Annotated in this window: 103 protein-coding genes, 3 tRNA genes, 1 pseudogene and 1 riboswitch (1 of these 108 only partly in view); of the genes and pseudogenes, 47 read left to right on the forward strand and 60 right to left on the reverse strand. The window is 63.3% G+C overall.

The window, feature by feature from the left end:
* Positions 1-167: 167 nt before the first annotated feature.
* Together GTZ97_RS17060 and GTZ97_RS03775 are read right to left on the reverse strand one after the other, a co-directional pair.
* Entirely contained in the window at positions 168-593 is a 426-nt protein-coding gene (locus GTZ97_RS17060; RefSeq protein WP_161649198.1) for a nuclear transport factor 2 family protein, read from the reverse strand.
* 616 nt (positions 594-1,209) lie between these two features.
* Positions 1,210-1,605 (reverse strand): DUF4019 domain-containing protein, encoded by a 396-nt coding sequence (locus GTZ97_RS03775; RefSeq protein ID WP_161649199.1) that lies wholly within the window; start codon positions 1,603-1,605, stop codon positions 1,210-1,212.
* Between the two features lie 164 nt (positions 1,606-1,769).
* On the opposite strand from GTZ97_RS03775, the gene GTZ97_RS03780 reads away from it, so the two are divergent.
* The gene (locus tag GTZ97_RS03780) at positions 1,770-2,693 is read left to right on the forward strand and encodes an IS110 family RNA-guided transposase (RefSeq protein WP_161649200.1); all 924 of its coding nucleotides are present in this window, start codon (positions 1,770-1,772) and stop codon (positions 2,691-2,693) included.
* A gap of 455 nt (positions 2,694-3,148) precedes the next feature.
* On the opposite strand, the gene GTZ97_RS03785 is transcribed toward GTZ97_RS03780, so the two are convergent.
* The 5 genes from GTZ97_RS03785 to GTZ97_RS03805 all read right to left on the reverse strand — a co-directional run bounded on the left by GTZ97_RS03785 (position 3,149) and on the right by GTZ97_RS03805 (position 7,909).
* Positions 3,149-4,231, reverse strand: a complete 1,083-nt coding sequence (locus GTZ97_RS03785) for a Shedu immune nuclease family protein (protein ID WP_161649201.1) — start codon at positions 4,229-4,231, stop codon at positions 3,149-3,151.
* 192 nt (positions 4,232-4,423) lie between these two features.
* Positions 4,424-4,816, reverse strand: a complete 393-nt coding sequence (locus GTZ97_RS03790) for a hypothetical protein (protein ID WP_161649202.1) — start codon at positions 4,814-4,816, stop codon at positions 4,424-4,426.
* Positions 4,817-5,062: 246 nt separating this feature from the next.
* On the reverse strand, positions 5,063-5,569 hold the full coding sequence (locus GTZ97_RS03795; RefSeq protein WP_161649203.1) for a hypothetical protein: 507 nt from the start codon (positions 5,567-5,569) through the stop codon (positions 5,063-5,065).
* 290 nt (positions 5,570-5,859) lie between these two features.
* Positions 5,860-6,531 carry an HNH endonuclease gene (locus tag GTZ97_RS17065; RefSeq protein ID WP_161649204.1) on the reverse strand — a complete coding sequence of 224 codons (672 nt, stop codon included), beginning with the start codon at positions 6,529-6,531 and terminating at the stop codon, positions 5,860-5,862.
* 121 nt (positions 6,532-6,652) lie between these two features.
* Positions 6,653-7,909: a tyrosine-type recombinase/integrase gene (locus tag GTZ97_RS03805; protein WP_161649205.1), complete on the reverse strand. Its 1,257-nt coding sequence runs from the start codon at positions 7,907-7,909 to the stop codon at positions 6,653-6,655.
* Positions 7,910-8,241: 332 nt separating this feature from the next.
* Between GTZ97_RS03805 and GTZ97_RS03810 the strand changes: the two genes are divergently transcribed.
* Positions 8,242-8,556, forward strand: a complete 315-nt coding sequence (locus GTZ97_RS03810) for a hypothetical protein (RefSeq protein ID WP_161649206.1) — start codon at positions 8,242-8,244, stop codon at positions 8,554-8,556.
* Between the two features lie 803 nt (positions 8,557-9,359).
* Here GTZ97_RS03810 and GTZ97_RS03815 read toward each other — a convergent pair.
* From GTZ97_RS03815 to GTZ97_RS03850, 9 genes are all read right to left on the reverse strand, one after another.
* On the reverse strand, positions 9,360-10,199 hold the full coding sequence (locus GTZ97_RS03815) for a hypothetical protein (RefSeq protein ID WP_161649207.1): 840 nt from the start codon (positions 10,197-10,199) through the stop codon (positions 9,360-9,362).
* A 129-nt stretch (positions 10,200-10,328) separates the two neighbouring features.
* Complete coding sequence (locus tag GTZ97_RS03820) at positions 10,329-10,847, reverse strand: hypothetical protein (protein ID WP_161649208.1); 519 nt, start codon at positions 10,845-10,847, stop codon at positions 10,329-10,331.
* A gap of 332 nt (positions 10,848-11,179) precedes the next feature.
* Positions 11,180-11,704 carry a DUF8453 domain-containing protein gene (locus tag GTZ97_RS03825; RefSeq protein ID WP_161649209.1) on the reverse strand — a complete coding sequence of 175 codons (525 nt, stop codon included), beginning with the start codon at positions 11,702-11,704 and terminating at the stop codon, positions 11,180-11,182.
* A 231-nt stretch (positions 11,705-11,935) separates the two neighbouring features.
* Complete coding sequence (locus tag GTZ97_RS16640) at positions 11,936-12,292, reverse strand: hypothetical protein (RefSeq protein ID WP_236651011.1); 357 nt, start codon at positions 12,290-12,292, stop codon at positions 11,936-11,938.
* Between the two features lie 195 nt (positions 12,293-12,487).
* On the reverse strand, positions 12,488-13,009 hold the full coding sequence (locus GTZ97_RS03830; RefSeq protein WP_161649210.1) for a hypothetical protein: 522 nt from the start codon (positions 13,007-13,009) through the stop codon (positions 12,488-12,490).
* Between the two features lie 167 nt (positions 13,010-13,176).
* On the reverse strand, positions 13,177-14,025 hold the full coding sequence (locus tag GTZ97_RS03835; protein ID WP_161649211.1) for an AbiJ-NTD4 domain-containing protein: 849 nt from the start codon (positions 14,023-14,025) through the stop codon (positions 13,177-13,179).
* A gap of 970 nt (positions 14,026-14,995) precedes the next feature.
* Positions 14,996-15,535 (reverse strand): metal-dependent hydrolase, encoded by a 540-nt coding sequence (locus GTZ97_RS17070; protein ID WP_161649212.1) that lies wholly within the window; start codon positions 15,533-15,535, stop codon positions 14,996-14,998.
* Between the two features lie 162 nt (positions 15,536-15,697).
* Complete coding sequence (locus tag GTZ97_RS03845) at positions 15,698-16,174, reverse strand: hypothetical protein (RefSeq protein ID WP_161649213.1); 477 nt, start codon at positions 16,172-16,174, stop codon at positions 15,698-15,700.
* A 280-nt stretch (positions 16,175-16,454) separates the two neighbouring features.
* Entirely contained in the window at positions 16,455-16,751 is a 297-nt protein-coding gene (locus GTZ97_RS03850) for a hypothetical protein (RefSeq protein ID WP_161649214.1), read from the reverse strand.
* A gap of 296 nt (positions 16,752-17,047) precedes the next feature.
* Here GTZ97_RS03850 and GTZ97_RS03855 point away from each other — a divergent pair, with 296 nt between their 5' ends.
* The gene (locus GTZ97_RS03855) at positions 17,048-17,413 is read left to right on the forward strand and encodes a hypothetical protein (protein ID WP_161649215.1); all 366 of its coding nucleotides are present in this window, start codon (positions 17,048-17,050) and stop codon (positions 17,411-17,413) included.
* 1,829 nt (positions 17,414-19,242) lie between these two features.
* Here the strand turns inward: GTZ97_RS03855 and GTZ97_RS03860 are convergent.
* From GTZ97_RS03860 to GTZ97_RS03880, 5 genes are all read right to left on the reverse strand, one after another.
* Positions 19,243-20,271: a DUF4365 domain-containing protein gene (locus GTZ97_RS03860; protein ID WP_161649216.1), complete on the reverse strand. Its 1,029-nt coding sequence runs from the start codon at positions 20,269-20,271 to the stop codon at positions 19,243-19,245.
* 144 nt (positions 20,272-20,415) lie between these two features.
* Positions 20,416-20,754, reverse strand: coding sequence for an elongation factor Tu (locus GTZ97_RS03865; RefSeq protein WP_161649217.1), 339 nt, complete (start codon positions 20,752-20,754; stop codon positions 20,416-20,418).
* Positions 20,755-20,998: 244 nt separating this feature from the next.
* Complete coding sequence (locus GTZ97_RS03870; protein WP_161649218.1) at positions 20,999-21,439, reverse strand: hypothetical protein; 441 nt, start codon at positions 21,437-21,439, stop codon at positions 20,999-21,001.
* 216 nt (positions 21,440-21,655) lie between these two features.
* Positions 21,656-22,312, reverse strand: a complete 657-nt coding sequence (locus GTZ97_RS03875) for a hypothetical protein (protein ID WP_161649219.1) — start codon at positions 22,310-22,312, stop codon at positions 21,656-21,658.
* Between the two features lie 161 nt (positions 22,313-22,473).
* Positions 22,474-22,812, reverse strand: coding sequence for an antibiotic biosynthesis monooxygenase family protein (locus GTZ97_RS03880; RefSeq protein ID WP_161649220.1), 339 nt, complete (start codon positions 22,810-22,812; stop codon positions 22,474-22,476).
* Between the two features lie 342 nt (positions 22,813-23,154).
* Here GTZ97_RS03880 and GTZ97_RS03885 point away from each other — a divergent pair, with 342 nt between their 5' ends.
* Positions 23,155-24,102, forward strand: coding sequence for an integron integrase (locus GTZ97_RS03885; RefSeq protein ID WP_161649221.1), 948 nt, complete (start codon positions 23,155-23,157; stop codon positions 24,100-24,102).
* A gap of 24 nt (positions 24,103-24,126) precedes the next feature.
* Positions 24,127-26,451 (forward strand): DNA topoisomerase IV subunit A, encoded by a 2,325-nt coding sequence (gene parC, locus GTZ97_RS03890; RefSeq protein WP_161649222.1) that lies wholly within the window; start codon positions 24,127-24,129, stop codon positions 26,449-26,451.
* 2 nt (positions 26,452-26,453) lie between these two features.
* Here the strand turns inward: parC and GTZ97_RS03895 are convergent, their stop codons facing one another.
* Both GTZ97_RS03895 and GTZ97_RS03900 read right to left on the reverse strand, forming a co-directional pair.
* Positions 26,454-27,431: a sodium-dependent bicarbonate transport family permease gene (locus GTZ97_RS03895; RefSeq protein WP_161649223.1), complete on the reverse strand. Its 978-nt coding sequence runs from the start codon at positions 27,429-27,431 to the stop codon at positions 26,454-26,456.
* Between the two features lie 30 nt (positions 27,432-27,461).
* On the reverse strand, positions 27,462-29,111 hold the full coding sequence (locus GTZ97_RS03900) for a methyl-accepting chemotaxis protein (RefSeq protein WP_161649224.1): 1,650 nt from the start codon (positions 29,109-29,111) through the stop codon (positions 27,462-27,464).
* Positions 29,112-29,431: 320 nt separating this feature from the next.
* Here GTZ97_RS03900 and GTZ97_RS03905 point away from each other — a divergent pair, with 320 nt between their 5' ends.
* Positions 29,432-29,749, forward strand: a complete 318-nt coding sequence (locus tag GTZ97_RS03905; RefSeq protein ID WP_236651025.1) for an H-NS histone family protein — start codon at positions 29,432-29,434, stop codon at positions 29,747-29,749.
* Here GTZ97_RS03905 and GTZ97_RS03910 read toward each other — a convergent pair.
* The 8 genes from GTZ97_RS03910 to GTZ97_RS03945 all read right to left on the reverse strand — a co-directional run bounded on the left by GTZ97_RS03910 (position 29,709) and on the right by GTZ97_RS03945 (position 34,603).
* Positions 29,709-29,783 (reverse strand) — tRNA-Arg (locus GTZ97_RS03910). The two genes, GTZ97_RS03905 and GTZ97_RS03910, sit on opposite strands and share 41 nt — an antisense overlap.
* Before the next feature lie 34 nt (positions 29,784-29,817).
* A complete protein-coding gene (ureG, locus tag GTZ97_RS03915; RefSeq protein ID WP_161649225.1) occupies positions 29,818-30,462 on the reverse strand; it encodes an urease accessory protein UreG in 645 nt (214 codons plus the stop codon).
* The gene (locus GTZ97_RS03920; RefSeq protein WP_161649226.1) at positions 30,459-31,235 is read right to left on the reverse strand and encodes an urease accessory protein UreF; all 777 of its coding nucleotides are present in this window, start codon (positions 31,233-31,235) and stop codon (positions 30,459-30,461) included. Before GTZ97_RS03920 ends, ureG begins: the two co-directional genes overlap by 4 nt.
* Before the next feature lie 21 nt (positions 31,236-31,256).
* On the reverse strand, positions 31,257-31,943 hold the full coding sequence (gene ureE / locus GTZ97_RS03925) for an urease accessory protein UreE (RefSeq protein ID WP_161649227.1): 687 nt from the start codon (positions 31,941-31,943) through the stop codon (positions 31,257-31,259).
* Between the two features lie 15 nt (positions 31,944-31,958).
* Complete coding sequence (ureC, locus tag GTZ97_RS03930; protein WP_161649228.1) at positions 31,959-33,686, reverse strand: urease subunit alpha; 1,728 nt, start codon at positions 33,684-33,686, stop codon at positions 31,959-31,961.
* A gap of 14 nt (positions 33,687-33,700) precedes the next feature.
* Positions 33,701-34,006, reverse strand: coding sequence for an urease subunit beta (locus GTZ97_RS03935; protein WP_161649229.1), 306 nt, complete (start codon positions 34,004-34,006; stop codon positions 33,701-33,703).
* Complete coding sequence (locus GTZ97_RS03940; RefSeq protein WP_161649230.1) at positions 34,006-34,185, reverse strand: hypothetical protein; 180 nt, start codon at positions 34,183-34,185, stop codon at positions 34,006-34,008. Before GTZ97_RS03940 ends, GTZ97_RS03935 begins: the two co-directional genes overlap by 1 nt.
* Before the next feature lie 115 nt (positions 34,186-34,300).
* Positions 34,301-34,603 carry an urease subunit gamma gene (locus GTZ97_RS03945; RefSeq protein WP_161649231.1) on the reverse strand — a complete coding sequence of 101 codons (303 nt, stop codon included), beginning with the start codon at positions 34,601-34,603 and terminating at the stop codon, positions 34,301-34,303.
* A gap of 98 nt (positions 34,604-34,701) precedes the next feature.
* On the opposite strand from GTZ97_RS03945, the gene GTZ97_RS03950 reads away from it, so the two are divergent.
* Both GTZ97_RS03950 and GTZ97_RS03955 read left to right on the forward strand, forming a co-directional pair.
* Positions 34,702-38,253 carry a hybrid sensor histidine kinase/response regulator gene (locus GTZ97_RS03950; RefSeq protein ID WP_161649232.1) on the forward strand — a complete coding sequence of 1,184 codons (3,552 nt, stop codon included), beginning with the start codon at positions 34,702-34,704 and terminating at the stop codon, positions 38,251-38,253.
* 20 nt (positions 38,254-38,273) lie between these two features.
* Complete coding sequence (locus GTZ97_RS03955) at positions 38,274-39,233, forward strand: response regulator (protein WP_161649233.1); 960 nt, start codon at positions 38,274-38,276, stop codon at positions 39,231-39,233.
* 15 nt (positions 39,234-39,248) lie between these two features.
* Here GTZ97_RS03955 and GTZ97_RS03960 read toward each other — a convergent pair whose 3' ends face one another.
* Positions 39,249-39,788 (reverse strand): NUDIX domain-containing protein, encoded by a 540-nt coding sequence (locus GTZ97_RS03960; protein ID WP_161649234.1) that lies wholly within the window; start codon positions 39,786-39,788, stop codon positions 39,249-39,251.
* Positions 39,789-39,812: 24 nt separating this feature from the next.
* A complete protein-coding gene (locus tag GTZ97_RS03965; protein ID WP_161649235.1) occupies positions 39,813-40,559 on the reverse strand; it encodes a fused MFS/spermidine synthase in 747 nt (248 codons plus the stop codon).
* Positions 40,560-40,653: 94 nt separating this feature from the next.
* Between GTZ97_RS03965 and GTZ97_RS03970 the strand changes: the two genes are divergently transcribed.
* The 10 genes from GTZ97_RS03970 (at position 40,654) to GTZ97_RS16955 (ending at position 53,673) form a co-directional block, all read left to right on the forward strand.
* Positions 40,654-41,379, forward strand: coding sequence for a FadR/GntR family transcriptional regulator (locus GTZ97_RS03970; protein ID WP_161649236.1), 726 nt, complete (start codon positions 40,654-40,656; stop codon positions 41,377-41,379).
* Positions 41,376-42,092: a sterol desaturase family protein gene (locus GTZ97_RS03975; protein WP_161649237.1), complete on the forward strand. Its 717-nt coding sequence runs from the start codon at positions 41,376-41,378 to the stop codon at positions 42,090-42,092. The genes GTZ97_RS03970 and GTZ97_RS03975 overlap by 4 nt, the downstream gene beginning before the upstream one ends.
* A gap of 148 nt (positions 42,093-42,240) precedes the next feature.
* On the forward strand, positions 42,241-43,518 hold the full coding sequence (urtA, locus tag GTZ97_RS03980) for an urea ABC transporter substrate-binding protein (protein ID WP_161649238.1): 1,278 nt from the start codon (positions 42,241-42,243) through the stop codon (positions 43,516-43,518).
* Between the two features lie 183 nt (positions 43,519-43,701).
* Complete coding sequence (gene urtB, locus GTZ97_RS03985) at positions 43,702-45,327, forward strand: urea ABC transporter permease subunit UrtB (RefSeq protein ID WP_161649239.1); 1,626 nt, start codon at positions 43,702-43,704, stop codon at positions 45,325-45,327.
* Positions 45,328-45,358: 31 nt separating this feature from the next.
* Entirely contained in the window at positions 45,359-46,489 is a 1,131-nt protein-coding gene (gene urtC / locus GTZ97_RS03990; protein WP_161649240.1) for an urea ABC transporter permease subunit UrtC, read from the forward strand.
* Positions 46,486-47,382: an urea ABC transporter ATP-binding protein UrtD gene (gene urtD, locus GTZ97_RS03995; protein WP_161649241.1), complete on the forward strand. Its 897-nt coding sequence runs from the start codon at positions 46,486-46,488 to the stop codon at positions 47,380-47,382. The genes urtC and urtD overlap by 4 nt, the downstream gene beginning before the upstream one ends.
* Positions 47,383-47,438: 56 nt before the next feature.
* Positions 47,439-48,143, forward strand: a complete 705-nt coding sequence (gene urtE, locus GTZ97_RS04000; protein WP_161649242.1) for an urea ABC transporter ATP-binding subunit UrtE — start codon at positions 47,439-47,441, stop codon at positions 48,141-48,143.
* Between the two features lie 74 nt (positions 48,144-48,217).
* Positions 48,218-48,571: an FKBP-type peptidyl-prolyl cis-trans isomerase gene (locus tag GTZ97_RS04005; RefSeq protein WP_161649243.1), complete on the forward strand. Its 354-nt coding sequence runs from the start codon at positions 48,218-48,220 to the stop codon at positions 48,569-48,571.
* Between the two features lie 13 nt (positions 48,572-48,584).
* Entirely contained in the window at positions 48,585-49,019 is a 435-nt protein-coding gene (locus GTZ97_RS04010) for a DUF1841 family protein (RefSeq protein ID WP_161649244.1), read from the forward strand.
* Between the two features lie 160 nt (positions 49,020-49,179).
* Complete coding sequence (locus tag GTZ97_RS16955; RefSeq protein ID WP_161649245.1) at positions 49,180-53,673, forward strand: type I secretion C-terminal target domain-containing protein; 4,494 nt, start codon at positions 49,180-49,182, stop codon at positions 53,671-53,673.
* 74 nt (positions 53,674-53,747) lie between these two features.
* Here GTZ97_RS16955 and GTZ97_RS04020 read toward each other — a convergent pair whose 3' ends face one another.
* Positions 53,748-54,416: a c-type cytochrome gene (locus GTZ97_RS04020; RefSeq protein ID WP_161649545.1), complete on the reverse strand. Its 669-nt coding sequence runs from the start codon at positions 54,414-54,416 to the stop codon at positions 53,748-53,750.
* A gap of 114 nt (positions 54,417-54,530) precedes the next feature.
* Here GTZ97_RS04020 and GTZ97_RS04025 point away from each other — a divergent pair, with 114 nt between their 5' ends.
* Entirely contained in the window at positions 54,531-55,373 is an 843-nt protein-coding gene (locus GTZ97_RS04025; protein WP_201748159.1) for an AAA family ATPase, read from the forward strand.
* A gap of 27 nt (positions 55,374-55,400) precedes the next feature.
* On the opposite strand, the gene GTZ97_RS04030 is transcribed toward GTZ97_RS04025, so the two are convergent.
* Positions 55,401-56,579 (reverse strand): GGDEF domain-containing protein, encoded by a 1,179-nt coding sequence (locus GTZ97_RS04030; protein WP_161649247.1) that lies wholly within the window; start codon positions 56,577-56,579, stop codon positions 55,401-55,403.
* Between the two features lie 125 nt (positions 56,580-56,704).
* Here GTZ97_RS04030 and GTZ97_RS04035 point away from each other — a divergent pair, with 125 nt between their 5' ends.
* From GTZ97_RS04035 to GTZ97_RS16960, 3 genes are read left to right on the forward strand one after another with little or no spacing between them, the layout of a single operon-like run.
* Positions 56,705-57,877: a vWA domain-containing protein gene (locus GTZ97_RS04035; RefSeq protein WP_161649248.1), complete on the forward strand. Its 1,173-nt coding sequence runs from the start codon at positions 56,705-56,707 to the stop codon at positions 57,875-57,877.
* The gene (locus tag GTZ97_RS04040; RefSeq protein WP_161649249.1) at positions 57,874-59,799 is read left to right on the forward strand and encodes an autotransporter assembly complex protein TamA; all 1,926 of its coding nucleotides are present in this window, start codon (positions 57,874-57,876) and stop codon (positions 59,797-59,799) included. Before GTZ97_RS04035 ends, GTZ97_RS04040 begins: the two co-directional genes overlap by 4 nt.
* A complete protein-coding gene (locus GTZ97_RS16960) occupies positions 59,796-63,974 on the forward strand; it encodes a translocation/assembly module TamB domain-containing protein (protein WP_161649250.1) in 4,179 nt (1,392 codons plus the stop codon). Before GTZ97_RS04040 ends, GTZ97_RS16960 begins: the two co-directional genes overlap by 4 nt.
* A 43-nt stretch (positions 63,975-64,017) precedes the next feature.
* Here the strand turns inward: GTZ97_RS16960 and GTZ97_RS04050 are convergent, their stop codons facing one another.
* The gene (locus GTZ97_RS04050; protein WP_161649251.1) at positions 64,018-65,370 is read right to left on the reverse strand and encodes a DUF3422 family protein; all 1,353 of its coding nucleotides are present in this window, start codon (positions 65,368-65,370) and stop codon (positions 64,018-64,020) included.
* Between the two features lie 75 nt (positions 65,371-65,445).
* A complete protein-coding gene (locus tag GTZ97_RS04055; RefSeq protein ID WP_161649252.1) occupies positions 65,446-66,315 on the reverse strand; it encodes an MBL fold metallo-hydrolase in 870 nt (289 codons plus the stop codon).
* A gap of 84 nt (positions 66,316-66,399) precedes the next feature.
* On the opposite strand from GTZ97_RS04055, the gene GTZ97_RS04060 reads away from it, so the two are divergent.
* The 3 genes from GTZ97_RS04060 to GTZ97_RS04070 are packed head-to-tail and all read left to right on the forward strand — an operon-like array spanning position 66,400 to position 68,801.
* Positions 66,400-66,789, forward strand: coding sequence for an ArsR/SmtB family transcription factor (locus GTZ97_RS04060; RefSeq protein WP_161649253.1), 390 nt, complete (start codon positions 66,400-66,402; stop codon positions 66,787-66,789).
* A 14-nt stretch (positions 66,790-66,803) separates the two neighbouring features.
* Positions 66,804-68,597, forward strand: coding sequence for a SulP family inorganic anion transporter (locus GTZ97_RS04065; protein ID WP_161649254.1), 1,794 nt, complete (start codon positions 66,804-66,806; stop codon positions 68,595-68,597).
* A gap of 15 nt (positions 68,598-68,612) precedes the next feature.
* A complete protein-coding gene (locus tag GTZ97_RS04070; protein ID WP_161649255.1) occupies positions 68,613-68,801 on the forward strand; it encodes a YgaP family membrane protein in 189 nt (62 codons plus the stop codon).
* Positions 68,802-68,840: 39 nt separating this feature from the next.
* On the opposite strand, the gene GTZ97_RS04075 is transcribed toward GTZ97_RS04070, so the two are convergent.
* Both GTZ97_RS04075 and GTZ97_RS04080 read right to left on the reverse strand, forming a co-directional pair.
* Positions 68,841-69,134 carry a metal-sensing transcriptional repressor gene (locus GTZ97_RS04075; protein WP_161649256.1) on the reverse strand — a complete coding sequence of 98 codons (294 nt, stop codon included), beginning with the start codon at positions 69,132-69,134 and terminating at the stop codon, positions 68,841-68,843.
* Between the two features lie 37 nt (positions 69,135-69,171).
* The gene (locus GTZ97_RS04080; RefSeq protein WP_161649257.1) at positions 69,172-70,206 is read right to left on the reverse strand and encodes an SLAC1 family transporter; all 1,035 of its coding nucleotides are present in this window, start codon (positions 70,204-70,206) and stop codon (positions 69,172-69,174) included.
* A 122-nt stretch (positions 70,207-70,328) separates the two neighbouring features.
* Between GTZ97_RS04080 and yfbR the strand changes: the two genes are divergently transcribed.
* The 3 genes from yfbR to GTZ97_RS04095 are packed head-to-tail and all read left to right on the forward strand — an operon-like array spanning position 70,329 to position 73,593.
* Positions 70,329-70,940 carry a 5'-deoxynucleotidase gene (gene yfbR, locus GTZ97_RS04085; RefSeq protein ID WP_161649258.1) on the forward strand — a complete coding sequence of 204 codons (612 nt, stop codon included), beginning with the start codon at positions 70,329-70,331 and terminating at the stop codon, positions 70,938-70,940.
* Positions 70,941-70,945: 5 nt separating this feature from the next.
* Positions 70,946-72,670, forward strand: coding sequence for a cation:proton antiporter domain-containing protein (locus GTZ97_RS04090; RefSeq protein WP_161649259.1), 1,725 nt, complete (start codon positions 70,946-70,948; stop codon positions 72,668-72,670).
* Between the two features lie 26 nt (positions 72,671-72,696).
* Positions 72,697-73,593, forward strand: coding sequence for a universal stress protein (locus GTZ97_RS04095; RefSeq protein WP_161649260.1), 897 nt, complete (start codon positions 72,697-72,699; stop codon positions 73,591-73,593).
* Positions 73,594-73,634: 41 nt separating this feature from the next.
* On the opposite strand, the gene GTZ97_RS04100 is transcribed toward GTZ97_RS04095, so the two are convergent.
* From GTZ97_RS04100 to GTZ97_RS04155, 12 genes are all read right to left on the reverse strand, one after another.
* A tRNA-Asn gene (locus GTZ97_RS04100) sits at positions 73,635-73,710 on the reverse strand.
* 54 nt (positions 73,711-73,764) lie between these two features.
* Positions 73,765-73,840: transfer RNA gene (locus tag GTZ97_RS04105), tRNA-Asn, on the reverse strand.
* Positions 73,841-73,974: 134 nt separating this feature from the next.
* A complete protein-coding gene (locus GTZ97_RS04110; RefSeq protein WP_161649261.1) occupies positions 73,975-76,140 on the reverse strand; it encodes a TonB-dependent siderophore receptor in 2,166 nt (721 codons plus the stop codon).
* 63 nt (positions 76,141-76,203) lie between these two features.
* Positions 76,204-76,312: riboswitch (TPP riboswitch) on the reverse strand.
* 23 nt (positions 76,313-76,335) lie between these two features.
* A complete protein-coding gene (locus GTZ97_RS04115; RefSeq protein WP_161649262.1) occupies positions 76,336-77,397 on the reverse strand; it encodes an NAD(P)/FAD-dependent oxidoreductase in 1,062 nt (353 codons plus the stop codon).
* A 16-nt stretch (positions 77,398-77,413) separates the two neighbouring features.
* Positions 77,414-77,737: a ferredoxin FdxA gene (fdxA, locus tag GTZ97_RS04120; protein WP_161649263.1), complete on the reverse strand. Its 324-nt coding sequence runs from the start codon at positions 77,735-77,737 to the stop codon at positions 77,414-77,416.
* Between the two features lie 52 nt (positions 77,738-77,789).
* Positions 77,790-78,617 (reverse strand): uroporphyrinogen-III C-methyltransferase, encoded by an 828-nt coding sequence (cobA, locus tag GTZ97_RS04125; RefSeq protein WP_330863541.1) that lies wholly within the window; start codon positions 78,615-78,617, stop codon positions 77,790-77,792.
* Between the two features lie 25 nt (positions 78,618-78,642).
* The gene (locus GTZ97_RS04130) at positions 78,643-79,968 is read right to left on the reverse strand and encodes a sulfate adenylyltransferase subunit 1 (RefSeq protein ID WP_161649264.1); all 1,326 of its coding nucleotides are present in this window, start codon (positions 79,966-79,968) and stop codon (positions 78,643-78,645) included.
* Positions 79,968-80,921 (reverse strand): sulfate adenylyltransferase subunit CysD, encoded by a 954-nt coding sequence (cysD, locus tag GTZ97_RS04135; RefSeq protein WP_161649265.1) that lies wholly within the window; start codon positions 80,919-80,921, stop codon positions 79,968-79,970. Before cysD ends, GTZ97_RS04130 begins: the two co-directional genes overlap by 1 nt.
* Positions 80,922-80,954: 33 nt before the next feature.
* A complete protein-coding gene (locus GTZ97_RS04140; protein ID WP_161649266.1) occupies positions 80,955-81,755 on the reverse strand; it encodes a phosphoadenylyl-sulfate reductase in 801 nt (266 codons plus the stop codon).
* A 25-nt stretch (positions 81,756-81,780) separates the two neighbouring features.
* Positions 81,781-82,290, reverse strand: a complete 510-nt coding sequence (locus tag GTZ97_RS04145; protein WP_161649267.1) for a DUF934 domain-containing protein — start codon at positions 82,288-82,290, stop codon at positions 81,781-81,783.
* Between the two features lie 42 nt (positions 82,291-82,332).
* Positions 82,333-84,042 (reverse strand): nitrite/sulfite reductase, encoded by a 1,710-nt coding sequence (locus GTZ97_RS04150; RefSeq protein ID WP_161649268.1) that lies wholly within the window; start codon positions 84,040-84,042, stop codon positions 82,333-82,335.
* Positions 84,043-84,090: 48 nt separating this feature from the next.
* Positions 84,091-85,065: a sulfite exporter TauE/SafE family protein gene (locus GTZ97_RS04155; RefSeq protein WP_161649269.1), complete on the reverse strand. Its 975-nt coding sequence runs from the start codon at positions 85,063-85,065 to the stop codon at positions 84,091-84,093.
* 143 nt (positions 85,066-85,208) lie between these two features.
* Between GTZ97_RS04155 and GTZ97_RS04160 the strand changes: the two genes are divergently transcribed.
* Positions 85,209-86,126 carry a patatin-like phospholipase family protein gene (locus GTZ97_RS04160; protein WP_330863543.1) on the forward strand — a complete coding sequence of 306 codons (918 nt, stop codon included), beginning with the start codon at positions 85,209-85,211 and terminating at the stop codon, positions 86,124-86,126.
* Positions 86,127-86,133: 7 nt separating this feature from the next.
* Here the strand turns inward: GTZ97_RS04160 and GTZ97_RS04165 are convergent, their stop codons facing one another.
* Complete coding sequence (locus GTZ97_RS04165) at positions 86,134-86,562, reverse strand: DUF192 domain-containing protein (RefSeq protein WP_407926730.1); 429 nt, start codon at positions 86,560-86,562, stop codon at positions 86,134-86,136.
* A 221-nt stretch (positions 86,563-86,783) separates the two neighbouring features.
* On the opposite strand from GTZ97_RS04165, the gene GTZ97_RS04170 reads away from it, so the two are divergent.
* From GTZ97_RS04170 to GTZ97_RS04210, 9 genes are all read left to right on the forward strand, one after another.
* Entirely contained in the window at positions 86,784-89,159 is a 2,376-nt protein-coding gene (locus tag GTZ97_RS04170; protein ID WP_161649272.1) for a heavy metal translocating P-type ATPase, read from the forward strand.
* A 17-nt stretch (positions 89,160-89,176) separates the two neighbouring features.
* Positions 89,177-89,353 carry a cbb3-type cytochrome oxidase assembly protein CcoS gene (gene ccoS / locus GTZ97_RS04175; RefSeq protein ID WP_161649273.1) on the forward strand — a complete coding sequence of 59 codons (177 nt, stop codon included), beginning with the start codon at positions 89,177-89,179 and terminating at the stop codon, positions 89,351-89,353.
* 48 nt (positions 89,354-89,401) lie between these two features.
* Positions 89,402-90,835 (forward strand): cytochrome-c oxidase, cbb3-type subunit I, encoded by a 1,434-nt coding sequence (gene ccoN, locus GTZ97_RS04180; protein ID WP_161649274.1) that lies wholly within the window; start codon positions 89,402-89,404, stop codon positions 90,833-90,835.
* 12 nt (positions 90,836-90,847) lie between these two features.
* On the forward strand, positions 90,848-91,477 hold the full coding sequence (ccoO, locus tag GTZ97_RS04185) for a cytochrome-c oxidase, cbb3-type subunit II (RefSeq protein ID WP_161649275.1): 630 nt from the start codon (positions 90,848-90,850) through the stop codon (positions 91,475-91,477).
* 23 nt (positions 91,478-91,500) lie between these two features.
* Positions 91,501-91,629 (forward strand): cbb3-type cytochrome oxidase subunit 3, encoded by a 129-nt coding sequence (locus tag GTZ97_RS04190; RefSeq protein ID WP_330863545.1) that lies wholly within the window; start codon positions 91,501-91,503, stop codon positions 91,627-91,629.
* Positions 91,630-91,642: 13 nt separating this feature from the next.
* A complete protein-coding gene (gene ccoP, locus GTZ97_RS04195) occupies positions 91,643-92,578 on the forward strand; it encodes a cytochrome-c oxidase, cbb3-type subunit III (RefSeq protein WP_161649277.1) in 936 nt (311 codons plus the stop codon).
* A 131-nt stretch (positions 92,579-92,709) separates the two neighbouring features.
* Positions 92,710-94,164 carry a cytochrome c oxidase accessory protein CcoG gene (ccoG, locus tag GTZ97_RS04200; protein WP_161649278.1) on the forward strand — a complete coding sequence of 485 codons (1,455 nt, stop codon included), beginning with the start codon at positions 92,710-92,712 and terminating at the stop codon, positions 94,162-94,164.
* A gap of 14 nt (positions 94,165-94,178) precedes the next feature.
* Positions 94,179-94,436, forward strand: coding sequence for a nitrogen fixation protein FixH (locus GTZ97_RS04205; protein WP_161649279.1), 258 nt, complete (start codon positions 94,179-94,181; stop codon positions 94,434-94,436).
* 109 nt (positions 94,437-94,545) lie between these two features.
* A complete protein-coding gene (locus GTZ97_RS04210) occupies positions 94,546-94,827 on the forward strand; it encodes a hypothetical protein (RefSeq protein ID WP_201748160.1) in 282 nt (93 codons plus the stop codon).
* Positions 94,828-94,870: 43 nt separating this feature from the next.
* Here the strand turns inward: GTZ97_RS04210 and fnr are convergent, their stop codons facing one another.
* On the reverse strand, positions 94,871-95,587 hold the full coding sequence (fnr, locus tag GTZ97_RS04215) for a fumarate/nitrate reduction transcriptional regulator Fnr (protein WP_161649280.1): 717 nt from the start codon (positions 95,585-95,587) through the stop codon (positions 94,871-94,873).
* A gap of 211 nt (positions 95,588-95,798) precedes the next feature.
* Here fnr and hemN point away from each other — a divergent pair, with 211 nt between their 5' ends.
* The 3 genes from hemN (at position 95,799) to icd (ending at position 99,528) form a co-directional block, all read left to right on the forward strand.
* Positions 95,799-97,229, forward strand: coding sequence for an oxygen-independent coproporphyrinogen III oxidase (gene hemN / locus GTZ97_RS04220; protein WP_161649281.1), 1,431 nt, complete (start codon positions 95,799-95,801; stop codon positions 97,227-97,229).
* Positions 97,230-97,271: 42 nt separating this feature from the next.
* Positions 97,272-98,117 (forward strand): sulfite exporter TauE/SafE family protein, encoded by an 846-nt coding sequence (locus GTZ97_RS04225; RefSeq protein WP_161649282.1) that lies wholly within the window; start codon positions 97,272-97,274, stop codon positions 98,115-98,117.
* Positions 98,118-98,274: 157 nt separating this feature from the next.
* A complete protein-coding gene (gene icd, locus GTZ97_RS04230; RefSeq protein ID WP_161649283.1) occupies positions 98,275-99,528 on the forward strand; it encodes an NADP-dependent isocitrate dehydrogenase in 1,254 nt (417 codons plus the stop codon).
* A 191-nt stretch (positions 99,529-99,719) separates the two neighbouring features.
* Here icd and GTZ97_RS04235 read toward each other — a convergent pair.
* Positions 99,720-99,914: pseudogene (locus GTZ97_RS04235) on the reverse strand (cold-shock protein); the annotation flags it as partial.
* Positions 99,915-100,200: 286 nt separating this feature from the next.
* Here GTZ97_RS04235 and clpS point away from each other — a divergent pair.
* Together clpS and clpA are read left to right on the forward strand one after the other, a co-directional pair.
* Entirely contained in the window at positions 100,201-100,554 is a 354-nt protein-coding gene (gene clpS, locus GTZ97_RS04240) for an ATP-dependent Clp protease adapter ClpS (protein WP_161649285.1), read from the forward strand.
* The gene (gene clpA, locus GTZ97_RS04245; RefSeq protein ID WP_161649286.1) at positions 100,551-102,869 is read left to right on the forward strand and encodes an ATP-dependent Clp protease ATP-binding subunit ClpA; all 2,319 of its coding nucleotides are present in this window, start codon (positions 100,551-100,553) and stop codon (positions 102,867-102,869) included. The genes clpS and clpA overlap by 4 nt, the downstream gene beginning before the upstream one ends.
* Positions 102,870-102,910: 41 nt before the next feature.
* On the opposite strand, the gene GTZ97_RS04250 is transcribed toward clpA, so the two are convergent.
* From GTZ97_RS04250 to GTZ97_RS04275, 6 genes are read right to left on the reverse strand one after another with little or no spacing between them, the layout of a single operon-like run.
* Positions 102,911-103,732, reverse strand: coding sequence for a M90 family metallopeptidase (locus GTZ97_RS04250; RefSeq protein WP_161649287.1), 822 nt, complete (start codon positions 103,730-103,732; stop codon positions 102,911-102,913).
* 1 nt (position 103,733) lies between these two features.
* Complete coding sequence (locus GTZ97_RS04255; protein ID WP_161649288.1) at positions 103,734-104,615, reverse strand: UDP-2,3-diacylglucosamine diphosphatase; 882 nt, start codon at positions 104,613-104,615, stop codon at positions 103,734-103,736.
* A gap of 2 nt (positions 104,616-104,617) precedes the next feature.
* Positions 104,618-105,118 carry a peptidylprolyl isomerase gene (locus GTZ97_RS04260; protein ID WP_161649289.1) on the reverse strand — a complete coding sequence of 167 codons (501 nt, stop codon included), beginning with the start codon at positions 105,116-105,118 and terminating at the stop codon, positions 104,618-104,620.
* A 2-nt stretch (positions 105,119-105,120) separates the two neighbouring features.
* Positions 105,121-105,672, reverse strand: a complete 552-nt coding sequence (locus GTZ97_RS04265) for a peptidylprolyl isomerase (protein WP_161649290.1) — start codon at positions 105,670-105,672, stop codon at positions 105,121-105,123.
* Complete coding sequence (locus GTZ97_RS04270; protein ID WP_161649291.1) at positions 105,669-106,934, reverse strand: L,D-transpeptidase family protein; 1,266 nt, start codon at positions 106,932-106,934, stop codon at positions 105,669-105,671. The genes GTZ97_RS04265 and GTZ97_RS04270 overlap by 4 nt, the downstream gene beginning before the upstream one ends.
* A complete protein-coding gene (locus GTZ97_RS04275) occupies positions 106,934-108,019 on the reverse strand; it encodes a nuclear transport factor 2 family protein (RefSeq protein ID WP_161649292.1) in 1,086 nt (361 codons plus the stop codon). Before GTZ97_RS04275 ends, GTZ97_RS04270 begins: the two co-directional genes overlap by 1 nt.
* Positions 108,020-108,303: 284 nt before the next feature.
* Here GTZ97_RS04275 and cysS point away from each other — a divergent pair, with 284 nt between their 5' ends.
* The 4 genes in view from cysS to tilS are tightly spaced (at most 33 nt apart) and all read left to right on the forward strand, a layout consistent with a single transcriptional unit that may run on beyond the window.
* A complete protein-coding gene (gene cysS, locus GTZ97_RS04280; protein WP_161649293.1) occupies positions 108,304-109,689 on the forward strand; it encodes a cysteine--tRNA ligase in 1,386 nt (461 codons plus the stop codon).
* Complete coding sequence (locus tag GTZ97_RS04285) at positions 109,689-110,384, forward strand: DNA-3-methyladenine glycosylase family protein (protein ID WP_161649294.1); 696 nt, start codon at positions 109,689-109,691, stop codon at positions 110,382-110,384. Before cysS ends, GTZ97_RS04285 begins: the two co-directional genes overlap by 1 nt.
* 33 nt (positions 110,385-110,417) lie before the next feature.
* The gene (locus GTZ97_RS04290) at positions 110,418-111,389 is read left to right on the forward strand and encodes an acetyl-CoA carboxylase carboxyltransferase subunit alpha (RefSeq protein ID WP_161649295.1); all 972 of its coding nucleotides are present in this window, start codon (positions 110,418-110,420) and stop codon (positions 111,387-111,389) included.
* A gap of 6 nt (positions 111,390-111,395) precedes the next feature.
* On the forward strand, positions 111,396-112,563 hold the 5' portion of the coding sequence (gene tilS, locus GTZ97_RS04295) for a tRNA lysidine(34) synthetase TilS (RefSeq protein ID WP_330863546.1). The gene runs 242 nt beyond the window's last position; the window shows 1,168 of its 1,410 coding nt (coding positions 1-1,168); the start codon lies at positions 111,396-111,398; the stop codon falls past the right edge of the window.

Genomic DNA, 112,563 nt, shown 5'->3' on the forward strand with positions numbered 1-112,563 from the left:
CGAGACATCACCTTGATCTCCACTACTTGCTCCTGGGTCAACATCGGCGGCCAAAGCCGCCATCCTTACCCCAGGTGGGTCACTTTTACGCCGACGAAGTGGGTCAGTATTACTGCGGCGGTGACAATTAAGCCGCGCCGCGAAGCGGCGTCGGCTTGAATGAACTGTTAGGCTGCAGCCTCCGCACGTGGGTCCGGCCTTCCACTGACGGCAATCATTATCCACTCACGGCCCTGCCTGAGATACACCTCGGTCCACTTGCCGGTGACGTCAAAAGACGCTGCACCGTGCGGTTGAACGGCGGCCCGGTATGAGTAGTGGACTATCCCTACCAGATGATCGTAGACCTGAATGCTGCGCGGAGAGAGGACGTAGCCTTTAAGCTCGGGGGCGTCATCAGTTACTGAAGCGACGGCACCGTCCTTGTTATGTGGCAGTTCGGCGGACATGTCCCAACCGACATACTGAGGATGTATAGCCTGTGCGATGAGCGTGCGATCTCGGCCGCGAGACTGTTCCCAGAGTTCGCAGACTCGATCCCAAAGCTCGCGCTGCTCCGGGGACAGTGTTTCGAGAGAGAGACTGGTTGGCATGGTGGTGCTCCTACGGTGCGCCTAGCTACCAAGGTAACCGGCGCCAGAGCCCCGCAGGGGCGTAGGGCACCAACACAGGCCATGAAAACGGCGAAGCCATGGCCTGTGTTGGCGTCCGCTTGACCTGACAATTAGGCTGAGGCGCGAAGGAGAGGGCGTGGAGCCCACGGCGACCGTTCCGCGGTTCGATGAACAACCCAGTTGCACAGACGCTCCCTTTGACGTTTTCAGAGAGTCTGCCAGATGGCTCGGCCCGGTGGAAGTGCGCCAATGGCGTTTGGCTGAACGACCGATGGCGATTGGCACTTTGGCGCCCCTGGATGTTGCGCTGACTGCCGAAGGACAGGCAGCCCTCAAGGCCGATGGCATGTGGCACGTTGGGGCCGCGCGGTGGTGAGCAGGCTACCGGCGGACAGACGGCCAAAGTGAGCCGAAGAAGTAAGGCTGGCAGCGTGGCGCTTCGTCGGTTCGGTGCGCGTTTTTAAGGCTTCTGAAGCGCGGTGATATGGATATCCAAAGGACTTCCAGAGCCTTTGTTTTCGGGGAGCCTAACGTTGGAATTAAGCGGCAAGAAACCGCGCAGCGGTTTTTTGCCCGCTTGAATGACTGGTTAGGGCTACCTTGTTATTAATGCGTTTGAGTTCACATGGTAGCCAGCTAGCTTGGCAGAACCATCTTTGAGTCTATAAACGAAGGTTTCGGTGGCCTCTCCATGCTGGTAATTTGATTTATAGGCGAGAGTAACTAAAGTGCCGGAGGTGTGATAATTAACATGCCACGTTTCTCTGGTTGTACTTTCCATGGTGCCAAGCTTGCGGTGAACTGCCTCCAGAAGTGCAACGAAATCTGCCTCTGAAGTAGCCTGCTTTAGATCATCTGCTGCAAAGGTATATACCCCCTTGAAATCGCCTGAGTTAAAGGAGGAGTGGAAATTTGGAACTTGGGATTCCGCTAGCTGGGTATCTGCTGACATGGAGCAGCCGGCAAGGACAAAGATGCCGAAAGCGAACATTACCAATCTTAGAAACTGCATTACCTTCCCCTGGAATTTGACAAAAAAGCCCTAACGAATGAAAGGGACTTCCCGTCCCGAGCTAGCCGCGATTTGCGGCGAACGGCATCGAAGTGCCACGATGGGGTTGCGAATCTCATCCACTCACTCGGAAGGGGAAGTCCATGGCCATTATTGCGATTGGGATCGATCTCGCCAAGAACGTGTTTGCGGTGCACGGGGTGGATGCAGCGGGCAAGGCGGTGCTGGTGCGGCCAGCGGTGCGGCGAGATGCGCTGCTGGAGCTGATCGCCAAACTGCCGCAGTGCCTGATCGGCTTGGAGGCGTGCTCTGGAGCGCACCACTGGGCGCGGCAGTTTCAGCAGTTTGGGCACCAGGTGCGCATCATGGCGGCCAAGTTCGTGGCGCCATACCGGCTCAGCGGCAAGCGGGGCAAGAATGACGCGGCCGACGCGCAGGCGATCTGCGAAGCGGTGCAGCGCCCGCAGATGCGGTTCGTGCCGATCAAGGGCGAAGACGCGCAAGGCCGCTTGAGCATCCACCGCGTGCGCCAAGGGTTCATCGAACAGCGCACTGCCACGATCAACCGCATCCGGGGTTTGCTCAGCGAGTACGGCCATGTGCTGCCGCAGCGCGCCGAGGTGGTTCGGTGCGAAGCCGGCCAATGCCTCGAAGACCTGCCGGGCTGGGCCAACACCGCAATTGGCGATTTGCTCAGCGAGCTGCACCGGCTCGATGAACGCATTGCCGAGTACGACCGCCACGTCGAGACGATGGCCAAGGCGGACGACCGCTGCCGCAAGCTGATGGCGATACCCGGTGTGGGCGACAAGACGGCCACGGCCCTGATGGCCAGCATTGGCAGCGCGCACGACTTCAAGTGCGGCAAGCAGCTTGCGGCGTGGCTGGGCCTGGTGCCCAGCCAGTACAGCTCTGGAGGCAAACAAAGGCTGGGGCGAATCACCAAAGCCGGAGACGGCTACTTGCGCATGCTGCTGATCCTGGGCGCGCGAGCGGTGGTGGCCAAGAATGCGGGCATGGCCTGGGCGATGCTCAGCAAAGGCGAAGCGTTCAGGCCGTTGACCTGACGACTGCCTGAGAGTGCCCGTGTGACGATTCATGGCGTGATGCCGCGTTGATGAGAACCAAGGTTGGACCTGCGCGGGGAAGGCTCGGATAACCTGTGAAGGCGCCATATGGCGACCTTGACTAACGAATGGAGCCCCCGCGTGCGTCTTTCATCAGGGTCCGCAGCACCTTGATGCTGCATTGAAGACCGGTTGTAGTGTTGCCGTCCTTATCCCTTGGTTGCTGTCCGCGCGTCTGATCCCTGGGTTGGTGTTTGATGGTTTGAAGGTCCCAGGTGAATCGCCTTCGGCGAATCACCCGGGGATGGTTTTGCTTGACAGATGGGGAAGCCCTTGTAGCCCAAGGTAAGCGGCGCCGGAGCACCGGAGGTGCGGAGGGCACCAACACAGGCCATGAGAATGCCGAAGGCATGGCCTGTGTTGGCGTCCGCTTGACCGACCAGTTAGGCTATGCGTCATTGCCGCCTCAGCTTTCTAAGCCATGTGTCCCATGACTCGATCTTTATTGGCGGAGAGACGCCATGCTCGAAGTCGTGGCGCTTTCTGCTCTCTACAAGGTCGTTGCGAGTTCGCCCCCCCACAACCACCGTTCTTATGGTGATGTCTTTGTTGGGATCTACTCCGAGAGGGCATTGAGGGCCAAGGAAAGCACCATGAATCTTTTCGCCGGCCTCCGCGCGCGCCCGAATCTTGTGGGCTTGTTTTCGAAAGGAGTTCAAATCTCTATAGATGTCTCCAACTCTGCGTCTAATCTGGCCGGCGGCGCGATTCACCGATTGTGCGAACTCGCCGTAGGCATCATCGTTGACGAGGAAAAAGTCGGCGCCTTTGATTTCTATGAGAACGATCTCCATCCGAGATGTACTCGTGAAAAGAGTGAAATCTACAAACCCTTCTGCCAAAGGGAATTCAGAGAAGGCAATGTAATGCTCGTGAGGGCTGCTATATAACTCGCCAAAGAGTGATAGGTCCCTCTTAAGTAGCGACTGAAGCTCTCGTTCTGTTGCGCCGCGATCAACTAGTGCCTGAATATCCTTTTTTGAAACCATGCTTGCTTGAATGTCGGAGCGGCGGTTCACGACCTCAGGTGACTCGAGCCAAGGTGATTTAGCGAATGGGTCAATTGCGGAACTCATCCTGTCTATTTCTTCCGCGAGCCGAGGCACAGAGAGTGTCTGAGCTTTTAGTTCAGCTAAGGTGCATTGAAGGATTTCCATTGCCTGTTCAAGAGACAGAGATCGCCAGCTAGGCGACCCGCTCTCTGTGAAGCTCACAAGATCGAATGTTGGCTCGCCGTAGTTGACTTCTTCATAGTGTTCGATCAGCGCTGTGCCTGGTAGAACAATGCCGCGATTGATTAAGGTGGAGTGGACCTGCTCGATTGCGTTGGTAATGGATTGGCCGGGGTGTATGTTACTCAAGTCCGTGACAAGTGCTACGACCGCGTTTGACGCCCCAAGAAACGTTCGCACTCGGCAAAGATTCTGCTGATGGCTACTCCATCCGGGAAACTGGACGATCTGATCAGAGAGCTTCATCTATGGTGCCAAACTACCAAGGTAAGCGGCTCCGGAGCCCGTGAGGGCGGAGGGTAAAACCAAGGGCCATGAAAATGCCGAAGGCATGGCCCTTGGTTGCGTCCGCGTTGACCTGACAGTTAGGCTGGGGCGCGGAGTGGAAAGTTTTTGCCACAATTTAAGTATTGGCTGGCGCACAGTAAAATTGGCTCCTCAGTAAGGATTTGAGGAATACTGAGAGCCAATTGATATTGCTGTGCCAACAAGGAAATAAAGAATGCAGCCAATACCTGTCATGAAAACATTGGCGGCAATCTCCTCTGCAGGTTGTGCTCGATCTGTTCCTGCGCGTTGGAGTTTTTTCTGTGCACTTTTGGAAAGGGCAATTGCTGGTGCAAATGCTGCAAGGCTGATGCCGGCGGCGCCGAGCAACCCCGCCCTCTCAGGCAAGAGGATGAGTGCCGCCATGCCTATGGGGTAAAGCAAAACAGCAATTGCAAGGCTGCGGGATGCTCCGAATTCCGAAAGAACTGAACGTTGTTGCCACAGCGTTAGGGCAGATTTAAGTGACACAGTCACGACTAAGAGGAGAAAAATGAAACCCATTTTTTTTCGCTGGTTGATTTTTATGCTTGCTGCGACAGGGAGCCTAACTACCAAGGTAACCGGCGCCGGAGCCCTTCAGGGCGGAGGGCACAACCAAGGGCCATGAGAATGCCGAAGGCATGGCCCTTGGTTGCGTCCGCGTTGACCTGACAGTTAGGCTGGGGCGCGGAGTGGAATGTTTTGATGGTACGTGAGCCTGCTTTTTTGAGTGTTGCATTTCACGTGGCAATCTGCGTAGTAAATAATTCAGTTGAGCGTGTTCGGCTGCCCACCTTCCCATCCAGGTTCACAGGCTGGACTGAGCGTCTTTTCTCCCTGAATGATGTTCTTGGACAGAATTTTGATTGCTCGATGTATCGAATTTTCAAGTTCTTCTTGTGCGCCCCACATGAATATATTTGAGTCGTTGCCAAGGTAGTCATTTCCGTCAACGTTTACGCAGATAACGGCTGAAGCAGTCTTGTTTCGTGAGAACTGGTTCATAAGCTCGATCATCGGTAATGCGATTAGACCATGCATTGAGACTAGCGTTGATGTCATAACTGGATCTGCCTTGGTTGTATCTGGCAATGACAATCTAACATCAAACGTCTTAATGACGATAGTTCTCGCATTTCTAGCGTGAAGAGCTGGAGCAAGTGTCTGGGGAAGGAATTTTACGATTCCTCCGTCAAAGGCTTCATCTCCAAGGTGTTGAATTACGCCTTGTGATGTTGAAAAAACTTTTGTGGTTTTCCAGTGGTTCGCGCGCATGTCATTTACATATCCGGTATATGGAATAAATGCTGCCTGAGATTTGCTGGCGGACGGAGTGGAGCAACCCAAAAATAGAGTTGATGCGGCAAGGTAGCAGATAAGACAGAGGGATCTTAAAATCATTCTCTAGCTCCGAAGGCCTAACTACATAGTTAACAGGCCCCGACCTGCGCAGCAGGTTGGGGTCCTGTTGAACGCAAAGTTAGGCGGGCGCGCGAAGGCACTGTGTTGCACGCGTTCTGAACCGGCGCTGTGGCGCGCAGTGGACGGAGGCTGGAAAAGATGATTTACCAGAGATCGCATCTCGTGTGCATAAGATTGGCCGAAAGATAAGCTGCGCGATGCATAGCTGCTTTTCGATCTGGAGCATCCTTGATCAAGGATGGTTCGTACCCATGATGTAGTCCAGCCATCCGATAAAGCTCTGGACTGATTTCGTCCGCGTATTCTTGATTGCACTTCTCGCAGAGAGTAACCATGTTCCGGCTGCTTGTCTCACCGCCTGCGGAGAAGGGCCAAACATGTTGAAGAGTAAGTGCATCATTCGCATTGCACACAAGACATGCCCCCCCGTCCCGGTCATGTATTTCTCTCTTTGCCTTGCCTCTGTAACTTCGTTTAAGGACGCCTTTAGACGCAATTTCGATATCCGTGTATGAACGCAAGCTAGAAGTGATGCACTTATGCTGCTTGAGCCACTGAGGCATATGTGCTCTAGCAAAACGCGGCTCCACGATTGACCAGCCGTGAAGGTATAGCCACCTCCTGTAATCGCCCTCGGATTCAATAAAAACGGCCTTCTGTCCCAACTCTTCAAGCGCACGGAGAAAGCGATCTGCGTCCACTTGAGATGGTTCTCTGATCTCAAACCGATCATCTTCTGAAATGTTGCCTAGTGTGAAGGTGCTGAAGTAGGCATAGCCCCCACACACTTGCTTTAGGTCGAAAACATATGCCATAGATAAAGAGGCCTAACGCCCAGGTTAACCGGCGCCGGAGCGCGAAGCGCGTAGGGCACCAACACTGGCCATGAAAATGGCGAAGCCATGGCCAGTGTTGGCGTCCGCGTTGAACCGACAGTTAGACATTTTTTGCGCTGATACGAATAATTTCCCCGAGCAGTTGATCCAGTTGATTCCTGAAGTCAACTTGAACCTTTGTTGGGGTGTCTTCCTTGGCGCGTATTTGCGTGTGTATTAAGCCGTCAGAAATATTTCGCAGAGAATTTTGAAGTTGCTCCATGCTCTTCTTGAATGACTTTGTTCCGGCGTAATTTGATGCCACCTGCGAAAACGCTTCGCAACCAAAGAGCGGTGGAATGTGATCAATGATCGCTCGGAGTAGATAGGCCACCGAGTAGGTGCAGCTATTTAAGTTGGCGAAGTTTAACTCCATGAGTATTTGAGCCAGCTTCGAATAGTCAAATCTGCTAGATTTGAGGGCGGATATTGCGGCTATCCGTTGCTCGGAAACATACGGTAGGGTACCGCCTTCTGTGTGTGGTTGCTCGTCAAGTCGCTTGTCTAGAGGGCTGTACATCTCTGGCGCGGGGTCCGATGTTCGGCAATAGTATTCGAGCGCACTAGCGCGGTTATAGCCTAGATGAAAGAGAACATCGCCCAACTGAAAGCCCAGGGCGGTTAAATGCATGACATATGCATGGCGAAGTGATCTCATGGTGAGCGACTTTGGCGCCCCCACTTTGTCTCTTGCTTCAGCCCAAACCCGCTGCAGCTTTTGCTCGTATAGAGGTGCGCCATCGACTTTCGCAAAAAGATAGGCTTCTTTGGCCTTGCCCTCAGACAGAAATCTTATATTTTCCCGCAGGCACACGGGAATAGCGGACAATCTGGCTTTTTGTGTTCGCTTGGGTTGTATCTTGATTTTCCAATTAGCGAGGTCGAGGTGCTTAATTTTTATGTTTATGACCTCAAGCAACTCCAGCCCCATGCCGTATAGGCATCCGAAGGCAGTGTGTAGTGTTTTGTCTTCTACCAATGAAAGGATGGCAAGCACGTCACGCTGAGTCGGAATGAATGGATCAGCTTTGCTCCTCTTTGATTTTGGCAATGAAGATATTATCTCCGGCCTGGGGAGCACATCCTTGAAAATGAATTTGGTTGCGGCCTTGGCACTTTTTACTGATTGCTCGCTAAATCGTCTTTCCTGCAGAAACTGGAGAAATCCATTAATGTCTGCTGGCTGTAGCTTTGGCAAGCTTTTGCCCGGGAAGTGGGTGGTGAGCTTGTCGAGCCACATCACATAAGACTCTACAGTCCGGTTGCTGTAGCCCCGCCCATTCAGCGTTGCCGCAAGTTTTTCTCGATAAGTGCTCATGTGGTTATGTCTAACTACCAAGGTAACCGGCGCCGGAGCCCTTCAGGGCGGAGGGTACAACCAAGGGCCATGATAATGCCGAAGGCATGGCCCTTGGTTGCGTCCGCGTTGACCTGACAGTTAGGCTGGGGCGCGCAGTGGAAGGTATTGACAGTGTGGAAGTCAGCATTTTTTGGCGTTACTCTCCGCGTGTCAAGTGGCGGCTGCGGCGCGTATTGGAAGATAAGGGCGCCTGCAATAGGCATTATTGGCTTTGCGATTTATGCCTCTTTGGGTGGTTTGCGTGTAGAATATTGATAGTGCCGTTGGTTTTAAGGTTGGTGGTTTTAGGGATGAGTACAGAATTTACAAAAATTGAGAAGATTTCTCTGGTGGGCGGCGTTTTGTGTGCTGTAGCTCTTCTGGCTGTCATGTGGCGTTTTGAGCCGGGGGCAGCTTTTTGGGCTACTCGGAAAGCTGTCTGGCTGGTGTGCGTTAACTTGGGCCTATTTTTGGTTTTGAAGAGGCTTGTTGCTAAAGAGTACGTGGGCAAGGAGGGTTGGGGCGCTAAATTAATAGGCAAAATTATTGCCTTCAATAGGGCTTTCGCCTTGTTTTCTGTCGCTTTTGTTGTCGTTGTCTGCTCGGTTGAATATCTGAGAAAATGATTCGCATTTTGCGATGTGTCTGTGCTTGAGCGGAGATGAGCGGGCGTATGTAAGCCTAACTACCAAGGTAACCGGCGCCGGAGCCCTTCAGGGCGGAGGGCACAACCAAGGGCCATGAGAATGCCGAAGGCATGGCCCTTGGTTGCGTCCGCGTTGACCTGACAGTTAGGCTGGGGCGCGAAGGAGAGGGCCTGGAGCACACGGCAAACTGGCCATGGTTGGATGAACAGTGATGCTGCACAGACGCTCCCTTTGATGATTTGCTGTGATTCTGGCTGATGCTAGTGCGCGGTGGCATCACTGATTCGTGCGCTGACCGCAGGCGGACGGGCTGCCCACTTGGCATAGGCGTGTGGCACTTCATTGCGGCAGTTTGACGACCACGCATCCGTGCGATCGAACTTCTGAGCCGCGAACGGATGTCCAACAAAGACTCTCGTCCACGACGAGATAGTCCAAAACATGCCGCTGACCGTCCGGGGACGCCGCTTCCCAGTGAAACGACTGCGTTCCCCAGGTGGCGCTCCCGGAAGCAGTTGGCGGCGACAACTTGTTCAGATCGAACCCGAGCGACGCTGCGGCGGGTCCAGCCGCGTGCACAGCGTTTGCGGCGCTCATAGGCTCTGGCCGCATCACTAGCCCAGCAATGACCACACCGATCACAGCGGTCACTATGAGCATCACTCGCATTTGGTGCAGCCTAACGCCACGTTAACAGGCGACTGCCAGCGTAGCTGGTAGACGTCCTGTTGAACAACCAGTTAGGCCAAAACATGAGGCAGAGAGATTTTTTAGCATTGATTTCATAGAACGGTAATGGTTCTCTGCTCATGGCTAATGGCGCATCGAGCGTGGCAGTCCGCCCCGGCAAACAGTTGCCCCATGAAGTGCTCTACGACATTGCCCTTTGACCACTTAAGTACTGTTTTGATGGCGTGGGTCCCTAAGCTGGACTGGATGCGTTCCTTGCTAAGGATTAGTTCCTCGGGGATAACGACGCGATACTCGTTTATAGGATAAGGAAAGCGCGAGTTCCGAACCATGCCTGCCTCATTGACCTCATAGTAGGCGATGGCGCCATCTTGGAGTGTTTGTTCGATGTGCAGCCATCCATCTCGCATCATGTATTTGAACTTGGTCGTTTGACCCGTTTTTGTCTCATAGAAGCGCCCGACCTCAGGAGACCAGCACTCTTGTAGCTCTGGGCCAATGATTTGATACGTGCCATTTGGTTCGGCCTGAGGGACGCTCAGGAGAATTTTTTTGATCGAGGCTTGCTCTGCTGCTACTTCTTCGATGCGGCGAAGTAGCAGATCAGCGTTAAAAACGACTTCGGGAAGCTTCTCGTGAGAGCGTTTGATTTCTTGAAGTCTCGCCACGGTGTAGCGTAGTTCGTCATCGGTTTCTTTGTGATGCTCATGGCACATGAACATGAGATTGCTTGGCGCCCGACGCTCTTCATCTGTCAACAATGGGTTGTATCGTTGGCCGCCCGGCTCTGCCGCCTCAATATGGCAAAGCTCCGCCACGTAGTCATCATGCTCGTTAAGCAGCGGACGCCCGCAACCGGGAAACGCACATTGGTTCTTTGACTTAATGGCGAGATCCCGAAGTACCTCTTTTCGTATAGCAAGGCGTGACATGTGTTTGAGGGATTTTGGCCTAACGCCCAAGGTAAGCGGCGCCAGAGCACCGAAGGTGCGGAGGGCACCAACAAGGGCCATGAAAATGCCGAAGGCATGGCCCTTGTTGGCGTTCGCTTGACCGACCAGTTAGGCGCGCCGCTCGACCACGCCGCCGAAGTGATTTTTGTAGATGCATAAGAAGCTCTCCACTTCGTGCGCCTTAAGCGGCATAAGTGCTTCGGGCAACTCTGTCATTGGAACGTAGTCCCGATTCGTGGGTATACCCAGTCGCTTCGCTCCCACTCTAGTGCCCGCATGCAAGTAGACAAGCGTTGGTTCGTGCCCCTTATTGGCGGATATTCGGAGAGCGGTGTCGTAGGCGTAGAGTTCGCCAAGACCATGAACTTTGGACGTAACGTCCCGAACGCCCTTCAGTACTTCATCGAAGGATGTGGCCTTTTGAAACGCTCCGAGCATGCTCATGATGGCTTGCTTGCCTTGCTGTAGGCTCTCACGAGTAAGCCTGCGCTGGTGCGAGAAGCGCTTTCCTCGAGAGTCCTTCGCCAACGCTGCAAATTCAAGCGCTTGTTCTGGCGAGAGTTCTTTGAAGAACGCAAGCTCATCTCGCTCACCCAGCCTGTACGTGTCGATGAACTCCCTCACCATCGCCTCTAAGGTGATGAGGCGACGCGTTGGGGGCGAACATGTTTTCTTTGGGCTTCTTCGGCAACCAGACATAGTTTCCTTTTGCGGGCCTAACTACCAAGGTAACCGGCGCCGGAGCCCTTCAGGGCGGAGGGTACAACCAAGGGCCATGAAAATGCCGAAGGCATGGCCCTTGGTTGCGTCCGAGTTGACCTGACAGTTAGGCTGGGGCGCGGAGTGGAAGGTTTTGATAGCACTACGGCCTGCATTTTGGGTGTTGCACTTCACGTGTCAATCCGAGCTTTGGGCCGTATAGGTGTTGGCGCCGGTGTGACTGGTTAGATGGCTTTGCATCATTTGTCAGTGGTCTCCATCGTGAATGACCGGCCGTACAAGCATTCGTATTTAACTTTCATGTTTGCACGATTGAGAAGCTCCATAAAAGCTTGTTCGTTCTGCTTTTTCATGCCGGGCAAGAAGATGCGCGCAACCTCAATCGTTGCTTGGCTCGGCACCGATGATCCGATTCCCGGAAGTGACTGAGCTTGAACCTGATAGTCTCTAGTCCCCTTGAGCAGATGGTCTGCCACTTGCTCCACCGGATCGATTGGGCGCAGGCCAAAGCGCCGCTTATCAATAAAAAACTGAATGTCTTTGATGATGGCGGGGCCTATGCCATTGTTCTTGATGTGCAGATGGAGAGTAAGGCCTGCATCGGTCCATTTTCGGTGTGTATCCCAGACCAGATGAGGCTTGACCGACAACCGGTTGTGTTGGCGACTAAGCCATGCCTGATACATGGTCAGGCTAAGCGCAGACAGCGCCAGAACTGATTCGAGGGTTACCTCGACACTTCCGATGGAGGCCAGTGTTGTCATGAAAGCCTAACTACCAAGGTAACCGGCGCCGGAGCCCTTCAGGGCGGAGGGCACAACCAAAGGCCATGAGAATGCCGAAGGCATGGCCCTTGGTTGCGTCCGCGTTGACCTGACAGTTAGGCTGGGGCGCAGAGTGGAGGGTTTGTGCATTACGACTACCTAAAATTCTGGGTGTTGCACTTGACGTGTCAATCCGTGCTGGTGACAGATGCGCAATCCCTAGCGCTATCCCTAAACATGTTTGTTGGATTTGATCCGAGCCGTGATGCAGAAGCACAGTTGATCTGTTGTGCCAGCATTTTCGCTTTCCCAGCTTGCTGCATCCTCTGCAATTCCTTGGCGAGTGATGCGCGCAGCTTCTTTGGGTGTTTGGTCGTGAAGTGAGATTGACGAATACTTCCCTGCGCTTCCATGTCCAACGCGCCCGTCCGCGCACTTGACCCACCCCTCCCAACCGAGAATGTGAAAGCCGGCACCTTCGAGAAGGTCGATCGCTCGTAGTGCCTCTGCCAGTGGCAACACGACCTCGCGACTAGAGATCGACTTGTGCGATAGGTCGGTAGGTAAGGCGGACAGTGCTTCGTTCATGAGAGCCTAACTACAAGTTAACCGGCGCCGGAGCCCGAAGGGCGTAGGGCACCAACATGGGCCATCAAAATCGCGAAGCGATGGCCCATGTTGGCGTCCGCGTTGAACGTAACGTTAGGCTGGGGCGCGTAGGCAGAAAATTTCAAGTACGCAAAATTACTTACGGATTGGGCATTCATGCGAATATGAACAATTTTAGCCGGTAGGCTGAATTTCTCGCGTAACCGCAGCGATTTTCAACTGCTCAACAGCGATTGCCAGAAATTTTGTTGCTAACTCTACACTTCCGAGGCGGGGATCAATTGATGCTTTGCTCAGTGCAGTAGTCATGTTCTCCCATATCTGAATTTTATTTATCAGATAAGGCGCAGAGGCGGCAGCGGCTGCAGTGGCTAGCTCAAGGCGGTGCTTGAGCTCTCCGTATTGGTACTGTCGTGTTTCCTCGCTGTCCGTCGAGCAGGAAATTTGAATGCGTGCATCGTTTAGAAACTGAAGCGTTTCTTCAAATGTGGCGAGTGCGCGAGAAGCGACAATGTTCTGTGTCATTTCGTTTCGCGCTCTTTGTGCTTTGATTGCGTATTTCCATGACAGTGTTGCGCCACCAATGGACGCAAGCGCTGCGAAGCCTTGGACAAGAGGTAACCAATGCGAGAACCAATTTAGTAGATCTTCCATCTGCGTGCGAATTTTGTTGAGTATCGTTTGGCGTAATTTCAAGAGGCCTAACTACCAAGGTAACCGGCGCCGGAGCCCGTCAGGGCGGAGGGCACAACCAAGGGCCATGAAAATGCCGAAGGCATGGCCCTTGGTTGCGTCCGCGTTGACCTGACAGTTAGGCTGGGGAGCGAAGGCACGGGTTTGCATTTTTACATTGGACTTAGAAGTTAATTGCCAATACTCTCGATTGCAAAGTTTACGAACGCAGAGCAACAGACTAACATGAACTTGGCGTCAGCTTTTGTCAGGTTGCCCTCATCAAGAAGTGCGTGCCGTATGCCCTCAGCATCATTCGTATAACCGTACAAAGACGAAAATGCGCTCTTCAGGGCTGGGTGAAGCTTCTTAGATCGCTCCAGCTCTTTGAGGATTGCTCCGAGAGTGCCAGAGTCATCGCCTGTCAGCTTCCGGGCTAACGATTCGACTGCGCTAATGCTTTCTTTTATCGAGTTGCGGAAGTCGGGGTTTTTTCTATCGGAAAGTAAATCAAGTGCTGCACGGAGGTGCGTCTTGGCTCCGCGGTAGTCTTCGGCAATAGATAAAGCTTCTTCGACGGTACTTATTTCTTCCGCCGACGTAATTTCACAGATGCGATCATTGACAAAGCGATAAGCGGAGTTTTCTCTTTCAAGGTAGCTGTTGGCGAGTTCAATAAACCTTGCCTTTTGCTGCTCAGGTCCGTAGTTGGCAACAAACTCAACGAAGTCGTAGACTTCGTACCATTCGGCCTGGAAAAAGTGCTTCCGGAGACGCTCGTAGCAATTTCCCCAGTACTGATCAATCGTGTCCGTTGGTTGCTTGAAGTAATGAAGCCAAAAGCAGATAACTAGGCTGTGCAGGTTTGAGTTTTTTACATAGTCAGACCGGCCGTAAGAGCCGCCCCCAGGAGATCGGTATGTGTCCCAATAGCACAGGGATAAAAGGCTCCATAATGAATTACGAAGCTCATCATCAATGGCTTCTCGCTGAGCCAACTTTGTCGCAGGAGTTAATCCTGCTCGCTGTGAAAAGCGCATGTTCTTTAGAGCCTATCGAATTTTGGTGGAGCTGAAAACCAAAGCCTAACTACCAAGGTAACCGGCGCCGGAGCCCGCCAGGGCGGAGGGCACAAGCAAGGGCCATGAAAATGCCGAAGGCATGGCCCTTGGTTGCGTCCGCGTTGACCTGACAGTTAGGCTGGGGCGCGAAGGAGAGAGCATGGAGTAAGGCGAAAACATGCTGGGCTTGATTAATTTCAGCCTTGAAGTGCAATTCACTTTGCATTCAAGTTCGGGTTCGCGGGGTAAAAAGTTTAAGGGCCGGACGAGTAAGCGAGAATAAGAGCTGCTAAGCTGGGGGTTGTGACTAATGCTATGCTTGTGATTGTTTGCTTCGATTGCCGATAATATAACCGGCAAAGGGTCGCTGCCGGAAGAAAAGCAAACCACCACCAGCTAGCCATGATGGTTTGAGCCCAATTCGGTGTTTGACCATAATCCGGGCCCCCGTAGGGGCGGAGTGCCTCGTATAAACGCTTCCACTGTTCTGCTGTTATGGGGGTTCCCGGGTTCTCTTTGATAATTTTTTGCGCCTCTTCCGGCCACGCATCCGTATTCACTCTGTGACCGTTCGATGGGAAGGTAATAAATTGAGCTAGCAGCATTGAGATAAATAATAAAATTACACCGAGGCCTGCCGCTTTAATCGTGGATACATGCAAATTCTTGGGTAATGATTGTGTCATAACGTTTTGTGGCTAAATGATATGAGCTCGCATTATCTACTGTCCGAAGAAGGCCTAACTACCAAGGTAACCGGCGCCGGAGCCCGCCAGGGCGTAGGGTACAAGCAAGGGCCATGAGAATGCCGAAGGCATGGCCCTTGGTTGCGTCCGCGTTGACCTGACAGTTAGGCTGGGGCGCGGAGTGGAAGGTTTGCGCAGCATGACAGCCTGCAGTTTTGAGTGTTGCACTACACGTGTCAATCTGCGCCATTTCTCCGAAGTGCTCATGTTCTCGCCTTCCTAAGCTTTAGCGAGACTCTTGCGCCTATGGCCAAACCTAGAAACGGCAGCCAGACCCAAAGCAACTCTGAGAGTATGACTCGCAAGCCTGGCTCACCAAAAAAGCGACGCAGACTCAGAGGCGAGGCCTCGATGGGCCTTAGCGGTGCGAAGACCCTCTGTTCGCTGAACGGCCACAAGATTGCAGCGCCATGCCCTGCATTCGTGCATGTATCTAAGAGAGGGTGCGATGCAGCGCAGATGAAAAGGTAGAGCCATGGCCAAAAGAAAGTGCGACTGTAAGCCCGAGCATATGAGAACGCGCAGATCGTTGCTGCAATGAATGCGAATACTAGCGAGTGACTCGCTCCCCTATGCCCGAACTCGCTCTCGTAAGGTACGCCAAGGCGCAAAAGAAGCACATCTGCATCGGGGAGGATCGATAGCAAAAGGCCCAGAAACAGTAGCTTTGCAGGAAGAAGGTCTTTTCCGATTCCAATGCGAGTAGCTATTGGAACTGCGATGTGGCTGAATACACTTGGCATTTTTTGGTTGGCCTAACTACCAAGGTAACCGGCGCCGGAGCCCTTCAGGGCGGAGGGTACAACCAAGGGCCATGAGAATGCCGAAGGCATGGCCCTTGGTTGCGTCCGTGTTGACCTGACAGTTAGGCTGGGGCGCGGAGTGGAAGGTTTTCATAGTACGACTCACCGCATTTTCGGTGTTGTATTTCGCGTGTCAATCTGCGGTTTATCGCTAATGGGGAACAGACCAGGCCAGCCTTCATCTGGCCTTGAGTCATGAGAGAAGCGTGCCTGAGCCTTAGCGAAGCACTGCTTTGACAAGTTGCTGAAGTCGCCTTGGTTGCGAGGGTGCTCAACATAGAAAATCACCTCCCGCGAGTTTGCAAATACAAGTAGCGAAACAGCGTCACTAGAAAAAACAGAAGTCTTGCCCTCTAAGTCCCAGCTAAAGCCGAGTGCTTGAGCCGCGGCCTCATTGTTGGAGTACGGGCCAAGAATACAGACCCTGCTCCATGCGTTAGGCGAGATTTTTGCCAGATTGACTAGCTTTCCGCCGGTGTCAGTGAACTGCTTTGCAATTGCGGCGGAAGTCGGATTCTTTTCAGTGCAACCAGCGATAAAGAAAATACCTGCAAGTAGCGCTATCGATGTGGCACGCATGAAAAGCCTAACTACCAAGGTAACCGGCGCCGGAGCCCGCCAGAGCGGAGGGCACAACAAAGGGCCATGAGAATGCCGAAGGCATGGCCCTTGGTTGCGTCCGCGTTGACCTGACAGTTAGGCTGGGGCGCGGAGTGGAAGGTTTGTGATAAGTACATTGCCTGAAAATCGGGTGTTGCACTCTTCATGGAAATTCGCGCTGGGGCGCGTAGTGAAGATGTGTTCTACCTGGTGCGGCTGCGACTAATTTTTAGTTGCTGTCATCTTGCTCATACGCAGTTCAATGCTCCTGGAATGTTCCATCTGAATGCCTTGCCCAACCTTTCGCGAAGATGCCGGACTCAAGGTCAAAGATGCTCTCAAACTCTTGATCCAGTATTCCATCAGTTCCAAAAAGATAGCCGTGAACGCGATGCAACCTCAACGCTAGCACCTGCTCAGATGAGTCCCAGGGGTGCTCGCCGTCATAGTACTTATCAAGCGACATGGCTGCGTTGTAAACACATTCACCTTCTTGGGTATAGCCGATGAGGATCGCCTTATCAACGATGGTGCGTGGACGTTTCATCTTGCTCATGTTGTTAGGCCTAACTACCAAGGTAACCGGCGCCGGAGCCCGTCAGGGCGGAGGGCACAACCAAGGGCCATGAAAATGCCGAAGGCATGGCCCTTGGTTGCGTCCGCGTTGACCTGACAGTTAGGCTGTGGCGCGAAGGAGAGGGCGTGGAGCACACAGCGATGCCCGTGTATTACTGCGTACCGCCAAGCTGGATGGAACACATGTAAGCAACTTGAGATGAGGTTGTTGAGGGGACCATCGGCATTGAGGCCGAGCCTTTATAAACGATGGCCTCACCCCTGCCGGACTTGCCCATGAACAACACGCCAGGGGGCAAGGAAGGCGCCTCATTAGGGTACTTACCCTTGAGTGCCTCAATGAGCGGACTTGCAGTGGTGCCACATGACTCACCGAGTACGGACAAGGTGCCAAATGATCCGAGGATCGTTGCGTTCTTCACGCACGCTTTATCTGTTGAGACCGGCTTCGCCAACACCATCGCTTCACCTGCGCTCCGAATCGCGCCTGATTTGACTTGTGCTTGCAGGGTCGATGAGTTTGATTTGGGACTGCAAGTTAGCAAGTCAATTAGCTGTTCATTGGGGGTGCCCGTAGCAGGGACACACACAACGCATAACAGCAGTGCATTAATCTTTGGATTGATCATCTTCTCAGCCTGAAAATTTGTGTCTTTAGTGAGGGCCTAACTACAAAGGTAACCGGCGCCGGAGCCCGCTAGGGCGGAGGGCACAACCAAGGGCCATGAGAATGCCGAAGGCATGGCCCTTGGTTGCGTCCGCGTTGACCTGACAGTTAGGCTGGGGCGCGGAGTGGAATGTTTTGATAGTACGGCTGCCTGCATTTTCAGTGTTGCACTTCACGCGTCAATCCGCGCCGCGGTTGATATGGGCAGAGGTCATAGATGCTCGCACTCCAATGCTTGTGGGTTCCACTTGCCGCCACGATCGAGACACTTGTCTATGGCCAAGGCTCGTTGTGCCGGCGGCACCAGAAGCATTGAGATGGCCAATAACGCGATTGCCCAGGTGCTTCGCGCAATGCTCGGGACTTGCTTGATAGCGCGAAAGACAGCGACGCCAAGCAGCAAGGCGCCGATGGCCCGAAAGAGACTTGCTTGCGAGCGCAACTCCCAACCGAGCTTATGAGCACTTGGCGGGCCACCGGCTATCCAAGCGCTGTAGGCAGCGTCATTGAGGTAGTACAGGCAAGCGACGACTCCAATTGCTAATAAGGCCCAACGAAATGTTTGTGCTCCGAGTCCGTTCACGCGCATTGCTCCGTTTAGTGGCCTAACTACCAAGGTAAGCGGCGCCGGAGCCCCGCAGGGGCGTAGGGCACCAACACAGGCCATGAAAATGGCGAAGCCATGGCCTGTGTTGGCGTCCGCTTGACCTGACAGTTAGGCTGAGGCGCGAAGGAGAGGGCGTGGAGCCCACGGCAACCGTTCTGCGGTTCGTTGGACAACCCAGTTGCACAGACGCTCCCTTTGATGTTTTCAGAGAGTCTGCCAGATGGCTCTGCCCGGTGGAAGTGCGCCAATGGCATTTGGCTGAACGACCGATGGCGAGTGGCACTTTGGCGCCCCTGGATGTTGCGCTGACTGCCGTCGGACAGGCAGCCAGACAGGCCGACGGCATGTGGCACTTTGGTGCCTCGCGGTGATGAGCAGGCTGCCGGCGGACAGACGGCCAAAGCGAGCCGAAGCAGTAAGGCTGGCAGCGTGGCGCTTCGTCGGGTTGATGCGCGTTTTTAAGGCATCCGAAGCGCGGGGATATGGATATCCAAAGGACTTCCAGAGCCATTGTTTTCGGGGAGCCTAACTACCAAGGTAAGCGGCGCCGGAGCCCCGCAGGGGCGTAGGGCACCGACACGGGCCATGAAAATGGCGAAGCCATGGCCTGTGTTGGCGTCCGCTTGACCTGACAGTTAGGCTGAGGCGCGAAGGAGAGGGGGTGGAGCCCACGGCAACCCGGCCGTGGTTCGATGGACAACCCAGTTGCACAGACGCTCCCTTTGATGTTTCCAGAGAGTCTGCCAGATGGCTCGGCCCGGTGGAAGCGCGCCAATGGCGTTTGGCTGAACGACCGATGGCGAGTGGCACTTTGGCGCCCCTGGATGTTGCGCTGACTGCCGAAGGACAGGCAGCCCTCAAGGCCGATGGCGTGTGGCACGTTGGTGCCGCGCGGTGGTGAGCAGGCTGCCGGCGGACAGACGGCCAAAGCGAGCCGAAGCAGTAAGGCTGGCAGCGTGGCGCCTCGTCGGTTTGGTGCGCGTTTTTAGGGCTTCCGACGCGCGGTGATACCGATATCCAAAGGACTTCCAGAGCCTTGGTTTTTGGGGAGCCTAACGCCCAAGGTAAGCGGCGCCGGAGCCCGATAGGGCGGAGGGCACCAACACTGGCCATGAAAATGGCGAAGCCATGGCCAGTGTTGGCGTCCGCTTGACCGCCGAGTTAGGCTGGTGGCAAATGATTGACATTTCGCGCTGCTTATTCGTCAAGGTTGCCCTCCTCTCCGGAGTCAAAACCGAGGTTTGCGAAAATTTCCTCGGAGATGCGCCTATTTTCTTCTATGGGCATTGATAACCATTCAGTCATCTCGTTTAGGCCTTGCCAATGCCGCATCATGAATTCCGCCACTGGCTTTGTTTCGTACTCCAGCCTTTTTCTCTCGGTAAGAGTAGAGCGGCCGTTGGGCCACCAAACTTTCGTTTGGCACAATGCAAATGTTTTGAGGGTGTGTGAGGATGGATCGGTTCGCGCGAAGAAAAATAGTTCCGGCAAGGCGCGCGCTAATATTGGTATATATCGCCTTACTTCTTCTATCTCGAATAGCTCCCGGACATCTTTGTCGTAGCCATGGAAAGAGATTTCCACCTTGCCTTGACTACTATAGGCAAGCTCTTTGGTCGTCCGTAGGCGATCAAAGAACGACCGAGCTGATTGCGTGTCCTGGATTACTATCTGTGGTCTATCAATGACAAATACGATAAATGCTGATTCTTGCAATACATTGTTGGTTGCCCAGTATTCCTCAAGCTCCGACAAGCTATCTTTAACTGGTGGAAGGATTGCATTGATAAGGGGCTTCGACGCCTCGAGCTTGTTTTCGAATGGGATTGTTGCCTTCCAGCCTGATTCTGTTTTTTGGCATTGATTTGGCTCAAATCTAGCCCAATAGCACTCACCAGAGCTTGGGTGGCATATAACTATTAATACAGGTACAGGGTAATTCGAGAGGTAGTTGAAGTGCTTCAATTCGCCTCTATAAATATAGCCCCAAGGATTTTTCTCTTGAAAGAATGACTTGCCGAATTTTATCTGCACAGCCAGCATTTGCCCTGTGACTGTTCCATCATCAAGGACAACATCGACCAGCCCGTCAATGCCAAAATCGTGCTCTTGGTGGTTTCTTTTGAAAATCCATCCAAAAACTTCGTTGAATACCCTGGAGACAACATTGACACCGTTCTCTCCTTTTTTTGCGCTATTTGAGTAGCTGGGGAATCCTGTGCTCATAAAGCCTAACTACCAAGGTAAGCGGCGCCGGAGCACCGAAGGTGCGTAGGGCACCAACACTGGCCATGAAGATGGCGAAGCCATGGCCAGTGTTGGCGTCCGCTTGACCGCACAGTTAGGCGGCACATCGTAGCGCGAAGAGGTCTAGGTGGCATTGCGAAGCAGTTCCTTGGAAAAAACTTCAGTAATGACGCCATTGCCGACTACCTTCGAGCCTTCCTGCACTGTGAATCGAAAGCCGACGTGTAAACGCCCTTGTTGATACTGTGGGGCTAGCAGCCAAATGTTGGCCAGACTCGTTTGGCCTGGGTAAAGGGTGTCTGTGCCAATGTACTCATGAGCTGCATCGTTCAATGTGCCTGCCAACCCGAAATCGTGGTTTGGGCGGTAGCCGGATACCGCGGGCCCTTGCCGACCGCCTTGCTCAGTGGAGAGGAGCGAGATCTTGGCTTGCAGATCAGGTGGACGAATGGTGATAGCCATGACGCCTAACTACCAAGGTAACCGGCGCCGGAGCCCGCCAGGGCGCAGGGCACAACCAAGGGCCATGAGAATGCCGAAGGCATGGCCCTTGGTTGCGTCCGAGTTGACCTGACAGTTAGGCTGGGGCGCGGAGCGGAAATTTTGCATGTCGCCAATCATTATGATTTTAAAGTCGTTATCTACAAATAAGGCGCCATACTTTTGAAACCAAAATTCTTGCACTGAAATTGTGGGTTGCATGATTTTAAAAGATCCTGCGTTTCGGGCGCGCTGCAATGATTCCTGATTGTGCGGTAGTTGGGTAAAAGAATATCAGCGCTGTATCGATCATGTCAGTGATGCGTGAGTTAAGTTCAATTGATTTGGAATCCATCCGCAGGCGCAGTTCTTTTGGGGCGTACCAGGTCAAGCGCCGCCCTTGCCCCTCTATTCTTCTGAGACGCATCACTTGAATTGATTCAGTTTTAACTATCGAACCTTCCCGCCAGAACATTCTGCAGGCCGAATTTATGACATCCGAGATGCTGGTTCCATGCTCAAGCGCAATAATTTCCAGCGCGTGGTGAGTGGGCTCAGGGCACAGCCAATTGGTGGGGGTTAGGTTGTTGCGGGATAGGTGTTCGTAAAGGCGTTCAGTTGATGGTTTTAGGTTTCTGAAATTTGCATATACAACATTGGTTGTCATTTGTGGCTCCGTTGGTGTGAATATATATATTTAATCACCAATCGGGGTCGTTTGCAAGTCTGTGTTAATCTGGGTTAACGGGGGGTATTGAATTTGTATTCGTGATGCAAATCACATGAGGCCTAACGCCATAGTTAACGGGCGGCGATGCGAAGCAGCGACGTCCCTGTTGAACAACCAGTTAGGCTGGGGATATGTGCGAATACGTTCATTTATTCAGCCGCCATTAACTGCTGTAAGAAGCTGATCGAATCCATTGAGATTGCCTGGTGATAGCGACGCGGATCTTGGATTTCTTAAGTTAAGGAGATGGTCGTACGTTGCGAGCTCTGGAATGGCGCCGAACCAAAGACTTTGACCTCGCATGCAAACAATGAGCGCCTCACGTTGCATAGCCTGCTTGACTAGCTGAAAGGAATACTCTTGCGATGGAAGTCGAAGATGGCCATGGCCAAAAGACTTCGAGTGATAAGGTGAAAACTCAACACTCAGTAGTCGACTGGGAAGCGATTCAACCTGCTCCAAGGCCCTGCAGGCCTTTTTCCACCAGACGTACCCCGGGCCTTTGGATTCATCAACCAGGTGGAAGTGCTCAACGCTGGCGCCTTGTGTGATTGAGCTTCGAAGCGCCTGAGCGAAAGCTGCATTTTTGTGCAGCTTGTCCTCCTGTGTGCCAACGCCAGGATTCAGCAAGAGAACAACGACAGGCGCGCCCGGGTTGCCGTGAAATGGCTCTGGCAAGAGGCTCGTATGAATGCGAAAGCTTTTTGCCTTTGTACTTTTGTTGTACTGATCGACGAATGGGCGGTCACACGGAAGTACGAAGGGTGCCTCCGTTGGGAGCGCAATCCATGGATTTTGATGCGAACTCATGAATAGCCTAACTACCAAGGTAACCGGCGCCGGAGCCCGCCAGGGCGGAGGGTACAACCAAGGGCCATGAAAATGCCGAAGGCATGGCCCTTGGTTGCGTCCGAGTTGACCTGACAGTTAGGCTGGGGCGCGGAGTGGAAGGTTTGAGCATTGCGTTGCCCTTATTGGCGTTGCGCGTCGCTACGACCTGAAAGCGGGTGGCTGATGAGTTTGTCACCATAAGTGCCTACGACTTGCGCAATGACTACTTGATAGCCCTTCAGCCAGCGAGCCTGTTGCTGTTTGGCTTTGATGTGATCGGGGTGCTTCATGAGCGCTTGTAATGCGTCTATGGATTCCCAGTAGTACACATTGGAGATGAGGCCCGTCTGGGGGTTCTCCCATGATTCTTCACCGATGTAGCCGGGAATGGACTGGGCGGTGCGAGCAATGGCTTGATCGAGTTCGTGGAACTCTGCGTCGTACTCGCCTTTGGCGAAAGTGAAGGTGGATGTGTACATGCCTGATTTATGGCCGAGCCAGAACCGCAGCGATTGTTTTGTGAGAGCCTAACTGGATATAGACGTCACAAATGACGGTTTCGACCGCCAAACGTGACGCATAACCTGTGAGGTAGGGGCCGGAGTGACGGATAACCTCGGCGTGTTTCTGGCGCCCAAGTGCCTGTCACGCCTCATGAAAGCGTCGGTTCTTTGCATGGTCCTCCCAGGTTATCCGGCGTGGTGTTCTGATGGATGAACCATAGCCTACAAGTCGGCCTCCCGGAGTGCAATCCTGGTGCGGTTGCGGCCCCCTCTTGAGGGGGATGCATGGGCTGTTTATTTGTACAGTATTGTTGCGCCATGGTTGCGACGAATCTTCACCACACCGCGTCCACGGCGTCGCCCTCCGGCCGATTGCTCGATCAGGTCCGTGAGCGGATCCGTTACCTGCACTACAGCCGGCGCACCGAAGAGGCCTACCTCTACTGGATCAAGGCGTTCATCCGGTTTCACGGCCTGCGCCATCCGCTTGAGATGGGTGCCAACGAGGTCGAGGCCTTCTTGCGCCATCTGGTTAATCAGCGCAGCATCGCAGGCAACACCCACAAGCAAGCGTTGGCCGCGCTGCCGCCGCAACACCGCCTGCTTGGGCAGTTGCTCTATGGTACGGGCATGCGCCTCATGGAAGGTTTGCGCCTGCGCGTGAAGGACATCGACTTTGAACATCGCGCCATCGTTGTGCGCGAGGGCAAGGGCGCGAAGGACCGCACCGTGATGTTGCCGGATTCGCTGGTGCTCCCCTTACGAGCGCATCTGCAGCAGATCCAGTTGTGGTGGCAAGCTGATCGTGACGCCGGCAGGGGGCCCGTCTACCTGCCGCATGCGCTCGATCGCAAGAACCCGCGCGCCGGCCACAGCTGGGCATGGTTCTGGGTATTCGCGCAGCCCGAGCTGTCTGTCGACCCCCGAACCGGTGATGAGCGGCGACATCACGCGCAGGATCAGGCATTTCAGCGGGCTTTCAAGAAAGCGTTGGGCGTGGCGCAGATAGCGAAAGCGGCCACACCGCACTCGCTTCGCCATTCTTTCGCGACGCACCTGCTGCAGGCCCGGTACGACATCCGTACCGTGCAAGAGCTGCTGGGTCACAGCGATGTCAGCACCACGATGATCTACACGCATGTGCTCAAAGTCGGCGGCGGTGGGGTGGCCAGCCCGCTGGACGCCATGGTGCAACGCGACAGCCATTGGGGCGTGTCACTTCACGGGGCGGGCGGCCGGCCCGGCACGCCACAGCAGGCACAATAGGCGCGGCTTGTCATTCAGATCCCCATGTCTCAGCAAACGCTTGAATTTGCCCGGCCGCCCAGCGATGGCGGCGAATCCCTGACACTCGCCCACTACGCCGAGCGGGCCTACCTGGAATACGCCCTGAGCGTTGTGAAGGGCCGTGCGCTGCCCGACGTGTGCGATGGCCAGAAACCCGTGCAGCGTCGCATCCTGTACGCCATGGAGCGGATGGGGCTGGCCTTCGCTGGTGCCGGTGGTGCCAAGCCCGTCAAGAGCGCCCGGGTGGTTGGCGACGTGCTGGGCCGTTTCCATCCCCATGGTGATTCGGCGGCGTACGAGGCGCTGGTGCGCATGGCGCAGGATTTCTCGCTGCGCTACCCGCTGATCGATGGGCAGGGCAACTTTGGTTCGCGCGACGGTGATGGCGCGGCGGCCATGCGCTACACCGAGGCGCGCCTGTCGCCGATTGCTCGCCTGCTGCTCGACGAGATCGACATGGGCACGGTCGACTTCGTGCCCAACTACGATGGCTCGACTGACGAACCGCGTCAGCTGCCCGCACGCCTGCCGTTCGTGCTGCTCAACGGCGCGAGTGGCATCGCCGTCGGCCTCGCGACGGAAATCCCGAGCCACAACCTGCGCGAGGTAGCCGCCGCAGCGGTGGCGCTGATCAAGAACGATCAACTGCCCGACAGCGAGCTGGCCGAACTCATCCCTGGGCCCGACTTTCCAGGTGGCGGGCAGATCATCTCTGCGCCGCAGGACATCCAGGAAGCTTACCGAACCGGACGCGGCAGCCTCAAGGTGCGCGCGCGCTGGAAGATCGAAGACCTGGCGCGCGGGCAGTGGCAGTTGGTGGTCACCGAGCTGCCCCACGGCACCAGCGCGCAGAAGGTGCTCGAAGAGATCGAGGAGTTGACCAACCCCAAGGTCAAGGCCGGCAAGAAGGCCCTGACGGCCGAGCAGACCCAGCTCAAGGCCACTGTCCTGTCGGTGCTGGATTCGGTGCGGGATGAGTCCAGCAAGGATGCGGCGGTGCGCCTGGTGTTCGAGCCCAAGAGCCGTACGGTGGATCAGCAGGAGCTGATCACCACCTTGCTGGCCCATACCAGCCTGGAATCATCTGCACCCATCAACCTGACCATGGTGGGCGCCGACGGGCGACCCATGCAGAAGAGCCTGCGTCAGATCCTGAGCGAGTGGATCGGCTTCCGCATGGAAACCGTCACGCGGCGCACGCAGCATCGCCTGAGCAAGGTGCTGGACCGCATCCATGTGCTGGAAGGCCGGCAGCTGGTGTTGCTCAACATCGACGAGGTGATCCACATCATCCGCAACAGCGACGAGCCAAAGGCCGCGCTGATCGAGCGGTTCCAGCTCAGTGACCGGCAGGCGGAAGACATCCTCGAGATTCGGCTGCGGCAGTTGGCGCGGCTGGAAGCCATCAAGATCGAGCAGGAGCTCTCCGATTTGCGGACCGAGCAATCGCGCCTGGAAGACATTCTCGGCAGTCCGGCCGCGCTCAAGCGCACCGTTGTCAAAGAGATCGAGGCCGACGCAAAGCAGTACGGCGATGAGCGTCGCACACTGATCCAGGCCGAGAAGCGCGCCGTGGCCGAGGTCAAGGTGCTCGATGAGCCGGTCACGGTGGTGATCAGTCAGAAGGGGTGGGTGCGCGCTCGCACCGGTCATGGCCACGACGCCGCGAGCTTTGCCTTCAAGGCGGGCGATGGTTTGTACGGCACGTTTGAATGCCGCACGATCGATCCGCTCATCGTGCTGGGCAGCAACGGCCGCGTCTACAGCGTGGCGGTGAGCGCGCTGCCAGGTGCGCGGGGCGACGGTCAGCCCATCACGACCATGATCGACCTGGAGTCCGGTACGCAACCCATGCACTACCTGGCCGGTAACCCGGAGCAGACTGTGCTGTTGGCGAACTCGGGCGGCTTCGGCTTGCTGGCCAAGCTGGGTGACCTGATGACGCGGCAGAAGGGGGGCAAATCCTTCCTGTCGCTCGACGAGGGCGACACCCTGCTGCCGCCCGTGCGGGTGGCGCCCACGCACACGCAGGTGGCCTGTGTGAGTCAGGATGGCCGCATGCTGGTGTTCGGCCTGGACGAGCTCAAGCTGCAACCCAATGGGGGGCGGGGTCTGACCTTGATGGATGTCGACCCGAAGAAGACGCCGCTGATCGCTGCAGCCACGGTGCACCAGGGGGTGCGTGTCATCGGCACCACCCGCGGCGCCAAGCCCAAGGAAGAGGATGTGCGCAACTCGGCCTTCCAGGCCCACGTGGGTAAGCGGGCGCGCAAGGGCAAGGCAGTGGATGCATTCCAGAAGGTGTCACGCATCCAGGCACTGGGCTGAAGTCACCACCACTGTTGGATGACCCACGTGTACAGTGGAATGCCGACAAGGATGTTGAACACGAAGGTGACGCCCAGCGACATCCCCAGGTACAGCGCCGGCTGGGCCTCTGGGATGGCTTGACGCAGCACGGCCGGCACGACGATGTAGGACGAGCTGGCTGCCAGGACGGCCAGCAGCGTGGTGTCGCCCTGGGGCAGGCCAAACGACCAGCCCAGGCCCACGGCCAGTGCAGCGTGGGCCAGCGGGCCCAGGACTGCATACAGCAGCAGGTAAGGCGGAACCTGGCGCAGGGTGGGCAACTGGCGTGCGACCAGCAAGCCCATGTCGAGCAGGAAGATGGCCAGCATGCCCTTGAAGAGCGCCCCCGAGAACGGTTCCATCATGGCCTTGCCTTGGTCGCCGGTCAGTGCACCAATGGCCAGGCTACCCAGCAGCAGCAGGTGCGAGCCATCGGTGAAGGCTTCGTGCACCACATGCCCGAAGGTCGGGGCGTTCTCTGGCACGGCTGCTCGGGTGTGCTGGCGCCTGCGTGCCCAGGCTGCCAGGCCCATGGCCATCAGGATGGCGGGGGATTCCATCAGCACCAGCGCAACCGACATGTGACCACCGAACTCGATGTCTTGCAGGCTCAGGTACTGTGTGGCGGCAATGAAGGTGGTGGCGCTGACCGAGCCGTAGGTGGCCGCGATGGCGGCCGCATTGAACGGGCTCAGGCTGCGACGCAGCAGCGCATAGCCGATGATGGGCACGACCAGCGAGAGGATGGCAGCGGCCAGCAGGGCCAGCAGCACGCTGGCACCCAGGCCGCTTTTGGCGAGTGCAAATCCGCCCTTCAGGCCGATGGACATCAGCAGGTACAACGACAGGAAGCGCGCAATCGCCTGCGGGATCTCCATGTTCGACCGCACCACGCCGGCAAAGATGCCGAACAGGAAGAACAGGATGGCGGGGTCGAGCAGGTTCTGTAAGCCGGGCATGGGACAAGCGGATCGGACAAAGCCGCTATGTTATGCCCCTCCGGCCTGTCCGAGCTTGGCCCGCATCGCCTTGCGCAGCGCGACCGCGTCGGCTTGCCGCTGGATGTCGGTGGTGTCGAGGCGGAACACCTGGACGGTTTCAGCCACCTGTCTGGCATGGCCGGCAAGGTTCATGGACGCTGCAGCGATCTGCTCCACCACGGCGGCATTCTGTTGGGTGATGCCGTCCATGTGGGCGACGGCGTCATTGACCTGTGAGATGCCCGACAGCTGCTCGTGAGCGCCGGTGCTGATGCTGCCCACGAGGGTGCCCACCTGTTCAACGGCCTGCAAGGCCTGGTGCATGGTGCTGCGGGCGGCCTGACTCAGCGCGCTGCCTTCTCGTACTTTCTCGGATGAGTCGGTGATGAGCTGCTTGACTTCCTTGGCTGCTGTGGCCGTGCGTTGCGCGAGCGCACGGACTTCTGACGCCACAACGGCAAAACCACGCCCTTGCTCGCCTGCACGCGCGGCCTCGACCGCCGCATTGAGGGCGAGGATGTTGGTCTGGAAAGCAATGCTGTCGATGACCTGGATGATGTCGCCTATACGGCGTGAGGCTTCTTCAATGCCTTGCATGGTTTGGGTGACGTCCTCGACAGCGGCGCTGCTGCGTCGGGTGACGTCCAGCGTGTCGTCGGCCAGGTTTGCGGCTTGCTGGGCCGTGTCCGCGCTGTGACGCACGGTGCCGGTGATCTGCTCCATGGATGCGGCCGTTTGCTGCAGGCTGCCCGCCTGCGACTCGGTGCGGGCAGACAGATCCTGGTTTCCGGCGGAGATCTCCTGCGTGGCGTGCAACAGCTCGTCCACGCCGGTGCGCGCGTCACGCACGATGGAGCGCAGGTTGACGCTCAGCTGGTTGAGGCTGCGCATGAGCTGGCCCACCAAATCGTCGCGGTCGATGTCGATGCGCTGGGTCAGATCGCCCGCCGCCATGCGGTTGGCAATGCCCACCAGGCGGTGCATCGGTCCCATGGTGAGTTGTCTGACCAGTCCAGCGGCACCGATGACGGTCAGCATCAGCAGGGGCAAGGTCATGTACGGAGGGAGGCCGTCCCAGTCAGGGTGGGCACTGGCCCAGCCCAGCATGAAGGCCAGCAGGGCTACCAGACTGCAGATCAGCATCAGCCGGCCGGCCAACCCGAGTCTGGCGCGTTCGCGCAGGCGGCCCACCAGCGTCTGCTCCACCACCCGTCCACCGCGCAGCACATGTCGCAGCGCGCCGGCGGCTTTCTCTGCCCGCATGACGGCGTACAGCGCCTCGGCCTCGGCCACCGCCTCGCGAGAGGGCTCGGTCCGCACGGACATGTACCCCTGGGGCTGGTCACCCTGCAACAAGGGTGTCACATTGGCCTGCACCCAGTAAAAACTGCCATCCTTGCGCCGGTTCTTGACCATCGCCGACCAGGGTTTGCCGCGTGCAATGGTGACCCACATGTCGCGGAATGCCTCTTCCGGCATGTCGGGGTGGCGGATGAGGTTGTGGGGTTGTCCGAGCAACTCCTCGCGCGTAAAGCCGCTGACGCGAATGAATGCGGGGTTGCAGTAGGTGATGCGGCCTTGCAAGTCCGTGGTGGACACCAGTGTTTCACCGGGGGGAAACGGGTATTCGTGCGGGGTGACGGGCAGGTTGTGTCTCATGACGGTCAAGCACTGAGGCTTCAATGACAGGCGGCAAGGGCGCTGATGCTGAAGGGGGTGGCACCGGTTGGCCAGATTGTGATATCGGCTGTTTTCCGTTGACGTTGATGTCCATCAAGTTGCACATGGCGCTCCAGCATGATCTGCGTCAAGAAAGGAAAAACTGCACAGCGCAGGCAGGCACGCGGCGTGCTGGCTCGCCGTGAAGCCTGACGCGCTGTCGTCAAGGCGACTTCAGCGCGGACGCCGTCATGCGTCCGGATTTGATAGCATGGCCGCATGCTGTTGCAGATCGGTGCCCTTGCCGCATGATGACCTTCATGAGAACCGCAGAACAAGAAGCCGTGCTGCGCTCGGTGCGCAAGCTGGTGGATTTCTGGCAGATCGAAGCCGACGAACTGGTGCTTGACCAGGCCGACCGATTTTGTGCGCCGCCGGCGGCGGTGGAGGCTGTGCCCAAGTACCGGCACCCACGTACGGGCGACACCTGGGACGGAGAAGGGTCGCAGCCCCAGTGGCTGCGCCACGCCCTGACCAAGGAGGGCTACACGGTCGAAGAACTGCGCGCTGGTGCCATGGCACCGGGGGCGCAGCAACTGGCCTCCCCGACAGGAATCGAACCTGTATCTGCCCCTTAGGAGGGGGCCGTTCTATCCATTGAACTACAGAGAGCGGGCCAGCGCACCGGAGGGTGCAGCGACGCGCATTATGCCTTGAGCATGCCCTTGGTTTCGATGAAGGCGATGACGTCGGCGAGGCCCGCCTGGGTCTTGAGGTTGGTCATCACGAACGGACGCGTGGGCCGCATGCGCTTGGTGTCGGACTCCATGATCTCGAGGTTGGCGCCCACATGGGGCGCCAGATCGGTCTTGTTGATCACGAACAGGTCGCTCTTGGTGATGCCTGGGCCGCCCTTGCGCGGGATCTTCTCGCCTGCGGCCACGTCGATCACGTAGATCGTCAGGTCAGACAGTTCGGGGCTGAAGGTGGCGGCCAGGTTGTCGCCGCCCGACTCGATGAAGACGATGTCAGCGTTGGGGTATTTGGCCAGCATCCGGTCGACGGCCTCGAGGTTGATCGAGGCGTCTTCGCGGATCGCAGTGTGCGGGCAGCCGCCGGTTTCCACGCCCATGATGCGGTCCGGATCCAGCGCGCCGGCCACGGTCAGCAGGCGTTGGTCTTCCTTGGTGTAGATGTCATTGGTGATCACCACGAGGTCGTATTGCTCGCGCATGGTCTTGCACAGCATCTCGAGCAGGGTGGTCTTGCCGGAGCCGACCGGCCCCCCCACGCCCACGCGCAGCGGGGGCAGCTTCTTGGTTCGGCCAGGAATGTGATGCAGGTCGCTCATGATCGGAAGAGGCGGGAATACTGGGTTTCGTGCTGGGCGCTGAGGATGGCCAGCATCGGGGCGAAAGCCTGTCGTTCGCCATCGGCCAAGGACAGGGCATGGTCGATGGCGGGCGGAATGGCGTCGACGAGCGCCTGCAGGATGCGCTGGCCGGCGCTTTGGCCCAGGGGTACGGCCTTGATCGCCGTCTGGGTCATGTTCTCGGCCCAGCCGAAAGCAAAGCTCAGCAGCGCTTCGCGCAGGGCCGCTTGTGACAGGGCCTGATCGCCACCGGTGGCGGCGGCAGCCATGGCCGGCAGGCATTGGGCGACGGCCAGCGCGAAGGCCACAGGCCAACTGGGTGCGGGCGCCAGCCCAGCGCAGGCGGCGAGCCGGGTATCGGTATCCGGCACGTGCGCGCCCCCCACGCGGTTGCGCAGCCATTCCACCAGGGACCGGCCCATTTGCTCGGTTTGCAGGCGCAGCTCACTGGTTTCACGCGTCTGCAGCACCCAGTCGTTGAGCGCCTGCACGCGGGCCAGGTCGCCAGCCTGCCACGCGGGCGCAGCCTGGGCCACCACGGCCAGGTCGCTGCGGGCCAGCGTCAGTTGCAGCTGATCGAGCAGCCACTGGCGCGCCTGTGCTTCGTTGCCCACGCGGCCGGAGTCGACCGCCGACTCAAAGCCTTCGGAGTAGCTGAAGCCGCCCACCGGCAGGGCGGGCGAGGCCAGCCACATCAGCTGGAGCCGTGCGGCGGCGCCCAGGCTCGGCGGATGGGACGCGGATGAGGTCATGCTTGTGGGGGCGGCACGGCGTCAATGATCGTGGCCGCAGCCTGGGCCGTGGACATGGGGCGCGGCCTTCACGGCGATGCCGATGGGTTTGCCACGAGCAGGCGCGGATGCGGGCTCCGCCTCGTGGTGCCCATGGCTGCACCCCGGGCCATGGACGTGTCCCGGCGCACCGTGCGGCGGGTTGGCGTGCGCGTGGCCGTGGTGGTCATGTCCATGGTCGTGCCCATGACCATGGCTGCCGTGCGCATGTCCGCCACTGGCATAGGCCCCGCCTTCCGGCTCGAAGCCCAGCGCGGCCTCACGCACCGTCAGGTGCATGGACCGCAGCATGTCGGCCAGCACGTGGTCCGGTTCGATCTTGAGGTGGTCGGGCTGCAACTCGATTTGCACGTGGCGGTTGCCAAGGTGGTAGGCCGCGCGCACCAGATCAAAGGGCGAGCCGTGCTCGGCGCAGGGCGTGATCACCAGCACCGGCTGCGGGGCCGCCACCACGCGGATCATCGAGCCGTCTTCGGCGACCAGCACGTCACCACCACGCACCACGGTGCCGCGCGGCAGAAAGACGCCGAGCACGCGGCCCTGGCTGTCGGTGGCGTCAAAACGGCTTTTCTGGCGCACGTCCCAGTCGAGCTCGACGGTGGCGGCGCGCTTGAGCAGCACGGGGGCCAGACCCTGGCCTTGCGGAAGAAGTTTGTTGACGGTCAGCATGCCCGACAGTGTGCGTCAGAACAGGAAGTAACGCTGCGCCATGGGCAGTTCGGTGGCCGGCTCGCACACCAGCAATTGCCCGTCGGCACGCACCTGGTAGGTCTGCGCGTCGATCTCCATCTTCGGCAGATAGCTGTTGTGCACCATGTCGGCCTTCTTCACCGTGCGGCAGCCCTTGACGCCCACAATGGTCTTTCTCAGGCCGTATTGCTCGGGCAGGCCGGCCGCAATGGCGGCCTGGCTCATGAAGGTCAGCGAGGTGCGTGACATGGCGCCGGCAAAGGCGCCGAACATGGGCCGGTAATGAACCGGCTGCGGGGTGGGGATGGAGGCGTTGGGGTCGCCCATGGCGGCGGCTGCGATGAAGCCGCCCTTCATGATGATGCTGGGCTTGATGCCGAAGAAGGCCGGCTTCCAGATCACCAGATCGGCCCATTTGCCCTCTTCGATGCTGCCCACCTCGTGCGCGATGCCATGGGCCAGCGCCGGGTTGATGGTGTACTTGGCCACATAGCGCTTGACGCGCGCGTTGTCGTGGCGTGCGGTGTCACCGGGCAGTGCGCCACGCTGGGCCTTCATCTTGTGGGCCGTCTGCCAGGTGCGCAGAATGACCTCGCCGACGCGGCCCATGGCCTGCGAATCAGACGAGAACATGCTGATGGCGCCCAGGTCGTGCAGGATGTCTTCGGCGGCGATGGTCTCGCGGCGGATGCGGCTTTCGGCGAAGGCCAGGTCTTCGGCGATCGAGGCATCGAGGTGGTGACACACCATGAGCATGTCGAGGTGCTCGTCGATGGTGTTGACCGTGAAGGGGCGCGTCGGGTTGGTCGATGACGGCAGCACATTGGGCTCGCCCACCACCTTCATGATGTCGGGCGCGTGGCCACCGCCCGCGCCTTCGGTGTGGAAGCTGTGGATGGTGCGGCCCTTGAACGCGGCCACGGTGTCCTCCACAAAACCCGATTCATTGAGCGTATCCGTGTGGATGGCCACCTGGATGTCGGTTTCCTCGGCCACGCTCAGGCAGGTGTCGATGGCTGCAGGCGTGGTGCCCCAATCTTCGTGCAGCTTCATGCCGATCACGCCGGCGTCGACCTGCTGGCGCAAGGCCTCGGGGCGCGAGGCGTTGCCTTTGCCCAGAAAGCCCAGGTTCATTGGGAAGGCCTCGGCCGCCTTGAGCATCAGCGCGATGTTGTCGGGCCCCGGCGTGCAGGTGGTGGCGAAGGTGCCGGTTGCGGGGCCGGTGCCGCCGCCGATCATGGTGGTCACGCCGCTCATCAGCGCCTCTTCGATCTGCTGCGGGCAGATGAAGTGGATGTGCGTGTCGATGCCGCCGGCCGTGACGATCATGCCCTCAGCCGCCACGATCTCGGTGCCTGGGCCGATCACGATGTCGACGCCCGGTTGCACGTCGGGGTTGCCCGCTTTGCCAATCTTGACGATGCGGCCGGCCTTGATGCCGATGTCGGCCTTGATGATGCCCCAGTGGTCCACGATCAGGGCGTTGGTTAGCACGCAGTCGCACGCATCGCCCGCGGCCGGACCGTTGGGCCGCTGGCCCTGGCCCATGCCATCGCGGATGGTCTTGCCGCCGCCGAACTTGACCTCTTCACCATAGCCACCGGCTTGCAGTGTGAGGTCGCGCTCGACTTCGATGATGAGGTTGGTGTCGGCCAGGCGCACGCGGTCGCCGGTGGTGGGGCCGAACATCTCGGCATACGCGCGTCGGGGGATGCTTGCCATCTTGCGTGTGTCTTTCAGAGCTTGCCTTGCACCAGGCCGCGAAAGCCGTAGATGGTGCGGTCGCCAGCGAAGTCGACCAGTTCGACCGTGCGCTGCTGTCCGGGCTCAAAGCGCACGGCCGTGCCCGAGGCGATGTTGAGCCGCATGCCGCGTGCCGCCTCACGGTCGAAGCGCAGTGCGCCATTGGTTTCGGCGAAGTGGTAGTGGGAGCCGACCTGGATGGGCCGGTCGCCTGCGTTCTCGACCACCAGGGTCAGCGTGCGGCGTCCGGGGTTGAGGTCGATGTCGCCCGGGTCGGTCAGCAGTTCGCCGGGCTGCATCACTTGCGCCCCTTGAACCAGATCAGCGCCACCGCGACGGCGCCCACGGCGATGAAGCCCAGCACGTCAGTGGCGTGCCAGTGGGCCGCACCGGGCAGCCCGTGGCCCTCGTGGGCCAAGGACAGGGGGGTGATCAAGGCCAGCGAAGCGGCGGTCAGAACGGTGCGAAGGTGCGTCATGTTGGGGCTCGCGGTACGACGTGGGCCACTGGAGGGCGGCGTGGCGCACGTCAATTGAAAACGAATTGAACCAATGTGGTGCATAGCCTGTCAGCAGGGGTGACCATCTGCCGCGTCATGCAATGGGTTGGTGCACGGTCACCAATTTGGTGCCATCCGGAAATGTGGCCTCGACCTGAATCTCCGGGATCATGTCGGCCACGCCGTCCATCACGTCTTCACGCGTGAGCACGGTCTTGCCGTCGCTCATGAGCTGGGCCACGGTCTTGCCATCGCGTGCGCCTTCCATGATCGCGGCTGTGATCAGTGCGACGGCCTCGGGGTAATTGAGCTTGAGGCCGCGGGCTTTGCGACGTTCGGCAAGCAGCGCCGCTGTGAAGATCAGCAGCTTGTCTTTTTCGCGGGGAGTGAGTTCCATGAGCGTTATGCGTACTTGCGGCCTGCCATGGCCCGGCCGGCGGAATGGATGGGCGGCATTGAACTTGCGTTGCATGCTGCCCCAGTCAGACAGCCATCATGCAAGAGCCAGACCAGTTTCCTCCACCTTCGGGCGCCCCCGCCCAGGAAGCGCCCCAGCGGGTGGTCAAGGTGCGTCGGGATTACAACAGCTGGGTGGCTGACGAGACGCTGGAAGACTACGCGCTGCGCTTCACCCCCCGCTCTGCGCGCAAGTGGCGTGGCGCCTGGGTGGCCAACACAGCCTTTGGTGTGGCCTCGTTCCTGGTGCTGGAGGCCATCGGCGCCACGTTGCTGGTGGAGTACGGTTTCGTCAACGCCTTCTGGGCCATCGTGGCCACCGGTCTCATCATCCTGCTGGCCGGCTGGCCCATCAGCGTGTATGCCGCGCGCCATGGCGTCGACATGGACCTGCTCACCCGCGGGGCAGGTTTCGGCTACATCGGCTCGACCATCACCTCGCTGATCTACGCCTCGTTCACGTTCATCTTTTTTGCGCTGGAGGCCGCGGTGATGGCCTACGCGCTGGAGTTGGCGTTCGACATCCCGCCGGCCTGGGGCTACCTGATCTGTGCGCTGGTGGTGATCCCGCTGGTCACACACGGGGTGACCATCATCAGCTGGCTACAGGTGCTCACCCAGCCAATCTGGCTGATCATGCTCGTCGTGCCCTTTGTGTACGTGTTCCAGGCACATCCCGGCATCCTCGATGAGCTGGCGGGCTATGCGGGCAAGACCGGCACGCACAGTGGGTTCGACCTGCTGGCCTTTGGCTCGGCGCTGACCGTGGGCATCGCGCTGATCACGCAGATGGGCGAGCAGGCCGATTACCTGCGCTTCATGCCCGAGCCGCGCGCGGGCCGGCAGGCCTGGCGCTGGTGGGCCAATGTGTTCATCGGTGGGCCGGGCTGGGTCATCATGGGCGTGGCCAAGATGCTGGGCGGGGCCCTGCTGGCCTACCTGGCCATCCAGTATGCGATTCCCGTCGAGCAGGCGCTCGACCCCAACCAGATGTATCTGGTGGCCTGGGAAATGGTGGTCAGCCACCAGACCTGGGCCATTGCGGCGGTCGCCCTGTTCGTCGTGATCTCCCAGATCAAGATCAACGTGACCAACGCTTACGCCGGCTCGCTGGCCTGGTCGAACTTTTTCGCGCGCGTCACGCACAGCCACCCCGGCCGGGTGGTGTGGGTGGTGTTCAACGCGCTGATTGCCCTGCTGCTGATGGAGCTCAACGTGTTTCAGGCTCTGGGCAAGGTGCTGGGCCTGTACGCCAACATCGCCATCGCCTGGATGATGGCGGTGGTGGCCGATCTGGTTGTGAACAAGCCCATGGGGTGGTCGCCCCGTGGTATCGAGTTCAAGCGGGCGTATCTCTACGACATCAACCCGGTGGGTGTCGGGGCCATGATCCTGGCCTCGCTCGTGTCGATGTTGGCGCATGTGGGCTGGATGGGCGAGGTGGCCCAGGCGTTTTCGGCCGTCATTGCCATGGTGGTCGCGTTTGTGACCTCGCCCTTGATCGCCTGGGCGACCGGCGGCCGCTACTACCTGGCGCGCGCACCGCTGAATGTGGGCTGCGTCACGACACCTGCGCCCCCGTTGGACGAGGGCGCACCCTTGTCACGTGTGATCCGCCTCAAGGCGCTGCACCGCTGCACGGTGTGCGAGCGCGAGTACGAGGCCGACGACATTGCGCAGTGCCCGGCTTATCAGGGTTTCATCTGCTCGCTGTGCTGCTCGCTCGATGCGCGGTGTCAGGACCTATGCAAGCCCCACGCGCGGTGGGCCGTGCAGTGGCGGGCGCTGGCCACGCGACTGATGCCCGGTCCGGTCTGGCAGAGGGTGGACACCGAGTTGGGCCACTTTCTGCTCATCATGCTGGTGCTGGCCCCCCTGTTGGCGGCCCTGTTCGGGCTCGTCTACCAGCAGCAGCTCAAGGACATGGGCCTGATGGAGGCGGGGGCGCACGCGGTGGCGGCCGGCATGTTGCGCGACACCCTGATCAAGCTGTTCGCGGCACTGCTGCTGATCGTGGGCGTGGTGAGCTGGTGGGTGGTGCTCACGCACAAGAGCCGTACCGTGGCACAAGAGGAGTCCAACCGCCAGACGCACCTGCTCGTGCGCGAGATCGAGCTGCACCGCATCACCGACGAGAAGCTGCAGCAGGCCAAGCAGACGGCCGAGCAGGCCAACCAGGCCAAGAGCCGCTATATCTCCACCATCAGCCACGAGTTGCGCACGCCGCTCAACGGCATCCTGGGCTACGCCCAGTTGCTCGATGAAGACCTCAAGCTGCCTGAGCACGTGCGCCATGCTGTTGGCGTCATCAAGCGCGGGGGCGACCACCTGCTGTCGCTCATCGAAGGCACGCTGGACATTGCCCGCATCGAAAGCGGCAAGCTGACGTTGGACGTCAAGCCGGTGCTGTTGGGTGAGTTGCTGCGCCAGATCACCGACCTCATCGAACACGAGGCCCGGGCCAAGCAGTTGCGCTTCGTGGCCGACATCGATCCGGCCTTGCCTGAGGCCGTGCGGGCCGATGAGCGGCGGGTGCGCCAGATCCTCATCAATGTGCTCGGCAACGCCGTCAAGTTCACGCAGAGCGGCGAAGTCACGCTGCGTGTGCGCTACGCGCGCGAGATTGCGCACATCGAAGTCAGCGACACCGGGCCGGGCATTGCACAGGCCGAACTCGACAAGGTCTTTGAGCCGTTTGCGCGAGGCTCCTCCGCCGCTGGGGCGCCTGCCGGCGGCACCGGCCTGGGACTCACCATCAGCAAGATGCTCACCGACCTGATGGGTGGCGACATGACGGTACACAGCGTGCTGGGGCAGGGCACCACCTTCCGCATCAGGCTGTTCCTGCCCCAGGTGCGCCGGGCCGAGGTGGCGCAGGCCATGCCCCGCGGGCAGCGCATCGGCTATGTGGGCGATCGCCGTCGCGTCTGGACGGTCGACAACGAAGAAGCCGACCGCGGGCTCATCGTGCGCATCCTGGAGCCGCTGGGCTTTGAGGTGACCCCCTTGCCCTCGGGCCTGGAGTGTCTCCATCAGCTTCGTCAGTTGCCGACCTCGCAGCACCCGGACGCCATCTTCATGGATCTGGCCATGCCGGGGCTGGACGGCTGGGACACGCTGCGCGCCATCCGCGAGGAGCGGCTGACCGACGCGCCCGTGGCCATCGTCTCGGCCAATGCGTTCGACAAGGCGCTGGACAACGACGTGGGCATCGGCGCGGACGACTTCATCGTCAAGCCGGTGCGGGTGCCGGAGTTGCTCGACTGGCTGGGCCTGCGACTGGCGCTGCAATGGGTCGAGGCGGCGCGCCCGGCGGGCCTGCCGGGTGCCGCATCCACGGCGATGCCAGCCAGTGGCGAACGCAGCCCGACCGCGGCGGAACCGCTTCCCTCGGTCGAGGCGCTGCGGACGCTGGAAGACCAGATTCATGCCGGCTATGTGCGCGGGGTGCACAAGGTGCTTGACCAGATCGCGGCCTCGGAGCCGCAATGCGAGGCCTTTGTGCGCCGCCATCGGGACTGGGCGCGCCAGTTTCAGCTCGACGCCCTGGCCGCGTCGGTCAAAGCCAGCCTGACGCAGGCACAATCCTGACCGCACCCACCCGCAGGACCATGCTCGAACGCCTTGATCGCAGCCGTACCGATGTCGTGCTCATCGTTGACGATGTGCCTGACAACCTGTCGCTGTTGCACGATGCGCTCGACGAGGCCGGCTACACCGTGCTGGTGGCCACGCATGGCGAAGCGGCCCTGCAGCGGGCCACCCAGGCCGTGCCCGACATCGTCTTGCTCGACGCCATCATGCCGGGCATGGACGGCTTCGAGGTGGCGCGGCGGCTCAAGGCCCAGCCGGAGACCACTCACATTCCCATCGTGTTCATGACCGGCCTCAGTGAGACCGAGCACGTGGTGGCCGCCTTTCAGGCCGGCGGGGTGGACTACGTGGTCAAGCCCATCCGGCCGCGCGAGGTGCTGGCCCGCATCGAGGCCCACATGCACAGCGCCCGCCAGGCGCGCCAGGCGCGCAATGCGCTCGATGCCTTCGGCCATGCCTCGATGACGGTACGCATCAGCGATGGCCGCATCCTGTGGCAGACGCCGCTGGCCCGCAAGCTCATGCAGACCTTCTTCGATGTGCCGGAGACGGCTGCGCCCGCCGAGTTGGCCGACTGGCTGATGGTCCACGCGCCGCGCATGGCGCAGGCCATTGCTCAGGGGCAGGCGCCCGCCGTGCCGCCAGCATGGGTGGTCAACCTGGGCAACCGTCGGTTGAGCTTTGCGCTGCATCAGCCCACCGGCGACGACGAGTGGCTGCTGGTGATGCAGGAAAGCTCGGATCAGGCCGCCATGGAGGCACTCAGCCTCGAGTTCAAGCTGACCACGCGCGAAGCCGAGGTGCTGTACTGGGTGGTCAAAGGCAAGACCAACCGCGACATCGGCGACATCCTGGGCAGCAGCCCGGCCACCGTCAAGAAGCAACTCGAACACATCTTTGCCAAGCTGGGGGTAGAGACACGCACGGCTGCAGCCGGCCTGGCCATGAGCCGCGTGGCCTTGCTCAAGGCCCGCTGAGGGGGCCGTTGCCCTTCACAGCGCCGGCAGCGGCAGCGGTTCAGGGGTGTGTCCCTGGGCGATCAACCAGTCGCGCAGGGCCAGGCCGGTGGCGGCGGGCCAGTAGCGGGCTTTGGCCGGGGGAATGCGTTTGTAGTCCACCAGTTCGTGGTTCAGAACAATGCTGCCCCTGGCCACCACGTGATACGCGAGGATGAGCTGGTTCTGCCTGGTGAATGCGTAATGCCCGACGAAGCTGGCGGGCCCGACCGGGTCCAGCCCCAACTCTTCCTTGACCTCACGCAGCACGGCGTCGGCCGGGCTGGGATCGTGTCGCTCCAGAAAGCCCGTGATCAACGCATAGAAGGGCACGGGCCAGGCTGCGTTGCGGGCGAGGATGATGTCACCCTCGTGCTCCACAATCGCCGCCACCACCGGCACGGGGTTGTCCCAGTGGATGTAGCCGCAGGCCGGGTCGGGGCAGCGCAGCCGGGTCACGCCGTCCAGATCAGGAGCGGCGGCAGGGGCGACCGTGGTGAGTGGGGTGGCGCATTGAGGACAGTATTGAAAGCGCATGCGCCCAGCATAGGGCAAGCGCGCTCAGCCTGCCGGCCCACCCCGCCGCATCAGCGCCCGCTCGATGCGGCTGGACGCGGCACCCAGCGTGGCCTGGTGGACGGGCGCCAGCGCCGCCCAGCGGCCGGGGAAGTCAGCCAGCGCGGCATCCAGCACCGTGCGGTCGCTGGCGGCCGTGACGATGTCGTTGCCGCCTTCGTCGGACTCGACGGAGATGATCTGCCCATCAAAGGCTTTGTGGATGCGCTGGCGAATCAACCGCGCCTGTGCGGTTTCCGCCTGCACGTTGGCCACCATGAGCCCTTCGGGCGACAGCGCCCGGCGCACGGATTGGTAAAAACCGCGGCTGCACAGCGCCTCGGGCACCCCTTGGCCGTCAAAGCCATCGACCAGAATCAGGTCGTACCGTGCAGGCGGCGTACGCAGGAAGGCCGCGCCGTCGGCACAGACGATGCGGTGGCGTGCATCGTCAGGCGGGATGCAGAAGGTTTCGCGCAGGTCGATCACCGCGGGGTTGATCTCGACGGTGGTGAGGTCTGCGGCAGGCACATGCCGGTGCAGGTACTTCAGCATGGATCCGCCGCCGAGGCCGATCATCAACACCGATCTGGGTGCCGGCGCGATCAGCAAGGCGCCCATCATGGCCCGCGTGTAGTCGAGCACCAGGTCGTCCGGCGCGTCCAGCCGCATGCAACTCTGGATCAACGTGGTCGACAGGCTCAGCGAGCGGGTCTGGCGGTTGGTGTGGACGTGAACAGGCGTATCGGGCATGGGCATCGGCGCGGCAAGCCGACAGTCTAGATGCCTCGCCGCCATCTGGCGCGATACGTCATGACAGCGCCAACTGGTCTGATAAGCTGATCACATGACTGCAGTCTTGCACACCATCGAACGGCTCCCCCTGTCGGAAGCCCTCTATCGCCAACTCAAGGACCGCATCGTCGCGGGCGATTTCCGGCCCGGTGACCGGTTGCCCTCCGAGCGCGTGCTCAGCGAGGAAACGGGCGTCAACCGCGGGGCCGTGCGCGAGGCCATCAAGCGGTTGCAACAAGCCGGGCTGGTCGCGGTGCGACAGGGGGGCAACCATGAGGTGCTGGATTACCTGCAAGAGGCCGGGCCCGAGTTGCTGCCCTGGTTGTTGATGGACCGGCATGGCGTGTTCAGTCCGAAGGTCGTGCGCGATCTCATGGCCATGCGCTCGGTGCTGGCGCCCGAGATTGCCAGGGCGGCGGCGCTGCACGGGGGCGACGCGCTGCACGCCTCACTGTTGGCGACCTGGCAGACCATGGTGCTGCGGCAGGACGATGTGCGCGCCTTGCAACGCCATGCGCTGCAGTACTGGCAGGCCCTGGTGACGGGCAGCCAGAACGTGGCCTTCCAGTTGTCGTTCAACGCCATGCGCAAGAGCTACCTCAAGGCCTGGGACGCGATGACCACCGTGATGGCCGACGAGTTTCGTGATCTCGACAACCTGCGCGCGATCACCGACGCGGTGCTGCGGCGCGACCCTCTGGCTGCCACCGAGGCGGCGCGCCGTCATGTGCGCATCGGGGAACAGGCCATCGCCCGTTTGTTCGGAGAACAGTCATGAGCGTGCCGCGTGCGACCGATCCCACCATGCCGACGGCGCAGCAGACGGCGCGCGTCAACCCGATGCGGCCGCCAGCCGACTCGCCGCGCACGGCCGCCCAGGCGCTGGCCGTCTTCTGGCGCCACCCCAGCGTGTGGTTGTTGCTGGCCGGTTTCGTGGGCGTGACGGGCTGGCGGCTGGTGGAGGCCCCCCTGGGCTGGCTGGATGTGGCGCTGGTGGTGGCCGTCTGGGCGGTGTTTCCGTTCGTGGAGTGGGTGGTGCATGTGCACATGCTGCATTTCCGGCCGGTTCAGCTGGGGCGCTGGCGAATCGATTTCTACCTGCCACGCACCCACCGGCGTCACCATGCCGAGCCTTGGAATCTGCATTGGGTGTTCATCCCGCGTCATGTGCATGTGCTGGTGTTGGGCGGCATGTTGCTCAGCCTGCTGGCGACCGATATGGGGCGGCCCTGGTTGCTCACCATCTATGCCGCCTTTCTGATTCAGGGCCTGCATTACGAGTGGGTGCATTACCTCGCGCACATCCATTGGCAGCCACGGCTGGCCTATTACGCGCGGCGAGTCCGTGAACACCGATATCACCACTTCCGTCACGAGCGGCTGTGGTGGGGTGTCTCGCGCGGGCTGGCCGATGTGTGGCTGGGTACGGCGCCCGACGTCAAAGCCGTGGCGCGCAGCGACGGCACCACCGATCTGGGGATCAAAGGCTGACATCTGCCGCCCCGTTGCGCAATGCAACGGGCGCGCAAGCGGGTTGCGCAGGTCGCCGTACGCCATGTGGCGTATTCCGCGTTCCAGGGGCGCTGGGCACACTGAATCCATCGATTCACCAACCCACGCTTCCAAGGAGCGCTCACCCATGAAACTCACCCGTCGCAGTGCCGTTCAATCTCTGTCCGCGGTCGCCCTGGGCGTCGCCGGTCTGGCATTCAGCACCATGGCCCAGGCCGCCGACACCATCAAGGTCGGTGTGCTGCATTCGCTGTCCGGCACCATGGCCATCTCCGAGACGGTCCTCAAGGACACCGTGCTCATGGCCATCGACGAGATCAATGCCAAGGGTGGCCTGCTGGGCAAGAAGCTCGAGCCCGTGGTGGTCGACCCGGCTTCGAACTGGCCCCTGTTCGCTGAAAAGGCCAAGCAGCTGCTGACGCAGGACAAGGTGGCCGTCGTGTTCGGCTGCTGGACGTCCGTCTCGCGCAAGTCGGTGCTGCCGGTCTTCAAGGAGAACAACGGTCTGCTGTTCTATCCCGTGCAGTACGAAGGCGAAGAGCTCGAGAAGAACGTGTTCTACACGGGCGCGGCCCCCAACCAGCAGGCCATCCCTGCGGTGGAGTACCTGATGAGCAAGGACGGCGGCTCGGCCAAGCGCTTCGTGCTGCTGGGCACCGACTACGTCTACCCGCGCACCACCAACAAGATCCTGCGCGCCTTCCTGAAGTCCAAGGGCGTGTCGGACGCGGACATCATGGAGGAGTACACCCCCTTCGGTCACTCCGACTACCAGACCATCATCGCCAAGATCAAGAAGTTCTCGTCCGAAGGCAAGAAGACGGCCGTGATCTCCACCATCAACGGCGACTCCAACGTGCCCTTCTACAAGGAACTGGGCAACCAGGGCCTGAAGGCCAAGGACGTGCCGGTGGTGGCCTTCTCCGTGGGTGAAGAAGAGCTGCGCGGTGTGGACACCAAGCCCCTGGTCGGCCACCTGGCTGCATGGAACTACTTCATGTCCATCAAGAACCCGACCAACGACGACTTCATCAAGAAGTGGTCGGCTTACGCCAAGGCCAAGAACATCCCTGGCCACAAGGACAAGCCGCTGACCAATGACCCGATGGAAGCCACCTACATCGGCGTGAACATGTGGGCCCAGGCCGTGACCAAGGCCAAGACCACCGATGTCGATGCCGTGATCAAGGCCATGGGCGGCCAGACCTTCAAGGCCCCGAGCGGCTTCGTGGCCAAGATGGACGAGAAGAACCATCACCTGCACAAGCCGGTGTTCATCGGCGAGATCAAGGCCGATGGCCAGTTCCGCGTGGTGTGGAAGACGCCGGGCCCGATCAAGGCCCAGCCCTGGAGCCCCTTCATCGCCGGCAACGACAAGAAGAAGGACGAGCCCGAAGCCAAGTAAGGCACGCCCAGGCGGTGATCAGCTCACCGCCAGCCGGAGCGGGGCCAGGCGCCCCGGCTCCGGCTCGATGGATCGAACCTTGAAGCAAAGCGGTTCGCCCCGCTGGGTGCAACCCCCAGGGGGCGTTTTTTTTGCTTTGTCAGACGCAACGAGAGACAGGATATGTCCGACAACAACGGGTTGATGAGGAAATGCCGAGGCGGTCGCGCCGCTCGGTGGGCGGTATGGAGCCGGCTACTGTGGCAGGGCGTCTGCGCGCTGGCCCTGATCTGGAGCGGCCCCGTGGCCCACGCACTGACCCAGCAGGAGGCGCTGGCTGTCGCCGCGGGCGACAACGACAGTCGGGCCGAAGCCCTTCAGAAATGGGTCGGCCAGGTCGACGCCAGCAAGGAAGCCTTTCTCCAGGCCTTGCTCAACGACCAGGTCTGGGTCGCGGGTGAGCGCGTGCTCGTCGTGGAAGGCGATGCGGCGCGCGACGCGGCCACAGGCGAGTCGGTCAAGCTGCCAGCAGATGCCGAAGAGGTCGTCAACAACACGCGCATGGTCGGTGAGATCGAGGCGCTGCTGGCCGCGGGCAAGCTGCGCTCGCCCGACCGTGCCGTGCGTGCGGAGGGCATGGACGCCATCGAGGCGGCCCTGGACGGCAGCAAGTTGCCCGTCATCGATGCCGCGCTTGCACAGGAAACCGATCCCGTGCTGAAGGCGCGGCTGGTGCGCCTGCAGACAAAAGCCCAACTGCAGGCCGACGACCCCGCTGTCCGGCTGGCGGCCGCGCAGACGCTGGCTGCCAAAGCCAGCCCCGAGACGCGCAGTGTATTGATGGAGCGTCTGCAGGATGACGCCGAGACCGACCCGGCCGTGCGCGAGGCGCTGACCGAATCACTCAAGGCCATCGAGCGCAAGCTGGCCTGGGGCGAGTATGCAGGTGTGCTGTTCACCGGGGTGAGCCTGGGCTCCATCCTGCTGCTGGCTGCCCTCGGCCTGGCGATTACCTATGGCCTCATGGGCGTGATCAACATGGCGCATGGCGAGCTGATCATGATCGGCGCCTACGCCACCTTCCTGGTCCAGGCGCTGTTCCGGCAGTATCTGCCTGGCTGGTTCGACGCCTACATCCTATTGGCCATTCCGGCCTCCTTCCTGGCCTCTGCGCTGGTGGGGGCGGTGCTGGAGCGGTCCGTGTTCCGCTTTCTGTATGGCCGCCCGCTGGAGACACTGCTGGCCTCGTGGGGTATCAGCCTGATCCTGATGCAGGCCGTGCGCTCGGTGTTCGGCGCGCAGAACGTCCAGGTCGAGAACCCGGCTTGGATGTCGGGGGGCCTGCCGGTGCTGAGCAACCTCACGCTGCCCTACAACCGGCTGGCCATCATTGCCTTTGCAGCGCTGGTGCTGCTGGGCGTGACGCTGCTGATCGCGCGCACTCGGTTGGGTCTGTTCGTGCGCGGCGTGACCCAGAACCGGCCCATGGCCTCTTGCATGGGCGTCAACACCGCCCGCATCGACACGCTGGCGTTCTCACTGGGCGCGGGCATCGCCGGGCTCGCGGGCTGCGCGCTCTCGCAGATCGGCAATGTGGGTCCCGACCTGGGCCAGGGCTACATCGTCGACTCGTTCATGGTCGTTGTCACGGGTGGTGTAGGGCAGATCGCCGGCACGGTGTACGCCGCGCTGGGCTTGGGGATGATCAACAAGCTGCTGGAGGGGTGGTCAGGGGCTGTGCTGGCCAAGATCATGGTGCTGATCATGGTGGTGATCTTCATCCAGAAGCGTCCGCAAGGCCTGTTCGCCTTCAAGGGCCGCGAGGCATGACGCCGTCCCCTATACGACTGAGGTTTCCACGATGAGTTCAATCACACGTTCTGCCCTGCTCATGCCGCCCAGCGGGCTGCTGCTGGGCCCCACGGGATGGACGGCCCTGATGGCCGCAGTCATCAGCGTGGTGGTGCTGGCCCCGGTGCTCAACCTGATGGTGCCGGCCGATTCCGCCTTCCATCTGTCGGACTACATGCTCTCGCTGATCGGCAAGATCATGTGCTACGCCATCTGTGCGCTGGCCATGGACCTGATCTGGGGCTACACCGGCATCCTGTCGTTGGGTCACGGCCTGTTCTTCGCGCTGGGGGGCTATGGCATGGGCATGTACCTGATGCGGCAGATCGGCCGCGACGGCTCCTACGGCGCCGACATCCCCGACTTCATGGTCTTCCTCGACTGGAAAGAGGTGCCCTGGCATTGGGCCTGGAGCGAAAGCTTCATCGGCCAGATGTTGCTTGTGGTGCTGGTGCCGGGTCTGCTGGCCTTCGTGTTCGGCTTCTTTGCCTTCCGTAGCCGCATCAAGGGGGTGTACTTCTCGATCATCACCCAGGCCATGACGTTCGCGGCCATGCTGCTGTTCTTCCGCAATGAGACGGGCTTTGGCGGCAACAACGGCTTTACCGACTTCAAGCGCATCCTCGACATTCCCATCGCGCAGCCTTCCACCCGCATGGTGCTGTTCGTGGTCACAGGGCTCACCCTGATCGGCTTCTATCTGATGGCTCGGTGGTTGGTGAACACCAAGTTCGGTCGGGTCTTGCAGGCCATCCGTGATGCCGAGAGCCGCGTGATGTTCTGCGGCTACAACCCGCTGGCTTACAAGCTGACCATCTGGACGCTGTCTGCCGTGATGTGCGCCATCGCCGGGGCGCTGTACGTGCCGCAGGTGGGCATCATCAACCCCAGCGAGATGTCGCCGGCCGCCTCCATCGAGATGGCCATCTGGGCGGCAGTGGGCGGGCGGGCCACGCTGATCGGGCCGATCATCGGCGCTTTCTTCGTCAACGGTGCCAAGAGCTGGTTCACCATGGCCTTCCCGGAGTTCTGGTTGTACTTCCTGGGGCTGCTGTTCGTGCTGGTGACCCTGTTCCTGCCCGATGGCATCGTCGGTGGCGTGAAGAAGCTGTTCAACAAGAAGGCTGAGGTAAAGGCATGACCCCCGATCTGATGGAAGAAGGCGCCAAGACGCTGGCGCGTGCGTACAAGCTGCCCACCAACGCGGGCGAGTCGGGCGGGCGGGAGGCCAGCTACGGGCGCGTCGTCGAACCTGGCCAGCTCGATGTGGCCCACGGCTCCATCCTCTACCTAGAAGACATCGAGGTGAGTTTCGATGGCTTCAAGGCGCTCAACAAGCTCAGCCTGGATATCTCCGTGGGCGAAATGCGCTGCATCATCGGCCCCAATGGCGCAGGCAAGACCACGATGATGGACGTGATCACCGGCAAGACGCGGCCCGACAGCGGCACGGCCTTTTTCGGCTCGACCATCAACCTGTTGAGCATGCGCGAAAACGAGATCGCGCAGGCCGGCATCGGGCGCAAGTTCCAGAAGCCCACGGTGTTCGAGCAACTCAGCGTGTTCGAGAACCTGGAGCTGGCGCTCAAGGCTGACCGCAGCGCCCGTGCGTCGGTGTTCTTCAAGCTCAACAGCGAGCAGCTCGACCGCATCGGCGACATGCTGCAGCTCATCCATCTGAGAGACCAGGCCCAGCGCACAGCCGGGCTGTTGTCTCACGGGCAGAAGCAGTGGCTCGAGATCGGGATGCTGCTGATGCAGAACCCCAAGCTGCTGCTGCTGGACGAACCCGTGGCGGGCATGACCGACGAAGAGACCGAGCGCACGGCCGAGCTGTTTCTCTCGCTCGAAGGCAAGCACTCGCTCGTGGTGGTCGAGCACGACATGAAGTTCATCCACGAGCTCACCACTCAGGGCGCGACGGCCGACCGCAAGAAGGTGACGGTGCTGCATGAGGGCTCGGTTCTGGCCGAAGGCACGCTGGCCGATGTGCAGGCCAACGACAAGGTGGTCGAAGTCTATCTGGGGCGCTGACCGCGCCGCCTGCGGCGCAAGCGGGGCCGGGCGCCCTGCGCGAAGGAACAACACACATGCTGAACGTAGAAAGTGTCAACCAGTATTACGGCGGCTCGCACATCCTGCGGGGCCTGAGCTTCGAGGCCAAGGTGGGCGAGGTCACCGTGGTGCTGGGACGCAACGGCGTGGGCAAGACCACCTTGCTCAAGAGCCTGATGGGCTTGGTGCCCATCAAGAGCGGCGACATCCGGCTGGATGGCCAGTCGATCAACGGCCTCAAGCCTTACGAGCGCGTGCGCCGCGGCGTGGGCTATGTGCCCCAGGGGCGCGAGATCTTCGGCCGGCTCACCGTGGCCGAGAACCTGCAGATGGGCCTGGCCTCCAAGCCAGGCAGCACCCCGGTGCCCGAGCAGCTGTTCGAGCTGTTTCCGGTGCTCAAACAGATGATGCATCGACGCGGGGGCGACCTCTCGGGCGGGCAACAGCAGCAACTGGCCATTGCCCGGGCGCTGGCCGCCGGCCCCAAGGTGCTCATCCTGGACGAGCCCACCGAAGGCATCCAGCCCAGCATCATCAAGGACATCGGGCGGGCCATCCGCAAGCTGGCCGACGAGGGCTTGAATGGTGAGCGCATGGCCGTGGTGCTGGTCGAGCAGTTCTACGACTTCGCCGCCGAGCTGGCCGATCAGTACCTGGTGATGGAGCGCGGCGAGATCATCCGCCGCGGGCGGGGCCAAGACATGGAAGCCGACGGGGTTCGCCAGCTGATGTCCATCTGACGGCGGGCGGGGCAGGTAGACTCGGCAGCCTGTTGAACCCGGGCTGCCAAGCCCCGCCTCTGAAAGGATCTCCCATGCCCGTCGTGTCCTCCCCCTCCGGCCTGCAGTACGAAGACGTTGTCGAAGGCAGCGGCGCCACCGCCCAGGCTGGCCAGTACGTCAAGGTGCACTACACCGGCTGGCTGTACCAGGACGGCGTCAAGGGTGCCAAGTTCGATTCCAGCAAGGACCGCAACGACCCCTTCGCCTTCCCGCTGGGCGCCGGCCACGTGATCCGTGGCTGGGATGAAGGCGTGCAAGGCATGAAGGTGGGCGGCACCCGCATCCTCGTCATCCCGCCGCAGTTGGGCTACGGCGCACGTGGCGCAGGCGGCGTGATTCCGCCCAATGCCACGCTGATGTTCGAAGTCGAACTGCTCGACGTCTGAACGAGGCCGGCGCATGTTTGCTCCCAATCAGGAAACGGTGCGCCGTTTTTTCTGCCAGGCGTGGTCGCAGCACCGCGCCGGCGCACCGCTGGCGCCCATGGAGGCGCTGGCGGTTGACTGGATCTTGCACCACCCCGAGTACCACGACGACCTGGCCGATGTGGAGCAGGCCGTCGCAGCCCAGTTCACGGTGGAGGAAGGGCGCACCAACCCTTTTCTGCACCTGTCCATGCACCTGTCCATCTCTGAACAGGTGAGCATCGATCAGCCGCGCGGCATACGCGAGGCCGTCGAGCGGCTGGCTGCGAAACGCGGTTCGTTGCATGAAGCGCATCACGGTGTGATGGAGGCTCTGGGCGAAACCATCTGGGAATCGCAACGTCTGGGGCGCCCGCTGGATGCCCATGCCTACCTCGATCGGGTTCGCAGGCTGGCAACTAGCGACTGACCCCCTCGGTTTCGGTGTGACGCTTGTCACACAAATGCGGCTTGCCCTGCCGATTACCATCCATCCAGGGGAGTCGCTGGCGGTTTGTAACGTTTGAAACTGCCTAAACTTCGTGCACCTCTGCTTTTCTTGAGAGTGCACTGCAATGCCCATCCTCGCCATGTCCGCCGGCACCGTCACCGGCATCTGGGGTAACGCCTACATCCGTCTGCCCAACGGCAAGCTTCAACCGCTCAAGGTTGGCGACAAGGTCAAGGGCGGGCAACACATCGTCACCGAAGACAACGGCATCGTTCAGATCACGCCCGAGAAGGGCCCGCCCGTGGCGGTGGCCAGCAAGCCGGCGGAGCCTGTCGAGCAGGCCATTGCCGCCATCGAGGCCGATGATCCGCTCGAGGCCCCCGCGGCCGGTCTGCAAGGCGGTGCGGGCGGCGGCTTGCTGCCTGGTTTGCGCGTGGACCGCGTTCAGGAAGGGGTATCGCCCCTGTCGTACCAGTACGGTACCGAGCGCGATCCCTCGGGCTTCCCCATCGGCTCGACCGCCGATCAGCGCGAACTGCCTGCGAGCGAGCCTCCGTCTCCGCCAACAGCACCGCCCCAGATCGACCTGGACGCCAACGACTCCGTGGCGCCCGGCACCGGCTATGCAGGCTTGGCGCTGGGCAACGGCAAGGCGGTGGCCATTGTCGATACCGATGTCCTGATCACCGATGCCGACAGCACCAACCTGCAGGGTGCCACGGTGGTGCTGACCAACCCACAGGCCGGCGACACGCTCAACATCGGCACGCTGCCGGCCGGCATCACCGCCACGCTCAGCGCAGACGGCAACACCATCACGCTGTCCGGTTCTGCCACGCTGGCCGCCTACCAGGATGCGTTGCGCGCCATCACATTCCAGTCCAAGACCGGCGATCCATCGACCACGCCGCGGCTTATTGAAGTGACGGTGACCGACGGCACGAACACCAGCAACACCGCGGTCAGCACCATCACGGTTCAGCAGCCACCGGTCCTGTTGGTCGACGCGCAAGGAGCGGTCGAAGGCAAGGATCTGCGCTTCACCCTCGCGCTGACCCGGCCAATCGACGAGCCGGTGACCGTGAAGCTTGCGCTCAAGAACGGTACGGACCTGCCCGGCACGTCTCAGAATGAATCCGGCACGGTGGGGGTGGACACGGCCACGACGCTGTATTACGAGGCCAGCCCGGGCAACTGGGTACCCGTTCCCGCATCGGGCGAACTGACGTTCGCGCCCGGCCAGCAGACGATCAATCTGAAGCTGGCCACCATCGATGACCTGTTGATCGAGCCCAGCGAGTTTGTGCGCCTGGAAGTGGACGTCGTTGCCGGCCCCACCCGGAATGCCAGCGCAGCCAACGAGGCCGAGATCATTGACAACGACACGGCCCCGGTTCTGGATCTGGATGGCGATGATTCCAGTGGGGCCGTCGGCTCGGGTTACCAGACCAGCTATGTCGGTAAGGGGCAGGGCGTCGCCGTCGTGGACGCGGATGTGGTGGTCAAGGACGAGGACGGTACGCCCATTCAGTCGGCCACGGTCACGCTGACCAACGCCCAGCCCGGCGACAAGCTGTCGGTCGGCCCGCTTCCGGCAGGACTGTCTGCCACGGTGGTGGACAACGTGGTGACGATCACTGGCAGCGCCTCGGCAGCCGATTACCAGACGGCACTGCGCGCCATTCGTTTCAGCAACGACAACGCGGACGTGAGCACGACGCCACGCTCGCTGGACGTGGTGGTGTCCGATGGCGCGAATGTGAGCAACACGGCCACCACCGTCATCACGGTGCAGCAGCCGCCGGTTTTGTTGGTCGACGCCCAGGGTGCGGTCGAGGGCAAGGATCTGGGCTTCACCATTGCGCTGACGCAGCCGGTCAATGAGCCAGTGACCGTGAAGCTGACCCTCAAGGACGGCACGGATCTGCCGGGCACGTCTCAGAACGAATCGGCAACGGTCGGTGTGGACACGGCGACCGCGCTGTACTATGAGGCCAGCCCGGGCAACTGGCTGCCCGTGCCGGCATCGGGCGAACTGACCTTCGCACCCGGTCAGCAGACCATCAATCTGAAGCTGGCCACGGAGGACGACCTCCTTGTGGAGGCGGACGAGTTCGTGCGTCTGGAGGTCGACGTCATTGCTGGCCCGACGCGCAATGCCAGCGCCGCCAACGAGGCGCAGATCCTGGACAACGATACGGCCCCAGTGCTGGATCTGGATGCCGATGATTCGGCCGCACCGGGTTCGGGCTACGCCGCCACCTTTACCGAGGATGGCGAGCCGGTCGGTATCGTCGATGCCGACGTCTCGATCAGCGACGACGACGGGACACCCATCCAGCGTGCTGAAGTCACGCTGCTCAACCCGCAGTCCGGAGACGCCCTGCTTGTCATCGGCGAGTACCCCTCGAATCTCACGCTGACCATCGTGGATGGCGGCACGCGCGTGGTGATCACCGGCAGTGCGCCGCCGGCTGACTACCAGACGGCCTTGCGCGCCATCGGCTTCCACAACACCTCTGACACGCCCGTCACCACACCGCGCGAAATCTCGGTGGTCGTGTCCGATGGTGTCAATGACAGCAACGTGGCGACGTCAGTCATCGCTGTGACCGCGGTCAACGATGCGCCGGTCGTCAAGCCCTCGGTGGGAGATGTGTCGGAAGAGGGGTTGCCCAAGGGCCTGGCCGACAACGATGGCACAGGTGACAACACCGACAGCGCCGTCCACACCGGCCAGATCGTGATGACCGATCCGGATGGCGACCTCTTGACGGTGAGCTTTGTGGCGCCGAGCACCCCGGTGTACGTGGTGGGGTCCTCCACGCCCATCAGCTGGACGCCGGACGGCGCTGGCGGTTTGATTGGTCAGGTGGGTTCGCAAGTGGCTGCAACCCTGGAGGTTGGGGAGGAAGGCGCTTATACCTTCACCTTGAAGATGCCGCTGCAGCATGCAGCGCAGGGTGAAGACGTGCTGCCCATTGTCTTTGGCGTGCGGGTCAGCGATGGCCAGGCCACGACGGAGTCGACGCTGACAATTCGGGTCCAGGACGATGCGCCTGCCGAGATCGCCCCTCAAAGCCGCGATGTCGCGGCGCTCGATACCAACCTGCTGATCGTGCTGGATACGTCGTCCAGCATGCGTGCCCCCTCTGGCATCAACGAAGTCGATGAGGATGGCGGCATCTCCCGGCTGGCGGCGGCCGTGCAGGCGATCGGCAAGCTGCTGGATCGTTACGACGACTTCGGGAACGTGGCCGTCCGGCTTGTGACCTTCAACAACACCGCGCAGACTGTCGGCGACACCTGGCTGACCGTGAACCAGGCGAAGGCCTTGCTGGCCACCGTGACCGTCAACGGTGCGACGAACTACGACTTTGCGCTTCAGCAGGCCATGACTGCCTTCGGCACCCCCGAAGGCAAGCTGGGCAATGCGCAGAACGTGGCTTACTTCCTGTCAGACGGCAACCCGACGCTGTCTTCGCGTTTCCCGAATCCGGGCGCGCCCCAGGACGGCAACACCACGCAACCCGGTCTGGGCGATGGCATTGATGCCAACGAGGAGGCGGTCTGGCGCAGCTTCCTGCTTGAGAATCAGATCAAGAGCTATGCCATTGGCATGGGCCGAGAGGTGGAAACCCGGTACCTCAACCCGATCGCTTATGACGGTCATGCCGGCGTGGACGCTGATGGCGTGGTCGTGCAGGATTTTGCACAGCTGGAGTCCGTCCTCAATACGACGGCCAGCGAGTTTGCCACCGGCAATCTGGCCGCCACCGGGGCGCTGGAGCCTGCCATGGGGGCCGATGGCTTCCAGCGTGTCGAGTCCATCACGGTGGACGGCAAGACCTACTTCTTCGACCCGGCTCAAAGCTCCCTGCAGATCCAGACCAGCCTGGGCGGCACCCTGACGGTCAACATGCTGACGGGCGACTACCGGTACGCCGCGCCGCCCGCCGTGGTGGGCAAGCAGATCGAGCAGTTCGGCTTCACGCTGAGCGACGGCGATGGCGACAGGGTCGACTCCGTGCTGACCATCAACGTGGACAAAGCTCAGGTCATCAGCGGCACGGCGGCAGACAACACCCTGACGGGCTCGGACGGCGCAGATGTGATCTACGGCGGTGGCGGCAACGACATCCTGTTGGGTGGGGCAGGCAACGACCTCATCTATGGCGGGGAAGGCAACGACCGCATCGTGGGCGGCAAGGGCAACGACATCCTCATCGGTGGGCCGGGTAAGGACGTGTTCGAGTGGCGCTTCGGCGACCAGGGTGCGTCTGGCAGCGATGCCGACCGAGCGGTCGACACGATCCGTGATTTCAACACCTTGCCTGCCAGCGCAGGCGGCGATGTCCTGGATCTGCGGGATCTGTTGCAAGGCGAGAACACGGCGGGAGGCACCGGCAACCTCGACAGCTATCTGCGCTTCGAACAGGCGGGCGCCGACACCATCATCCACGTCAGTCCGACGGGTGACTTCACCGGGATTGGAGGCGGAACAGAGTCGCAGCGCATTGTGCTGGAAGGCGTGAACCTCCGTGCAGACTTGTCGCTGTCAAGCGGCTCGGGCGACGTCGAGGTGATTGCCAAGCTGCTGGAGCAGGGCAAGCTGCTGGTGGATAACACCTGAGCGCGGACTGCAGACGTGAACAAGCCCGCCGAAAGGCGGGCTTGTTCTTTGTGGACGGCGCTGAACGGTGCCAGTCAGCGGAACCGCGCCTGAGGCACTGTGCGCAGGTCGCCCGGCAGGCCGGCCATGTAGTTGGCCAGCAACTTCAGTTCGGCCCGGGTGAAATCCTTCATCTGCGCCGCCATGATCGCATTGGCCCGCCCGATGTAAGGATTGTTGTCGATCTGATAGGCGCGCATGGCCACCAGCAGGTAATCGGCATGCTGGCCCGCCAGCTTGGGATAGGCTGAATCGATGGGCTTGTTGAGGTTTTCCCCATGGCAGGCCACGCAGTTGCCACGTGTGAGCAACGCCTGGATCTGCTGGCTGGGCACTGGCACAGTGCGCGAGGAGGCCGGCGCGGCGCCTTGCCCGTGGGACTCGTAGTAGGCCGACAGGTCGGCGATGTCCTGGTCGGTCAGCGAGGCCGAAATGCCGCGCATGGTCGGGTGCTTGCGGTCGCCCTTGCGATAGGCCGACAGGGCCGCGCTTAGGTAGCGCGCGTTCTGCCCCGAGATCATCGGCACCTTGTGGATCTCCGGAAAGCTGGACTGGTAGCCCGGGATGCTGTGGCAGCCGATGCACATGGCTGCCTTTTGCTTGCCGGCGGCCGGATCACCGGTGACCGGGTCCTGTGCAAGGGCATGGGAGCTGGCCAGCGCGGCGGTGGCAAGGCATCCCAGGATCCGGATCGAGCGGGGCAGAATGTTCATGAGTAGGGGGACCTCGGACGAAAAAGGTCAAAATCAGGGGCCTGCGGGTCATTATTGGGTGTCCGCCTATACTCGAACACAGTAACAACCCGGTTGAGACAGCGCATGAAATTCCAAGGTACCGACCAATATGTGGCCACCGATGACCTGAAACTGGCCGTCAACGCGGCCCTGCAGCTGCAGCGCCCCTTGCTTGTCAAGGGCGAACCGGGTACCGGCAAGACCATGCTGGCGGAGCAGGTTTCCCAGGCTCTGGGCATGCCGCTGTTGCAATGGCACATCAAGTCCACGACAAAAGCGCAGCAGGGGCTCTACGAGTACGACGCTGTCAGCCGCCTGCGTGACAGCCAGCTGGGCGAGGAGAAGGTCAAGGACATCCACAACTACATCGTCAAGGGCGTGCTGTGGCAGGCCTTTGAAGCCGAGCAGCCTGTTGCGCTGTTGATCGACGAGATCGACAAGGCCGACATCGAGTTTCCCAACGACCTGCTGCGCGAACTCGACCGCATGGAGTTCTACGTCTACGAGACCCGTCAGCTGATCAAGGCCCGTCACCGCCCTCTGGTGATCATCACGTCGAACAACGAGAAGGACCTGCCGGACGCGTTCCTGCGCCGCTGTTTCTTCCATTACATCCGCTTCCCGGACGCGACCACGATGCAGCAGATCGTCGATGTGCACTTCCCGCACATCAAGAAGGATCTGCTGGCCGCGGCGATGCGCCAGTTCTACGAAGTGCGTAACCTGCCCGGCCTGAAGAAGAAGCCGAGCACGTCCGAGCTCATTGACTGGCTCAAGCTACTGGTGGCCGAAGACATTCCGGCCGAGGTGCTGCAAAGCAAGGACGACAAGGCCGCTGTGCCGCCGCTGGTGGGCGCGTTGCTCAAGAACGAACAGGATCTCAGCCTGTTCGAAAAGCTCGTCTACATGGCGCGCCACAACCGCTGAGCATGCCTTGACAGGCGCTGCCGGGGGTCAGGCCGCGCGTCGGATCTGCGCAGCCACGACGCGGTTACGGCCTTCGCCCTTGGCGCGGTAGAGCGCCTCGTCTGCCCGGCGCAGGATGCCGTGCAGCGCCTCGCCCGGGTCGTGGGTGGAAGCCAGCCCCACACTGACGGTCACGCTGATGTTTTCCTCTGCCCACGGCACGACCGTGTGCAACACCGCCTCACGGAAGCGCTCGGCCGCTTGCAGTGCGCCCTCGACATCGGTGCGCGGCAGCAGCACGCAGAACTCCTCGCCGCCGAACCGGGCCACATGGTCGACCTCGCGCGCCTGACTCTGCAGCACGGCCGCCACCGCACTGAGCACCATGTCGCCTGCGGCATGGCCAAGCCGGTCGTTGATGCGCTTGAAGTGGTCCACATCGATCAGCAGCAATGCAAAGGGGTCGCCGAAGCGGTGAAGGCGCTGGGCCTCCTTGTCCATGAGGGCCTCGATGGCGCGGCGGTTGAGCAGGCCCGTCAGCGCGTCGTGTTCCGAGAGGTATTCCAGCCGGCGAACCAGCCGCATGATGACCACATAGCCAAGGACGAAGCACCCCACCACCGACAGAGAAACACTGAGGAACACCACCCAGAACTTGAGCGTCTCGATGGTGTAGGGGGCGCCTTCTGCGCCGGGCACCCAGCCCAACGAGACGACGGCGATGGCCACAAACATCGTGGCTGCCAGCATGTGAACGGCCGCGCACACCCAGGCGGTGGTCTTATCGAACTCGGTGTAGAGCGCTGGAAATGTCTGACGGGCGCTCAGCGACAGGATGAGGATGGAGACAACAACGGCGGTGAGGGCGCCGGCCTTGACCCAGCCGAACGGCAGACAGATGCCAAGCGTCCAGATCGTGAGCGACACCAGCACGGCCCACTGCAGTAGATCGCGCGTGGGCAGGCGCAAGAAGGCCTGCAACCCCCGGCGCAAGCCCATGGCGCCCCAGGTGGCCAGCGTGGCCGACACCAGCACGCGCCATGTGTCACCGCCAAACTGGTCCACCACCAGCAGCACCAGCGCCAGCCCGTTGGTCAGACTCGACAGCATCCAGTGCCGGGCAGCCCGGCGTGACAGGCCCATCACTGCCCCGCCGATCAGCCAGGTGAGCGTCGTCAGCGTATGGGTCAGCAGGATGAAGGCCAACAACTGGTGGCGAGGTTCCATGGAACAGCTAAGGTCACATCGGGTTGGCGCGGCGCCTACCCCGGGAACGGATCATGCCCGAATGGCCGAGCGTGGGCGACTGGAACGATCCAGGGCCACAATACGGGAACAACGGCGAGACTTCTATGCTCATTGATTTCTTTTTCGCTTTGCGGTCGGCCCGGTTGCCCGTGACGATCCCCGAATACCTCACCTTGCTGGAGGCGATGAAGAACGGGGTGATCGAGCCCACGGTGGATGATTTTTACCACCTGGCGCGCCTGACGCTGGTCAAAAACGAGACACACTTCGACAAATTCGACCGCGCCTTCGGAGCGTATTTCAAAGGCGTGTCCGAATCGGTGGATCTGACGCAGGGCATTCCCCTGGAATGGCTGCGCAAGCACCTCGAGAAGGAGCTGAGCCCCGAAGAGCGCGCACAGATCGAGCGCATGGGCTGGGACAAGCTCATGGAGCGCTTCAAGCAGCTCATGGAAGAGCAGAAAGAGCGCCACGAGGGTGGCAACAAGTGGATCGGCACGGGCGGCACCTCGCCTTTCGGCGCCTATGGCGACAACCCCGAGGGCTACCGCATCGGCCAGGACCGCTCGCGCAAGCGAAGCGCCGTGAAGGTCTGGGACAAGCGCGAGTTTCGCGATTACGACGACACGATCGAGCTGGGTACGCGCAACATCAAAGTGGCGCTGCGGCGGTTGCGAAAGTTCGCGCGTACCGGTGCCCACGAAGAGCTCGATCTGGATCACACCATCCACGCCACGGCGGCAAACGCCGGCATGCTGGACATCAAGATGGTGCCTGAACGCCACAACGCCGTGAAGGTGCTGCTGTTGATGGACATCGGCGGCACGATGGATGATCACGTCCACCGGGTGGAGGAGCTGTTCTCGGCGGCCAAGTCGGAGTTCAAGCATCTCGAGTTCTACTACTTCCACAACTGCGTCTACGACTTCATGTGGCGCAACAACCAGCGGCGCTACACCGAGAAGATCCCGACGTGGGACATCATTCGCAAGTACAACAAGGACTACAAGCTGATCTTCGTAGGCGACGCGACCATGAGTCCCTATGAGATCCTGCAACCGGGGGGCAGCGTCGAGTACAACAACGACGAGCCTGGCGCAGAGTGGATCGGGCGGCTCATCCATGCCTTCCCGAGCCATGTCTGGATCAACCCGGAACCGCCCGGTGTCTGGCCCTATCGCCAGAGCATCGACATCATTCAGCGGCTGGTGGGTGGCCGGATGTATCCCATGAGCCTGCAAGGTCTGGAATCGGCCATGCGTCTGTTGAGCAAATGACCCGTCTGCGTGGGCGTGCGGGCAGCGCGGCTTGTGTGGCCGCTGCGTGGCTGTGGTCGTGCGGCGTGGCTGTGGCCCAGGAGGCCGCCGTCGCGCCACGGGATGCTGCGGCCGCTGACCTGGCGCCCCCCCTGGCCGCGCAGCCGCTCCCCGCGACCGCAGGGGGGCAGGCAGCGACGCGTGCGCCTGTCGTCTGGCAGTTGAAGGTGGTGGCGCCGGACGAGCTGCGCGCCTTGCTGCTGCAGTATCTGGATCTCGCGCGGTTTCAGGACCAGAAGGAAAACGGCGAGCCGGTGCGCGTAAGCCGTGCGGAGTTGCGGCGCCTGGTGGCGGCCGTACCGGAGCAGTCGCGCGCCTTGCTGGAAGCCGAGGGCTATTTCGGCGCCCGTGTGGCGGTGCGGGTCGACGACCCTGGGCAGGAGCGCCCGCAGTTGGTCACAGTCACGGTGGAGCCCGGTCCCCGTGCGCGCATCCGTTCGGTGCGTTTCGTGTTCGAAGGCGAGCTGGATCAGCAACTGGACGCCGAAGACACTTACGCGACGGGGCTGCTGGAGCGCTTGGAGCGCGAATGGGCGCTGCCCGCTGGCGCGCTGTTCTCTCAAGGCGATTGGTCCGCTGCGAAGAATGCGGCGCTCGCGCGCCTGCGATCCGAGAGCTACCCCACAGCGACCTGGAGCGGTACGTCGGTCACTGTCGACGCCAGCACGCACGAGGCCCGGCTTTTTCTGGTGGCCGATTCGGGGCCGGAGTTCCGCTTCGGAACGGCGCGCGTGGAAGGGCTGCGCGCGCAGCCTGCTTCGGCGGTGTTGAATCTCGCGCCGTTCCGCCCAGGCGAGCGGTACAGCGAGCAGTTGCTGCTCGACTGGCAGGAGCGCATTCAGAAGCTCAACCTCTTCGAGGGCGTGTTCGTGTCGGCCGATCTGGATCCGACCCAGGCTGAGGCGGCACCGGTGGTCGTGCAGCTGCGTGAGCTGCCCCTGCAGGCGGCCACGCTGGGGGTGGGCGTCAGCAGCGATACCGGCCCGCGCGTGTCCGTGGAGCACCTGCATCGCAATGCCTTTGGGCTGGGCTGGCAGGCGCGCACCAAGGCGCAGCTCGGCAGCAAGGCCTCGGACGCGCAGCTCGACCTGACATCGCATCCCTGGGAAGGGCGGCGACGCGGCCTGATTTCGCTGCAGGCGGCCCGGTTCGAAGACACCTTCAATGCCATCAACACCAGTCAGCGCGTGCGCGTGGGTCGTCTGCGTGAAGGCGAGCGGCTGGAGCGCACCAGCTACCTGGAGTTGCAGCATGCAGCCGTGCGGGATCGGGACGGGCAGGACGTGTCCAATGCGACCGCGCTCAGCGGCACGGCCCAGTGGATCCTGCGCGAGGTGGACAACCAGGTGCTGCCCACGCGTGGCTACACCAGCCTGACCCAGCTGACGTTGGGACGCACCTACGCCTCGCGGGACGAGGAGGGCTGGTTCAGTCGCGTCTATGGCAAGGTGAACGCCTATCTTCCCTTGCCCAATGACTGGCACTTGAGCGTGCGTGCCGAGGCGGGCCAGGTGTTCACGCCAGGTAAGGCCAGCGTGCCGGATCCCTTGCTGTTCCGTGCCGGCGGCGATGAGTCGGTGCGGGGCTATGCCTTTCGGTCTCTCGGTGTCAACCGCGATGGCATCGTGGTGGGCGGGCGCAGCATGTACACCGGCAGTGTGGAGCTGGCCCACCCCCTGCCCAAACTGCCGCCGTCGGTCTGGGGCGCTGTGTTCGCCGATGTCGGGGACGCGGGTGAGCGCTTCAAGGATCTGCAAGCTCGCACTGGCTACGGCTTTGGCGTGCGATGGCGCAGCCCCGTGGGGCCTTTGCGGCTGGATCTGGCTTACGGCACCAAGGTGTCGCAGTGGCGGCTGCATTTCAGCGTGGGGATCAGCCTGTGAACGCGGTCTGGAGCCTGCTGGGCAAGTTGGCGCGCTCCGTGGGGCTGCTGCTGGCAGCGCTGGCGCTGGTGGTATGTGGGGCCTGGGCCATGCTTCACAACGCCTGGACGACGCGTCAGCTGCTGAACTGGGTGCCTGGTTTGACCGTCCAGGCGCCACAGGGGGCACTGCTCGGGGACTTCCGAGCGGAGCGCGTGGTGCTGGCGCTGCCGCGGGGCGGACAACTCGCGCTTGAGCAGCCGGTCTGGCGAGGGCTGGCCCTGCGGTGGGATGCGGGTGCGCCCTATCAGTTCGGTTTGCGGGCCGACGCATTGGGCGCGGCGCGGCTGGATCTGCAGTGGGTGGCTGCCCCCCCCGAGCCGCAGCCGGCCACGCAACCGCCCACTGATCTGGTGCTGCCTGTCTCGCTCGACGTGACGCATCTGCAGCTCGGCGAGATCCGCAGCAATCTGCTAGGCGAGGTCGTCGTGAGCGGTCTGGATGCTGCCGTCGCGCTGCAGTCCCCTGTGGACGGCTCGCAGGCCGGGCACCGTGTGGTGTTGCGTGCGTTGGCGTTGCAGGGTGGCCCAGTGCCGCGCTGGGGGCTGCGCGGCGAGGCCCGCGTGCTGGCCCGAGGGGCCATGACGGTGGCGGCCACGCTGGCCGCAGAGCGTGCGGCCGAGACGGCGCAGGGCGACACCGGCGAGCTCAATGTGGCCGTCGAGGGGCCGTTGCGGCGCCTGGTCTGGCGGGCGGCTGGCGCCTTGGCGCGCCCGGGCGAGGCGCCTGCTTCGGTGCAGATGAACGGCGTGCTCGATCCGTTCGCACCCTGGCCTGTGCTCGCACTGGCTGGCACCCTCAAGGACCTCGATTTGTCGGGCTGGCATGCCGGCTGGCCGCGCACCGGCCTGAACGCGACGGTGTCGCTGGCCCCGCAAGAAGGCGGCGTTGGTTTGTCCGGCGAGGTGGCTGTCACGAACTCTCAGGCCGGTGCGCTGGACGCCGGGCGCGTGCCGCTGCGGGCGCTGAAGGCGCGCATGCAGTGGCAAGCCCTGCCGGGACAGACGCCATGGGAGGAATGGCTGCGCGGGGCGGTGGTGGATCTGGAGGCGCGGCTGCCGGTGACGCCTGGGCGGGGGGTAGACGAAGCCACCTTGTTCATTCAAGGGCAGCCGGGGCATGACGAGGGCGTACGCGTGCGCTGGCAGGCGCTCGACGCCCGTGCGCTGCATGGCGCTGCGCCTGACCTGTCGACCCAGGCCAGCGTGACGTTGCGTCCGCAGTGGCAGGGCGCCGCGCTGTCAGGCGCGAGCCTGCAGGGTGAAATGTCGGGCACCCATGGGCGCGCCGCACAGAGCCAGCCGGTTCGCCTGACGCTGGATGCCCAGTATCGGCCTGGCGAGATCTTGCTGCGCAGCTTCAACCTGCGCGCGGGCGGTGGACAGGCGGATGTGACGACCGGCCGATTCCAATGGCATGAGGCCGGGGGATGGCAGGCCGATGCGGCCGCGCGTTTCCAGGCGCTGGACCCTTCGGTGTGGCTGCCTTGGCCGGCAGCAGTGCAAGGCCGCCATGCGCTGAACGGGCGCCTTGTGCTCGCGGTCGATGCCGACTGGCGGGGGCAGGCGGAACTGCAGCTCGACGACAGCGTGCTGGCTGGCGTGCCTGTGGCAGCGCAACTGCAATGGCGTTCTCCCAAGGATGTGGCGCGCATGGCCCTGCAGGCTCAGGCCCGTGCTGGCGGTAACACGGTCGAGGGCAAGGTGCTGGTGCCGTGGCGACGGGGCGCGCAGGGGCAGTGGGAGCCCGTCAGGGGCCTCAACGGCGAGTTCCAGGTTCAGGCTCCCCACCTGGCTGCGCTCGGTCCGCTGGCTCCGCTGTGGCAAGGCCGTGACGTGCAAGGCCGACTGTCTGCGCAGGTCAGGTTCCAGGGCGAATGGCCCGCGATTGAAACGGACGGGCAGGTGCAGGCGCATGCGCTACTGCATCTGGGGGCCGACGGCACACGCGTGCAGCTGGGCAGCGTGACGGCGCAATGGGACTGGCGTGGCGGGCAGGCGCAGGCACCGGTTGCCTTGCAGGCTCGGCTGGAGGATCTGCAGCTGGACGCGGTCCGCGTGGATGAGGCGACTTTTTCTCTGGACGGCACGGTAGGCGCGCATCAGGGTCGCTGGCAGATGCTGGCGGTATTGCCGCCGTCCGGTGAGGCCGCGCAGCGTTGGCGCGCGATGGGCAGCCTGCAGGGCCAAGGGCGAGTGGCGGCCGAGGTGGGGGAGTGGCGGGGGCATCTCCGCGAGGTGCGGGTGACCCAGGAGACGCCCTCCGTGCAGGAGTGGGTGCGAGTGGCGGATTTGCCATTGAGTTGGCGGCAGGATGCTGACAGCGCGTCCTGGCGCGTGGGCGCTGCGTCGCTTGAGCTGGCGGGCCTGCCCTGGCGGGTGACGCAGGCGATGTGGCAACGGCCACGCGGCGGGGAAGGGGCGCAGGGCGAGTTGCAGGCCGACCTGGTGCTCGAGCCATTCCAGGTGGCGCGTTGGGCCACCAATTGGCGCCTGCGTGATGACGTATCGGGCGACCTCGTGGTGGCCGGCAGTGTCCGACTGCGGCACAGTGCGCAGGCACCGTGGCAGCTGCAGGCGCAGCTTTCGCGTCAGTCCGGGGATCTGTCTGTGATCGAGGCGGCCATCCAGGGTGGGCAGGCGCAGCGGCTGGGCATCCGGGAGGCGCGGGTGACCCTCCAGGCCGATCAGGGCGTGTGGGAGCTGACCCAGGAGCTCGACGGGCGCACGCTGGGCACCGTCAAGGGGCGACAGCGTGTGACCGTGTCGGATCCGCACCGCCTGCCGGCTGCTGCCGATCCAGTTTCGGGTGAACTGGTGTTGCAGGTGGAAAGCCTGCGCCCTTGGGGTAACTGGTTGCCCGCAGGCTGGCGGTTGGGCGGACGGCTGGACGCACGCGCTCAGATGGGCGGCACGCTGGGTGGCCCTCGCTTCAGTGGCCGGGTGACGGGCGACAACCTCAGCGCGAGCCAGTTACTGGAGGGCATCGCTGTGAGCCAGGGGCGCCTCGTGCTGGAGTTGGAGGGCGAGCGCGCGCGCCTGCTGGAGCTGAGTCTGCAAGATGGGCTGGGCGGGCAACTGCGTGTGACTGGGCAGGCCGAGCTCGGCGAGCAGCCGCTGGCGAATCTGGACGCCACCGCCACACGGTTTGCCGCGTTGCAGCGCGTGGACCGACGCGTGGTCGTATCGGGCCAGCTGCAGGCCCGGCTGGCCCAGGACGACGTGCAGGCCCGCGGCCAGTTGCGCGTGGACGAAGGGCTCATCGACATCTCGCGGTCTGACGCGCCCACGATCGGCGACGATGTCCGGGTGATCAACCGGCCGGGCGTGCCGGACGATCCGGAAGAGGCCGGCGGCCGCAATGGGCGTGATGTGCAGCGACGCGTGGATGTTGCTGTGGGCATCGACCTGGGCGAGCGCCTGCGGTTGCGGGGTCGCGGACTGGAGGCCACGCTCATGGGCCAGCTGCGCTTCACCACGCCGGCCAACCGGCCCAGTCTCAGCGGCACGATCAATGTGCGTGACGGGGTGTATGCCGCCTATGGTCAGAAGCTGGTCATCGACCGCGGGGGCATCACGTTCACCGGTCCGATCGAGAATCCCCGGCTGGATTTGCGCGCGATGCGGGCCCAGTCGCCAGCGGCGCAGGCCGATGACGTGAAGGTGGGCGTCACCATCACTGGCACCGCGCAGGACCCGCGTATCCGCTTGTACTCGGAGCCGGCCATGTCTGAAACGGAAAAGCTGTCGTGGCTGCTGCTGGGGCGTGCGCCGACGGGGCTGGATGGCGCGGACATTGGCCTGCTGCAGACGGCGGCCGTCGCCTTGCTGTCAGGGGAGGGCGGTGGGCCCAGCGACACGCTGGTCAGCCGCCTGGGTCTGGATGAGTTGTCGATCCGACAGACCGATGGCACGGTGCGCGAAACCGTGGTGAACGTGGGCAAGCAGGTATCTGAGCGCTGGTATGTGGGCTACGAGCGCAACCTCAACGCCACAGCGGGCAACTGGCAGCTCATCTACCGTGTGGCACAGCGCTTCACGCTCCGTGCACAGGCCGGCGAAGACAATGCGCTGGATCTGATCTGGCAGTTCCGCTGGCGCGGCCGCGAGCAGCTCAGCGAGCCGGCGGCCCGTTGAGGCCTGCCGGGTTTCGCGTGCAAGGACGCGCGGGTACGCCGGCTCAGGGGTGCAGCCGTTTGCGGATCTGGCGTGTGCCCCACCAGATGGCCAGCACGACGAATGGGGTCAGCGCGCCGGCCAGCATCTCGGGATTGACGTGGATGCCGGCCGCCTTGGCCGCCTTGCCGCCGTACAGGATGAGGCTGACAACGTAGTACGAGATGGCTGCGATCGACAGGCCTTCCACCGTGCTTTGCAGTCGCAGTTGCAGTTCCTGCCCGCGGGTGAGCTTCTCCAGCAACTGCTGGTTCTGCGATTCTGTGGCGATGTCGACCCGCGTGCGAAGCAAGGCGCTGGTGCGCTCGATGCGTTGTGACAGCGCGTTGAGCCGCTGCGCCGTCGCCTGCACCGTGTTGATGGCCGGTGCGAGCCGCCGCTGCAGGAACTCGCCCAGCATCTGCGTGCCCGGGATGGGTGTTTCGCGCATCTGCTCAATGCGTTGCTCGACCAGACCGTGGTAGGCCATGGTGGCCGAAAAACGGTACATGTGGCTGGCTGTGGCCCGCTCCACGCGGGCCGCCAGGCCGATCAGCGTGTCGAGCAGTTCCTGATCCGAGGCGTCGGCGCCTTCCATGCGCGCGGTGATGCCGGCCAGCTGGCTCTCGGCCTCGCCGAGCATGGGAGCCAGCTCCTTGGCAACAGGCAGGCCTCGCAGGGCCATGAGGCGGTAGGTCTCGGCCTCCAGCAGGCGCTGCGAGATCCGACCCACCCGCAGCTCGGAGGTGCCCGGTGGCGAAATCACCAGCAGGCGTTCGAAGCCGCTGGGGCGAAGCCGGAAGTCGGTCATCGCGCAGGATCGGCGCACCCCGAGCCACGACGCCAGCGGCTCGCGGCTGTTCAGCCAGGGCTCGGCCAGCTGCCGCATGGCGACCGGGTCATCAACCTCGCCATGCACCATGGCCATCATGATGGCCGCGACCGTACGGCCAGGAATGGCTGCCAGCCACTGGGCCGGCACGGCCAGCGAGGCGATCAGTTGCGCTTCGTCGCCCTCCGAGAGGGCGCCTTCGGGCAGGGCCTGGACCAGCGAGTAGCGCGAGAACTCGGTGTGGCGCTCCCACTTGAGGGTGTGGTCGGCAAAGCGCAGACGCAGGAAGTTGCCCGCCAGCGCGTCGGACGTCAGTTCGCCTTGCCCGGGCAACTGGCGCAGGTGCGCGCATTCCTGCTCGCGCGTGATGCCGTCGTTGAGCACCGCAACGTAGACCACCAGCGCAGGCAGCCGGATGCGGGCCGGGGGGCGTGCGTGCACCTCGTTGTGCAGCACCACACGGGCCGGATCATCCGGAGGCAGGGCGGGCGCGGTCAGACCGGCCAGTGGTGCGCGAGCGAGCGAGGATTCTGTCGTGTGCGGCATGGCGCCATTGTCCGTCAGCCCTGCATGGGCCGGCCCGCGCGGAGGGGCGAGCCGCTGCCTGGCTCAGGGGCCCGTTCAGAACGCGTTGATCGGCAGCTTCAGGTAGTGACGTCCGTCGGCCTCGGCCGGCGGCATCTCGCCCGCCCGGATGTTGACCTGCACCGATGGCAGGATGAGCCGCGGCATGGCCAGTGTGGCGTCACGGGCCTGGCGCATGGCCACGAAGCTGGCTTCATCGATGCCCTCGCGCACATGGATGTTGCGCTGGCGCTGTTGGCCGACGGTGCACATGCCTTGCGGCGGGCGATCGGTGGGCGGGTAGTCATGGCACATGAACAAGCGCGTGTCATCGGGCAGCGCCAGCAGCCGCTGAACAGACTGGTAGAGCTGGTGCGCATCGCCACCGGGGAAGTCGCACCGCGCCGTGCCGACATCGGGCGGGAAGATGGTGTCGCCCACGAAGACCGCATCGCCCACCTGATAAGCCATGTCGGCTGGGGTATGGCCAGGCACGTGCCACACGGTGGCGGTCAGTGTGCCAATCTGGAAGGTGTCCCCGTCTGCAAACAGGTGGTCGAACTGCGAGCCGTCCGCAGCGAAGCCTTCCTCCAGGTGGAACAGCTTCTTGAACACGCCCTGAACGCGCTGGATGGGGGCGCCGATGGCGATCTGCCCTCCCAGTCGGCGTTTCACATGCGGTGCAGCTGAGAGGTGATCGGCGTGGGCGTGCGTCTCGAGGATCCAGTCCAGCGTCAGCTGTTCGCGTTGCACAAAAGCGATCACCTCGTCGGCGGATTGCGTGCCCGTGCGTCCGCTCGCACCGTCAAAGTCGAGCACCGGGTCGACGATGGCGGCACGCCCACCCGGGCGGTCGTAGACGACATGGGTGAACGTTGAGGTGTCTTCGTGGAAAAAGCTTTGAACGTGGGGGACGGCGTGAGCCATGGTCGATCTCCTGTGCACCGGGTTCTGCAGGTGCCTGATCTCACTTTATTGACTGACAATATATCTGTCAATAGAATATCAATCATGAAAGTGAACTCGCCTCTTCCTCCTTCTTCGCCTGCCCTGTCTGAAGACCGAGGCGAGCCGTGTGATCGCCCCGGGGTGCCCGTGCCTGATCTCGCGGCGCTGCAAGCCTCGGCGGCGAAGGCGTGTGCCTTGCTCAAGGTCATGGCACACGCGGACCGGCTGGTCTTGCTGTGTCGGTTGGCGCAAGGGGAGTTCTGTGTCAGCGAGCTGGAGGCCGATCTCGGCATTCGGCAACCCACGTTGTCTCAGCAACTGGCGGTCCTGCGCCAGGAAGGGCTGGTCGACACGCGGCGCGATGGCAAGCACGTGTACTACCGGCTGGCCAGCGAGGACGCTGCCGCGGTGATGGCCGTGCTGCACAGCCGCATGTGCGGTGCACAAGGCTGAATCGCTTGCCTTCCATGCGCACCTCGCCCGTCTTCCGCATCCACCGTGCTCCCTGGGCATGGCCACCCGCGTGGTGGCACCGCTGGTCCCGGGCCGACCTGCCTGGTGACGTGACGGCCGGTTTGGTCGTCGCCGTCATGCTGGTGCCGCAAAGTCTGGCTTACGCCATGCTCGCCGGCCTGCCGCCGCAGGCCGGACTGCTGGCCAGCGTGCTGCCTTTGCTGGCCTACGCCCTGTTCGGTAGCAGCCGCACACTCTCGGTCGGGCCGGCTGCCATCACGTCCTTGATGGTGGCGCAGGCGCTGGCGCCATTGGCGCCGGCCGGTTCGGTCGCGTACCTGGGCTTGTCGGCCTTGCTGGCTGTGGGCAGCGGCCTGCTGTTGATGGGCATGGGGCTGCTGCGCCTGGGCTTTCTGTCGCAGCTCATGAGCCAGCCCGTCGTACAGGGCTTCACCGTGGCGTCGGCCGTGTTGATTCTGGCCGGGCAACTCGGGCCCATGCTGGGCGTGGGCAACCTGGGGCACACGCTGCCCGAGATGGCGCTGTCGGTGTGGCGCGCGCTGCACGACCAGGCGTGGCATGGTGGGGGCGACATGGCGATCGGCCTGGGCGCCGCCACGATGTTGTGGGCAGGGCCTCGCGCCATCATGCGCTTGGTCGGGGCCGAGCGTGCCCGAGTGGGCATGCTGGCGACACGGCTGTGGCCGCTCGCGGTGTTGCTGCTGGCCGGCGCGGCTGCGGCAGGGTGGAATCACGTTCAGCCCGAGGCCGTGCGGGTCGTCGGCGGACTGCAGTTGGGGGGCTGGGCCGAAACCTGGGACGGTCTGCGTGGCGTGGCAGACGCGGCCACGCTGCGCGGTCTGGCGCTGCCAGTGCTGTTGGTCGGCCTCGTGGGCTTTGTCAGCAGCGTGTCGGTGGCTCAGACCTTCGCGCTGCGCGAAGGGGACCGCGTCGACGCCGACCGGGAGTTGCTGGGTCTGGGGCTGGCCAATGTGGGGGCAGGGCTGCTTGGTGGCCTTGCCGTGGCGGGTGGGCTGTCTCGCACCGTGGTCAACCAGGCAGCCGGTGCACGCAGCCCTCTGGCAGGGGTGGTCACGGCGGGGCTGCTCGTGGCGCTGATGGCGGTGCTCTTGCCGGCGCTCGCCTGGCTTCCGCGTGCTGCGCTCGCGGCGGTCATCGTCATGGCGGTGGTCAATCTGGTGTCCTGGCAGCCGCTGCGCGTCACCTGGTCTTACGACCGCGCCGATGCTGGCGCGTTCGTGGCCACCGCCGCCGGCGTCATGCTGGTGGGCTTTGAAGCAGGGCTGCTGGCAGGGCTGACCTGGTCGCTGGCCGCCATGATCTGGCGCCGCAGCCAGCCTCATGTGGCCGAGGTGGGCCGGGTGCCCGGAAGCGAGCATTTCCGCAATGTTGCCCGCCACCAAGTCGAGCGCTTGCCTGGGGCGGTGCTTATCCGCATCGACGAGAGTCTGGACTTCACCAACATCCAGCAGGTCGAACACCGGCTGTGCGAACTCATTGCGGGGCGTCCGGAGGCACGCCACGTGGTGCTGCTCATGAGCGCGGTCAACCACATCGATCACACCGCGCTGCAGGCATTGCTGGCGTTCGACGCCTCCCTGACCGAGCAGGGGCGTGTGCTGTACCTGACCGACATCAAAGGGCCCGTGGCCGACCGGCTGCACGCTGGCGAGTGGTCGCGGCGCTTCGCGGGCCGAACCTTTCTGAGCGCGCAGCAGGCCTGGGAGCGGCTGACCGCGGCAGGGCCCATGCATTCCACCACCGGGGCCGCAGGCCCCTCTCACTGAAGCAGGAGAAGTTCCATGAAAGCAAATGTTGGCGGCATCGACCGCATCGCACGCATCGGCGCCGGCGTCGTGCTCATCGCGCTGGCGGCCACGGGCACCGTCGGCGCCTGGGGTTGGATCGGCGTGGTGCCCCTGGCCACCGGGCTCATCGGCTGGTGCCCCGCGTATCTGCCCTTCGGGCTGTCGACTTGTAAGACCCGCTGAGCCCTGGGGCCAGCGTAGGCTGGTCCAGCAAGATCCGCTTCAGCGGATCTTGCTCAACAGGGATTCCATCTCCTGGATGACATCGCCCAGTTGGGCTGGCACGGCCTGTCCCTGCTGGGTCAGCGTCTCCTCCAGTTGCTTTTCCATGAAGCACAGTGTCATGCGCATGTAGGTGGAATCCAGTGCCTTGCGCACCGCGGCCATCTGCGTGGCGATGGGCAGACAGCCCTCGCCGGCCTCGATCATGCGCTGGATGCCACGTAGCTGACCTTCTGCACGTTTGAGGCGGTTGAGGATCTCCGTGCGGCTCTTGTCGTCGTCCAGTGCGGCCATGTTGCTGTGATGCTGAAAAGCGGAATGCGCCATTGTCCTATGTCTTGACCGCGGCCGCTGGCGGCATGGCGGGTTCGGCGACCAACAGCGTGCCCTGACGCAGCCCGCGCCATGTGCTGCTGCTCAGCATGAGGATCACGCCCGAGGCGAGTGCCAGCGTGGCCACGGCCGCGGTGTGCCACACGACGGGCAGGGCAGGTGTGGTGAACAACCACATGCTCAGGCTGGCCCAGGCCGTCATCGGAAAGCTCATTCCCCAGTAAGGCAGGCCGAAGGGCTGGCTCAGCAAGCGCCGTCCCTGCGTGAACACCAGACCTGCAAGCAAGGCGCTGGACAGCGCCCACGCCAGCCACGACCACAGCGCGGCTGCGCCCAGCGCAGCCAGTGCGATGCCGATGACGGCCGGTGGTGCCACCTGGATGAACAGCGCTGGCGCGAGACGGTCAGGCAGGGCAGGACCCTGTCGTGCCCGGCGCCACATCATCGCGCTCCATACGGGCCACAGGATCAGCCCGAGCCCGAACTGCAGGAGGGACCAGGTTTCATGGCCCAGCGCCACGCCGCCCAATGGGGTCAACACGTTGCCAACGATGGGAATCAGATGGACAGGGGTGACCAGGCCCAGGCCACCTCCTTTTCGCCACCAGCGCTGCAACACCCACACGGTCGCCAGCAGCTGCCCGGCCGAACCCATGAGCCAAAGGACCTCGGCCAGCGTGAGCAACATGCCTGCTGCCGTCACACCTCGACTGACCAGCGGCGCTGCATGCCAACTTAGCCAGGTGCCCAGCAGCAGCATGGAGACGGGGATGGCTGCGACAAAGGCATGGCGGACAGGGTGAGCCAGGTCGTCGCGCCAGGCCCGGCCGAACCGGCGGCCGCGCCATGCCGATGCGATTGCCAGGACCGTGAACAGGGCGAATGCGACTGCGCCAGCCACACGGGCCACCCACAGCGCTTGAGGGCCCATCAGGGCGGCGGCGCGGGTCCAGGCCATGGCCAGTCCGATCCAGCCCATCACGAGGGTGAACCAGCCGGGGTGAAGGTGTTGCAGCGGGGCAAAGACAGACATGGTTGGTATTGTACCCACGGGGGTATGTGGTGTGTATCTTCTGCGGTGCGTCTCGTGTAGCGGCCGGGCTTTTTGGTGGAAGATGTCAGATCCACCTTGCACGATTCCTGCCAGCGCGCCGCATGCCCGATTCCAAGCCCGTTCCCGGTCACAGTCCTTTCTATGCCCATCTGTCCCGCCTGCGCTTCATCAAGCGCTGGGGGCTGATGCGCAATGCCGTTGAAGAGGACGTGGCGCAGCACAGTTGGGAGGTGGCGGTGCTGGCCCACGCGCTGGCCGTGATCCGCCGCGACGTGCTCGGCCAGCCGGTGGACCCGAACGCCGTGGCCGCCCGCGCGCTGTTTCACGATGCGACCGAGGCCATCACCGGCGACCTGCCCACGCCGGTCAAGTACTCGCCCGCCATGCGCCAGGCCACGGCCCACCTGGAAGACGAGGTGGCCCGCGAGATGACGGCCCTGCTGCCCGAGCCCGTTCGGGCTGCGCTGGCGCCGATGATGGACCATGCAGCCTGGCCCGCAGACGAGGCTGCGCTGATCAAGTCCGCCGACCGGCTGGCCGCCTGGCTCAAGTGCCGCGCCGAGTTGCGCTACGGCAACCGCGAGTTCGAGCAGGCCGAGCAGCAAGTGCGCGACAAGATCCACGCCACCATGACGCCCGAGGTGCGCTACTTCCTTGATGTGTTTGCGCCGGCCTATGAGCTGACCCTCGATTCGCTGATGCAGGGGGGCTGAGCGGCATGCACGCCAACATGCCGCTGATCGTCACGCTGGCCGCGGCGCTGGGGTTGGCGCTCGTTCTGGGCTTTGCGGCCTCGCGTTTGCGCCTGCCGGCGTTGGTCGGCTACCTGGTCGCCGGGCTGGTCATTGGGCCGCATTCGCCGGGCTTCGTGGCCGATGTGGACCTGGCCATGCAGTTGGCCGAGATCGGCGTCATGCTGCTGATGTTCGGGGTGGGCCTGCATTTCTCGTTGGCCGATCTGATGGCGGTGCGACGCATCGCGGTGCCCGGGGCGGTGGTGCAAATGGCCGCTGCCACCGGCATGGGCGTGGCCGCCGCCTGGTGGTGGGGCTGGAGCTGGCCGGCTGCACTGGTGTTCGGCCTGGCGCTGTCGGTCGCCAGCACGGTGGTGTTGCTGCGTGCGCTCGAGAGTCGGGGTGCCCTGGATTCGGTCAACGGCAAGATCGCCGTGGGCTGGCTGGTGGTCGAAGACCTGGCCATGGTGCTGGTGCTCGTGCTGCTGCCCACGCTGGTCGATGTGGCGGGTGGAGGCGGTGGCAGTGCAGCGGATGAGTCCGGTGGCCGGGGTCTGCTGGAAAGCCTGGGGCGCACCTTGCTGGCCGTCGGCGCTTTCCTGGTCGTGATGCTGGTGGCCGGCCGCAAGGTGCTGCCCTGGGTGCTCTGGCAGATCCACCGCACCAGCAACCGTGAGCTGTTCACGCTCGGCGTCATGGCCGCGGCCGTCACGATCGCCTATGGCTCGGCAGCGCTCTTTGGCGTGTCGGTGGCGCTGGGGGCGTTCTTTGCGGGGCTGGTCCTGCGTGAATCCGAGTTCAGCCAGCGCGCGGCGGAAGAGTCGCTGCCCTTCCGCGATGCTTTTGCCGTGCTCTTTTTCGTGTCGGTCGGCATGCTGTTCGACCCCCGCGTGCTGATCGACAGCCCGATCCACGTGCTGGTGGTGGCCGCCATCATCATCCTGGGCAAGTCGCTGGCGGCCACCGTGCTGGTGCTGGCGTTTCGTTACCCGCTCAACACCGCGCTGACCGTGTCCGTGAGCCTGGCGCAGATCGGCGAGTTCTCGTTCATCCTGGCCGCCCTGGGTACCTCACTGGGCGTGTTGCCGCCCGAGGCCAAAAGCCTGATCGTGGCCGGGGCCATCCTCTCCATTGCGCTCAACCCCTTGCTGTTCTCGGCCGTGGAGCCCTTGCGGCGCTGGGTGCTTGCGCGCTCGGCGTTTGCGCGCAAGCTGGAGGCGCGCGACGACCCGCTCGCCGAGTTGCCGATGACCACCCATCAACGCTATCTTGCGCGGCAAGTGGTGCTGGTGGGCTTCGGGCCGGTTGGCGAGCGCGTGGCTTCGGCGCTGCACGATCGGCGCATCCCCTTCGTGGTGGTGGCCAACAGCCGCGAGGTGGTCGAGGGCCTGCGTGCACAGGGTTGGCCGGCCGTGTTCGGCAACGCCACCGAGCCGGCCACGCTGATCCAGGCCCATGTGGCCACCGCCCGACAGCTGGTGGTCACCGGGCATGCCGCCGTGGAGGCCTTGTCCATGCTTGAGATCGCGCGCATGCTCAACCCGGAGATCGTGGCCCTGGCCGAGGTGGCCAGCGAAGATGAGGCGCGCTGGCTGCGGCAGTCCGGCTTCAATGAGGTCCTGACCCCCGAAGCCGGGCTGGCGGGCAGCCTGGGGCAGGCTGTCATGGCCCACGGCGCCATTCCCGCGCCCGCCGGCACCGAAAGCTGATCTGTTTCCGTGAGCAGGAGAACCACATGATCCACGCTGATCCAGTCCTTCGCACCGTTGTTGCGGCCACTGATCTCTCTGAACCCGCAATGGTGGCGTGTCACCGTGCGGCGCAGCTGGCGCATGCCCACGGCGCCAGCCTGAGTCTCGTTCACATGGTGACCCTCGGGCTGCTCGACCGTCTGCGGTTGGTCGCAGCAGATGACGCTGAGCAGGTCGAGGGGCTGTTGCTGGCTGCGCTGGCCGCTGACGTACAGGCCGTCGCCGACGACCTGGCGGCCCGCTACCAGGTGAAGGCCCAGGTCACGGTTGAACGGCAGCCCATTGTGGCTGGCCTGCTCAGCCACGTGGCGGCAACCCAGGCCGATCTGGTGGTGGTCGGTCCGCAGGGTGCGGGACGCGTGCGGCACGCTGTTCTGGGCTCGACCGCCGAAAGGCTGGTGGGCCGTTGCCCCGTGCCGGTGCTGGTCGCGCGGCAGGGCGGGCCGGCAGGCTACCGCCAAATCCTGGTGCCAGTGGACTTTTCGCCTGCTTCACGCGCGGCGATCGAGGCGGCGCGCCGCCTGGCACCGCAAGCGCAACTGATCCTGATGCATGCCTTTCTGGTGCCGTTTGAGGGCAAGATGAAGCTGGCCGGCGTGGACGACGACCACATCCATCGCTATGAGCTCCAGGCGCGTCAGGATGCCCATGCGCACATGCAGGCCCTGATGGCCGAGTGCGGCCTGGATGCGGATCGGGTCGCTACCGTCGTGGCACACGGTGAGCCGACGCGGCTCATTCTGGCCCACGCCGACGAGCTGGGCGTCGACCTCATTGCGATGGGCAAGGGACAGGACACGGTACTCGAGGAGCTGCTGGTGGGCAGTGTGACCAAACACGTGCTGGTCGAGGCTGAAACCGATGTGCTGGTGACAGCCTGAAAGCACAGAGCCCAGCGCGAAGGCTGGGCTCTGGCTTGATCTGGCTCCCCGACCTGGGCTCGAACCAGGGACCTACGGATTAACAGTCCGGCGCTCTACCGACTGAGCTATCGGGGATCATCTGGGGTGTCGGGCCTTGCGATTTCGGCAGGCAAGGCCGTCTTGAATTTTTGGCTCCCCGACCTGGGCTCGAACCAGGGACCTACGGATTAACAGTCCGGCGCTCTACCGACTGAGCTATCGGGGATCAGATCAATGTCGTGCAGGCCATTTTTCAACGAACCGGCACAACATCAGTCGAGAACGCGACTATAGCATGGAACGCCGGGCGCACTGAGCGCTGTCGCTTTTTGCATGCACATCGCGCCAGCGCTGTCCGCCTTAGAAATCGAGCCGGGCCGACAGCGTCACCGTGCGCGGCAGCATCGGGAACAGGTAGTAGTGGCCCGTCAGGGCCGGTGCCTCCCGCCAGGCCTTGGCGTCGAGCAGGTTGGTCACGCCCAGTTGCACCGTCCATTGCTGGCCTGCGGTGTGTGGCGTGGTGGTCTTGAGCGTCAGGTCGACGCGGTTCCATGCGGGCAGCCGCGCGGTGTTGGCCACATCCACCCAGCGACGACCCTCGCGTACCAGATCGGCCTGAACCGACACCGGCCAGGTCAGTGGCAGCGTGTACTGACCTGACAGGCGCAGCGTGTGCTCGGGCACGTTGGTGCTCTCCTGCCTGTTGACCGCAGGATTGGCGCTGCCGCGGCGCTCTGTGTCGATCCACATGCCACCGGCGGCGAGTTGCCACGGTCCACGACGACCCTGCCATTGCAGTTCCAGCCCGCGATGGGTGGCGGTGCCGTCAAGCAGGAACTCGCCGGTGGCCGGGTTGCCTGCCCCTTGTGGCTTGCGAATCGCAAACAGGCTGACCGACCAGTTCTGCTGTCCGTTCAACCAGGGTGCCTGTCCCTTGAGTCCCACCTCGGTCTGGCGGCTCTTGTGCACAGGCAGTGGCGCGCCCGCATTGCCGTACCACACCGCCGGCACATGCAGCACCTCCACGCCCTCGCCCCAGCTGACGTAGGCCTGTGTCGAAGGGGCCAGGGTGTAGCCCAGGCCCAGCCAGGGGGTGGTCAGGTCTTCGCTGATGCGCGGCGCAGCTGTGCCATCGGCCGTGCTGCGCGCGTTGCGGCGGATCTGGGTGTGGCGCACGCCGAGCCAGGCGCGCAGCGATTCGCTCAATGCGACCTCGTCACGCAATGCCAGTTCGGTGCTGCGATCGGTGCGGTCAAGCCCCGCACCCAAGGCGGTGTGATCCGGTGTGAGCCCAGGCACGCCGGTGTACGTGTTGCCGTCGCCGACATAGTTGAATGCGGTGTTGTTGACATCGGTCTTGTGCAGCGAGCGCAGCAGCGACAGCTGCCACCTGTGGCCCATACCGCCGATGCGCGCCTCGCCTTCCAGCTCGCTCAGCAGCGAGCGCGTGATGCGACGTTCGCCCTCGGATCGGTAGTCGTAGTAGGCGAAGTCGCCATTGGCGCAGTACTGCGCGAAGTCATCGAAACCACAGCCGAACGGAAAGCCAGCCCGGTCGGCTGACTGCAGGTGCTGCTCGCCATAGGTCACGCGCGCGCGCAGCCCCTGGCCCAAGTCGCCTTGCCAGCGCAGCGAGCCGGTCGTGCCAGCCATCACCACGGGAAGCGTCCAGTCTTGCCGGTTGAAGTTGCGGGTTCGGTCGACCGAGTGGATCGACGGCACCCGGCCGTCCAGCAGGCTGTAGCCCGGCGCGCTAGGCTGGGCCAGTCGGCTGCTCTCGATCTCAAACTCGATCAGGTGACCCGGGTTCAGCCGCCAGTCGGTGGCCAGAGCGGCCAGTTTGCGTTGGCCGCGTGTGCCGTCCACCGGCGTGTCCAGGCGTTCGGCGGCCAGGTTCAGGCGGGCGCCGAACTGGCGGGCGTCGCCGAAGCGGTCACCCAGATCCACCGTGGTGAGGTGGGCGCCAGCATCCGTGGCCGACAGGCCGACCGAGCGGGTGCGGCCCTCGGGCCGCTTGACCAGCAGGTTGACCAGCCCGCCCGGCGCGCTGACGCCCGCCTGCAGGCCGCTGATGCCCTTGTACACCTCGACAGCGGCCTTGTTGTCCAGCGGCAGCCGGGTCTCGCCGTTGATGGGCAGCCCGTCGCGGCGGTAGTTGCTGGTGTTGTCCAGCGTGAAGCCCCGGATGGCCAGGATGTCCCAGTAGCCGGCCGTGTTGTAGCTGTCCGTCACGCTGGCGTCGAGCTTGGTCAGCTCGGCCAGGCGGGTGACCTGGGCTTGCTGCAGGGCGTCCTGGCTGAATGTCTGGGCCTGATACGGTGCGCGCCAGGCGGGGCCATCGCCCCAGCCCGACACGCTGGCGCGGTTCTGCCGCTCGGGCGTGGCGGTCACGCCGATGGTTGGCAGTGTGGCGGCTGCGGTGCCATCGGTCTGCGCGTGGGCCGGGGCCCAGGCCAGCGTGGATGCCACGGCTGAAGCCAGCGTGGCGGCAAAAGGGGACAGGGCGAACGGAAGAAGGCGACGCATCAGGCAGGCTCCGGCACAGGTGGTCGCGCGGGTGCGATGGACAGATGCGCGACAGCGTTGCCGGCGATGCGGGCCATGCTTCCCTACGCGAGGATGATCTCGGTCAGGTTCGAAGGGACTCTCTCAGCGATCGCGCCCAGACGGCAAGGCGATCACACCCCTAGCAATGACCGGATTCTAGCCCCGAGGCGCGTGTCATGCGCGGCCGAGCCGCTGCTTGAGCAACGGGCTGGTGGTGGTGTAGAGCAGGTGTTGCGGCGCGTCGGGGTTCAGCGCGGCCGACGCCGCGTGCGCGGCCAGCGTGGCTTCATGAAAGCCACACAACAGCAGCCGCTTCTTGCCAGGGTAGGTGTTGACGTCGCCCACGGCGTACACCCCAGGCAGGTTGGATTCGAAGGTGGCCGACGAGACGCTGACCTGTTTGCGCTCCAGCGTCAGGCCCCATTCGGCCAGCGGCCCCAGCCGTGGGCTCAGTCCCTGGCGAATCAGCAGGTGGTCCAGCGGCAGACTGACGGGTTGGCCATCGCTGCCCAGGAGGCGCAGTGCCGTGACGCGGCCGCCGTCGGTGTCAAGCGCATCGGGCAGGCCAGTCTGAAGGCGCACTGCACCGTCGCGCATCAGCAGCCGCACGGCCGCATCCAGCTCGGGTTCGGCCTGAAACACGTCGCGGCGGTGCTGCAGCGTGATCTGTGCGGGCCGACGCTCGGGCGTGTCGGCGCTGAGCGCCACCACGGTCGACAAGGCCTCATCGCCGCCACCGCAGACCACCACGTGCTGGCCTGCCCAGGGCGCGGGTTGACCGGCATCGGGCAGATGGTGGTGAACGTTGGTGCAATCGCCCAGCCCGGGCAGGTTGAGGCTGCGGGGCACGAAGGCGCCAGCGCCCGCGGCGATGAAGACGGCCCGAGCGCGGAAGGCGCGGCCCTGCTGCGTGGTCAGCTTGAAGTGCCCGCAGTCATCTCGGCTCAGGTGGGCGACCTGCTGGCCCAGATGCAGGCGCGTGCTGTGTCCCTGCGCATCACGCGGCAGAAAGGGCGCGGCCTGGTCCAGCAGCAGTTGCGCGAGCTCACGTCCCGTGCACGCGGGAATGCCCGGCACATCGTAGATGGGCTTGTCCGGGTACAGGGCCACGCATTGGCCCCCCGGTTCGGGCAAGACATCGACCACATGGGCCTCCAGCCCGAGCAGGCCGAGCTGGAAGACCTGAAACAGGCCCACCGGGCCCGCGCCGATGACGACGGCGTCTGTGTCGATCATGCCCGTTGAAGGCAGGTCAGCGGATCAGCTGATCCAGCTTGCCCGTCTTGTCCTTCCACTCTTCGGCATCGGGCAGCGCGGCCTTGCGCTTGGTGATGCTGGGCCACTTCTTGGCCAGATCGGCGTTGATCTGGATGTACTGCTGCTGGTCGCCAGGCACGTCTTCCTCGGGCACGATGGCGTTGACCGGGCACTCCGGGATGCACACGGCGCAGTCGATGCACTCATCGGGGTCGATGACGAGGAAGTTGGGGCCTTCGCGGAAGCAGTCCACCGGGCACACGTCCACACAGTCCGTGTATTTGCAGCGGATGCAGGCTTCGGTGACGACGTGGGTCATGACAATCTCTTGTTGCGGTTTGAGGGGATTGAGGGCGGGATTTTACGGGGGCTCAGCCTTCGGCAGGCGGGCGGCCTTCGCCGCAAAGGGGGATATGGGTCAAAGGTTCGTCAGGAATCTCGGTGGCGGCGGCCCCCACGATGACCAGGGTGGGGCGCCCGGCGTGGATGTCCGAGGCCTCGCCCAGCGTGGCGACGGTGTGCAGCGAGTGGCGCATGTCGGGCCAGCCGGCGCGAGACACCACACTCACCTGTGTCTCGCCGGGCCAACCGGCATCCAGCAGACCCTTGCTGAGCGGGGCCAGCTGGCGGCCTGCCATGTAGAACACTTCCGTGTCGGCGCGTTGGCCAGGGCCCATGCCGCATTGCAGGTCGCCCGTGCGGGTCATCGCGGTGGTGAAGCTCACGCTGCGTCCCGAGCCGCGGCGCGTCAGCGGCCGTTGTGTGGCGGCAGCAGCGGCCAGCGCGGCCGTCACGCCCGGCACCACCTCACAGGGGATGCCGGCGGCGTGCAGCGCGTGCAGTTCTTCTTCAAGGCGACCGAACAGGCTCGGGTCCCCGCCCTTGAGTCGGGCCACCAGGCCACGTTCGCCATGAATGGCACCCACGGCCAGCGACTGCTCAACCAGCAACCGGTTGATGCGCGTCTGGCCGTTGAAGTCGCTGCCTTCCTTGCCGGAAAAGCCACGCTTGCCCACGTCGATCCAGTCGGCCTGAGGCGCCAGATCCCGCAGGCTGGGGTCGGCCAGGGCGTCGAACAGCACCACCTGAGCCTGCCCGAGCAGCCGGCTGCCCCGCACCGTGATCAGATCGGCCTCGCCGGGGCCGGCGCCAATGAAGACGACCTTGGCGGCCACCAGTGAGCACGGCGAACTGGACACGGTACGGACGTCCTGAACCACGGCCTCAGGCGGCCTGGACCAGCAGCGCACCCGAGGTGCGGTTGGTGGTCGGGTCGACCACGATCAGCGCACCGCCCACGCGGTTGTCCACGTAGGCCTCCACGGGCAGCGGTTGCTGCGTCTGGATGGTCACGCGGCCGATCTCGTTGACGGCCAGCTCATGCGCATCGGTGTCTGCCAGCGAGTGAATGTCCAGGCGGCTGGCGATGGCGGAGATGCGGGCCTGCACCCAGCGATTGCCATGGCGCACCCAGTACTTGCGGCCGACCACGGCGGGCTCGGTGTCCAGCCAGGCCAGCGTGGCGCTGAAGCTGTCGGTGGGCTTGATGGAGCCGGGGGTGTGGATCCAGTCGCCGCGCGAGATGTCGACCTGGCGGTCCAGCACGATGCCGGCCGACTGGCCCGCTTCACACTGGTCCACCACCAGGGCCGCGTGGCGCACTTCGGCCACCACGGCGGTCTGGCCGCTCGGGAAGATCTGCACTTCGTCGCCGGCCTTGACGGCGCCATGGGCGATGCGACCCCAGAAGGTGCGGTACTGGTGGCCAGTACCCGAAGCATTGGCTTCGCCTTCGCCCACCGCGTCGCGGGTCACGTACTGCACGGGGTGCAGCAGGGCGCCGTCGTGGCGCTCGTCTGTCACGGGCAGTTGTTCCAGCACCTGCAGCAGGGTGGGGCCCTGGTACCAGGGCCAGTTGGCCGACGGCGTGGTGACGTTGTCGCCACGCAGCGCCGACACGGGGATCACACCCTTGTTGACGATGCCCGCTTGCTCGGCAAAGGCTTCCAGCGAGGCCTTGACGGCGTTGAAGGCTGCTTCCGTGTCTTGCTCGATGGCGTCCAGCTTGTTCACGGCGAACACGATCGAGGGCACGCGCAGCAGGTGGGCCAGCAGGCTGTGGCGACGCGTCTGCGCCAGCAGCGGCACGGGCGAGGCCTTCCAGTCGATCTTGGTGATGTCCACCAGCACCACGGCGGCATCACTGCCGGCGGCAGCCGTCACCATGTTGCGGGTGTATTGCTCGTGCCCCGGGGCGTCGGCGATGATGAACTTGCGCGTCTTGGTCGCGAAGTAGCGGTAGGCCACATCGATGGTGATGCCTTGCTCGCGCTCGGCTTCCAGGCCATCGGTCAGCAGCGACAGGTCAATGGGCGCACCGGCGGCGCGCTTTTCCAGCGCGTCGAGCTGGTCGGCCAGGATGGCACGGCTGTCAAACAGCAGGCGGCCGATCAGGGTGCTCTTGCCATCGTCCACGCTGCCCGCAGTCAGGAAGCGAAGTGCTTTGTGGGCCAGTTCTTCGCTGGCTTCGTTGTGAATCACGGTGCTCATCAGAAATAACCTTCCTTCTTGCGGCGCTCCATCGAGGCCTCGGACGTGCGGTCGTCCATGCGGGTGGCGCCGCGCTCGCTCACGGTCACGTGCAGGGTCTCGGCGACGATGTCGGCCGGGCTGGCGGCATCGGATTCGACCGGGCAGGTGCAGGTCATGTCGCCCACGGTGCGGAAGCGCACGTCCACCGTCTCGATGGTTTCGCCTTCCAGGGCCGGTGTGACCTCGGTCAGCGGCACCAGCAGGCCCTTGCGGCGCATCACCTGGCGGGGGTGCTTGTAGTAGATGTTGGGCAGCGGGATGCCTTCGCGGGCGATGTACAGCCACACGTCCAGCTCAGTCCAGTTGCTGATCGGGAAAGCGCGGAAGTGCTCACCCGGCTTGATGCGGGTGTTGAACAGGCTCCACAGCTCGGGGCGCTGCTCCTTGGGCTGCCATTGGCCGAAGCTGTCGCGGTGGCTGAAGATGCGTTCCTTGGCGCGGGCCTTTTCTTCATCGCGGCGGGCGCCGCCGATCAGGCAGTCGAAGCGGTTGTCTTCGATCGCTTCCAGCAGCGTCACGGTCTGGTGGCCGTTGCGCGACTCCAGCGGGTGGGCCAGGCGCACGGTGCCGCGCTTGATGGAGTCTTCCATGTGCGCGACGATCAGGCGTTCACCGATCTCGGCCACGCGCTTCTCGCGGAAGTCGATGACCTCAGGGAAGTTGTGACCGGTGTCCACGTGCAGCAGCGGGAAAGGCAGCTTGCCTTCGAGCTTCCCCGTCGCGGGGTTCTTCATCTTGAAGGCCTTCTCGGCCAGGTGCAGCACCACGCAGGAGTCCTTGCCGCTGGAAAACAGCAGACCGGGGCGCTCGAAGCTGGCCGCCACTTCACGCAGGATGAAGATGGCTTCTTCTTCCAGCGCGTCCAGGTGGCGGTGGTCAACCTCCGCCAGCAGTTGGTTCACATCACTCATCTTGTTCTCGCTTTTGAATCTTCAGGCGCACGTTCACTTGTGAACATGCAGGCCGCATTCTTTTGCTTTCTCGTCTTCCCACCACCAGCGCCCAGCGCGGAAGTCCTCGCCCACGGCAATGGCGCGCGTGCAAGGTGCACAGCCAATCGACGGCATGAACTGGTCGTGCAGCGGGTTGTAGGGCACGCCGTGTTCTTTCACGTAATGCCACACATCGCCCCAGGTCCACTCGATCATCGGGTTGAACTTGGCGCGGCCCTTGTCGTCCGACTCGCGGGCCAGCATGCCGCCCCGGTTGTTCGACTGCTCGCGGCGCAGGCCGGTGATCCACGCCGTGCGGCCCTCCAACATGCGCGCCAGCGGCTCCAGCTTGCGGAGGCCGCAGCAGGCCTTGCGCAGGTCGATGCTTTCGTACATGGCCTTCTCGCCGTTCTTCTGCACGAATGCGATGACGGCTTCGGCCACGGGCTTGTAGACCTCGACCTTCACCCCTTGGCCGTCGAAGGCGTCGGCATAGTGTGATTCGATCGTGCCGATCAAGGCCACGGTCTCGGGGTGCAGTGCGCCCGTCTCCAGCGTGCCCACGGCGATGCCGATGCCGTGCCGCGCGATCAGGTCAGTGACGATCATGTCCTCCACGCCGAGGCTGGTGGCCTGGATCACCTTGCCTGGGTGCTCGGCCGCAGCGGCCTTCAGCAGGGCGACGGTGTCAGCCAGCTTGGCCTCGAAGTCAGGACTGGCCTTGGCGTACAGACCGATGGCCGAGCCGGCCGGCGAGGGCGCACCGCCGAGGCTGCTCACGCCACCGAAGTCGAGGCTGGACACGTTGCTCATGAGGGGGCTCTCCGATCGCGGGTGTTCAGGCCGTGGCGCGGCCAAAGACCGGCTTGCTCACGTTCACGTCGCCCTGGTAATGGCCACGGGCGGCAAAGAAGCCCAGCGTGCGCTCGGCCGTGGCGCGATCTTGATCGCCGCGCAGCACCACGGCGTCGAAGCCGGTGCGCGCCAGCAGGGGCATCATGTCGACCAGCACGTCGCCCGTGGCACGCACCTCGCCGCCAAAGCGATAGCGGGCGCGCAGGATGCGAGCCTGGGTGTAGGCGCGACCATCCGTCCACTTCGGGAACTGCAGCACGACCAGGTCGAGCTTGGCCACATCGGCTTCCAGCACCTCGATGTCGGTGTCATTGGCCAGGATCACGCCCACAGGCTTGTAACCCTCGCTGCCCTTGGCCGGCCATTGCTCGCGCACGGCGTGCCATTGGGCCAGGGTCAGCAAGCTGTAAGACTTGACGGGCGGGTGGGCCATCGGGCCGTCTTCGCCACCCACGGTGTGCCACTGGTCGTGATGGGGATCGATGAATTTCATGTTGGATGTCCTTGCTGGATGTCCTTGCTGTCGGCCCCGTGATCAGGCGCTCTTGGCCGTGGTGCGGCGAACGGCGTTGGCGGCGGTCTTGAACGGCTCCAGCCCCACGCGCTTGACGGTGTCGACAAACTTCTCGCCGGCGGTGCGTTGAGCCTGGTAGGTCTCGATCACGGCCTCGACCGCGTCCTGCACCTCGTCGGCAGCGAAAGACGGGCCGATGACCTTGCCGGCCACCGCTGCGGGGGCATGGTTCGAGCCATCCGAGCCACCCAGCGTGATCTGGTACCACTCGGTGCCGTCCTTGTCCACGCCCAGGATGCCGATGTGGCCGCTGTGGTGGTGGCCGCAGGAGTTGATGCAACCTGAGATGTGGAGGTCGATCTCGCCAATGTCGTAGAGCTCATCCAGGTCCTGGTAGCGCTCGATCAGCGCGTTGGCAATCGGGATGGAGCGGGCGTTGGCCAGCGCGCAGAAGTCGCCGCCCGGGCAGGCGATCATGTCGCTCAGCAGGCCGATGTTGGGCGAGGCCAGCGTCGCGGCCTTGGCGGCTTGCCACAGGGCGTACAGGTCTTCCTCGCGCACAAAGGGCAGCAGCACGTTCTGGTCGTGCGTCACGCGCAGCTCACCGCAACTGAACTGGTCGGCCATGTCGGCAATGGCGTCCATCTGGGCATCCGTCACGTCGCCAGGGGCCTGGCCCACACGCTTGACCGACAGCTGGACGCACTTGTAGCCCTGCAGCTTGTGGCCCTCCACGTTGCGCTCCAGCCACTTGGCGAACTGCTTCTTGTCGGCTTCCGACGCGTCGGCCGGCAGGCCATTGCCTGAGGGGGGGTGGGCCTGCACGGCGGCGGGGTAGGCGAAGCCGGCGTTGACGCGGTCGAACTCGGCCTGCGGGATGATGTGGGCGGCGCCGTCGGCGTCGCGCTCGAGGATGTTCTTGAACTCGGCGTTGACCTGATCGAAGAACTTCTGGCCTTCGGCCTTCACCAGGATCTTGATGCGGGCCTTGTACATGTTGTCGCGGCGACCGTAGCGGTTGTACACGCGCACGATGGCCTCGATGTAGACCAGGATTTGCTGCCAAGGCACAAAGTCGTTGATGACCGTGCCCGTGATGGGCGTGCGGCCCATGCCACCGCCCACCAGCACCTTGAAGCCGACTTCACCGGCGTCGTTCTTGACCAGGTGCAGGCCGATGTCATGCCAGGCCACGGCTGCGCGGTCTTCCTTGGCGCCATTGACGGCAATCTTGAACTTGCGCGGCAGGAATGCGAACTCGGGGTGCAGGGTGGACCACTGGCGCAGCACCTCGCAGTAGGGGCGGGCGTCGATGATCTCGTCTTCGGCCACACCGACCTTGGCATCGGCCGTGATGTTGCGGATGCAATTGCCCGAGGTCTGGATGCCGTGCATGTTGACCTCGGCCAGCAGGTCCATCACATCGGCCGCCTTGGGCAACGGGATCCAGTTGTACTGAACGTTCTGGCGCGTGGTGAAGTGGGCGTAGCCGCGGTCGAACTCGCGCGCGATGCGGGCCAGCTGGCGGATTTGCTTGCTCGAGAGCTCGCCATAGGGCACGGCCACGCGCAGCATGGGTGCATGGCGCTGGATGTACCAGCCATTCTGGAGCCGCAGCGGGCGGAAGTCGTCGTCGGCCAGCTTGCCGGCCAGGTTGCGCTCAAGCTGGTCGCGGAACTGGGCCGCACGTTGGCGGACGAACTGCTTGTCGAACTCGGTGTATTGGTACATGGTGCGCAGCGAGGAAAAGAACGGTGGGGATGCGTGAGCGGTCAGGAATCAGGCCAGCGCACGGTACAAATTGTAGGCACTGGTCAGGCAGATCACGGTGCCGACCAGCACCAGCAGCGTGCGAGTGGGCAGGCGCTTGGTCAGAAATGCGGCAAACGGCGCGGCAAACAGGCCACCGACCACCAGGCCGGCGACGATGGGCCAGGGGCCTTCGTCTACGAGCACGGCAAACACGGCGGCCACCGCAAACGTCAGGAAGAACTCGGCGAAGTTCACCGAACCGATGGTGGTGCGGGGGTCTTGTCCGGTGCCCACCAGCGTGGTGGTGACCACGGGGCCCCAGCCGCCGCCGCCCACCGCGTCCACAAATCCGCCCAGCAGGCCGAGCTTGGCGACGTGCTTGGGAGGCTTGCGGTTGGTCTGAATCTTCTTGAACACCTTGGACATGATGTACAGGCCCATCAAGAACAGGTAACCCGCCACAAACGGCTTGATCAGGTCGCCATCAATACTTGACAGCAGCCAGGCGCCAACGGTGGCCCCCAGCAGCCCAGGGATCAACAGCCTCAGAAACAGCGATCGGTTCACGTTGCCCAGCTTGGCGTGAGACAGGCCGGACACGCCGGTCGTGAACACCTCGGCGATGTGCACGCTGGCACTGGCCACCGCAGGCGAAGCCCCTGAGGCCAGCAGGAAGGTGGTCGACGTGATGCCATAGGCCATGCCCAGCGCGCCGTCCACCGTCTGGGCCAGCAGGCCGACGGCCACCGCCTTCCAGAAATCGGAACTGCGCAGCGTGTCCTGGATCAACTCGAAGCCGGTGCGGCTGTGCTCGCCGTTGAACAGGCGCGAGCCCAGGTAAATCATGACGCCGGCCAGCATGAACACGACCGACCACATGGCGATGCGCATGACCGGATGGTCGGACGGGTGGGTGATGTCGTCTTCGACAGGCGGCAGCCCGAGCGCTTGGTGCTCGGCGTTGATCGTGTTGTCAGACAGGTCGAGGTTGCGGATCTTCATGCTGGAGCAGCCCGTGCACATGCGACGCCCATGGACGGGCCCCACAATCGAGGTCGGGATGCTATCGGGCTTCCATATATATGAAAACGATTTTTTCAGAAGTTGCTAATAGCCATATCGAATATAGACGTCGGTGCCGTGTCGTGCTGTTCGGGCTGGTCGCGCTGGCAGTGGGCCTGACGGGGTGCGCGAGTAGAGCGCCCGAGGTGCGCCCGCCGCCGCCTGTCACCCAGACCAGCCCCCCGTCTGTCACGCCGTCTGACCCGGTCATCACGCCGCGGCCGCCCGAGCGAGCGCCGCGCATCGGCCTGGCCTTAGGTGGCGGCGCCGCACGCGGGTTTGCCCACATCGGCGTGCTGCAGGTGCTGGAAGAGCAGGGCATCAAGCCCGACTTGGTCGTGGGCACCTCTGCCGGCAGCGTGGTTGCCACGCTCTATGCCGCGGGCCGCACGCCCGTGGAGATGGGGCGCATGGCCATGACGCTGGACGAGTCCACCATCACCGATTGGGTGTTTCCGGGCCGCTCCGTGCTCAAGGGCGAGGCGCTGGCCCGTTTCGTGCGCAACCAGGTGGGCAACCGGCCCATCGAGGCCATGCGTCTTCCGCTGGGTGTGGTGGCGGCCGATCTCCAGACCGGCCAGCCGGTGCTGTTCAGACGGGGGGATGCCGGCGCTGCCGTGCGTGCGTCCAGCGCCGTGCCAGCGGTGTTCGAGCCGGTGCGCATCGGCGAGCGCGAATACATCGACGGCGGCGCCGTCTCGCCGGTGCCGGTGCGCTTTGCCCGTCAGATGGGCGCCGAGGTGGTGATCGCGGTCGACATCTCGGCTGTGCCGGAGGGGCAGCCAACGCGGCGGGCCACCGACATTCTGCTGCAGACCTTCAGCATCATGGGCAAGGCGCTGGGCCAGTTCGAAACGCGTGACGCCGAGGTCGTGATTCGCCCCAAGCTGGAAGGCATCGGCAGCGCCGATTTCAGCGCGCGCCGCCTGTCCATCCTTGCGGGCCGGGAGGCCACGCTGATGGTGTTGCCCCAGATCAAGGCCGCTGTCCGGCCTCGTTGAAACGGCCTCAGCGCGGTGTGCCGAAAGGGGCGCCTGCCAGGCGGTCGCCTGGCTTGACGCCACGGCGGCTGAACCAGCCCTGGTTCATTTCCAGAGCAAAGCGCACTGGTTCGGCCGAGCAGTGGGAGTCCAGGCTGCCCGCCTTCATCTCGGCCACGTTGACAACCGTTCCGTCGTCGCGCAGGAACGCGATCGACAGGGGAATCAGCGTGTTCTTCATCCAGAAGCACTGACGTTCGGGCCGGTCAAACACGAACAGCATGCCGTGATTGACCGGCATGCTGCTGCGGTGCATCAGGCCGATAGCATGTTCCTGGGGAGTGCGGGCCACCTCGGCCTTGATGTTGTACATCCCGGCGCCCAACTGGATGACCGGCAGACTCTGCGGGCCATCCAACGCGGCAGCCGACAGACTGGTCAGGCTCACCGCAGCGATGGCGAGCCTCCGCAGCAGGCGAACGAAGGGCCGCGAGGAAGGTCGCGCGGAAGGCCGCGAGGTCGGGCGCCCGACGGGGCACGCTGCGTACGTGCCAATTCCGCCGATTTTGGTGGGGGGCGCGGCTTCGCTGACAATGAAGGGTTGGCTCATGACGAGGACTCTGGCGCGGTGCCGGGTCTGGCATCGATGTGGGCCTGACTGTAGCAGTCTCTTCTCTCATGAATGCCGCTGTGAATGTGCCCTTGGCCGATGGCCAGCCGCTGCCCTCTCTGCCACCGCTGACTTCCGCCCAGGTGGCGGGCCTGGATGACCCCGAGCTGCTGCGCCAGTGTGTGCTGGATCAGGTGCCCGGCTCATCGCTGCGGCGCATCGGGCTGGGCCTGTCGGGCATGTACTGTGCGGCCTGCTCCATCACCATCGAGGATGCGCTGCGTGGCGTGCCTGGGGTGTCCGACGTCCAGGTGCAGGCTGCCTCGCAGAGGGCGCGCATCACGCTTGACCCCTCTGCCGTGCGCCTGTCCGACCTGGTGGCGGCGGTCCAGCGTGTGGGGTACAAGGCGTGGCCGGACGCGGCGGCACGAGCCGGCCATGAGCGGCTGAAAGAGCGTAGGCTGCTGTTGTGGCAGTTCGCCGTAGCGGCGTTCTGCATGATGCAGGTGATGATGATCACGTTCCCCCAGTACGTGGCCGGGCGTGACGAGATTCCGCCTGACCTGTGGAACCTGATGAACTGGGCCAACTGGGTGTTGAGCCTGCCCGTGGTGCTCTTTTCCTGCGGGCCATTCTTCCGCGGTGCCTGGCGGGCGGCCATGCAGGGCCGTGTGGCCATGGACACGCCGGTGGCAATCGGCATGGCAGCCGCGTTCATCGTGTCGACCGGCGTGACCTTTGGCTATGACGAGGTGTTCGGCCCGGATGCGTACTTCGATTCGCTCACCATGTTTGTGGCGTTCCTGCTGGCTGGGCGCTGGCTGGAAAGCCGTGCGCGCGAGCGGGTGACGCAGTCACTGGAAGCGCTGTGCGTTCGGCTTCCGGAGGCGGTCGATCGGGCGGTGGACCCGGCCGCGGCATTGGCCCAGGCCGAAACCGAATCGGTGCCAGTGTCGGCGTTGCGCCACGGCGATCGCGTGCGTGTGGCTGCGGGGCAGGCGTTTCCCGCTGACGGACAAGTGCTGGAGGGGCGCACCGAAGTCGACGAGTCTCTGCTGACCGGGGAGTCGCGTGCGGTGGTGCGCGAACCCGGGCAGATGGTGGTGGCTGGCAGCATCAACCTGTCCGCGCCCGTGTGGGTCAGCGTCGAGCGCCTGGGGCCGGACACCCGCTACCAGCAGATCGTCTCGCTGGTGCAGCAGGCGATGACAGAAAAGCCGAGCTGGATGCGGGTCGCCGACCGGTTCGCCAGCCCGTTCCTGTGGGGGGTGCTGGTGCTGGCCGCGCTGGGCGGGCTGGTCTGGTACTGGATCGATCCGAGCAAGGCCATCTGGGTGGCTGTGTCCGTGCTTGTGGTGACATGCCCGTGCGCGTTCTCGCTGTCGGCGCCGTCGGCGCTGCTGGCAGCGGCCGGCAACATGGCCACACGCGGCGTGCTGGTGCGCCGGCTCGATGCGCTCGAAACCCTCGCCCACATCGACGAGGTCTACTTTGACAAAACGGGCACGCTCACCGAAGGCATGCTGACGCTCAAGGCGGTGACCACGGCGGATGGGGGTGAGATGCCCCTGGCGCCAGACGGATCAGACTGGCGCACGCGCTGGCCCCAGGCTGCGGACCTCGCCGCGCATTCGCAACACCCGCTCTCACGCTCGCTGGTCGCCGCGGCAGAAGGCGAGGGCGGCTGGGCGCGGCAGGCCTGGGACGAGGTGCATGAGCTGGCTGGGCAGGGGGTGACCGCGCAGGCAGCTGACGGGCGCACCTGGCGGCTGGGCCGGCGCGACTGGGTGCTGGCCGGCCATGGTCCGGCCTGGGCTCTGGCAGCCGAGCGGCCACGGGTGTGGTTGGCAGCGCACCGTCCAGACGGCTCGCTGGACGAGGCCACACTGGTGGGGTTTGTATTCGATGAGGTCTTTCGACCGCAGGCTGCGCCGGCTCTGGCCGAGCTCGCAGCCCAGGGCATCCGCTCGGCCATTCTGTCTGGCGACCAGCGTGACCGGGTCGAGGCAGCCGCCCGCGAGCTTGGTCAGGTGGCCGTGGCCGGGGCCGAGGCCACGCCCGAGGACAAGCTTCGCCTGATCGAGCAGGCCCAGGCCCGGGGCAAGCTGGTGGCGGTTGTGGGCGACGGCATCAACGATGCCCCCGTGCTGGCCAAGGCCAATGTCTCGATCGCGCTTGATCAGGGCGCCGCTCTGGCACAGTCCCAATCCGATTTGCTGGTGCTCAATGGTCGCCTGTCTGGCGTGCCACAGGCTGTATCCATCAGCCAACGTGCACTGCGCATCGTGAAACAGAACCTGACCTGGTCTGCCATCTACAACTTCAGCAGCATCCCGCTCGCGCTGGTGGGACTGATGCCCCCTTGGCTTGCGGGGCTGGGCATGGCCCTCAGCTCGCTCGGGGTGGTGCTCAATGCACTTAGACTCGGCGCCGCGCGTCACTGACGGCAAACCACTTCGTCATGGAAATTCTGTACGTTCTGCTACCCGTCTCGGTCCTGCTTGTGCTCGCCATCCTGGCGGTGCTCGGCTGGGCTGTCTTCAATGGTCAATTTGAAGACATCGAACAAGAGGCCGTTCGCATCTTGAAGACAGAAGACGAAAAAGGTGAGGATAAGGTTGAGCCTCATCAATATTGAGTAGTGGTTTGCCCTCACAATTCAGCCTGCAACAAAGGAGAACAAGAGATGGCAACCACCCACTCTGCCACCTATAACGACACGGTCGTGCGGCAATTCGCCGTCGCGGCGGTCGTCTGGGGCGTCGTCGGCATGGCGGTCGGCGTCCTCATCGCGTCACAATTGGCGTGGCCGGAGCTCAATTTCGGCATTCCCTGGCTGTCCTACGGACGGCTGCGTCCGCTGCACACCAACGCCGTGATTTTTGCGTTCGGTGGCTGTGCCCTGTTCGCCACGTCCTACCACGTTGTGCAAAGAACGTGCCAGGTCCGCCTGTTCGGCGGGCCTTTGGCCGCTTTCACGTTCTGGGGTTGGCAGTTGGTCATCGTCCTGGCCGCACTGTCGCTGCCCATGGGCTTCACCAGCGGCAAGGAATATGCCGAACTCGAGTGGCCCATCGACATCCTGATCGCCGTGATCTGGGTGGCTTACGCCGTGGTGTTCTTCGGCACGATCGGCATCCGCAAGGTGCGCCACATCTACGTGGCCAACTGGTTCTACGGCGCCTTCATCATCGCCGTGGCCCTGCTGCACATCGTCAACAGCGCGGCCATCCCGGTCGACCTGACCAAGTCCTACTCGGCCTACGCCGGCGTGCAGGATGCGATGGTGCAATGGTGGTACGGTCACAATGCCGTAGGCTTCTTCCTGACGGCTGGCTTCCTGGGCATGATGTATTACTACATCCCCAAGCAGGCTGAGCGTCCGGTCTACTCCTACCGCCTGTCCATCGTCCACTTCTGGGCGCTGATCTTCACCTACATGTGGGCAGGTCCTCACCACCTGCACTACACCGCGCTGCCTGACTGGACGCAATCCGTCGGCATGGTGTTCTCGCTGATCCTGCTGGCGCCTTCGTGGGGCGGCATGATCAACGGCATCATGACCCTGTCGGGCGCCTGGTACAAGCTGCGCGATGACGCCATCCTGAAGTTCCTGATCGTGGCCCTGTCGTTCTACGGCATGTCGACCTTCGAAGGCCCGATGATGTCCATCAAGACCGTGAACTCGCTGTCGCACTACACCGACTGGACGGTCGGCCACGTGCACTCGGGTGCCCTGGGCTGGGTGGGTCTGATCTCGATGGGTTCGCTGTACTACCTGATCCCGCGCATGTTCGGTCGCAAGACCATGTACAGCGTGCCGGCCATCTCGCTGCACTTCTGGGCGGCCACCATCGGCATCGTGCTGTACATCGCCGCGATGTGGATCGCTGGTGTGATGCAAGGTCTGATGTGGCGTGCGGTCAACCCTGACGGCACCCTGGTCTACACCTTCGTCGAGAGCGTCAAGGCCAGCTACCCCTTCTACGTGATCCGCGTGGCGGGCGGCCTGCTCTACCTGGGCGGCATGATCCTGATGCTGTGGAACACCGTGATGACCGCCATGGCCGGCCGCGCCACCAACGCGCCGATCCCCCAGGCTGCGCCGGCTCACGCCTGATTGGAGAATCTCATGGCTGACAACAACCACAAGCCCAAGCTCTTCTCGCACGAGCGGATCGAAACCAGCAACTTCCTGATGATCGTTTTGACCCTGGTGGTCGTCGCGGTCGGCGGCCTGGTCGAGATCGTGCCCCTGTTCTTCCAGCAAAGCACGACCCAGCCGGTCGATGGCCTCAAGCCCTACACCGCGCTGCAGTTGGCCGGTCGCGACGTCTACCTGCGTGAGGGCTGCTACGGCTGTCACTCGCAGATGATCCGCCCGTTCCGCGCCGAGACGCTGCGCTACGGCCACTACTCGGTGGCGGGTGAGTTTGTCTACGACCACCCGTTCCAGTGGGGCTCCAAGCGCACGGGTCCGGACCTCCACCGCGTGGGCGGCAAGTACTCGGACGAATGGCATCGTGTCCACCTGATCAACCCGCGTGACGTGGTGCCCGAGTCCAATATGCCGGCTTACCCCTGGCTTGAGAACGCGCCCGTGAATGCCAAGGGACTCGCACCGCGGATGGAGGCCCTGCGCAAGGTCGGCGTGCCCTACAGCGACGCCGAGATCAAGGCCGCGGAGATGGAAGTGCAAGGCAAGACCGAGATGGACGCGCTGATCGCCTATCTGCAGGTCCTGGGCACGGCCCTCAAGTAACAAGGAGTTGCGCAATGGACGTCATGGATCTGAGAAGCCTCTTCACCGTGGCATGTCTGGGCGTATTCGTGGGCATCGTTGCGTGGGCCTACTCGCGCAGCAACAAGTCCCAGTTCGAAGAGGCAGCGCGCCTGCCTCTTTCTGAAGATTGACTGGAGGCTCTTCATGAGCGACTTCGTATCGAGTGGATGGGCGTGGTATGTGGCCGCGCTCGTCGTGGCCGGCCTGTTGTATTGCGCCTTCGTGCTGATTGGCGCCGCACGCCACAAGGTGATTTATGACGCGCAAGGCAACGTCGACAAGACGACTGGCCACGTGTGGGATGGTGACCTGCAGGAGTTGAACAACCCGCTGCCGCGCTGGTGGCTGATGCTGTTCATCATCACGCTGGTGTTTGCTGTGGCTTACTTCTTCTTCTATCCTGGCCTGGGCATCTACCAGGGCAGCCTGAAGTGGAGCGCCACGGGCCAGTTGCAAAACGAGATTGCCAGGGCCAAGCTGGAGCAAGACAAGATCTTTGGCCAGTTTGCCGGCAAGTCTCATGAAGAGCTGGCCAGCGACCCCGCTGCCATGGCCATCGGCCAACGTCTGTTCCTGAACAACTGCGCTGCCTGTCACGGTTCGGACGCCAAGGGTTCCAAGAGCTTCCCAAACCTGACTGACGGCGACTGGCTGCATGGTGGCTCGCCCGAGAAGATCGTCGAGACGATCGCACAGGGTCGCCAAGGTCAGATGCCGCCGCTGGCAGCTGCGGTGGGCTCGCCGGAGGAAGTTCGTCAGGTCGCGCACCATGTGCTGAGCCTGTCCGGCAGCGGTCACAACCCCGTGCTGGCTGCGCAGGGTCGGGAGAAGTTCAAGGCCGTGTGCGCGGCGTGCCATGGCGCCGACGGCAAGGGTAACCAGGCCATCGGCGCGCCCAACCTGACCGACAAGATCTGGCTGCACGGCTGGGGTGAAGAGGCCATCGTGAGGGCCATCAACAATGGCATCGTGAACGTGATGCCGGCGCAGAGCCCGCGTCTGTCGGACGACCAGATCAAGGTGGTGGCCTCGTATGTGTGGGGGCTGTCGAACACGACCAAGGTGGCCGACGCCAAGTAAGGTCCAGTCAGAGGGGGCGGTTGCCCCTTCTTGATCCCCATCAAGCCAAAGGCAAAAATCGAATGCGGCGGAGGCGCCCCATGATACCCTGATGGGTATATGGCGCCTCCGCCGCTTTTTTGTGTGCCGTCATGAGCGAAACCGCGAATTCCTCCACCCCTGCCGCCCCCAATCGCGAGGATCGGCGCGAGCAGGTCATCTCGCTTTACAAGAAGAGCGAAACCATCTACGCCCGTGCCGTCGATGGCTGGTTTGCCAAATGGCGCTGGGCCATGGTGTGGGCCACCCAACTCGTGTTCTACGGCTTGCCTTGGCTGTCTTGGAATGACCGTCAGGCCGTGCTGTTCGAGCTGGACACCAGGCGCTTCTACATCTTCAACCTGGTTCTCTACCCGCAGGACTTCATCTACCTCACGGCGCTGCTGGTGATCTCGGCCTACGGGCTGTTCCTGTTCACCGCGGTGGCGGGTCGCTTGTGGTGCGGCTATGCGTGTCCGCAGTCGGTCTACACCGAGATCTTCATGTGGATCGAGCGGCGCTTCGAAGGCGATCGCATGAAGCGCATGAAGCTCGACAAGGGGCCTTGGACGCTGGAGAAAGCCTGGCGCAAGGGCGGCAAGCATGCCGCATGGATTGGCGTCGCGCTGTGGACGGGCTACACCTTTGTGGGCTACTTCACGCCCATCCGTGAATTGGGCTCGTCCGTCCTCACCCTGGGCATGGGGCCGTGGGAAACCTTCTGGGTGCTGTTCTACGGTTTTGCCACCTACGGCAACGCCGGTTTCATGCGCGAGCAGGTGTGCAAGTACATGTGTCCGTATGCGCGCTTCCAGAGCGCCATGTTCGATCGCGATACGCTGATCATCAGCTATGACACCAAGCGCGGCGAACCGCGGGGCGCCCGCTCGCGAAAGGCCGCAGCGGCGGACAAGGGGCAGGGCGACTGCATCGACTGCACGCTGTGTGTCCAGGTCTGTCCCACCGGCATCGACATCCGCAACGGCCTGCAGTACGAGTGCATCGGCTGCGCCGCATGCATTGACGTCTGCAACGGCGTGATGGACAAGATGGGCACCCCGCGGGGCCTGATCCGCTACACCACGCTCAACGCCATGGATCAGGGACTCAACCGTGGGGAGATGTGGGCCCGGGTGGCGCGCCCCCGCGTGCTGCTCTATGCTGGCATCCTCGTGCTTGTGGCTGGGGCCTTCCTGTACAGCCTCTACACCCGACCGCCGTTCCGTGTAGACATCGTCAAGGACAGAGGCGCCTTGGCCCGTATCGTGGACGACGGCTATGTCGAAAACGTCTATCGCATCCAGGTGATGAACGCCAGTGAAGCCGTCCAGCGTTATCGCATCGGCGTGGACCAGCTGCCGCAGGCTGTGGTTGAAGGAGGGCAGGATGTCGTGCTCGGCCCCGCAGAAGCTCGCTGGGTGCCCGTCGCGGTTCGTATCCCGCCTGAAACGGCCGCCCGACTCGGCAGCGGCAGTGTCGGTATGACGGTCGTGGTCGAGCAGATGCGCCAGGGCTACGCCGCTCAAGTCGATGTGCGCGAGAAGTCCACTTTCATGATTCCCCGCTGATATCAGGAGACACCATGTCTGCTTCCGCTGTTTCTTCTCCCGAGGCCAAGCTGAACCCCCCGTGGTGGAAGCTGCCCATCGTGTGGCTCGTCATTGCCGGGCCGGCCATTGTGGTCGTCGCAGGGATTGCCACGGTCGTTGTTGCGGTGCGCAACGTCGATCCGGTGCTGGACACCTCGGTAGGCCATGTGGAGTCGGCCAAGGACTTGCCGGCCTCCAAGGCGCGCAATCACGCCGCCAGCCCGGATGCTGCGGTCGACCAGGCGCGCTGAGCGAGACGCCCCCTGCAAACCCCCAGGGGTTTGCGGGTTAATCCTCGTGGCAGTCTGACACGTCCGTCACATCATGAGGCGTCTGGTTCACGCACTGAAGGAGGTGCCCATGACCCGCCGCTCCGTGTTCGTCGCCCAGGTGCTCTGGCCCACGTTTCTTGTGGCCGCCGTGCTTGAAATGGTGGTGTTCTCGGTGGTCGATCCGAACCACCTGCAGATCGGGTCGTGGCAGCCAGATGCCATGACTGTCTACAGCCTCAGCTTCCTGGTGTTTTGGGCCTTGGCGGCCGCCGGGACATTTCTCTCGTATTGGATGACCGCGGCTGTGCCCCGCTCAACGGGCCGCCGCACGCGCCGGGGACGGCGCCTGGCGCATCACGCACACGGCTGATGCGCGATGGCCGCCAGTCAGGCGGCCGTCTGGCTGACTGCGGTCAGCAGCGCGCGTTGTTGACCAGCGCGCGCAGACCCGCTTCGTCCATGATGCGGATGTCGCGTTGCTTGACTTCCAGAAAGCCCTCTTCCTGGAACTTCGAGAACGTGCGGCTCACGGTCTCGAGTTTGAGGCCAAGGTAGCTGCCGATTTCTTCGCGTGTCATGCGCAACACCAGCGCCGAGGCCGAGAAGCCCCGCGCGTGCAACCGCTGCGTGAGGTTCAGCAGGAAGGCCGCAAGGCGCTCTTCGGCACGCATGCTGCCCAACAACAGCATCACACCATGGTCGCGCACGATCTCGCGGCTCATGATCTTGTGGAACTGGTGCTGCAGGTCGGATACCTCGCGAGAAAGGTCTTCCAGCTGCGAGTAGGGGATCACGCACACCTGGGAATCTTCCAGCGCAATCGCATCACATGCGTGGCGGTCGGTGCTGATGCCGTCAAGGCCCAGCAACTCACCGGCCATCTGGAAGCCCGTCACCTGGTCACGACCGTCTTCCGCCGAAATGCGCGTCTTGAAGAAGCCTGTGCGCACGGCGTAGAGCGAGCGGAATGGGTCGCCCGTGTGGAACAGAGCCTCCCCACGCTTGACCATGCGGCGCGAAGCCACCAGATCATCGAGGTGGTTCAGCTGCGTCTGTGTCAGGCCGACCGGCAGGCACAACTCACGCAGGTTGCAGCTGGAGCAGGCGACCTTGAAGGAATCCAGTCTCATAGGACGGGATTGTGACCCACATCCGTCCGGATGCGAAGCGGTGCCGCCATGCACACAGGGATTTCGGTCAGCCCGCTGTTGGGGCTCGATGGAGATGGGGGTGGGGTTGAGCATGAGCGACCTCAATGTTTGCTGGGATTGTTGCTGTTGCTCGCCGACAGACCTTGAGCCACATCAACCCTGCTCGCGTCAGGGGTGGCACAGTGCCGCCATGACACATCTGGCTCACTCCCCAGCAACCCATCCCGTGCCGGTGGCGGTGACTCCCGAACTGCTGACGCGACTCGACGTCAGCGGTCCTCGGTATACCTCCTATCCGACGGCTGACCGCTTCGTCGAAGCCTACGGGGCAGCACAGTACGCCCAGGCGCTGCAGCAGCGCGGCACCGGGGGCGGCGCCGTGGCCGGCCCTTCCGTGCCTTTGTCGGTCTACGTTCACATCCCGTTTTGCGAGTCGGTCTGCTACTACTGCGCCTGCAACAAGGTCATCACCCGGCATCACGAGCGGGCGCAGCCCTATCTTGCATCTCTCAAGCGCGAGATCGAACTGGTCACAGCGCAGCTGGGTGGGCGGCAGACGGTGTCGCAGCTGCACTTCGGCGGGGGCAGTCCGACCTTTCTGAGTGACGATGAACTGGCCGACCTGATCGCGACGTTGCGCGAGGCGTTCAAGTTTGTGCCCGGCGGCGAGTACGCCATCGAAGTCGACCCCCGCACGGTGGACGCCCCGCGGTTGGCGCGCCTGGCGCAGGCGGGCTTCAACCGCCTCAGCCTGGGTGTGCAGGACTTCGACCCCGAGGTGCAGAAGGCCGTGCACCGGGTGCAGCCGTACGAGCAAGTGGCCGAGCTGATGCAAGCCGCACGTACACTGGGGTTCGATTCCATCAACGCCGACTTGATCTACGGGCTGCCGCGCCAGACGCTGGCGAGCTTCCGTCAGACGCTGGAGCGCATCACCACGCTCAAGCCGGACCGCATTGCGCTGTACGCCTACGCGCACCTGCCGCAACGCTTCAAACCTCAGCGCCGCATCGACGCGGCCGAGTTGCCCCCAGCGCAGGACAAGGTTGCGATGCTCGCCATGGCCATTGAGGTTCTGCGCGAAGCTGGCTATGACTACATCGGCATGGACCACTTCGCGCTGCACCACGACAGCCTGGCGGTGGCCAAGCGCCAGGGGCGGCTGCACCGCAACTTCCAGGGCTACAGCACCCACCCTGACAGCGACCTGATCGGCCTGGGGGTGTCGGCCATCGGCCGCGTGGGGGCGCACTACAGCCAGAACGCCAAGAGTCTGGAAGACTACACCGATGCGTTGGCGCGTGGTCAGCTGCCCATTGAGCGGGGACTGATGCTGTCAAGAGACGACCTCGTGCGTCGGGCGGTCATCATGGCGGTGATGTGCCAGGGGCGGGTGGACATCGAATCCATCGAGCTGGCTTACCTCATCGACTTTCGTAGCTACTTTGCCGCGGAGCTGCAGCAGCTTGCCGGGCTGGTCGACATGGGGCTGGTCGAGCTGGAAGACGACGGTGTGCGGGTGACGCCGCTGGGCTGGTACTTCGTGCGCGCCATTGCCATGGTGTTCGACCGGTATCTGCAGGCTGACCGGCAGGTCGAGCGGTTTTCGCGCATCATCTGAGCCGCGAAGACGCGGCCATGCCGGCCGCATCAAGGGTTTGTCGTGCTGAGTAGCCTCCTGTTGACCGCGTTGCTGATGGGCCTGGGTGGCATGGCGCACTGTGCCGCCATGTGTGGTGCTGCGTGCGCCGTGGCCATGCCGGGCGGCGTGCCGATCAAGGCCTTGATCGGGCGCAGCCTGGGTTATGCGATGCTTGGTGCGTTGGCGGCGGCCAGTGCGGGGGTGATTGCCCAGGTCGGTCGGCAGGTCGCCTTCTTGCAACCTTTCTGGATCATGCTGCTGGTGGCAGCCGTGGTGCTGGGGCTGTGGCTCGTGGTCACCGGGCGTATGCCTCAGCGTCTGGACCATGCAGGTCTGACGGTGTACAGACGGGTGCGCGCACGCTGGCAGGCGTTTGCCGCGCGGCATGTGGACGCACCGTGGGCGCCGGCCACGCCGCTGCTGGCTGGCGCACTATGGGCTTTCCTGCCCTGCGGGCTGCTGTATGCCGCACTGATGGTGGCGGCACTGGCGCCCAATGCCGCAGGCGGCGCAGCCGTCATGCTCACTTTCTCTCTGCCCAGCGCGGTGGGCGTGTGGGCGGCCCCGTGGGTGCTGGGGCGCTTGCTGCGTCGCACCGACGGTGCGTCCGGCGCCGCGTCCGGTGCGGTGGCACCGGTGTTGTGGGCGCCCCGCGCGGCTGCGACGGCGTCAGCGGTCCAGCCGGCTTCGCGCCACACATCTGACGAGCGCCTGACGGTGAGCGGGCCGGCGCGTCCAGCCAGTCCCCTGGGCGCCTTGGTGGACCCACGTTGGGCCGTGAGGGCCGCGGGCGCAGGCCTCGCCGCGATGGCGGCATGGGCAGTGTCACATCACGTCTGGGCGCAGTATCAAGCTTGGTGTGCGTGAGCCCGTTGGCCCGTTGGTGCGGAAAAACCGCAACCAACGCGCCCAACCTGGGTTTCCAAGCATGACCCAGGGTTGCGCTGGCGTAAAATCAGGCGAGCCTGCCCACCATCCGTGACGCAGGCATCTCAAGGAAACGCCAACCGCGGAGACCACGCACATGTATCAGCACATCAAGGTGCCCGAAGGCGGGCAGAAGATCACGGTGAACCCGGACTTCTCGCTCAACGTGCCCCATAACCCCATCATCCCTTACATCGAAGGCGACGGCACCGGCTTTGACATCACGCCCGTGATGATCAAGGTGGTTGATGCGGCCGTGGCCAAGGCTTACAACGGCGAGCGCAAGATCCACTGGATGGAAATCTACGCCGGTGAGAAGTCCACCCGCGTGTATGGCCCCGACGTCTGGCTGCCCGAAGAAACGCTGCAGGTCCTCAAGGACTACGTCGTGTCCATCAAGGGCCCGCTGACCACGCCCGTCGGCGGTGGCATCCGTTCGCTGAACGTGGCCCTGCGTCAAGAGCTCGACCTGTACGTGTGCTTGCGTCCGGTGCGCTACTTCAAGGGCGTGCCTTCGCCAGTGAAGGAGCCCGAGAAGACCGACATGGTGATCTTCCGCGAGAACTCGGAAGACATCTACGCCGGTATCGAGTTCGAAGCCGAAAGCGACAAGGCCAAGAAGCTGATCAAGTTCCTGCAGGACGAGTTCGGCGTCAAGAAGATCCGCTTCCCCGAGACCTCGGGCATCGGCATCAAGCCCGTTTCCCGCGAAGGCACGGAACGCCTGGTGCGCAAGGCCCTGCAATACGCGATCGACAACGACAAGCCCAGCGTGACCCTGGTTCACAAGGGCAACATCATGAAGTACACCGAAGGTGGCTTCCGCGACTGGGGCTATGGCCTGGCTCAGAAAGAGTTTGGCGCCGAGTTGATCGACGGCGGCCCGTGGTGCAAGTTCAAGAACCCGAAGACGGGCAAGGACATCGTCGTCAAGGACGCCATTGCCGACGCCTTCCTGCAGCAGATCCTGCTGCGTCCGGCCGAGTACAGTGTGATCGCCACGCTGAACCTCAACGGCGACTATGTCTCTGACGCCCTGGCCGCCCAGGTCGGTGGCATCGGTATCGCGCCCGGGGCCAACCTGTCGGACACGGTGGCCATGTTCGAAGCCACCCACGGCACGGCGCCGAAGTACGCCGGCAAGGACTATGTGAACCCCGGCTCCGAGATCCTGTCGGCCGAGATGATGCTGCGCCACATGGGCTGGTTCGAGGCAGCTGATCTGATCATCTCCTCGATGGACAAGGCCATTCAGAGCAAGAAAGTCACGTATGACTTTGCGCGTCTGATGGAAGGTGCGACCCAGGTGTCGTGCTCGGGCTTCGGTCAGGTCATGATCGACAACATGTAAGCGCCCGCAGCGCCCAAGAAAAAACCTGCCGAGAGGCAGGTTTTTTTGTATCCGCTGAGCGCGCCGCATGGCGCCCGCAGTGGTGCCGGTCAGTGAGGCAGACGATGCCCCCCCATGTTGCCCGCTTCGCGGAAGTGCATGTCGGACAGCGCATCGTGGCTTTCGTCAGCACGGGCGGGGCCGTCCAACTGCTGGATGTTCTGTGCCAGCATGCCTTTCGGGCCGGCGACGAGGTCGTACCTCACCTTGGAGCCCTGCTTGAGGGTCCGGAAACCTTCCATCTGGATGGCGGAAAAATGCGCAAAGACGTCTCCGCCGCCCTGGTCGGGCTCAATGAACCCGAAGCCCTTGGCGTCGTTGAACCATTTCACAGTACCGGTGGCCATCTACTCCTCCTGTTAATTTGGTCACATTTTCTGCATGCGCGTTCCCACGTGTCAAGCAGGGTGGCATGCACCAAACCGAGCGATAACCCTCGGTTTTGGGGCATGCTGACCGAATGCGCCAAGCCTTTGTTGCACCGATTACAAGCTGTTCGATTCGCGGCACTGCCGCGACACGTCCGCGTCATCGGAAAAGTCCGGCACCTGTCGCGGTATTCAGCCCTTGTGATCGGGCGGGACACCCCAAGATGACATGCAAGAGCGCGGGGCCTCCCGTAGAATCAATCGCATGTCTGACCTGCTTCGCCTCCACGCATCGCAACCTCCCGCCGGCCCTTCAGAGGACGGTGAGGGCGCCGCGGTGGTCGAAAAGGAGGAACTGGCGCTCGAGCCGCCCAAGCTGTATCAGGTGGTCATGCTGAACGACGATTTCACGCCCATGGAGTTCGTGGTATTCGTCTTGCAAGAGCATTTCCGCCATGATCTAGACACGGCGACTCAGATCATGCTCAAAATCCACCACGAAGGTCGTGGTGTGTGCGGTGTCTACAGCAAAGACGTCGCGGCCACCAAGGTCGAACTCGTTCTTGCCGCCGCCCGGCGTGCCGGGCACCCCCTGCAGTGCATCCTGGAGACCGCATGATTGCGCAAGAGTTGGAAGTGAGTTTGCACATGGCCTTCGTCGAGGCCCGGCAGCAGCGCCACGAATTCATCACCGTGGAACACCTGCTGCTGGCGCTGATCGACAACCCCTCTGCTTCCGAGGTGTTGAAGGCCTGTGCCGCGAACCTGGATGAACTCCGCAAGAACCTGGACCAGTTCGTCCGGGACAACACGCCCACCGTGGGCGGGACGGACGAGGTCGACACGCAGCCGACGCTGGGTTTTCAGCGCGTGATCCAGCGCGCGATCATGCATGTCCAGTCCTCCAGCGGTGGCAAGAAAGAAGTCACCGGCGCCAATGTGCTGGTCGCCATCTTTGGTGAGAAGGACAGTCATGCGGTGTACTACCTGCACCAGCAGGGCGTCACGCGCCTGGATGTGGTGAACTACATCGCCCATGGCATCCGCAAGGTGGATCCGCCCGAATCGGCCAAGTCGGCTGGTGCAGAAGGTGGCCAGCCCGAGGGCGAGAAGGAAGAGGCCGACAGCAAGGCCTCGCCGCTGGAGCAGTACACCCAGAACCTCAACCAGTTGGCTCGCGAAGGCAAGATCGATCCGCTCATCGGCCGTGAGACTGAGGTCGAGCGCGTGATCCAGGTGCTGTGCCGCCGTCGCAAGAACAATCCCTTGCTGGTGGGTGAAGCTGGCGTGGGCAAGACAGCGATCGCCGAGGGTCTGGCCTGGCGCATCACCCAAAACGATGTGCCCGACGTGCTCACCGATGCGCAGGTCTATGCGCTGGACATGGGTGCGCTGCTGGCAGGCACCAAATACCGTGGCGATTTCGAGCAGCGCCTCAAGGCGGTGATCAAGCAACTCAAGGAGCAGCCCAACTCGGTTCTGTTCATCGACGAGATCCACACGCTGATCGGTGCCGGCGCGGCGTCGGGCGGCACGCTGGATGCGTCCAACCTGCTCAAGCCGGCGCTGAGCTCTGGCCAGCTCAAGTGCATCGGCGCCACGACGTTCACAGAGTTCCGCGGCATTTTCGAGAAGGATGCGGCGCTGTCGCGTCGCTTCCAGAAGGTCGAGGTGGTTGAGCCCACGGTGGAGCAGACGGTCGAGATCCTCAAGGGGTTGAAGTCGCGCTTTGAAGAGCACCACAGCGTCAAGTACGCGCTGGGCGCGCTCCAGGCGGCTGCCGAGCTGTCGGCCAAGTTCATCAATGACCGCCACCTGCCTGACAAGGCCATTGACGTCATTGACGAAGCCGGTGCTGCTCAACGCATCCTGCCCAAGAGCAAACAGAAGAAGACCATTACGCGCGCCGAGGTCGAAGAGATTGTGGCCAAGATCGCGCGCATCCCGCCGACCAGCGTGTCCAATGACGATCGCAGCAAGCTGAAGAACCTGGACCGCGACCTCAAGAGCGTGGTCTTCGGTCAGGACACGGCCATCGATGCCCTGTCAGCCGCCATCAAGATGGCGCGTTCGGGCCTGGGCAAGCCGGATAAGCCGATTGGTGCCTTCCTGTTCAGCGGCCCCACGGGGGTCGGCAAGACGGAAGTGGCCAAGCAATTGGCCTACATCCTGGGCATCGAGCTGATCCGCTTCGACATGTCGGAGTACATGGAGCGCCACGCCGTGAGCCGTCTGATCGGTGCGCCTCCGGGTTATGTGGGCTTTGACCAGGGCGGTCTGTTGACCGAGGCCATCAGCAAGAAGCCGCACGCGGTGTTGCTGCTCGACGAAATCGAGAAGGCGCACCCGGATGTGTTCAACATCCTGCTGCAGGTCATGGACCACGGCACGCTGACGGACAACAACGGTCGCAAGGCTGACTTCCGCAATGTGTTGATCATCATGACTACCAATGCGGGCGCCGAGACGCTGCAGAAGTCCACCATCGGTTTCACGACGCTGCGCGAGGCGGGGGACGAGATGGCCGACATCAAGCGGATGTTCACACCCGAGTTCCGCAACCGGCTGGACGCCATCGTGGGCTTCAAGCCGCTGGACGAAGAGGTCATCCTGCGGGTGGTCGACAAGTTCCTGCTGCAACTCGAAAGCCAGTTGGCCGAGAAGAAGGTCGAGGTCACGTTCACAGATGCGCTGCGCCGTCACCTGGCCAAGCGCGGTTTCGACCCGCTCATGGGGGCCCGCCCGATGCAGCGCCTGATCCAGGACACGATCCGGCGCGCGCTGGCCGACGAGTTGCTGTTCGGCTCGCTGGTCGATGGCGGCCGCCTGACCGTGGATGTGGCGCCCAATGCCAAGGGCGAAGACGAGGTCAAGCTCGACATCCAGGCCAAGCGCAGCGACAAGCCCAAGGCCGAGCCTGCCACGGCCGAGTAAGCTGCAACGTAAGCCGGACGGGCTCCTTCGGGAGCCCGTTTTCATTCATGTTGGGCTGGTCCCCGGGGCGGTGCGTGCTCGGCCGGTGACTCATTGAAGTAGACGCGCAGCAGCGCGTAGACATCGGGGTAAGCCTGAGCCAGGCCATGTGGGGCCGTGAAGAAGGCCTCACACACCACTGGCAGGAACTCGGTCAGACCGTGTTCGGCGGCATAGGGGTCGAGCCAGGTGGGCTCGCCGTGGGCGAGGGCATTGCGGTGGTGATCAAAGGCCTGCCACAGGGTGTCCAGCCACTCATCGCGACTCACCTCGGGCGGCAAAGGTGGCAAGCCGTCTGCTTCGCCGTTCGACATGTCGAGCGCGTGCACGAATTCGTGGACCACGACGTTGTAGCCCTCAGGGTGATCGGCGCCCATGTCCACGTCGTGCCACGACAGCATGATGGGGCCGTCGGGCTGGGCTTCGCCAGCCAGCACCTCGTCGTATTGGTGCACGACGCCGGCCTCGTCCATGGTTTCCCGGCGGGCGACGACCTGATCTGGGTGGATGACCACGCTGACGAAGCCGCTGTACGGGTTCAGGCCCCAGCGCAACACGGGCAGACAGGCCTGTGCCGCGATGGCCACGGCCATGGCGTCGTCGAATGCGACACCGGGCATGGGCGTGAACTCCTTGTGAGCCAGAAACAGCGTGCTGAGCTCGCGCAGGCGCGCCTGACGCGCGGGCGTGCGCCATGCCAAAAAGGGGTAGCCGGCCAGCGTGCGCGCCCACAGCGCGTCAGGGATGGCGCGATGGCGCAGCACCATCGCGTCCGGTAGCAGCGCAGCAGGCAGGCTGCGGATCAGGCTGCTGAGCCAGTTCATGTCAGCGCGAGGCTGTGGTTGCGCCTTCCGATGCGCAGGCGTCCATGAGGCCCAGCCGCTGGACGCCACGTGCTGTCAGGCGCAGCACCTCCGCACGCGGGGCGCGGGTGTCGTCCAGATCCCAGTCGCTCAGCACTTCGCGCGCATGATGCGCATCGAGCGCAGAGCGTCCTGGCTTGTGGGTGTGGCCGTGCACGAGCTCAGTGCAGCCTGCATGCTGCAGCCAGGCCACGGCACGCGATGGCGTCACGTCGGCCCACTGGGTCGCATCGCCTTGATGCTCGGCCTTACGGGCTTCGCTGGCCTCACGCATCTGGCGCGCGGTAGCCAGTCGTGCGTCGAGCGGCTGGCCCAGAAACGCCTGCTGCCAGGCGGGCTGGCGTACTTGCTGCCGGAAGGCAAGGTAGGGCGCGTCGTCCAGACACCATGCGTCCCCATGGGTCAGCAGGCGACGGGCGCCGAAGGCTTCCAGCACAAACGGGTCGGGCAGGGCCTGAGCGCCGCAAGCGTTCATCAAGCCCTCACCCATGAGGAAGTCGCGGTTGCCGACAAGGATGCCCACCCAGGCGCGTTGCGCAATCATGGACAGCGCATCGACGCAGCGGGCCTCGAAGGGCTGTTGACGCATGTCGTCGCCGACCCAGGCCTCGAAGAGGTCGCCCAAAACCAGCACCGCGTCTGCCGGTGTGTGTGCCAGGTAATGCGACAAAGCCGCCAGCGTCCGCGGGTGGCGTGGGTCGAGGTGAAGATCAGAGATGCAGTCGATGGCCTGCCAGTGCGCTGGGGCGATCAGGCGGGCGCAAGGAGCCTGTGGCGGCCAGTCGTCGGCGCTGGCCACAGGCTGGGGCACCCGCAGCACCACAGCGGGCGCCCTGTCGTCCATGATCAGACCTCGATGGCCTTCGTGATCATCACGTCTTCCAGCGGTACATCGTCGTGGAAGCCGCTGCGGCCGGTCTTGACTTTCTCGATGGCGTCGATCACCTCGGTGCCGGCCACGACTTTGCCAAACACGGCGTAACCCCAGCCTTGCGGCGACTCGGATTTGAAATTCAGGAAGTCGTTGTCGGTGGCATTGATGAAGAACTGCGCGCTGGCCGAGTGCGGTGCGCTGGTGCGGGCCATCGCGATGGTGTACTTGTCGTTCTTCAGGCCGTTGTTGGCTTCGTTGGCGATGGGCTCGCGGGTGGACTTCTGCTTCATGCCCGGCTCGAAGCCGCCGCCCTGGATCATGAAGCCCTTGATGACGCGATGGAAAATGGTGCCGTCGTAATGGCCAGCCTTCACGTACTCGATGAAGTTGGCGACCGTGGCGGGTGCCTTGGCTTCGTCCAGTTCCAGACGGATCACGCCTGCGGTGGTGTGCAGTTCAACGTTCTTGCTCATGTTCATTTCTCGATGGTGGCTGTTTGAATGATGACGGGCTTGACCGGCACGTCATCGTAAGGGCCGCGGCGAGTGGTGTCGACCTTCCGGATCTTGTCGACCACGTCCATGCCTTGCACCACGCGCCCGAAAACGGCATAGCCGTTGCCGTCGGGCGAGCGCGCCGCGTCCAGGAAGTCGTTGTCGCGTACGTTGATGAAGAACTGCGATGTGGCCGAGTTCGGCACATTGGTACGCGCCATGGCCACGGTGCCGCGGACATTGCTCAGCCCGTTGCGGCTTTCGAGCGGGATGGGTGCGCGGGTGGGCTTCTCACGCAGATCGGGAGTCATGCCGCCGCCCTGGATCATGAAGCCGTCGATCACGCGGTGGAAGACCGTGCCGTTGTAGTGACCGGCGCGCACGTACTGTACGAAGTTCTCGACCGTCTTGGGCGCCTTGGCTGCGTCCAGCTGGACGACGATGTCGCCCATGTTGGTCGTCAGCTTCACCGTTTGCGCCTGCACATGCACGCTGGCCACCATCAGGGCCGACATCACCAGGTGTCGAATCATCCGATCACTCCTTCGTAGAAGATTTTCCACAAGCCGCCTTCCTTGCCCCAGTATTGACGCTTCATCACGCCGGTACGTTGACCCTCGACGACTTCGCCAAAGGTGACCACGAGCACCTCGTTCTGGTCACGCCAGCCGAGAATGGCAAGGTCCTTGATGTTGACCGGACGTCCGCCGGCCTGGTTCATCTCACGGCCGACCAGCTGGCGCCACTGGCTGAGGTTGCGGCTGCCACTGGCGAACTGTGGCGAGTAAAAGCTCATCAGTCGTTCGATGTCGCCGCTGCTGCGCGCCACCCGCCAGCCCTCGATCAGGTTGCTCAGGGCGCGACGCTCTGGCTCGGCCCGGGCGCGCGTGACCCAGTCCAGACTGCGCGCGATGACGACGGGCGTGGTGCGGGGCTGAACCGTCTGCAAGATGGCCTGCAGTTCGGGGTTGGCCAGTGCCACGCACCCGTCGGTACTCTGGGGCGGGCGCACGTAGCTGTCGCGCGGCACGCCATGCAGCCAGATGCCGCTGCCTGTGCGGCCCAGCCGACGGTCGTACTCGTTGGGGTAGTTCAGCGGCAGTGCACCCGCTCCGTAGAAATCGGTCAGCTGGCGCGCATCCAGGCGGCTGGTGATGTAGTAAACCCCCAGCGGGGTGCGTTGATCGCCCTCGATGCGCTTGTCGGCTCCCAGCAGCCCGACCGAGGCGTAGTGGTCAGACACCAGCCGCAGCCCTTGGGCGGTATTCTCGAACAGGTACAGGCGCGACCGGCTTACGTCTACCGCGATCGCATGCCGACTCGACAGCGGCAGTTCGACGAACTGCGCCGGGATCAGGCCGTCCTTTGGGCGGTCGCGAAATGCCTGGAGCCGGCGGTTGGCTTCCAGCCGCAACTGCTCCAACCGCTTGCCGGCGGCGTCATTGAGCTGGCCGGCGCCGCTGCCTTTGGCCTGCAGAGGCTGAACCTGGGCCAGCAGCAGGTCACCATACACGAGTTGGGCAAGCTGGAAGTTGGGATGATCGCGCACCAGCGCCTCAATGCGCTGCAGGGCCTCCCGGCCGCGCCCCTGGGCCAGCAACCGGTAGGTTTCCATCAGCCGGGCTTCCGCCGAGGCAGCAGCCGGCTGGGCAATCTGCTGAGCCGCAGTCGTGGGCGGGCTGCTGCTCAGCTCCGCTCGCGTGCGAACGGTCTGAGCGCAGGCCGTGCCAAATCCCACCAACAAGGCGAGGGCCGCGGCCAGATGCCGTGCCCTGAAGGCCTTACGGTTTCCCATCACGAGCCGGTGCTTTCCTTCACGATCAGCCACTTGTTGCCCGAACGAACGAGTTCCAGCCGCTTGTTGCTGTTGACGCTCAGGCTGTCGGCGCGGTACTCCTGGCGGAAGCGGGCCGTGGCCTTGTCACCATTGACGTCGATCCGCAGCCCCACCACACGCACGGTGATGCTCTTCTTGCTCATGATGCGGTCGCGACGCTCTTCTTCCCAGACGCGGCGCGGCTTGCCGGCATCGAAGTCCTTGGCATAGGCGGCCAGATAGGCGTTCATGTCGCGACGGCTCCAGGCGCTGGCCCAAGCATTGACCGCTGCCTCGACCTGGCGAACCTGGGCGGCTTCTTCGTTGGCGGCCGGCGCCGGTGCAGGCGTCGGCGCGGGGGTCGGCGCCGGTGCGGGAGTCGGAGCCGGCGCTGGGGTCGGAGCGGGTGCGGGGGTGGGTGTTGGTGCCGGCGTGGGCGTCGGACGCGGCGCGGGGGTCGGCGCAGGCGCAGGGCTAGGCGCTGGTGCGGGCGTCGTCTGTGCCGACGCCACGGCGATGCTGTTGCGCTCCTTGGGGAACAGCTCGCGGATCATGGCCAGCTTGGGCGCCACGGCGGAGCGGGTGTCGATCTGCAGGGCCTTGGAGTAGGCCTGGCTCGCCAGCTTCGCGTACACGTCGCCCAGGTTTTCGTAAGCGGTCGCGTAGCTGGGGTTGGTGCGGATCGCCATCTCCAGCGCGTTGCGCGCCTTGTCGTACTGGCCTTGCTGCGCGTACAGCACGGCCAGGTTGTTGAACGGCTCGGGCAACTCGGGGAAGTCTTCGGTCAGCTTGGTGAAGACCGTGATGGCCTCGGCGCTGCGACCGGCCTGCGACAGGCTGATGCCGCGCAGGAAGCGCATCATCGGGTCGCGCGGCTTGGTGGCGAGGAACTGGTCTGCGCGCTGCAGGGCCTCGGCATTGCGGCCGGCTGCCAGCATGCGCTGAACTTCGGCGATGTCGTCGGCACGGGCGGGCAGGGCAGCGAGGGCCATCGCCACGGCAGCCAGAGACTGGATGGCCAGGCGGGTCAGTCGGGGACGAATGTTGGGCGTGACAGCAAGCATGGGTTCGTTACCGGTGTGAATGCAATGACGGCGACGACGCCCCTGTCTCTGCCAGGCTCGGCGTCCTGCAGGTTTTCGTCAGCCGACAGACCATGAGGATAGCAGCACGGGACACTCGTTTGACGCAAGGGACACCCTGATCTGAGGAGGGCCCGGTATACTCGTCAGATTGTATCCAGACGACCCGGGTGGTTTAATGCGTCGCATCACGGTGTGCGGGCGTCCCGTGTCGCGCGAGCCGCCGTCCAGCAGGGCGCGCCGTTCGCATCACCTCACACGTTTTCATGAGCTTGCGCGTATTCAACAGCCTGTCGCGTCAGGTCGAGCCCTTTGTTCCCATGACCCCGGGTCAGGTCCGCATGTATGTGTGCGGCATGACCATCTATGACCTCTGTCACGTTGGCCATGCCCGCATGATGCTGTCGTTCGACGTGGTCCAGCGCTGGCTCAAGGCCTCGGGCTACGCGGTCACCTATGTGCGCAACATCACCGACATTGACGACAAGATCATCCGTCGCGCCGTGGAGCGTGGCATCACGATCCGTCAGTTGACCGAAGAGATGGCGCAGGCCATGCACGAGGACATCGCCGCGCTGGGCATCGAACCGCCCACCCACGAGCCCCGCGCGACCGAGTACGTGCCGCAGATGCTGGCCTTGATTGGCAAGCTGGAGACCCGGGGACTGGCCTACCGGGCCGGCAATGGGGACGTGAACTATGCCGTGCGCAAGTTCGACGGCTACGGCAAGCTGTCGGGCAAGACGCTGGACCAGTTGCGGGCGGGCGAGCGCGTGGCCGTGGACGACGGCAAGCACGATCCGCTGGACTTCGTGCTGTGGAAGGCCGCCAAGCCCGACGAGCCTGAGGATGCGCGATACGAGTCGCCTTACGGCGCAGGTCGCCCGGGCTGGCACATCGAGTGCTCGGCAATGAGCTGCGCGCTGCTGGGCGAGCAATTCGACATTCATGGTGGTGGGCTGGATCTGCAGTTCCCTCACCACGAAAACGAGATTGCCCAAAGCGAAGGCGCCAGTGGCAAGCGATTCGTCAACTACTGGTTGCACAACGGCTTCGTGAACGTGGACAACGAGAAAATGTCCAAGTCACTGGGCAACTTCTTCACCATCCGCGAGGTGCTGAAGCAGTACGACGGCGAGACGATCCGCTTCTTCATGTTGCGCACGCACTACCGCAGCCCGTTCAACTACAGCGATGCCGGGCTCGACGATGCGCGTGCCGGCCTGCGGCGTCTGTACACGGCGCTGGATGCCATCGGTGACGTGCCTGCGCAGCCAATCGACTGGCAGGAGCCCCATGCGGCCCGTTTCAAGGCCGCCATGGACGAAGACTTCAACACGCCCATTGCGCTGGCCGTGCTGTTTGACTTGGCGGCCGAACTCAACCGTGGTGGATCGCTGAAGGTGGCAGCGCAGTTGAAGGCGCTGGCCGGCATGCTGGGTCTGCTACAGCAGTCGCCCAAAGCTTACCTGCAGGGCGGGGCGGCGGGGGCCGGTCTGGATGTCAACGCGATCGAGGCATTGATCGCGCAACGGGCCGAGGCCAAGAAGGCCCGCGACTTTGCCGAGTCCGACCGCATTCGAGACGAACTGGCCGCTCAGGGCATCGTGCTCAAGGACAGCCCCCAGGGCACCACCTGGGTGAAAGCCTGATGCCCGGATCCACCACGCCCAAGCCGCCTGCGGCCGAACCCTCCGGCGCGCTGGTGACGCCACCCTATTGGGACGATGCCTGCCGGCACCTGGCCCGCCGTGATCGCGTCATGCGCAAGCTGATCGCCGACCACGGCAGTGCACGTCTGTACAGCCGCGGTGACGCATTCACCACGCTGGCGCGGTCCATTGTGGGTCAGCAGATCTCGGTCAAGGCCGCGCAGGCCGTCTGGGAGCGGCTGCTGGTGTTGCTGGGCCAGGACCTGCAGGTCGCGCGCTCCGCCGTGTCGGTTCAGGACCTGATGCGCCAGTCACCTGAGGCCCTGCGGCAGGTCGGGCTGTCGACGCGCAAGGTGGATTACCTGCTGGATCTGGCGCGCCATTTCGACACCGGTCAGGTGCACGTGGACCAGTGGCAGCAGATGGACGACGAGGCCATCATCGAAGAGCTGATCGACATCCGCGGCATCGGCCGCTGGACGGCCGAGATGTTCCTGATCTTCCACCTGATGCGCCCGAACGTGCTCCCCCTGGACGACCTCGGTCTGATCAAGGGGATCAGCCACAACTATTTCAGCGGCGAGCCGGTCTCCCGCGCCGAAGCGCGCGAACTGGCCGAGGCCTGGTCGCCGTACCGGACCGTCGGAACCTGGTACCTGTGGCGCAGCCTGGACCCGGTTCCAGTGGAATACTGAGCGCCACCGCGCCAACATGAAAGGATGTTTGTCATGAGCAAACGGCATTTCCTGGAATTCGAGCAGCCGATCGCTGAGCTCGAATCGAAGATCGAAGAGTTGCGCTACGTGCAAAGCGAGTCGGCCGTCGACATCTCTGAAGAGATCGACCGCCTGAGCAAGAAGAGCCAGCAACTCACCAAGGACATCTATGCGAGCCTGACCCCCTGGCAGGTGACGCAGATCGCGCGCCACCCGCAGCGGCCGTATACGCTGGACTACGTGAACGAGCTGTTCACCGACTTCCAGGAGATGCACGGCGACCGCCATTTCGCGGACGACCAGTCCATCGTTGGCGGACTGGCCCGTTTCAATGGCCAGCCCTGCATGGTGGTGGGCCACCAGAAGGGACGCGACACCAAGGAGCGCGCCGCGCGCAACTTCGGCATGTCGCGGCCCGAGGGCTACCGCAAGGCCCTGCGCCTGATGCAGACGGCAGAGAAGTTCGGTCTGCCCGTGTTCACCTTTGTGGACACCCCTGGCGCATATCCTGGCATCGGCGCCGAAGAGCGCAACCAGTCCGAGGCCATTGGCCGCAACATCTTCGAGATGGCCAAGCTCGAAGTGCCCATCATCACCACCATCATCGGTGAAGGTGGCTCGGGCGGCGCGCTGGCCATCAGTGTGGCCGATCAGGTGCTGATGTTGCAGTACTCGGTCTACTCGGTCATTTCGCCGGAGGGCTGTGCCTCGATCCTGTGGAAGACGGCCGACAAGGCGTCGGATGCCGCCGAGGCGCTGGGCATCACGGCGCATCGCCTCAAGGCGCTGGGCCTGATCGACAAAATCATCAGCGAGCCCGTGGGCGGCGCCCACCGCGATCACAAGCAGGCCGCAGCCAACCTCAAGCGCGCGCTGAATGACGCGCTGCGTCAGGTCAGCGACCTCAAGGTCAAGGATCTGCTGCAGACACGTTACGAGCGCCTGCAGAGCTACGGCCGCTTCAACGACACCAAAGAGCATTGAGGCACCGTGGCGCCCGAGGCGTCGGCTGTGTCTGATCTGGCGCCCCTGGCGGTGGCGGTGGCCTGCAGTGGTGGCCGCGACTCGATGGCCATGCTGCACGCCGTTGTGCGGGTGGCCGCCGAACTGGCCCGCGAGGGGCCTGGGCAGCCGCCCATCCAGGTCTGGGCGCTGCATGTTCACCATGGCCTGAGTGCCCATGCCGACGACTGGTGGGCCCATGTGGAGGGCACTTGCCAGGACTGGCAGGCGCGCGGCTGGCCAGTGTCGGCGCGCGTGCGGCATGTGTGTGTGCCGCGGGGCTCGTCCGAGGGGTTGGAGGCGGCCGCCAGAAGGCTGCGACACGAGGCCCTGCATGCGATGTGCGACGAACTGGGGGCCTCGCTGCTGCTGTTGGCTCATCACCGCCGTGACCAGGCCGAAACCGTTCTGCTGCAGGCGCTGCGCGGCGCCAGTGTGGCCGGGCTGGCCGGTATGCCGCGTTTGGCGTGGCGTGGCGGCGTGGCCTGGGCCCGCCCGTGGCTGGACCGCCCACGTGAGGAGGTCGAGGCCTACGTGCGGCTGCACGGCGTACGCCACATCGAAGATGACAGCAACGCAGACGCGCGCCACGCCCGCAACCGGTTGAGGCTGGCCGTGTGGCCGGTGTTGGCGCAGGCCTTTCCGCATCTGGAAACGGCGTTGTCCCAGACGGCTGCCTGCGCGGCCGATGCCGCCGAGGTCGTACAGGCGTGGGCGGGCGAACAGGTTGGGCAGGCGAGGCAAGCGGCGTTGGGCGGACAGGCCGGCGCCTGGCCACTGGCGGCATGGCGTCAGTGGCCAGCCGCCTTGCGTCGCGAATCCTTGCGGCACTGGTACCGACAGTGCTCGGGCAGCGGGCTGTCTGCCTCATGGGTGCGGCGTCTGGCAGATGAGTTGCCGCGCCTGCTTGACGAGGGCGCGGCGGCGCGTTGGCCGGCAGTGGGCTTGTCGCTCTACCGTGGCGCGCTGGTCTGCGCCCCTGCTGCGCCTGGCTTCGGTGACGCACTGGCATTCGGCGAGCCGGTCCAGGCGGCCGCGGGTGGCATGCTCGGGGAAGGTGTGTGGCGGTTTGCTGGTGCACCCGGATGCTATGAAGTTCGGCCCGCGGTTTCTGGCGGCCTGAACCCGCGCGTGCTGCCCACGCTGCGGCCGCGGC

It is taken from the genome of Aquabacterium fontiphilum (genome assembly GCF_009909205.1).
GTDB classification, from domain to species: Bacteria; Pseudomonadota; Gammaproteobacteria; order Burkholderiales; family Burkholderiaceae_C; genus Aquabacterium; species Aquabacterium fontiphilum.

What these genes read in the sequence shown, in the direction of transcription:
- GTZ97_RS17060 (WP_161649198.1), bottom strand. Translation starts at nt 593, where the DNA reads ATGCCAACCAGTCTCTCTCTCGAAACACTGTCCCCGGAGCAGCGCGAG.
- GTZ97_RS03775 (WP_161649199.1), bottom strand. Translation starts at nt 1,605, where the DNA reads ATGTTCGCTTTCGGCATCTTTGTCCTTGCCGGCTGCTCCATGTCAGCA.
- GTZ97_RS03780 (WP_161649200.1), top strand. Translation starts at nt 1,770, where the DNA reads ATGGCCATTATTGCGATTGGGATCGATCTCGCCAAGAACGTGTTTGCG.
- GTZ97_RS03785 (WP_161649201.1), bottom strand. Translation starts at nt 4,231, where the DNA reads ATGAAGCTCTCTGATCAGATCGTCCAGTTTCCCGGATGGAGTAGCCAT.
- GTZ97_RS03790 (WP_161649202.1), bottom strand. Translation starts at nt 4,816, where the DNA reads ATGGGTTTCATTTTTCTCCTCTTAGTCGTGACTGTGTCACTTAAATCT.
- GTZ97_RS03795 (WP_161649203.1), bottom strand. Translation starts at nt 5,569, where the DNA reads ATGCGCGCGAACCACTGGAAAACCACAAAAGTTTTTTCAACATCACAA.
- GTZ97_RS17065 (WP_161649204.1), bottom strand. Translation starts at nt 6,531, where the DNA reads ATGGCATATGTTTTCGACCTAAAGCAAGTGTGTGGGGGCTATGCCTAC.
- GTZ97_RS03805 (WP_161649205.1), bottom strand. Translation starts at nt 7,909, where the DNA reads ATGAGCACTTATCGAGAAAAACTTGCGGCAACGCTGAATGGGCGGGGC.
- GTZ97_RS03810 (WP_161649206.1), top strand. Translation starts at nt 8,242, where the DNA reads ATGAGTACAGAATTTACAAAAATTGAGAAGATTTCTCTGGTGGGCGGC.
- GTZ97_RS03815 (WP_161649207.1), bottom strand. Translation starts at nt 10,199, where the DNA reads ATGTCACGCCTTGCTATACGAAAAGAGGTACTTCGGGATCTCGCCATT.
- GTZ97_RS03820 (WP_161649208.1), bottom strand. Translation starts at nt 10,847, where the DNA reads ATGGTGAGGGAGTTCATCGACACGTACAGGCTGGGTGAGCGAGATGAG.
- GTZ97_RS03825 (WP_161649209.1), bottom strand. Translation starts at nt 11,704, where the DNA reads ATGACAACACTGGCCTCCATCGGAAGTGTCGAGGTAACCCTCGAATCA.
- GTZ97_RS16640 (WP_236651011.1), bottom strand. Translation starts at nt 12,292, where the DNA reads ATGAACGAAGCACTGTCCGCCTTACCTACCGACCTATCGCACAAGTCG.
- GTZ97_RS03835 (WP_161649211.1), bottom strand. Translation starts at nt 14,025, where the DNA reads ATGCGCTTTTCACAGCGAGCAGGATTAACTCCTGCGACAAAGTTGGCT.
- GTZ97_RS17070 (WP_161649212.1), bottom strand. Translation starts at nt 15,535, where the DNA reads ATGCCAAGTGTATTCAGCCACATCGCAGTTCCAATAGCTACTCGCATT.
- GTZ97_RS03845 (WP_161649213.1), bottom strand. Translation starts at nt 16,174, where the DNA reads ATGCGTGCCACATCGATAGCGCTACTTGCAGGTATTTTCTTTATCGCT.
- GTZ97_RS03850 (WP_161649214.1), bottom strand. Translation starts at nt 16,751, where the DNA reads ATGAGCAAGATGAAACGTCCACGCACCATCGTTGATAAGGCGATCCTC.
- GTZ97_RS03855 (WP_161649215.1), top strand. Translation starts at nt 17,048, where the DNA reads ATGAACAACACGCCAGGGGGCAAGGAAGGCGCCTCATTAGGGTACTTA.
- GTZ97_RS03860 (WP_161649216.1), bottom strand. Translation starts at nt 20,271, where the DNA reads ATGAGCACAGGATTCCCCAGCTACTCAAATAGCGCAAAAAAAGGAGAG.
- GTZ97_RS03865 (WP_161649217.1), bottom strand. Translation starts at nt 20,754, where the DNA reads ATGGCTATCACCATTCGTCCACCTGATCTGCAAGCCAAGATCTCGCTC.
- GTZ97_RS03870 (WP_161649218.1), bottom strand. Translation starts at nt 21,439, where the DNA reads ATGACAACCAATGTTGTATATGCAAATTTCAGAAACCTAAAACCATCA.
- GTZ97_RS03875 (WP_161649219.1), bottom strand. Translation starts at nt 22,312, where the DNA reads ATGAGTTCGCATCAAAATCCATGGATTGCGCTCCCAACGGAGGCACCC.
- GTZ97_RS03880 (WP_161649220.1), bottom strand. Translation starts at nt 22,812, where the DNA reads ATGTACACATCCACCTTCACTTTCGCCAAAGGCGAGTACGACGCAGAG.
- GTZ97_RS03885 (WP_161649221.1), top strand. Translation starts at nt 23,155, where the DNA reads ATGGTTGCGACGAATCTTCACCACACCGCGTCCACGGCGTCGCCCTCC.
- parC (WP_161649222.1), top strand. Translation starts at nt 24,127, where the DNA reads ATGTCTCAGCAAACGCTTGAATTTGCCCGGCCGCCCAGCGATGGCGGC.
- GTZ97_RS03895 (WP_161649223.1), bottom strand. Translation starts at nt 27,431, where the DNA reads ATGCCCGGCTTACAGAACCTGCTCGACCCCGCCATCCTGTTCTTCCTG.
- GTZ97_RS03900 (WP_161649224.1), bottom strand. Translation starts at nt 29,111, where the DNA reads ATGAGACACAACCTGCCCGTCACCCCGCACGAATACCCGTTTCCCCCC.
- GTZ97_RS03905 (WP_236651025.1), top strand. Translation starts at nt 29,432, where the DNA reads ATGAGAACCGCAGAACAAGAAGCCGTGCTGCGCTCGGTGCGCAAGCTG.
- ureG (WP_161649225.1), bottom strand. Translation starts at nt 30,462, where the DNA reads ATGAGCGACCTGCATCACATTCCTGGCCGAACCAAGAAGCTGCCCCCG.
- GTZ97_RS03920 (WP_161649226.1), bottom strand. Translation starts at nt 31,235, where the DNA reads ATGACCTCATCCGCGTCCCATCCGCCGAGCCTGGGCGCCGCCGCACGG.
- ureE (WP_161649227.1), bottom strand. Translation starts at nt 31,943, where the DNA reads ATGCTGACCGTCAACAAACTTCTTCCGCAAGGCCAGGGTCTGGCCCCC.
- ureC (WP_161649228.1), bottom strand. Translation starts at nt 33,686, where the DNA reads ATGGCAAGCATCCCCCGACGCGCGTATGCCGAGATGTTCGGCCCCACC.
- GTZ97_RS03935 (WP_161649229.1), bottom strand. Translation starts at nt 34,006, where the DNA reads ATGCAGCCCGGCGAACTGCTGACCGACCCGGGCGACATCGACCTCAAC.
- GTZ97_RS03940 (WP_161649230.1), bottom strand. Translation starts at nt 34,185, where the DNA reads ATGACGCACCTTCGCACCGTTCTGACCGCCGCTTCGCTGGCCTTGATC.
- GTZ97_RS03945 (WP_161649231.1), bottom strand. Translation starts at nt 34,603, where the DNA reads ATGGAACTCACTCCCCGCGAAAAAGACAAGCTGCTGATCTTCACAGCG.
- GTZ97_RS03950 (WP_161649232.1), top strand. Translation starts at nt 34,702, where the DNA reads ATGCAAGAGCCAGACCAGTTTCCTCCACCTTCGGGCGCCCCCGCCCAG.
- GTZ97_RS03955 (WP_161649233.1), top strand. Translation starts at nt 38,274, where the DNA reads ATGCTCGAACGCCTTGATCGCAGCCGTACCGATGTCGTGCTCATCGTT.
- GTZ97_RS03960 (WP_161649234.1), bottom strand. Translation starts at nt 39,788, where the DNA reads ATGCGCTTTCAATACTGTCCTCAATGCGCCACCCCACTCACCACGGTC.
- GTZ97_RS03965 (WP_161649235.1), bottom strand. Translation starts at nt 40,559, where the DNA reads ATGCCCGATACGCCTGTTCACGTCCACACCAACCGCCAGACCCGCTCG.
- GTZ97_RS03970 (WP_161649236.1), top strand. Translation starts at nt 40,654, where the DNA reads ATGACTGCAGTCTTGCACACCATCGAACGGCTCCCCCTGTCGGAAGCC.
- GTZ97_RS03975 (WP_161649237.1), top strand. Translation starts at nt 41,376, where the DNA reads ATGAGCGTGCCGCGTGCGACCGATCCCACCATGCCGACGGCGCAGCAG.
- urtA (WP_161649238.1), top strand. Translation starts at nt 42,241, where the DNA reads ATGAAACTCACCCGTCGCAGTGCCGTTCAATCTCTGTCCGCGGTCGCC.
- urtB (WP_161649239.1), top strand. Translation starts at nt 43,702, where the DNA reads ATGAGGAAATGCCGAGGCGGTCGCGCCGCTCGGTGGGCGGTATGGAGC.
- urtC (WP_161649240.1), top strand. Translation starts at nt 45,359, where the DNA reads ATGAGTTCAATCACACGTTCTGCCCTGCTCATGCCGCCCAGCGGGCTG.
- urtD (WP_161649241.1), top strand. Translation starts at nt 46,486, where the DNA reads ATGACCCCCGATCTGATGGAAGAAGGCGCCAAGACGCTGGCGCGTGCG.
- urtE (WP_161649242.1), top strand. Translation starts at nt 47,439, where the DNA reads ATGCTGAACGTAGAAAGTGTCAACCAGTATTACGGCGGCTCGCACATC.
- GTZ97_RS04005 (WP_161649243.1), top strand. Translation starts at nt 48,218, where the DNA reads ATGCCCGTCGTGTCCTCCCCCTCCGGCCTGCAGTACGAAGACGTTGTC.
- GTZ97_RS04010 (WP_161649244.1), top strand. Translation starts at nt 48,585, where the DNA reads ATGTTTGCTCCCAATCAGGAAACGGTGCGCCGTTTTTTCTGCCAGGCG.
- GTZ97_RS16955 (WP_161649245.1), top strand. Translation starts at nt 49,180, where the DNA reads ATGTCCGCCGGCACCGTCACCGGCATCTGGGGTAACGCCTACATCCGT.
- GTZ97_RS04025 (WP_201748159.1), top strand. Translation starts at nt 54,531, where the DNA reads ATGAAATTCCAAGGTACCGACCAATATGTGGCCACCGATGACCTGAAA.
- GTZ97_RS04030 (WP_161649247.1), bottom strand. Translation starts at nt 56,579, where the DNA reads ATGGAACCTCGCCACCAGTTGTTGGCCTTCATCCTGCTGACCCATACG.
- GTZ97_RS04035 (WP_161649248.1), top strand. Translation starts at nt 56,705, where the DNA reads ATGCTCATTGATTTCTTTTTCGCTTTGCGGTCGGCCCGGTTGCCCGTG.
- GTZ97_RS04040 (WP_161649249.1), top strand. Translation starts at nt 57,874, where the DNA reads ATGACCCGTCTGCGTGGGCGTGCGGGCAGCGCGGCTTGTGTGGCCGCT.
- GTZ97_RS04050 (WP_161649251.1), bottom strand. Translation starts at nt 65,370, where the DNA reads ATGCCGCACACGACAGAATCCTCGCTCGCTCGCGCACCACTGGCCGGT.
- GTZ97_RS04055 (WP_161649252.1), bottom strand. Translation starts at nt 66,315, where the DNA reads ATGGCTCACGCCGTCCCCCACGTTCAAAGCTTTTTCCACGAAGACACC.
- GTZ97_RS04060 (WP_161649253.1), top strand. Translation starts at nt 66,400, where the DNA reads ATGAAAGTGAACTCGCCTCTTCCTCCTTCTTCGCCTGCCCTGTCTGAA.
- GTZ97_RS04065 (WP_161649254.1), top strand. Translation starts at nt 66,804, where the DNA reads ATGCGCACCTCGCCCGTCTTCCGCATCCACCGTGCTCCCTGGGCATGG.
- GTZ97_RS04070 (WP_161649255.1), top strand. Translation starts at nt 68,613, where the DNA reads ATGAAAGCAAATGTTGGCGGCATCGACCGCATCGCACGCATCGGCGCC.
- GTZ97_RS04075 (WP_161649256.1), bottom strand. Translation starts at nt 69,134, where the DNA reads ATGGCCGCACTGGACGACGACAAGAGCCGCACGGAGATCCTCAACCGC.
- GTZ97_RS04080 (WP_161649257.1), bottom strand. Translation starts at nt 70,206, where the DNA reads ATGTCTGTCTTTGCCCCGCTGCAACACCTTCACCCCGGCTGGTTCACC.
- yfbR (WP_161649258.1), top strand. Translation starts at nt 70,329, where the DNA reads ATGCCCGATTCCAAGCCCGTTCCCGGTCACAGTCCTTTCTATGCCCAT.
- GTZ97_RS04090 (WP_161649259.1), top strand. Translation starts at nt 70,946, where the DNA reads ATGCACGCCAACATGCCGCTGATCGTCACGCTGGCCGCGGCGCTGGGG.
- GTZ97_RS04095 (WP_161649260.1), top strand. Translation starts at nt 72,697, where the DNA reads ATGATCCACGCTGATCCAGTCCTTCGCACCGTTGTTGCGGCCACTGAT.
- GTZ97_RS04110 (WP_161649261.1), bottom strand. Translation starts at nt 76,140, where the DNA reads ATGCGTCGCCTTCTTCCGTTCGCCCTGTCCCCTTTTGCCGCCACGCTG.
- GTZ97_RS04115 (WP_161649262.1), bottom strand. Translation starts at nt 77,397, where the DNA reads ATGATCGACACAGACGCCGTCGTCATCGGCGCGGGCCCGGTGGGCCTG.
- fdxA (WP_161649263.1), bottom strand. Translation starts at nt 77,737, where the DNA reads ATGACCCACGTCGTCACCGAAGCCTGCATCCGCTGCAAATACACGGAC.
- GTZ97_RS04130 (WP_161649264.1), bottom strand. Translation starts at nt 79,968, where the DNA reads ATGAGCACCGTGATTCACAACGAAGCCAGCGAAGAACTGGCCCACAAA.
- cysD (WP_161649265.1), bottom strand. Translation starts at nt 80,921, where the DNA reads ATGAGTGATGTGAACCAACTGCTGGCGGAGGTTGACCACCGCCACCTG.
- GTZ97_RS04140 (WP_161649266.1), bottom strand. Translation starts at nt 81,755, where the DNA reads ATGAGCAACGTGTCCAGCCTCGACTTCGGTGGCGTGAGCAGCCTCGGC.
- GTZ97_RS04145 (WP_161649267.1), bottom strand. Translation starts at nt 82,290, where the DNA reads ATGAAATTCATCGATCCCCATCACGACCAGTGGCACACCGTGGGTGGC.
- GTZ97_RS04150 (WP_161649268.1), bottom strand. Translation starts at nt 84,042, where the DNA reads ATGTACCAATACACCGAGTTCGACAAGCAGTTCGTCCGCCAACGTGCG.
- GTZ97_RS04155 (WP_161649269.1), bottom strand. Translation starts at nt 85,065, where the DNA reads ATGAAGATCCGCAACCTCGACCTGTCTGACAACACGATCAACGCCGAG.
- GTZ97_RS04170 (WP_161649272.1), top strand. Translation starts at nt 86,784, where the DNA reads ATGAATGCCGCTGTGAATGTGCCCTTGGCCGATGGCCAGCCGCTGCCC.
- ccoS (WP_161649273.1), top strand. Translation starts at nt 89,177, where the DNA reads ATGGAAATTCTGTACGTTCTGCTACCCGTCTCGGTCCTGCTTGTGCTC.
- ccoN (WP_161649274.1), top strand. Translation starts at nt 89,402, where the DNA reads ATGGCAACCACCCACTCTGCCACCTATAACGACACGGTCGTGCGGCAA.
- ccoO (WP_161649275.1), top strand. Translation starts at nt 90,848, where the DNA reads ATGGCTGACAACAACCACAAGCCCAAGCTCTTCTCGCACGAGCGGATC.
- GTZ97_RS04190 (WP_330863545.1), top strand. Translation starts at nt 91,501, where the DNA reads ATGGATCTGAGAAGCCTCTTCACCGTGGCATGTCTGGGCGTATTCGTG.
- ccoP (WP_161649277.1), top strand. Translation starts at nt 91,643, where the DNA reads ATGAGCGACTTCGTATCGAGTGGATGGGCGTGGTATGTGGCCGCGCTC.
- ccoG (WP_161649278.1), top strand. Translation starts at nt 92,710, where the DNA reads ATGAGCGAAACCGCGAATTCCTCCACCCCTGCCGCCCCCAATCGCGAG.
- GTZ97_RS04205 (WP_161649279.1), top strand. Translation starts at nt 94,179, where the DNA reads ATGTCTGCTTCCGCTGTTTCTTCTCCCGAGGCCAAGCTGAACCCCCCG.
- GTZ97_RS04210 (WP_201748160.1), top strand. Translation starts at nt 94,546, where the DNA reads ATGACCCGCCGCTCCGTGTTCGTCGCCCAGGTGCTCTGGCCCACGTTT.
- fnr (WP_161649280.1), bottom strand. Translation starts at nt 95,587, where the DNA reads ATGAGACTGGATTCCTTCAAGGTCGCCTGCTCCAGCTGCAACCTGCGT.
- hemN (WP_161649281.1), top strand. Translation starts at nt 95,799, where the DNA reads ATGACACATCTGGCTCACTCCCCAGCAACCCATCCCGTGCCGGTGGCG.
- icd (WP_161649283.1), top strand. Translation starts at nt 98,275, where the DNA reads ATGTATCAGCACATCAAGGTGCCCGAAGGCGGGCAGAAGATCACGGTG.
- clpS (WP_161649285.1), top strand. Translation starts at nt 100,201, where the DNA reads ATGTCTGACCTGCTTCGCCTCCACGCATCGCAACCTCCCGCCGGCCCT.
- clpA (WP_161649286.1), top strand. Translation starts at nt 100,551, where the DNA reads ATGATTGCGCAAGAGTTGGAAGTGAGTTTGCACATGGCCTTCGTCGAG.
- GTZ97_RS04250 (WP_161649287.1), bottom strand. Translation starts at nt 103,732, where the DNA reads ATGAACTGGCTCAGCAGCCTGATCCGCAGCCTGCCTGCTGCGCTGCTA.
- GTZ97_RS04255 (WP_161649288.1), bottom strand. Translation starts at nt 104,615, where the DNA reads ATGGACGACAGGGCGCCCGCTGTGGTGCTGCGGGTGCCCCAGCCTGTG.
- GTZ97_RS04260 (WP_161649289.1), bottom strand. Translation starts at nt 105,118, where the DNA reads ATGAGCAAGAACGTTGAACTGCACACCACCGCAGGCGTGATCCGTCTG.
- GTZ97_RS04265 (WP_161649290.1), bottom strand. Translation starts at nt 105,672, where the DNA reads ATGATTCGACACCTGGTGATGTCGGCCCTGATGGTGGCCAGCGTGCAT.
- GTZ97_RS04270 (WP_161649291.1), bottom strand. Translation starts at nt 106,934, where the DNA reads ATGGGAAACCGTAAGGCCTTCAGGGCACGGCATCTGGCCGCGGCCCTC.
- GTZ97_RS04275 (WP_161649292.1), bottom strand. Translation starts at nt 108,019, where the DNA reads ATGCTTGCTGTCACGCCCAACATTCGTCCCCGACTGACCCGCCTGGCC.
- cysS (WP_161649293.1), top strand. Translation starts at nt 108,304, where the DNA reads ATGAGCTTGCGCGTATTCAACAGCCTGTCGCGTCAGGTCGAGCCCTTT.
- GTZ97_RS04285 (WP_161649294.1), top strand. Translation starts at nt 109,689, where the DNA reads ATGCCCGGATCCACCACGCCCAAGCCGCCTGCGGCCGAACCCTCCGGC.
- GTZ97_RS04290 (WP_161649295.1), top strand. Translation starts at nt 110,418, where the DNA reads ATGAGCAAACGGCATTTCCTGGAATTCGAGCAGCCGATCGCTGAGCTC.